Origin of the sequence: Lysobacter sp. CCNWLW3, from assembly GCF_036697405.1 — a bacterium.
Classification (GTDB): domain Bacteria; phylum Pseudomonadota; class Gammaproteobacteria; order Xanthomonadales; family Xanthomonadaceae; genus Lysobacter.
In genome coordinates, this window is sequence record NZ_JBAHWA010000003.1 from 114,663 (window position 1) to 230,005 (window position 115,343).

Here is a 115,343-nt window from a genome sequence, read left to right on the forward strand (position 1 = left end):
CGAACAGATGGCTGTTGGGCGCGGTCGCCAGATTCACCAGCGGGATCGCCGCCAGCGCGATCGCGTTCAAGCCGAAGTAGCGCCCCCAACCCTGCTTGCGCACCGACGGAATCGCCGCATACAGCGCCGCCAGCGCCCACAGCGCGCAGAACACGCCGATCTCCCAGCTCGCGCGCTCGGCCAGCCCCGCCGGCAGCACGCGGTTGGCGATCAGCATCGCCGCGCAGCCCAGCGGCAGGCCGCCGACCACGCCCAGGTTCAAGCTCTGCACCAGCCCGTAACCCGACACCGCGCCGGCCTCGGCGACCTTCCTGGCGCGCTTGTTGACCCAGACCTGCATGCCGCTGGCGATCATCACGCAGCCCGCCAGCCCCATCGCGAAGTACAGCCAGCGCAGCGCGCTGCCGCCCCACTGCGCCATGTGCAGGCCGCCGAGGAAGGTATAGACCTTGTAGCCGGCCGCGGACGGTCTGGAGGTGTGCAGCAGCTTGCCGTCGTTGGCGTCGTAGACCACCTGGTCGAAGTTCCAGGCGACGTGGCGGCTGTGGTCGCCGCCGAAGGCGATGGTCGCGCTGCTGTCGTCGGGATGGTGCACGTTGACCCAGGCCGGCGCCGTACCGAGCCGGCGCGTGGCGTCGGCGATCAGGTCATCGACCGGATACAGCCGCGCCAGCGGCTTGCCGGTCTCCGGGCGCTCATAGCTGTCGGCGGCCTCGGCGAAGAACTTCTCGGCGTCGCTGTCGTAGGCCACCTGCACGCCGGCGAACATGTACGAGGCGACGAAGATCGCCACGCCGGTGTAGGCGATCATCAGATGGAAGGGCAGGCCGAGCACGCCGGTCAGGTTATGCCCGTCCAGCCAGGCGCGCTGGCCGCCGGTCTTGGGCCGGAAGGTGAAGAAGTCCTTGAAGATGCGCTTGTGGATCACGATGCCGGTGACGATCGCGACCAGCATGAACATGCCCGCGATGCCGACCAAGTACATGCCGATCGTGCCCGCGTGCAGGTTGTAGTGCAGGGTGAAGAAGAAGTCGCCGCCGGCGGTGTCGGGCAGGCGCTCGCCGCTGGCGGGATTCAGCGCGTGCTGCTCATAGCTGCCGTCGTCGTAATAGACATAGGCCTTGCTCGCCGCCTCGCGCTCGCTCGGCGCGACGACGTACAAGGCGTGCGCGTGCGGCTTGGCCTGGCGCTGGGCCGCGGCGATCGCCGGCGCGAAACTCGGCTCGGCGCGCTGCGCGCCATGCAGGGCCGGCCGCATCCAGTCGCCGATCTCCTTGTCGAAGCAGGCCAGGGTGCCGCCGACGAAGATCACGAACAGCAGCCAGCCGATGATCAGCCCGGCCCAGGTGTGCAACCAGGCCATCGCCTGCGAGAAGCTGTTCTTCATGCGCGCATGCTCACGGCCGGGCGGCGAATTCGGGGAAGGCCAGGGCCACGCCGTACAGGGCCAGCGCCAGCAGCAGCGGCAGGCACACGGCGCGCGCGGCGCTCTTGGCCGCGAACGCGTACATCGCGGCCGCGCACCAGACCGCGAAGCACAGCAGGCTGGCGGCGACCACGCGATCGCTGCGCGAGAACGGCAGCACCACGGTCAGGAACGCGGTCGCGCCGTAGGCCAGCAGATAGCCGACGACCACGGCCGCGAACGCGCGTACGCCGACCTCGACGCGGTATCGCGCCGGCAGGGCCTTGGATTTGCGCGCGGGCGCTGCGGATGCGGAGACTGGGCTCATGCGGCGGCGTTGGTAGGTTGCGGCGGGACGCGGCGGAATCGCCGGACCCGCATCGGATCGAGACCCGCAGTCTAATTGTTAATGGTTCTCATTAGCAAATCACGCGAGGCGGCGCCGGCTGAACGGATTCCGCACGGCAGACCGCGCGCGCGCCGATCCGCACTGCGCCGCGCCTCGCGAATCTGGCAGGCTCCGGGCTCGATCCCCACCACGGAAACGCAACGGATGCGCCCTGCTCTGCTCGCCTGCCTCGCGCTCTCCCTAATCACGCTCGCAACGCCCGCGCTCGCGCAAACGCCGCCGATCGCGCCGGCGCAGGAAACCATCCGCGACATCGATACCGTCGTCGTCTCCGGCGTGCAGCCCGGCCCCGGCATGTGGAAGGTCAGCCGCGGCGAACACGTGCTGTGGATCCTCGGCACCCTGAGCCCGGTGCCGAAGAACATGAGCTGGCTGTCGCGCGACGTCGAGGCCACCATCGCGCAGTCGCAGGAGGTGCTGGAACCGCCCTCGGCCTCGATCGGCACCGACCTGGGCATGTTCCGCAGCCTGTTGCTGGTCCCCTCGGCGCTGAAGGCGCGCCGCAACCCCGACGACAAGAGCCTGCGCGAAGTGGTGCCCGCCGACCTCTACGCGCGCTGGCTGCCGCTCAAGGCGCGCTACATCGGCGGCGATCGCGGCGTCGAGAAGTGGCGCCCGGTGTTCGCCGCGCAGGAGCTTTACGAAGCCGCCATGCGCCGCTCCGATCTCGCGCTCAAGGGCATCGTCTGGCCGGTGGTCGAGCGCAGCGCCAAGGAGCACAAGGTCAAGATCACCTCGTCCAAGGTCGAACTGAAGATCAAGGACCCCAAGGCCGTGCTCAAGGACTTCGCCAACACCACGCTCAGCGACACCGACTGCTTCGCCAAGACCCTGAGCCGGATCGAGGGCGACATCGAGGCCATGCGTGCGCGCGCCAACGCCTGGGCGATCGGCGACATCGAAGCGCTGCGCGCGCTGCCGCAGGGCGACCAGTACGAGGTCTGCCTGCGCGCGGTCGCCGCCTCCGGCGTGGCCCAGCGCCTGGGCTTCGGCGACCTGCGCGAGCGCGTGATCCGGAGCTGGCTGGCCAACGCCGACAAGGCCCTGCTCAACAACCGGGTCAGCTTCGCCAGCCTGCCGATCGCCGAGCTGCTCAAGCCCGACGGCTACCTGGCGCGGCTGCAGGCGCGCGGCTACGACGTGGAGGCGCCCTGAGCGTGCCCGCTTGAAGCCAGGCGCAGCCGCGCCAAGAATGGGATTCCGACTTTTTCGCGAACGACAAGATGCAGCACCGCAACAATTTCGACGGTCTGCGCTTGCTGGGCGCGGGAATGGTCTTGGTCAGCCACCAGTACGCGGTGCTCGGGCTCGACGAGCCGCGCCTGGGCGGCAGCACCTTGGGCCGTACAGGCGTCATGCTGTTCTTCGCGATCAGCGGCTATCTCATCGCGCAAAGCTGGCGACGGGACCCGCAGCCGTTTCGTTTCGCCACGCGGCGGTTCCTGCGAATCGCTCCGGCATTGGCCGTCCTGCAGTTGCTGACGATGTCGTTGCTGACCGTCCTCGGCATCTCCACGTTCGACCGCAACCCCCTGCCCGCGGTCAACGGCTCGCTGTGGACGATTCCGCTCGAGATCGAATGCTATCTGGTGTTCCTGGCGATTGCCTTGATCATGCGCCGGGTCGGGATTGCGATGATCGGCCTGTTCTTGCTCGGCTGGGCCACCGGTGCATTCGCGTACCTGCCGTGGATCGATGGCCAGCTCACGTTTTTCGGCATTGCCTTCGGCTTCGGCGTGCTGCTGCACGAGCATTCATGGCTGAGGCGGCCTGTGGCCGCCGCGGCGATGGTCGTGCTGGCCGTACTGGCATGGCGATTGAGCATTCCTTCGTTCGGCGTGGCCATGCTTGCCGCCGCAGCCGCTATTCAGATCGGTGAACGTTCATGGCCTGGCTGGAGGGACGCAGGCCGCTACGGCGATCTGTCCTATGGCCTTTATTTGTACGCTTTCCCGGTACAGCAGTTGCTGGTGATGTGGCTGGGCCCGCATCGCCCTTATCCGCTGATGTTGACGCTCACGCTGCTGGCGAGCCTGGCACTGGCCTGGCTGTCCTGGCACATCATCGAACGCCCAGCCCTGTCCTTGAAGCCCAAGCCGGCGCAACCGGACATCGCGAACGGTGGAGGGCGCCTGCGTACCGCGGCGGACGAAGCCGCGAGCAATTCGCCCGGGTAGAGCGGATCAGCCCCAAAAACGCAAAACGCCCGGCCAGGCCGGGCGTCGCGTATGACATCGGAATGGTCGGGACGGCCGGATTTGAACCGACGACCCTCTGCCCCCCAGGCAGATGCGCTACCAGGCTGCGCTACGCCCCGAACGTGTTTCGATGTCCCCGCCCTTGCGAGCGGGCGGCAAGTATAGCTTTAAGGCGGGGATTTGGGATACGGGATTCGGGATTGGTTGAGCAAAAGCAGGCCGGCTTCGACCGATCCCGCCCCCAATCCCTGCCGTTCAGCGCCGCAGCAGCTGCAGCACTTCTTCCAGTTCCATCCGCACTTGGCGGATGATCTGCGAGCTCAGCGCCGACTCGTCCTTGGCGGCCTCGCCCTCCAGGCGCAGGCGCGCGCCGCCGATGGTGTAGCCCTGTTCGTACAGCAGGCCGCGGATCTGCCGCACCATCAGCACCTCGTGGCGCTGGTAGTAACGGCGGTTGCCGCGGCGTTTGACCGGGTTGAGGGTCGGGAATTCGGTTTCCCAGTAACGCAGCACATGCGGTTTGACGTCGCACAGCTCGCTGACCTCACCGATGGTGAAGTAGCGCTTCGCCGGAATCGGCGGAAGTTCGCGATTACTGCCCGGATCCAGCATAGGCCTCCACCCGCTCCTTGAGTTTCTGTCCCGGACGGAAGGTCACCACCGTCCGCGCCGAAATCGGAATTTCCTCGCCGGTCTTCGGATTGCGCCCCGGCCGCTGGTTCTTGCGGCGCAGGTCGAAATTGCCGAAGCCCGACAGCTTCACCTGCCGGCCGTGCTCCAACGCCTCGCGCAACGCGTCGAAGAACGCGTCGACGAATTCCTTGGCTTCGCGCTTGTTGAGTCCGACTTCGTCGAACAGCCGCTCCGCCATTTCCGCCTTGGTCAATGCCACATCGTTTCCCCTGTTCTAAACCCGCGATGCGCGTGTCAGGCGCGGATCTTGGCGCCGTGTTCGCGCTCGATCGCCGCCATCACCGCAGCCACCACTTCTTCCACATCGCGGTCAGTCAGGGTGCGTGATTCATCCTGCAGAATCAAGCCCATAGCGAGACTCTTGAATCCCGTTTCCACCCCCTTGCCCTGGTAGCGGTCGAACACCACCAGATCGCGCAGGGACGGGCCCGCGGCCGCCTGAACGGAGGCCGAGATCGCCGCCCAGGCCACGTCCTGCGCGACGACGAACGCGAGGTCGCGGCGGACGGACGGATACCGGGACAGGGTGCCGGCGCGCGGCACGGCGCGCTGCGACAGCGGTGCCAAATCCAGCTCGAACGCGACCACCTCCACGTCCAGATCCAGGGCGCGCTGCAGGCGCGGGTGCAGCTGACCGATCCAGCCCAGGCGCTGGGCCTGGCCGGTCTCATCGACTCGGTAGACGTCGGCGGAGCGGCCCGGATGGGCCCAGGCCGGCTGCGAGGGCCGGTATTGCAGGCGGGCGCCGGCCAGGGCGGCCAGGCTCTCGAGGTCGCCCTTGAGGTCGTGGAAGCCGACCGCGCGGCCCTTGCCGCTCCATTGCTCGGGGCCGGCGTCGCCGCAGGCGGCCGCGGCGATGCGCTGGATCTCCAACGGCGCTTCGCCGGCACGCGCGGCGAAGGCGTTGCCGAGCTCGAACAGGCGCAGGCGCGGCTGCTGGCGCGCGGCGTTGCGGGCGAGCGCGGCGACCAGGCCCGGCAGCAGGCCGGTGCGCATCACGCCGAGTTCGGCGCTGAGCGGGTTGGCCAGCGCCACCGCGCCCTCGCCGAGCTGCCAGGTCGCGAGCAGGTCGGCGTCGACGAAGGCGTAATTCACCGTTTCCAGATAGTCGCGTGCGGCCAGCTGGCGGCGCAGCACGCCGGCGTCGACGCGGGTTTCGCTGGGCGCGACCAGGCGGGTGCTGCCGCCCGGCAGGGTGGTCGGGATGGCGTCGTAGCCGTGGATGCGCGCGATCTCTTCGATCAGGTCCTCTTCGATGGCCAGATCGAAACGGCGGCTGGGCGCGGTCACGCTCCAGCCTTCGGCGGTGGCGGTCACCGCCAGGCCGAGCGCGCCGAGGATGCGTTCGACGTCGGCATCGGCGATGCGCAGCCCGAGCACGCGCGCCAGGCGCTCGCGGCGCAGGGCCACCGGCTGCGACTGCGACAGGTGCTGCGGCAGCACCGCCTCGGTGACCGGGCCGGGCGCGCCGCCGGCGATCTCGACGATCAGGCGCGTGGCCACTTCCACCGCCTGGCGCGGCAGCTCGGGATCGACGCCGCGCTCGAAACGGTGGCCGGCGTCGGTGTGCAGGCCGAGCTTGCGGCCGCGGCCGATGATCGCCGACGGAATCCAGTGCGCGGCCTCCAGGAAGACGTTGCGGGTGGCGTCGGTGACGCGGGTGTCGTAGCCGCCCATGATGCCGCCCAGGGCGACAGCGCGCGCGCCGCGACCGCCCTGGCTGTCGGACACCACCAGGAAATCCGGATCCAGCGCGACGGTGCGGCCGTCGAGCAGCTTGGTCTCTTCGCCGGCGCGCGCGGGGCGCACCACGACCGGCTCGGTCAAGCTGTCGCGGTCGAAGGCGTGCATGGGCTGGCCGAGTTCCAGCATCACGTACTGGGTCACGTCGACCAGGAAGCTGATCGGGCGCACGCCGCTGCGGCGCAGGCGCTCGACCATCCACACCGGGGTGACCGCGCCGGCGTTGACGCCTTCGATCACGCGGCCGACGAAGCGCGGCACCTTGGCGCCGGCGTCGAGTTCGACCGCCAGCTCGCTGCCGATCAGGGCCGGCATCGGCGTGGCGTCGAACGCCACCACCTGCGAACCGCAGGCGGCGGCGACGTCGTAGGCGATGCCGCGCACGCTGAAGCAGTCGGCGCGGTTCGGGGTCAGCTTGATCTCGATGCTGGCGTCGGGCAGGCCCAGGTACTGCGCCAGCGGCGCGCCCACCGGCGCGTCGGCCGGCAGTTCGAGCAGGCCGGAGGCATCGGGGTCCACGCCCAGCTCCTTGGCCGAGCACAGCATGCCGAAGGACTCCACGCCACGCAGCTTGGCGGCCTTGATCGCGATGCCGCCGGGCAGGTTCGCACCGACGGTCGCCAGCGGCGCCTTCAGCCCGGCGCGCGCGTTCGGCGCGCCGCACACGATCTGGACCCTTGCGCCGTCGCCGATCTCGACCTGGCAGACCTGCAGGCGGTCGGCCTCGGGATGTTTTTCGGCGCTGACGATGCGCGCCACGACCACGCCGTCCAGGCCTTCGCCCAGGGCGGTCACTTCCTCGACTTCCAGGCCGATCGCGGTCAGCGTCGCGGCCAGCTGCTCGCGGCTGGCGTCGGTCGGCACGTGCTGGCGCAGCCAGTTTTCGCTGAATTTCATAGGTTGGGGCCGGGAATCGGGAATGGGGAATGGGGAATCGGAAAGCAGCGGCGTCGAAAATCTGAAACGGGGCGGGAAGCGGGCTTTGGCTCTTACGATTCCCGATTCCCCATTCCCGATTCCCGTTCCTTAAGCAAACTGCTTGAGGAAACGAACGTCGTTGTCGAAGAAGCTGCGCAGGTCGTCGACGCCATAGCGCAGCATCGCGAAGCGCTCCACGCCCAGGCCGAAGGCGTAGCCGGTGTACTTCTCCGGATCGATGCCGACGTTGCGCAGCACGCTCGGATGGACCATGCCGCAGCCCAGCACTTCCAGCCAGCGCGTCGAGCCGTCGGGCTGCTGCCAGGCGATGTCGACTTCGGCCGAAGGCTCGGTGAAGGGGAAATAGCTCGGGCGGAAGCGCATCTCGAAATCGCGCTCGAAGAAGGCGCGCACGAATTCGCTCAGCGTGCCCTTGAGGTCGGCGAAGCTGGCGTGCTCGTCCACCAGCAGGCCTTCGCACTGGTGGAACATCGGGGTATGGGTCTGGTCGCTGTCGCTGCGGTAGACCTTGCCCAGGGCGATCATGCGCAGCGGCGGCGGGTTGTCCAGCATGTAGCGCACCTGCACGCCCGAGGTGTGGGTGCGCAGCAGGCGGGCGACGCCGGCGCTGTCGGGTGGGAAATAGAAGGTGTCGTGCATCGCCCGCGCCGGATGGTGCGGCGGGAAATTCAGCGCCTCGAAGTTGTGCCAGTCGTCCTCGATCTCGGGGCCGTCGCTGAGCGCGAAACCGAGCCGGCCGAAGATGTCGGCGATGCGCTCCATGGTGCGGCTGACCGGGTGCAGGCCGCCGACGCTGGCGTCCAGGCCCGGCAGGGTCACGTCGATCGATTCGGAAGCCAGGCGCGCGTCCAGCGCGGCATCGTCCAGGACCTGCTTGCGCTGGTTGAGCGCGGCGGTCAGCTCGTCGCGCGCGCGGTTGATCGCTTCGCCCGCGGTCTTGCGCTGTTCCGGCGGCAGCGCGCCCAACTGCTTGAGCTGGGCGGTGACGCTGCCGGACTTGCCCAGCAGGGCGATGCGCAGCGCCTCGACCGCGTCGGAACTGGTGGCCGCCGCGATCTGCGCGAGCGAGTGCTGGCTGAGTTGCTCGATGTCACCCATGGGGGTCTGCTTCCTTCAATGCCCTGCTGCGATCGGTGGGCGGATCGATTCCGCCCGGTTCTTCGCGCGCCGCCTTGGCGGGCGCGATTTTCCCGGCGCCCAAAACGGCAATGGGGAAGGACTTGCGCCCTTCCCCATGCCTTAACCACGTTGTCCCTCGCACCGAACCAGTGCGGGGCACGTGGCTCGGGACGGGGATGGAAACAGGTTACGCCGCGAGCGCGCTCTTCGCCTTTTCGGCCAGCGCCGCAAAACCCGTCGCATCGTGCACGGCGATATCCGCCAGCACCTTGCGGTCCAGGGTGATGCCGGACTTGAGCAGGCCGTTCATGAAACGGCTGTAGCTCATGCCGTTGATGCGGGCCGCCGCATTGATGCGGGTGATCCACAGCGAACGGAAATTGCGCTTCTTCTGCTTACGACCGATGTAGGCGTACTGCAGAGCCTTCGTGACCGCCTGCTTGGCGACGCGGAAGACTTTGCGGCGGGCGTGATAGTAGCCCTTGGCCTGCTTCAGGATTTTCTTGTGACGGCGGCGCGCCGTAACACCACGCTTAACTCGTGCCATTGTTCAGTCCTCCTCAGAGATACGGCAGCATGCGAACCAGACGGCCCGCGTCCTCGGGACGAACATGGTTCGTCTGCCGCAGGTTGCGCTTCCGCTTGGTGGCCTTCTTGGTGAGGATGTGGCTCTTGTTGGCGTGGCCGCACTTGAACTTGCCGGAAGCGGTCTTCCGGAAGCGCTTGGCTGCCGCCCGATTGGTCTTGATCTTGGGCATTGCGATGTCCTTTCGGAGTTATGTCACTGGCCTGGGCGGTGGCTGAGCCACTCTTTCCGTCCTGCCCTTGCCGGCTTGTAAGTCATTGATCGAAAACGAGATCAGTAACAGGTCCTGGGTATTGCGCACAACAAACCCGGCGAACCGGGCCGCACATTATGCAGACCCGGGGATTGTGATGCAAATCAGCGGTTTAGTCGGCCGCGGATGGCCGCGGACGGCCGCGGGCTCAGCGGCCGCGGGCGGCGCTCAGCTGGGCATCCTGGGCCGGTGCGGCCACAGCGGCGCGCTGGGCCAGCTGCAGGGACTGCTCGCTGCTCTGGGCCAGCGGCTGCTCGCGCCCGCTGGCGACGTCGACATGGGCGACCCGCTGCGATTCCGGGCGCTGTCCCTCCACCGCGAAGGCGCGCCGGCCGTCCTCGCCGAACACCACCTGGTCGATCCGGTTCAGGCCGCCGCGCTGGGCTTCCAGCGCCAGCGCCCCGGCCAGCTGCTCGGTCTGGCCGCCGTTGAGGCCGCGCGCGCCGGCGCTGCCCTGGAGGGCGTCGTAGGACTGGCGATAGAGCCCATTGGCCGGATGCGCGGGGTCGTTCATGCGCGCGCTGCGCTGCTCGAAGTCCTTGCCGAAGACCTTCTCCTGCGCCTCGATCACCGAGTCGATGTAGTGCATGGCGACGCCGTGCTTGATCGATTTGACCGGGTTGAGCTTCTGCCAGAAGGACTGCGGATCGGGATCGGGCAGTTCGATCTTGTGGCCGACCGCGTCGGGCATCAGGTGGCGGATCAGCGGCTTGTGTTCCTGCAGCTCGGTCAGGATTTCGTTCTGCACCGCGTAGCGCCGGATCAGGCCCTGCCCGGCCTCGTGCTTGACCGCGTCCGGGTCCAGGCCCACGCGCTCCAGGGTCTTGTCGTGCACGCCCGAGGCGTTGAAGGTGACCGCCGGAGTATCGGTGGCCACGGCGGCCGCGGCCGCCAGGCCGCCGCCCAGGGAATGGCCGGTGATCACCATGTCCTGGCCGAAGGCGACCTTGGCCTGGCGCGCCAGCGCCATGGCCTGGTTGTACTGCGAGGTTTCGAAGCCCAGGCCCTGGCCGAAGTTGGTCAGCCAGTCCTTGCCCTCGTCGGTGCCGCTGTAGGCCAGCACGTGGCGACCCTGGCCGTCGCCGTAGACCACGGCGAGGAAACCGCTGCTCTGGTTCTTCAGCAGGGTCGGGTCGATGCCGGCCTGGCGCAGTTCGTCGTCGCCCATCGGCTTCCAGGCGCCGACGCCCTCTTGGCGGCCGTTGCGGTCGTAGTCGTAGACGTCGCGCATCAGCTTGGCCAGGGTCATGTCCACCGGCAGCGCGGTCTGCCCGCGCACTTCGTCGGCGAACGAGGGCCGCTGGCCCTGCTCGCGCACGCGGTCCGGATCGATCTGTGCATTCATCCTTGACGCTCCCCTAGCCCCACCACCGGATACGGCCGGCCGCGATCGGCCGACGCTCTGTCCTGCCGCTACGCGCTCAGCGCGCTCCTTCCAACGCGATGCCGTGCGCGCTCAGCCAGGCCTCGACCGCTTCGCGCTGCTGGCGCGCCTGCGCGGTCAGCAGCGAGGCGCGGGTCATGAACAGGTAGCGCTGAAACGTCACGCCCTGGGCATTGCGCGCGTTCGCGTCGGCCCCGGCCTTGAGCAGGTCGAGCGCGCGCTCGGGATCGTTGATCTGGCCCGCTATGTGCAGGGGCGTGTTGCCGACCCGGTCGGCGAGGTTCGGGTCCGCACCCGCGGCCAGCAGGGCGCGGAACTGGACCTCGCGCTCGCCCATCAGCGCAGAGCGCAGCGGGCCGGCGCCGGATTCGGGATTGCGCACATTGGCGTCGACGCCGCGCGCCAGCAGTTCGGCCAGATAGGACGCGTCGTTGGCCGCCGCGGCCATGTGCACGACGGTGTCGCCGTCCACGCCGGGCTGCCTGGGATCCGCGCCCGCGTCCAGCAACGCCTTCAGGCTGTCCAGGCGCTGGTTGAGCAGCGCCCATTGCAGCAGGGTCACCTGCTTGTCGCCGCGCGCGCCCAGATCGGCGCCGGGCGCGAGCGCGCGGATGCGGGCGGTATCGCCGTCGGCGACGGCCTCGGCCAGGGCCGCGACCGCCGGATCGGCGAAAATCTGCTGCGCGCTCGGGCGGGCTTGGGTTGCGAGCATTGCGTTCTTCTCCATGGCGCAAGTCGTACATGCCGCGCATGCGGCGGTCGTCAGCAGGACGGCCATCGCCATCCTTCGGGCCTTCGCGCTATCCAGTCGCATCAGCACCTCTTGGCGCGCGCAGCGCGCACCTACCCCACCGCATGGTGCCGCGAAGACTTGACCGGAACAAGTCGGGGGCCGGCGCCGTCCTGCGCACGGGATCACAGTTCGCCCCACCCGTCTCAGCCTTCGATGCGTCGGAGCCCGGCCGGCGGCGCCCGGCCAGGGCGCGCCGCAAACAAAAACCCCCGCACGCGGCGGGGGCTTTCGGACTCGGCAGGCGCAGGCGCGGCGGTCAGGTCTTCTTCTTGGGCGCGATCATCATGACCATCTGCCGGCCTTCCAGGCGCGGACGCGACTCGATCACGATGTCCTCGCCCAGGTCGGCCTCGATCCGGGCCGCCATCTCGCGGCCGAGTTCCTGATGGCTCATCTCGCGGCCACGGAAACGGATGTTGACCTTGACCTTGTCGCCTTCTTCCAGGAACCGGCGCATGTTGCGCAGCTTGATCTGGTAGTCGCCTTCGTCGGTCACCGGACGGAACTTGAGTTCCTTGATCTCGACCTGCTTCTGCTTCTTCTTGGCCTCGTTGGCCTTCTTCTGCTGCTCGAAGCGGAACTTGCCGAAGTCCATGATCTTGCAGACCGGCGGATCGGCGTTGGGCTGGATTTCGACCAGATCCAGGCCTTCCTCTTCGGCCTGGCGCAACGCCTCGTCGCGCGTGAGCACGCCGATCATTTCGCCATCGCTGCCGATCACGCGCACGCGCGGTACGCGGATTTCCTGGTTCTTACGGTTCGGCTTCTCGGGGGTACTGATTGTTGCAATCTCCAAAGTGGACACGGCGTTCCGTGTCGGGCCGTCCCGGACCGATCCGGGACGGAGTCTGAAACTGGTTGCTGCGGCTTATGCGACGCTCTCGTCGTGCAAACGCGAGGCGAACTCGGCGACGGTCATCGTCCCCAGGTCCTCCCCTCCCCGAGTGCGTACCGCAATCATGCCATTTTCCTTCTCGCGGTCGCCGGCCACGAGCAGGTACGGCACGCGCTGCAGCGTGTGCTCGCGAATCTTATAGCCGATCTTTTCGTTCCGCAAATCGGACTGAACCCGGAACCCTTGATTTGCAAGGAGTTTCCGGACCTCCTCCACATAATCGGCCTGGGCGTCGGTAATGTTCATGACCGTGGCCTGGATCGGGGCCAGCCAGGCCGGGAATTGGCCTGCGTGGTGCTCGATCAGGATGCCGATGAACCGCTCCATCGAGCCCACGATGGCCCGGTGCAGCATGACCGGGGTCCGGCGCTGGCTGTGTTCGTCCACGTATTCGGCGCCCAGACGGCCCGGCATCATGAAATCGACCTGCATGGTGCCCAGCTGCCAGGTCCGGCCGATCGCGTCCTTGAGGTGGTATTCGATCTTGGGGCCGTAGAAGGCGCCCTCGCCGGGCAGCTCCTGCCATTCCACCCCGCAGGCGCCCAGGGCGCTGCGCAGGGCGGCCTCGGCCTTGTCCCAGGTGGCGTCGTCGCCCAGGCGCGAATCCGGGCGCAGGGCGATCTTGATCTGGATGTCCTCGAAACCGAAATCGCCGTAGACCGCCAGCGCCTGCTGGTGGAAGGCCGTCACCTCGGCCTCGATCTGGTCCTCCAGGCAGAAGATGTGGCCGTCGTCCTGGGTGAAGCCGCGCACGCGCAGGATGCCGTGCAGCGCGCCGGAGGGCTCGTTGCGGTGGCAGGAGCCGAACTCGCCGTAGCGGATGGGCAGGTCGCGGTAGCTGTGCAGGCCCTGGTTGAACACCTGGACGTGGCCCGGGCAGTTCATCGGCTTGACCGCGTAGGTGCGCTTCTCCGACTCGGTGAAGAACATGTTTTCCTTGTAGTTGTCCCAGTGGCCGGACTTCTGCCACAGCGACACGTCCAGGATCTGCGGGCAGCGCACCTCGCCGTAGCCGCTTTCGCGGTAGACGCGGCGCATGTACTGCTCCACCACCTGCCAGATCGACCAGCCCTTGGGGTGCCAGAACACCAGGCCCGGCGCCTCTTCCTGCAGGTGGAACAGGTCCTGCTGCTTGCCGATGCGGCGGTGGTCGCGCTTCTCGGCTTCCTCGATGCGCTGGATGTAGGCCGAAAGCTGCTTCTTGTCGGCCCAGGCGGTGCCGTAGACGCGCTGCAGCTGCTCGTTCTTGGAATCGCCGCGCCAGTAGGCGCCGGAGATGCGGGTCAGCTTGAAGGCCTTGAGGAAACGCGTGTTCGGCACGTGCGGGCCGCGGCACATGTCGACGTATTCCTCGTGGTAGTACAGGCCCATGGCCTGCTCGTCGGGCATGTCCTCGACCAGGCGCAGCTTGTAGTCCTCGCCGCGCGAGGCGAACACCTCGATCACCTCCGCGCGCGGCGTGACCTTCTTGATCACGTCGTAGTCCTTGTCGATCAGCTCGATCATGCGCGCTTCGATCGCGGCCAGGTCCTCGGGGGTGAACGGGCGCTCGTACCAGATGTCGTAGTAGAAGCCTTCCTCGATCACCGGGCCGATCACCATCTTCGCGCTCGGGTACAGCTGCTTGACCGCGTGGCCGACCAGGTGGGCGCAGGAGTGGCGGATGATCTCGACGCCTTCCGGGTCCTTGGGGGTGATGATGCGCAGCTTGGCGTCGTGGTCGATGCGGTCGCTGGCGTCGACCAGCTTGCCGTCGACTTCGCCGGCGACGGTGGCCTTGGCCAGGCCGGCGCCGATCGAGGCGGCGACTTCCATGACGGATACGGGCTGTTCGAATTCGCGGCGGCTGCCGTCGGGGAGCGTAATGGCGATCATGGCGTTCGGGATCTGGATTCTTGTAAGGGAAGCGGCGCGCGTAGCGGCCGGGGATTGCGGGCGGCGTCGCCTGGGCGGCGGGGACGCGACCTGGGTCGCGGGCACCGGCCGTTCAGGGAACGGAACTCGAAGCGGGATTCGGTAGCGGAGCAAGAAAAAAGCGCCGCGAGGGCGCCTGCGTACGCAGCAGCCTCGGGCGGTTCAACGATGGGCGCGGGTAGTGTCCATGTCGCACGCTAGGCCGGCGGTTAGGCGGGCCACCTGTTCGCGGGACGCGGCCGGATGCCGCGTCGATACCGCTAATAGTTGGGGACGGACCGGGCCAAGTCAACGAGGACGACGCCCGCGGCCGCGCCGGACGGGCCAGGAGCGCGTCGCGCGCGCCGTCGGCGCCGGGCCCGGCGCCCGAAAACAGAAAGGCCCGGCTCGCGCCAGGCCTTTCGTCACCGAATTGGTGGGCGGTACAGGGTTCGAACCTGTGACCCCTACCATGTCAAGGTAGTGCTCTACCGCTGAGCTAACCGCCCGTCGCCGAACTTGCGTGCAACTCCCCGGCGAGGGGCGCGCAGTGTAGCCCAGCGGCGCGCGGCCGACAAGCGCCCGCGACGCTCGCGCGACCGCCGCGGGCATGCGGCCCCGGCGGCCGCGCTCAGGCCGCGAAACCGGCGTCCTTGAGCTTGCGCAACTGGTCGCGCACGGCCGCGGCCTCCTCGAATTCCAGATCGCGGGCGTGCTGGTACATCTGCTGCTCCAGCGCCTTGATCTTGGCCGAGAACTGGGCCGGGCTGAGCGCGGCGTAATCGGCCAGGGTGTCGCCGACCTTGCGCGTCTTGCCGCGGCCGCGCGCGGTCTCCGACGGATCGGTGCGCGCGCCCTCGAACAGGTCCACCACGGTCTTGGACACCGATTTCGGGGTGATGTTGTGCTCAAGGTTGTATTCGACCTGGCGCGCACGGCGACGGTCGGTCTCGTCGATCGCGGCCTGCATCGAGCGGGTGATCTTGTCGGCGTACAGGATCGCCTTGCCGCGCAGGTTGCGCGCGGCGCGGCCGATGGTCTGGATCAGCGAGCCGGTCGAGCGCAGGAAACCCTCCTTGTCCGCGTCCAGGATCGCCACCAGCGACACCTCGGGCATGTCCAGGCCCTCGCGCAGCAGGTTGATGCCGACCAGCACGTCGAACTTGCCCAGGCGCAGGTCGCGGATGATCTCCACGCGCTCGACCGTGTCCACGTCCGAGTGCAGGTAGCGCACGCGCACGCCGTGCTCGCCCAAGTACTCGGTCAGGTTCTCGGCCATGCGCTTGGTCAGGGTGGTGATCAGCACGCGGTCGCCCATCGCGACGCGCTCGTTGATCTCGCCCAGCACGTCGTCGACCTGGGTCCCGACCGGGCGGATCTCGACCACCGGATCGATCAGGCCGGTCGGGCGCACCACCAGCTCGGTGATCTGCCCTTCCGACTTCTGCAGCTCGTAGGGACCGGGCGTGGCCGAGACGAAGATCGCGCGCGGCGAACGGCCCTCCCATTCCTCGAACTTCAGCGGCCGGTTGTCCAGCGCCGACGGCAGGCGGAAACCGAACTCGACCAGGGTTTCCTTGCGCGAACGGTCGCCCTTGTACATGGCGCCGATCTGCGGCACGGTCACGTGCGATTCGTCGACCACCAGCAGCGCGTCCGGCGCCAGGTAGTCGAACAGGCACGGCGGCGGCTCGCCCGGCATGTGCCCGGTCAGGTGGCGCGAGTAGTTCTCGATGCCGTTGCAGTAGCCGACCTCGGCCAGCATCTCCAGGTCGAACTGGGTGCGCTGGGCCAGGCGCTGGGCCTCGACCAGCTTGTTCTGCGCGTACAGCTGCTCCAGGCGCAGGCGCAGCTCGTCCTTGATCGCGTCGATCGCGTCCAGCACGGTGCGGCGCGTGGTCACGTAATGCGACTTGGGATAGATGGTGTAGCGCGGCAGCTTGCGCAGGGTTTCGCCGGTGAGCGGGTCGAACGCGGTCAGGTTCTCGATCTCGCCGTCGAACAGCTCGATCCGCAGCGCCTCCATCTCCGATTCGGCCGGATGCACGTCGATCACCTCGCCGCGCACCCGGTAGGTGCCGCGGCGCAGTTCGGTGTCGTTGCGCGCGTACTGCATCTCGGTCAGGCGGCGGATCAGCTCGCGCTGGTCGATGCGCTCGCCGCGCACCATGTGCAGGACCATGCGGAAGTATTCGTTGGGATCGCCCAGGCCGTAGATCGCCGAGACCGTGCACACGATGATGGTGTCGCGGCGCTCCAGCAGGGCCTTGGTCGCCGACAGGCGCATCTGCTCGATGTGCTCGTTCACCGAGCTGTCCTTCTCGATGAAGGTGTCGCTGGAGGGAACGTAGGCCTCGGGCTGGTAGTAGTCGTAGTAGCTGACGAAGTACTCGACCGCGTTGTGCGGGAAGAACGCCTTGAACTCGCCGTACAACTGCGCGGCCAGGGTCTTGTTCGGCGCCATCACCAGGGTCGGCTTCTGCACCGACTGGATCACGTTGGCGATGGTGTAGGTCTTGCCCGAACCGGTCACGCCCAGCAGGGTCTGCTGGGCCAGGCCGTTCTCGAAACCGGCGATCAGGCTGTCGATCGCCAGCGGTTGGTCGCCGGCCGGCGAATACGGCGCGACCAGCTGGAAACCTGCGGGATGAATGAGTTCGTTCATGGTCATCGGCTGCGGTCGATCCTCAAGTTTACCCAGACTGCGCGGCGCGCGATCGGGCGGTTTTCCTACACGACCCGACGGGTCCTTCCGATGGTCCGGCATGGCCCCTGCGCGAAAACTGGGGCCTCCCCCGAACGGAATCGGTCGACATGAACACAGGACAACGAGGCCGCGTCGGCGGCTACGCCCTGCCGTCGCTGCTGCTGGGCCTGGGCCTGGTCGGCGGCGGCCTGGGCCTGGGCGCTCCGGCCATGGACACGCTGGAACGCCAGGAGCTTTCCGACACCCTGCAATCGCTGGGCGCGGACGTCGCCTATGCCAGAGGTGCGGCCGTCACCCGCCGGACTCAAGTCGTGCTGTGCCCGCGCAGCGCCGACGGACGCTGCCGCCCGAACGGGCGCTGGGAGTCGGGCTGGCTGATCTTCGTCGACCGCGACGGCGATCGCCGCCCCGACGCCGCCGGCGCGCCCCTGCGCGAAGTCGTCTACGCCCGGCGCGCGCTGAGCATTCGCTCCACTCGCGGTCGCCCCGTGCTGCGTTACGGCCACGACGGCCGCAGCCCGGACAGCGGCCAGCTGCTGCTGGCCTGTCGCGGCGAGACCCTGCTGGGCGAAATGCGCATCGACGCCGCCGGCCGCGTACAGACCAACCGCCCCAAGCACCCTTCGCGCTGCCCGCCGTGACCGCGCAGCGCACGATTTGGACGCTCAGGGCTTGACCCTCCGAGGGGCGCCCCCTAGGATATGCGTCCCCGCCCGAATAGCTCAGCCGGTTAGAGCACTTGACTGTTAATCAGGGGGTCGTTGGTTCGAGTCCAACTTCGGGCGCCAGATACTGAAAGACCCGCGATTTCGATCGCGGGTCTTTTTTTGCGCCTGCGTTTGCCGGCGTCCGGCGCCGGGCCGGACTGCGCAGTCAGCGTTTACGAACGCGCACTCGCCGCACTCGCGCCGCGCCCGCTAAGAGGAACATGCGCAGTCGCCGACGAAGGTCTTGCACTCCGACGGCACCATCCACTGCTCGCGATAGCCTTCGCTGTCGGGAGTGAGCCGGAGCACCCCGCGGCGCGCGCCGATGTACCAGCGCCCGCGGTGCCCGACGATGCTGGACGGGTTGAGCCGCCACCATTGCATGTTGCGATGCAGCTGCGTGGCCGCCAGCGTCTGCATGTCCAGGCGGGTCACGCCGATCACCGTGACCAGGTACCAGCTGCCGTTGCGCGCGTAGGCCGCCAGCGGCGGTTCGTCGAGCCGGAGCACCTGCTCGACCTGCCAACGCCCGCCCTCTGAACGCAAACGATGGATCGTGCCGTCCCTGAGCGTGCGATTCGACACGCCGACGACGTAGATGTCGCCGCGGTGTTGGGCGAAGGCGACCGGGTTGATGTCCAGCAGCGTGCGCCGCTGCCGACCGCCATCGGTCACCCAATCGACGGAACCGCCCCGTAGGCCCTGATTGCGCCCGACCAGCTGGCCGCGCTTGCCGACCGACCACACCAGGTCACCGTTCCTGCCGCCCTGCGCCCGCGGCGAAAACATCAGCTTGTCGCCGCTCACGCGCGCGCGCCATTCCTGCGGGGCCAGGCTGGAGCAATGCCAGTCCAGCTCGGCCCGCGGCGGGTCGACCACCGTCCAGGACGAAGCCGCGGTGGCCGCGATCAGCGCGATGCCGGTCAGCATGGCGCGTTCGCGCCGCGCGCATCGCGCTTGCGCCGGCCCGCGCGCGCACCGCGATCGACGCGGGACGCACGGCCGCCGCAAGCCGGCGGCAGGCCGATAGACCGGCGGTACGTCCGAACCGGCCAATGCAATTCGCAATCCATCGCTCCCCCTTCCCTTTGCCCGGCGCTCGGGCGTTGGCCGCATCTTGGCAGAAGACGAACGCGATCGCTTCGAACCCGGTGCCGCTCCGGCTCAGCGAGCCGCAGGCCCGGGCGCGGCTGCGGGAACCGCCTCCACGAAGCTGCCCGCATCCCCGGCGGCGACCGTCTGCAGGTACTCGTACCACTCGCGTTCGATCTCATCGACCGGGCCGATCCGACGCTCGAAATCCGCCAGCGAGCCGCCGTCGCCGATCAGTGCGCGGAAGCCGGCGGCGTACTTGCCGTCTTCGTAGTGGAACAGGAAGTGGCTCAGGCTCCAGTAGCCGATGTAGTACTGGTTGAAGCGGCGGTTGAGGTCGGTGCGATCGTCGCTGGCGATCAGGGTGCGCAAGGCGACGATGCGGCGGTCGCGGATATCCGCCTGGACGTCGCCGCTCAGGCGCAGGTCGGCCAGCCACCAGATCGGATAGGCGTCGGGATCGATCGTGCCGGGATGCAGCCGCCCGTCCTGCAGGCGGCTGGCGCCGAAGTAGCTGGCCAAGCCCTCGCTGAGCCACTTAGCCGGCTTCAAACCCGCGACCTCGTGGTTCAACTGATGCGTGGCCTCGTGCAGCATCCAGTGATACGGATTGGCGGCGCCCTCGGGGTAATAGGCGTAGCAGGTCGGCGCCAGATAGTAGGCTTCGGCCCAGGCGCTGCTGCGGTTATGGGCGCGGAATTCGCCACGGTTGGCGTAAAGCACGAGCTGGCGCTTGCCCTGCCCAGCCTGGTCCTGCAGGCCGAAGGTCTGCAGATAGGCCGCATGCAGGGCCTCGGCGGCGGCGAGTACGGTACGCGTCTGTTCCGGGGTGGCGGTGCTCCTCGCGCGGTAGTGAGCGCTTTCGTAGGTGGCGCCCGCCTCTTGCGCTGCCGCGGGTGCGCCAGGCCCGGGCAGCGGCGGCGCGCGCTCGCGCGAGCATCCGTGAGCCACGGCGACCACGATCGCCACCAACACGATCGAACCCCAGGCCGAACGCGAACTTCGCATCTGCGCATCCCGATAGGCCGCCCGTCGACGCGGCCGTACGCGAACCATCGCCGAACCGGCGCTGCGATTCAACGGCCCGGGGCGCAAACGAAAAGAGCCGCGGTTTCCCGCGGCCCTCTCGTATCGCAACGAACGTCCAGGCTTACCAGCAGCGCGAGATGTCCGTCGTGGCCGCGGTTTTCACCCCGGCGGCGTTCAAGCCCAAGGTGCCGCACAACGTGTCTTCGGCCTGCGGGCCCTGCGGCGTAGCCGTCAGGTTGTAGCCGTTGACGGTCTGGTTGGCGATCGCGATGTTGTAGTAGGTGGTGCCCTGGCGCGGCGACACATTCATGCCGGTCGGCAGGTTGAAGCCCACATAGGTGTTATTGACCGTGCGGAAACGCTCGGCCAACTGCGCGATCTCGACCAGGTCGGCCTTGGCCTGGCCGCGCCTGGCCTTGCGCACGCTGTCCTGGTACGCCGGCACCGCGACGGCGACCAGGATGCCGACGATCGCGATCGCGATCATCAGCTCGATCAGGGTAAAGCCTCGAATGGCGTTGGGACGGTTCATCTCTCTGGCTTCCTGATTGCGTTAACGGACCTGACGCCACGACTGACGGCCGCACATGCCCCACTTGTACAAGTCGGGGCCACCGGCTGCCTTAACGATACGCGAGCAGGTCGGCATATTCAGGCGGGCGGCGATCTCCGCCGCGGTCGCGTTGGCCGGCAGATCCGGCGGCGGCGGCGGGCTGAAGATGTTCACGTCGGTGATCGGGCCGCTGGTGTCGGATTCCAGCTTCACCGCACCCGCATTGCCGGCCATGGGATCCGCCGTCGGCGAGCCGGACCTCACGCTGCTCATATAGGCACTGCCGCTGAGTGCGCTCAGGCCGTAGAGCCAGTTGGTGCCGCCCGCCGCGCAGCCGGTTTCGGCGGCGTTGGCCGCGGTCGAGACGATCGGCTCGAAGGTCGGGAAGAAGAAAGTACCGTCCTGAATGCGCGGACGTCCGACCATGCGCTCGCCGGTCTGCACCGGCGCGGCCGCGCCGGTCTGCACCGCCAGATCCAGGTACCAACCCGACTTGGTCAGGAAGTTGACGGAGTTCTGGGTGATCTCGCGGACGCCGTCGGCGGTGTCGTTGCTCATCACCTGCTGTTGCAGCGCGGTCTCGCGCGCCGTCGTGATGCGCACGCCGTTGTCGACCACGCCGTACACCGACTGCATGTCCTTGTTGTCGGAATCGCCGCCGAAGGAGTAGGCGCCGGTGCCGAACAGGATCATCACGCCGCTGGACGGACCGGCCACCGCGTTCAGGCCGCCGGTGATGGGCTGGCGCTTGCCGTTGGCGTCCTTGGCGGTGAAGAAGGGCTTGTCGGCGCCGAAGACGACGGTGTTGGTGCGCAGGTCGAACTTCCAGATATTGCCGTGCAGGTCGCCGCCGTAGACGGTATCGACATAGCCGTCGCTGCCGGCCGTGTAGGTGCCGCCGCCCGCCGCGTCATAAACGTAGCGATCCAGCGCCATCACGTTGCCCATGCCGTTGGGGTCGGTCGGCACGCCGGTACCGGCGGCCTCGGCGACCTCGATCGTCGTCACCGAGCCGTCGGCCACGTCGACCACGAACAGCGAAGCCTTGCCGCTGATGCTGCCGTAGCCGTTACCGAAGATCGCCTTCCAACGGGTGCCGCCGGAGGTGCGCACGGGGACGATCAGCGGCTTGCCCAGCACGTGGCCGATACGCTGGCCGGTGGTGCCGGTGACCTTGTCGTTGACCTCCCACATCACGTTGCCGGCGGTGAACAGAGTGGGATCGCTCACGTTCAGACCGAACACGCTGCGGCCGCCGGCGCCGGAGCTGCCGACCAGGACCGTGGCCCAACCGGTGCCGGTGTACGCGTCGGAGACCGTGATCGGGCCGTCGACGAAATAACGGTGCTGGAAGATCTGGTCGCCCTTGCGATCCGGATCGTACGGGAACAGCAGATTGCCCATGTGCCCGACCGAGGTCGCCGGGATGTAGCCGAACGACTCGCCGCCGTTGTCGCCGCGGAAGGCGTGCAGCATGCCGTCGTTGGCGCCGACATAGACCATCGGTATGCGGTTCTTCTTCAGCGTCAGGTAGGCCTCGTAGTTGTACGGGTCGAACTCGGTGGCGTTGGCGCCGCGCAGGGTCATATAACCGTAGTTGTCGAACGACGAGGACACCACCGGCGAGGAATTGATGACGTCGCCCAGCCGGGTGGTACGGTCGCGCATCTTGCCGCCGTTCCTCTTCTCGCCCGTATCCTGGCCGGCCAGATAGGCCACGGCTTCGGTCTCGGTCACACCCAGCGTGGTGACGGCTGCCTTGGTGCAGGTCGAAAGGGTATCGGCGCACAACGTGGTGAACACGTCGCCCAGATTGCTGGACGAGAACGACTTCACCACCGGCTTGACGGCGCCGCCGCTGGTCGTGCCGAACAGCAGGTTACGGCCGGTACGCGGCAACTGCGCGCTCGCCTCCCACTTGGTGGTGAAGGCGATCTGACCGGTGGTATTGACGCTGACAGTCGACGCGGTCAAACGGCTGTACCAATCGGTGTTGTTGTTCTTGGCCTCGTAGAACGGCACCACCGACAGCGAGTTGCTGGAAATGCGCGCGCCGCTCAGACCGGTGCTGCCCGAGGGGCTGGCGCCGCCGGAGACCGAAGCCAGCACGCGGCGCATCGCCGCGGTGATGTCGGCCGGGGTCTTGGCGTTGATGTACTCGCCGCGGGTGTTGACCGAAGCGTGCCAGATGTCGTCGACCGTGGTCGGGTTGTCGTTCTGCCAGCCGGGCCAGGCCGGGTTGGTCACGAACGGATCCTGGGCCACGTCGGGATTGAAGATCGTGCCGCGCGCACCGAGCGTGATGCCGTAGAAATTGATGTGCAGGCGGCGTTCGCAATCCAGCTTATTGCTCGGCGAGGGGCCTTTGCATTCGTCCGGCACGGGCACGCGGCCGGTGCCGCCATTGAGGGCGAAGTTGCCGTCGGAGCGCAGCGGCACCAGGCCGCCGGCTTCGGTGCCCAGGTAGTACTGGCTGACGATGTCGGCCATCGTGTCCGAGTTGGCGTCGGCGAACGGCGCGCCCATATTTCCGTCGACGTTGCCGGTGGTGATGGTGCCGCCGTTGCTGTAGCCGTCGGTGAACAGCATCACCGCGTTCTTCTGGCAAACGCGCAGGACCGGCGCACCGCCCTTGCCGTCGGCGACCGCGTCGGTGCGCCGGAACTGGCTGGCCGCCGCGCTGACCGCCTGGCGGTTCGGCGTGCCGCCGCTGGCGCCCAGCGCGAACACGCCGTTGGTGTACAGGGCGTCGCGACGCGCCTGCACGCTCATGTCCTGCATGTAGACGCGTTCGTTGGCGTTGCCGATCGGATCGTTGAAGCTGCCGTTGGAGTTGATCGGGAAGAAGCCGACGCGCATGTCCTTGATGTCGGCCAGCGAACGGCTCATGCCCGCGACCATCGCGCGGTTGCGGTTGCCGTAATAGCTGAACCAATTGGCGAAGTTCTGCAGCAGCGCGTTGTAGTTGGCGGTGGTGTCGAAGTTCCCCGACGCGATGGTGTACTTCCACATGTTGCAGCCGGTGCCGCAGGCGTTGGCGATCACCGGGCGCGAGGTCGTGTCGGTCTTGTAACCCACCGGCTGCTGCGCTGCCGGCGTGGTCGTCTTCATATAGAAGGTCGCCGGGTAGTACTGCATGTAGACGTTGGTGGTGCCGCCGTTCCAGGTCAGGCCGCCGGTGCCGACGGTGGTGGCATTGCCGCCGACGACCCGATAATTGGTACCCGCCGGCAGGAACATGCCGTTACGCAGAGTGAATACGTCCGTATCGGTGTTGTAGCGGGTCGCGGCCAGATTGACCGTGGTACCCGCGTTGCGCGGATCTACCTTGGTGGCCGTAACCGAGGCGTTGCCGTTGGGATTGGTCGCGCTGTAGTCGTACGGCACCTTGGTCGGCGGCATCGCCGAGGTCAGCCAGGCTTCGTACTTCACGTTCGGATTGAAGAACGAGGGGTTGAAGTCCGACGAGCGCGCGGCGCCCAGCGAATCCAGCGGAGGCAGGCCGAGGAAGCCGGCACCGATACGCGGACCGGGCAACAGGTAGAAGTGGTCGCAGCCGCCGTTGGTGCGCGGCTTACCGGCATTGGCGCCGGTGGTGTAGAACAAACCGTAGGGCTCGGTGGTGCTGTCGCGGCCGAAGCAGACCTCGCCGTCCTGGCCGGGGAACATGGTCTGGAAGGTCATCGAACCGGAGTCGTCGACCGCCATCATGAAGGCCGGCGGCACGCCGTCGCCGCCCAGGTTCAGCGGCGCCTGCGCGAGCGTGCCCGCACCCTGGGTGGTGGTGTTGGCGCTCAGGAAGGGGGTGCGGACGCCGAGCACCACCAGACCGGTCGCGGCAAGAGTGAGGAGAATGCGATTCGCGTTCATGGCCAGGGCCCTCAACGGCCGATGAAAATGGTGTCGACGACGGCGTCGGACGACGGTTCTGCGGCGCGATCGGCGCGATAGGCGGTGATGCGATAACGCACGAACACCTTTTCGCTGGCCGGGATCTCGCCCACGTTCAATTGCCCGCCGCCGATGCACTGATCGATGTTGCGCACGCGCGCGTCGGGCTCGGGCGTGCCGGCGGGCGCGATCGAGGCCGCGGTGCCGAACGCCGCCGGGTCGAAGCCGCCGCAGCGCTCTTCCAGCCGCGTGGAGGCGCCGACCAGGGTCTCGGCCTGACGCGCCAGGTCCTCGGCGCGCTGGAAGGCCACGTTGGTGGCCAGGTAGTTGGCCGACATGCGCTCCTGCATCGTCGCGACCTGCATGCCGGTGATGCCGAGCAGGGCCAGGATGATCAGGAAGATCAGCGCCACGTACAGCGCGGCGCCTTGTTGCTTGCGCGGACCGTTGAATCCGGAACGACTCATGGGGCCTGTCTCCTCAGTTCTCGAACAGGCGGTTGCGCTGGGCAACGGTGGTTTCGTAAACGGAGCGGTAGTAGCCGTCGTCCTGCGGGGTCACCAGGGTGCCCAGCACCGACATGCGCTGCGTGGCCGCATCCATCTGCGCCGAGACGGCGCCTTCGGAGCTGCGCATCACCAGCCCGACCTGGACCGAGCCGATGCGGCGCCACAGACTGGCGTTGTTGCCGTTGGGGTTGGTCACGCCGCCGCCGACCTGGTTGGCGGTCCAGCTGGTGGTGATGTAGCCGCTGGGCGGCGCGTTCGCCGCGGTGACGCGGTCCTGGCCATAGAGCAGTTGCAGCGACTCGACGCCCTCGACCAGTTCCTCGCGCCGATCCGGTCCGACCGCATCCAAGCCGCCGGCGGCGTTGCGCACGAAGCGGGCGCGATACAGGGACGGACCGGGCGTGCCGGTACCGCCGGAACCCGCGCCGATCCCGACGAAATACACCACCACTTCAGCCCGATACAGCGTGGCCTTGGCGGCGTCGTAGAAGTCGCGGTCGCCCATGAAATTGGAGCGGTTCAGCGGGTCGGCGGCCGAAGACACCGTGATCGCGCCCGTGCCCGCGTTCACCGCGCCGGCGAATACGCTGGCGCGCTTGCAGTCGCCGATGCCGAACAGGCCGGAACCGCCGGTGGTGACGTCGGTCGTTTCCGGGGTCAGGGTGCTGACCGGATCGCCGCCGGTGAAGGCGGTCATGCCGGTACCGATCGGCCAGAAATAGCGCAGCACCAGGATGTCGCTGCCCGCGACCGGCTGCAGACCGCCGATCTCGGCCGGCAGGGCCGGATTCCACTGGTTCACGTTACCCAGCACCGGCGCGCCGCTGGCGACGTTGACGGTGTCGCCCGGCGCGGTGTTCACCGCTTCGAAGCCCTGCATGCCGACGTCGAAGCGCAGCAGATAGGGCGCGTTCTGGAAATTGCTGGCGACGCGGTCGGCCTGATTCAGGAACAGCAGGTTCAAGCCCTCCTCGGCCGGCACCGCCGCCTGCAACAGCGCGGTGTCGTTGATGCAGCCCAGGTGTCCGGCCATGCGCAGGTCGCGTTCCAGCGAGTCCATCGCGAAACGCGCGTTCTCCTGCGCGCGGCCGATGCCCTCGGCCAGACGGTAGGCCGAGCGCGAAGCCGACATCACCTGCACCAGGCCCAGCATCAGCACCATGCCGATCGCCAGCGCGACCATCAGCTCGACCAGCGACAGACCCTGCTGGGAGCGTTCGGAAATATTCGGATGACGAGTCATAGCCGTGTGGTCACCACGTAAGTCGATTGAGCCTGGCCCAAGGCGGCCTGGCTGAGGTCGTCGGCCCAACGCAGGGTCACGGTCACGACGTCGCCGTTGAACACCACCTGGCCCTGCCCGCCCGGCAGGCTGGAGCTGACTTCGCAACGCCACACGTTCATGTTGGCGTTGAAGTCGATCGCCGCGCCGCGGCCGCAGCCGCCGGCGGCGGGCGTGGCGGGGAAGCTGTTGAAGGTCAGCGAGCTGTACTGGCGCGCCACCACCCGGTTGGTGCGCATCATGTCGATGACCTGGTGCGACAGATTGACCGCGGTGGTGCGGTGGTTCGCACTTTGGGTGTAACGGATGTTGAGCGTCTGCAGGAAGGCCAGGCCGAGCAGGCCGAAGGCCAGCACCAGCAGCGCGATCAGCACTTCGATCAGGGAGAAGCCGCCGACGGAACGCCGCGACGGCGCCCCGGCGCGTGAGGGGCACCGGCTCATGAGCAGCTTTCCTTCTGGATGCGGACCTGACCGGCGCGGGTAATGGTCAGGCGACGTTGCTTGTTGGCGGCCCCGGTCGTGCAATCCACGGTGTGGGCGGTGAGCACGGCGTTGGCCGCCGGCGCCGTCATGCGGCCACGGCGGTCGAACACGATGCTGGGCACCGCGGCCCCGGCCGAGGCCAGCGCCACCTGCGCCGGGTTGCCCTGGAAGTAGCGGATCGTCGGCTCGTTAGCCGCCTTGGCACCGTCGGTGTTGGCGTCGTTCCAGACCAGCCAGCCCGCGCTCCAGTCGGCGGCACAGGTCGCACCGTCGGCACTGGGGCATACACCGCCGGCACGGTTGCTGCGCATGGCCTCGCTACGAGCGAGGTTGACGCCGGCGATCATGGAATTGGACGCCGCGGCCAGGCGGTTGTTGTTCAAGGATTCGGTGAACGACGGCCAGCCCAAGGCCAGCAATACGCCCAGGACGGCGATCGCGATCATCAATTCCATCAGGGTAAAGCCCTGATTGGCACTCAATCTGGACATGCTCTCTCCCCAGCATTCACGAAAACGATGCTAAAGGAGTGTTCTTAAGTAACAAGTCTTGACCGGACAGGCGGTCAAGCGGTGCGGACAGGCGTGCCAAACAGTGTCATTTTGTGACAAAGAACTGGCCACGAATGCGACTTAAATCCGGAACGCGCGCACGCCAATGCAGTTTTGCGCGGATCACGCAGTCCGGTGACGGTGCAAGAAGCCAGCCTTCCGCGATGCGGCAGCATCGAGGCCCGGGCTTTGCGGGACGCCTGCCGGTCGTAGCGCATCGGGCCATGGAGTGCCCGGGCAAGCACGGGAGGCGTGCGTAGTTATACAGCGCTCAGACGAGCGCTTGCCTGCTGGCCATGGGGGTGCTTCCTGGCCCACGCCACGCGCACGCTAGCGGCCAGGCAGCAGCCGCAGAGAGACTCGGTCAGGACGATGAGGCGCCTGTCCACTGCCACGGCACCGGCACCAGAACCGGCCCTGCGCCGCGCCGATGCCGGGCCTTAAATCTGCGTGCCTGAGCCGGGCAACGTCACCAGCAAGACGACAGATCGGCGCTACCGCTGCTGGTCTTGGTGCCGGCCTGATTGAGCCCCAGGGTCGCGCAGGCGGTGTCGCTGGCCTGGGCGCCCACCGGTGTGGCCTGGAGCGTAAAGCTGTTGGCGGTCTCGTCTCCGGAGCGGCTGTAGGTGTACGCGGCCGTTCCCTCACGCGGAGATCGCCGATCCGCCGCCGGCACCGAGGCCCAGAAACCTTCGTAAGTATTGTTGATGGTATGGAAGCGCTCGGCGCGTTGAGCCAACTCGACCAGATCGGCCTTGGCCTGCCCCCGCCGCGATTTGCGCACGCTGTCCATATAGGCGGGATAGGCGACCGCGGCCAGGATGCCGACGATCGCCACCGCGATCATCAATTCGATCAGGGTGAAACCCCGCGGCGCCCATGCGGGGGCCGCACGGCCGCGCCGTTGTTGGGGGTACGGCATGGTTCCATTTCCGAATGGGCTCATCGCACCTGCCTCCACGACTGCCGCCCGCAGGGGCGCTCCATGTAGCCGCCGCGATCGAGGATCAACGTGCACGGCGGCGGCGGCGGCGGCGGGCTGCCCGGCGGCGGCGGATCTGCCAGGTTCGGCGGCGGCTTGGGCAGGTAGATGTCGGTGGTGCGATCCGGCGCGCCGGTATCGTCGCCCGTCGAAACCGCGCCGCAATCGGCGCCGCAGATCGCCGGACCGTCCGGGCCGTTGCGCAGGCCGCCGAGCGCGCCCGCACCCGAGTTCATGTCCAGGCCGTAGCGCCAATTGCGCACGCCGGCCGTGCAGTCGTCGCCTTGCGGTTCGAACGTAGTGAAAAATACCTTGCCGCTCTGCAGCCTGGGCGTTCCGATGAAACGCTCGCCGCGCCCCGGATCTCCGACCTTCAGGTCGACGAACCAGCCGTCGCTGCCGCTCGAGGCCTGGCTGACGCCGCGGCTCTGGGTGCCAGTCGCATCCGCCGGCAGCGCCCGCAAGCTCTGCTCGCCCAGGGTGCTGCGCCCACCGGAGATGCGGATGCTGCAGTTGGCCTGCGTACAACGGTCGAAGATGGCGTACAGGCTTTGCACAGGCGGATTCGGCGGCACGATTTCGTCGCCCACGACGAAGTAGCGGCCGGTTCCGAAGTACAGCGAGGTGCCGCCGCCAGGGCCGTTGGCGATCTCGATGCCGCCGGTGATCGGCTGCGCCCGGCCGGCGGCATCGGTCGCCGTGAACAGGGGCTGGCCGCCGAAGGCCACGTTCCAGGACGAAATCGCGCTGCCGGACAGGTCGAAACGCCAAAGGTTGCCCTTGAGGTCGCCGCCGTAGACGGTGTCGACCAGACCGTCGGTGTTGTACAGCGCGGCCGCGGCGATGTTCATCAGGCCATTGGCGGCATTGAACGAGGCCGCGTTCGGCTTCAAGCGCGCAAGCACGGCGCCGGTGTTGACGTCGACCACGAACAGGGCCGGCGCGCCGCCGTGCGAATTCACGCCATTGCCGAACAGCGCCACCCAACGCGGACCCGCCGGCCCCGCCACCGGCACGATCACCGGCCGCCCCATCACATGGCCCAGATCGTCGAGCACGGCATTGCCGCCGTTGGTGCCGCGCAGTTCCCACAAGACGGAGCCGTCGCCGAACTGCGTCGGATCGGTCACGTTCAAACCGGAAACGGAGCGTCCGCCCGCACCGGCAGCGGCCACCAGCAAGGTGCGCCAGCCCCCGCTGTTGGTATTGGGCACGTCCGAAGCCGCGATCTCGCCGTCCATCGTATAGACGTGGAGGTAGCCCGGGTTGGCCAACTGGCCCATGCGTTCGCGCGCGGCGGAAGGAATGTAGGCGAAACGCTCGGCGCCGCCGCTGGCGCCGGCATCGAAGGCGTGCAGCATGCCGTCGTTGGCGCCGACGTAGGCGGTCGCGTGGGCCGGGTTCTTGGCGGCCAGGAACTGCTTGTAGCTCTGGCCCAGCGCCCCCTTCCATGCCGGCGTGGTCGCACCGTCCCAGGCGCCGTAACCGTAGTCGTCGCGCGCACCGACGATCTCGACGGAGGAGTTGACGATATCGCCCAGCAATGCCGAGCGCACGCGGAACGGACGCGCGTTGAGCCCGCCGCGCAGGTAGGTCACCAGGTTGTCGTCGCTTTGGCCCTGTAGCCACAGATCGTCGGCCGGCTGCAGACCGAGCCTGGCGCGGGCCGTCGATGCGGGCGCGAACCCGGCCAGGTTGGCCGCGGTGAACTCGCGCACGCTGACCGTACCCTGCACCGCGCCGCCGTTGCCGAGCGCGGTCGGCGCCATCACGGTACGGATATTGCGGCTGCCGGGCGTGCGTGCGGCCAGCAGGCCGGCCGCGCTCCAGCGCTGCGTGCCCTTGCTGCCGTCGGCGTTGAGGTTATAGGCGACCAGATCGCCGGACCAGTCGTTGGAGTTGTCCGGCACCCGGAACGAAGACTCGATCGCGAACGAGGTGCCCTGGTTCAGGCGTACGCCGGATGCGGAACCACCACTGACCGGCGCCTTGCCCAGGGCGCGGTTGATCAGTTCGCGCAGCTGTTGCTTCAGCTTCGACGGATTGCGCGCCATCAGGTAGTTGTCCGGCTGGCCATCGCGGTCGTTGTCCCAATCCGGGGCGCCGTCGCCGTTGGTGTCGACGGCGCTGGCGCCGTATTTGGCCGCGTACCACAGCGGACTCTGCAAGGAGCCGCCAGCCTGACCGGCCGGCGTGAAACGCTCGACCTTGGGCCTGCGCCAGGCATTGTTGACCGGGCCGTTCATCGGGTAATTGGTCGCGTGGGGAGTCGCGCCGGTGAGCAGGTTGAAGGTCGCGCCGCCGCTGCAGTTCGGGCAGGGAGGCGAGCTGCCGGCATTCGGCGGCGCCGGCCGGAACACGATCGGATAGACGCCGTCGCGCCCGTTGCTGCCGGAGATGCCGAAACCGACGTTGACGGGGTTGCCGCTGGAGACGCCGATGAACTCGGTCCGCACCAGCACTTCGTTGGCGCCGACCAGCGGCCGGTTATTGGCGCCGGTGCAGGCCGCCGAGTCGCTGCCCCAGCAGATGTCGTAGCCGTCGAAGTCGCCGTTGGCGTCGTACTGGCAAGCGTTGCCGACACAGTAGGTCAGCATGTAGACGAAGTCGCGATCGTTGGCTTCGCCTTCGGGCGAGCCGTCCCAGCTGAACATGAAACTGCCGGCGCGGCCGTCCGCGGCGATGTCGCGGCCATAGACGTAGCCCTTGGCGGTCGCGGCCTTTTGCGCGCCGGCCAGGGTGTCGCCGAGCTGGCAGACGCGTTCGTGGGGGTCGTTCGGATTGGGCACGCAATAAGGCGTCAGGCTCAGTGTGCCGGCGCCAGTACGGACCTCGATCTTGGGCAGGGAATCGGCCAGGGCCACCGCATACGTGGTGACGTTGATCTTGGTGGCCGCCGGCTTGCCGGCCAAGCCGGGACGCAGGTCGGTGGCGTAGGCGGCCTTGGCCAGGCCGGCGACCAGGTAGCTGCCTTCGCGGTACGGCGCGTCGTCGCAGACGCCGCGCACGAACGACAGATCGCTGATCGGCGTCGCGCGGCAGACGAACTTGTGCGAATTGGCCAGGTTGCCGCTCGCGCTGGCGTCGTCCGGCGCCTGGGCGCCGAAGCCGACGAAATAGTTCTTGCCGTACAGGCCTTCGTCGGCGCCCAGGGCCGCGGTGGCGGCGGCCGCCGACTGCAGCCCGGGCACGCCGGGCACGCTGTTGCCGTCGTAGGTATTGGTGCCGCTGGACAGGATCATGATGCTGCAGTCGGCGCAGTAGGGGTTGCCGCCGCCGTAGGCGCCGGCCGCGGCGGCACCGTAGGGATCCACCCAGGCCGGCCTGGGGCCGCCCCTGACGTCGTTGCCCGGGTTGGCGACGAAGCTCGCGGTGGGCGTGGTCTGCCCGGCGATGTAGCGCAGCGCCTCGGCGTACATCTCGCCGACCGGATTGCCCCAGGGCGTGCAGGCCCAGCCGGCGCCAGGATCGTCGATGGTGCCGTTGCCGATGCTGGTGCGATTGGTGGCGCCCCAGCCGCCGCAGTCCGCGCCCCAGCCGAAGCCGTTCCAAGCCGTGTTGGTTCCGGCCCAGGCGACGATCTTGAAGCGGCTCAAGGTATTGACGATGCCCTGGCTGCCGTCGGTCTGATTGCAGAAGGTGCCGTCGGACAGTCGCACTTCGTCGCCGGCCGCGCATTGCGCGGGGTCGCCGCCGTTGCCGGCGAACCGGCCCACGTTCTTGCGCAGCACGCCGCCGGCACGCGGCTTGCTGTAGCTGCCGGAGACCAGGCCGAAACGCATCTTTCCGGACTCGCCGAATTCCTGCAGCAACCCTATCGGCTTGAAAGAACTGCCGTAGCGCGAGCAGAAGCGCTCGCGCGAGGCCTCCGCCACGTTCGGATCGCAGACGTGCACCCGCAAGGTGAAGTCCTGGATCGCCGTCGGGCGGTCGCCGTCGCCGTCGCCGCCGTTGCGCGCGATGCATTGGGTGAACTCGGTGACGCCCCAGCTCGGGAACGCGCCCTGCGCCATCCGCAACAACGGCGGGCCGTTGTCCGCCAGGCTGACGTTGCAGAACGTCATCGCCTGGCCCGACGGGGCGACGCCGACGTACTGCGCCAGGTCGGCGCCCCGGTAGATCTTGGCCCAGGCGTGCATGTCGCTGGGAATGTGCGCGCGCTCCAGCACCGTCAGGGCCGCGGTGTCGACGACGCGCCGTCCTCCGTACAAGACGTACTGCAGGACATCCAACCGGCTCATCGTGACCCAGTTGAGGAAGTTGCCGCTCCAGCCGTTGCCGCCGCACTTGTGGTCGGTGGTGCGGCCGGCCCGCGCCTTGAACCGACCGGCGCCGCTGTCGTAGAGGTAGCACAGGAAGGGATCGAAATAGCCTTCGTAGTCGAAGTTGTTGTTGTAGCTGTTGTCGACCACGCCGTCCCCGTCCAGGTCGGTGTAGTCGGTATAGGCCTTGTCGAACAGCTGTTCGTCGCGCGAGGCCACCAGCATCATCAGCGGCGGGGTATTGCCGCCCAGATACAGCGGTTTGTCGGCCAGCATGTAGTCGTTGACGGCGGCCTGGCTTGGCAAGCCGCGCTCGAGCAGCAGCACGGACAGCAACAGCAGGGCGCCAACGCGGCATCGGGTCCAGAGGCTCATAGGGGGCACCCGTCCGCTCAGGGAATGTAGATGGTGTCGACCACCGCGATCGCGGTGGCCGAGGCGTCGTGGTCGCCGCTCAAGGCGCTGACCTGGTAGATGTTGTCGGTCTGCTCGTTTTCCTTGCCGCCGCGCTTGAGGCTGCCGGGGCCGCCCGCGCAGCGGTCGATGCGCCGTACGTGGGTGTCGCGCGAGTTGGGATTGCTGAGCGGGTCGGACCAGGCGCCGACGTCGAAGGCCTCGTCGCAGCTCTCTTCGTCGGCGGCGAAGGTGCCCTTGCCGCCGAACATCGCCGTCGCGATCGCGGCCTCGCGCTCGCGCGCCACCGCCTCGGCGTTTTGAAACGCGGCGTTCACCCGGTTGTAGTTCGAGGACATGCGCTCCTGCAGGCTGGTGACCTGCATACCGACGATGCCGAGCAAGGCCAGCAGGATCAGCATGATCATCGCCACGTACAGCACGGCGCCGCGCTGTCGCTGCGGGAAACGTTGAGGAAGGCGCGGATGCGGCATGACGACTCCGTTACTTGCCGTAAAGACGGTTGCGCAAGGCGATGCTCGACTCGTACACCGAGCGATAGCGACCGTCGCCCGGCGGCGTCACTCGCAGGCCGAGCAGGCTCGGAACCGCGACGGCGGGCGCCACACCCGCGCGCTCGGTGCTACGACTGAGGAAGGCGACCTGGACCATGCCGACCCGCCGCCACGGCAGGCGATCGCCGCCGGGCTGGATCACCCGCGCCACGTCCTGGCGCGCGACATAGCCCGAAGGCGCGCGCGTCTGGTCGGTGGTGAGGTCCATGCCGTAGATCAGCTGCATGTTCTCTATTCCTTCGACCAGTTCCTCCGGCCGCCCCCCGACCACGGCGACCGCGCCGCTGCCCGGCGCGGCGGTGAAACGCGCCCGATACAGGGCAGGCTCGCCGGCGGCGTTGAGCGCGACGTAATAGGCCTCGCTTTCGGCGCGAAACAGCTGGCTGCCCTTCAGCGTTTCCAAGGACAGGTCCGAGCGGTTGAGACCGGTCGGGTTGACCGTGATCGTGGCGCCGGAAGCGGCGACGCTGACCGCCGTGGCCTGGAACGCGACCGCCTTCTGACAGCTGCCGACCGCGAACAGGCCGGGGTTGGCGATACCGGAGGCCTCGTTCAAACGGGCCCAACCCGCGCTGGCGACGCTGATCGTATTGGCCGTGGCCGCGCGCACCGGCACGCTCTCGGCGGTGAAGTAACGCAGCAACACCACGTCGCTGCCCGCCATCGGCGCCGGCGTCAGGCCCTGCACATACGCAGGCAAGGCCGGCGAGCCCGCCCAGGCGCCGCCGCCGGCCGGCAGCGTCAGGCTGTCGCCGGGCGCGGTATTGGCCGCTTCGAAGCCCTGTATCGCGGCCTGGAACTGCAACGGCTCGGGTGCGGTTTCGAGTTGCGCGTTGGTCGGCACGGTCTGGGCGACGAAGGTGGAGCGAAACCCCAGCACGCCCGGCAGGAAGCGGACCTGATCGCTGTAGCAGCCCATATGCCCGGCCATGCGCAGGTCGCGCTGCAGATAATCCATCGCGAAACGGCTGTTCTCCTGCACCCGCGACAGGCCTTCGGACAGCTTGTAGGTGATGCGCGAGGCCTCGAACACCTGCACCAGCCCCAGCATCAACAACGCGCCCAGCACCAGCGAAATCATCAGCTCGACCAGGCTGAAACCCCGCGGCAACGCTGCCGGCCTCATAGCTGCGTCTCCAGGGTCACCCGCCCGTTGCTGTTGGCGCCGACCTCGCCGACCTCGCCGTTGGCGTCCGACCAGCTGATGGTGACCGTCATCCGCATGCCGTTCTGGACCACGTCGGCGTAGGCCTGGCCGCCCAAGGCGGCGCGCACCTGGCAGCGCCAGCGCTCCATGCTGGCGGCCGGCGACACCGCGGCGACGGGACGCGAGCAGTTGCTGCCGCTCACGCTTCCGAAGCTGGCGCGGTTGATGGCGGTGTACTGCGGCGACTGCCAGCGGTTGGCGCGCACCTGGTCGAGCAGGTCGTAGGCCAGGTTGGTCGCCTGCGTGCGCAGGTTGGCGCTCTGGGTGTAGCGCACGCTCAGGGTCTGCACCATCGCGAAGCCCAGCAACCCGAGCGCGATCACCACCAGCGCGACCAGCACTTCGATCAGGGTGAAGCCGCCCTGCGCGCGGCGACGCGGCGGCGTTGACCGTGCGCGCGCGCTCACGAGCACAGCTCCCGTTGCATGCGCAGCTGGCCGGTGGCGGCCACCACGATGGTGCGCACCTGGTTGGCGCCCGGGCTGCACTCCTGCGGCCGCAGGGTGAAATTGCGCGCGTTGCCGTCGCGCAGGCGGCCACGGGTGTCGAACTGGAATACGGTGGTGCTGCCGGCATCGGCCGCGACCGTCAGCGCGATCTGCGCGGGCGCGCGCACGTAGCGCATGACCTCGTCGGCCGTAGGCGCGTTGTCGTTGTTGCGGTCGGTCCAGACGATCCAGCCGTCGCCCCAGCCGCCGCCGCAACTGCTGCCGTCGGCGCTGGTGCAGACCCGCCCGCCCTGCGGACTGCGCAAGGCCTCGCTGCGGGCCAGGCTCATGGTCGCGATCAGTTCGTTCGCGGACGTGGCCACGCGGTTGGAGCGCAGGCTCTCCTGGAAGCTGGGCAGCCCCCAGCCCACCAGGATCGCCACGATGGCGATCGCGACCACCAGTTCCAGCAGGGTGAAGCCCTGGCTGTTTCCGCTCGGCATCGCACCCCTCCTCCGTAGACGGGTGCATGCTTATTCTATAAACGGAAAATTAAAACCCGATCCGGACAAACGGTCGGCGACCGAGGGCGGACGGCTTGCGGTCCAGCGTCTTGGTGCCGTGCGCGCACAGGATTCGCTCCTGTACGCACGCGGTGCGCAAACTACTGTTTCTCCGGCTTATTCTCGCCCACCGGGCCTAGTGCGCAAGAAAACCACTAATCGCGCTGGGTAATGTCATGTCGAAGACCGACACGAGGCACAGCTTTTCCATTCAGGAAAACCCATCTAATCGGCCGTCGCTGTTGGCACGGCTGCAGTCCGCGCCCCGAAGCCAGGGCGCCCAGATGACGCCCCTGCTCGTCCGAACCGGTGCGGCCAAGCCCGCCGCTCAGGTCACGACCCGATAGCAAGGCCGGTACTCACCCGCGATCTTCATGCGGCGCTGTTCGACGAAGGCGCGCAGCAGCGCGTCCAGCGACTGCATCATGTCGGCGTCGCCGTGGATCTCGAACGGGCCGAACTCCTCGATCCGGCGCATGCCGTCTTCCTTGACGTTGCCGGCGACGATGCCGGAGAAGGCGCGGCGCAGGTCGGCCGCCAGCTCGTGCGGCTTGCGGCCGTGGTGCAGGTCCAGCCCCGCCATCGCCTCGTGGCTGGGTACGAACGGCTGCTGGAACTCGACCGGAATGTCGATCGACCAGTTGAAGTAGAACGAGTCCTTCTGGGCGATGCGGTGTTCGCGCACCTTGCGGATGCCCACGGACATGCGCTTGGCCACCGCCTCCGGGTCGCCGACGATGATCTCGTAGCGCGAGGTCGCCGCCTCGCCCAGGGTCAGGCGCAGGAAACGGTCGATCTGCTCGAAGTACGGCGCCGAGGCCACCGGGCCGGTCAGGATCAGCGGGAACGGCAGATGCGCGTTTTCCTCGCGCAGCAGGATGCCCAGCAGGTACAGGATCTCCTCGGCGGTGCCGACGCCGCCCGGGAACACGATGATGCCGTGGCCCAGGCGCACGAAGGCCTCCAGGCGCTTTTCGATGTCCGGCATGATCACCAGGTGGTTCACGATCGGATTCGGCGACTCGGCCGCGATGATGCCCGGCTCGGTGATGCCGATGTAGCGCATGCGGCGCTTGCGCTGCTTGGCGTGGGCGATGGTCGCGCCCTTCATCGGCCCCTTCATCGCGCCCGGGCCGCAGCCCGTGCAGATGTCCAGGCCGCGCAGGCCCAGCTCGTAGCCGACCTGCTTGGTGTAGATGTACTCGTCGCGCGAGATCGAATGGCCGCCCCAGCAGACCACCAGATTGGGGTCGGCCGGGTGCAGGATGCGCGCGTTGCGCAGCAGCCCGAACACCGCGTCGGTGATGCCGTCGCTGCTCTTGAGGTCGCGGCCGCCGTCGGCCGCCAGTTCGATCGCGGTATAGGCCAAGTCGCGGACCACCGCGAACAGCAGCTCGGCGACGCCGCGGATGATCTCGCCGTCGACGAAGGCCATGGCCGGCGCGTGGACTAGGTCGATGCGTACGCCGCGGTCCTGCTGGTGGACCTGGATGTCGAAGTCCGGGTACAGCTCGCGCGCCGCGCGCGGGTCGTCGGAGGCGCTGCCGCTGGTCAGCACGGCCAGGGCGCAGCGGCGCAGCAGGTCGTGCATGCCGGTGGAGGCGTCGCGCAGGCGCGCGACCTCGTCGCGGGACAGGACGTCCAGCCCGCCCTTGGGGTAGATGCGTGCGTTCACCGTCGGCAGGGCGGTGGTGATGGTTACGGTCATGCTTGCCTTCTCTTGGGTGTTCATCGTCGATAGTTGGACAGCGACTCTAGCGCAGGGGTCCCCATAAAAGAAAACGGCCGGGTTTCCCCGGCCGTTTCCTGGTGTCGCAAGGCTGGTTTCCGATCAGAACTTGTAGCGGAAGCTGATCTGGGCGGCCCAGCGGGAGATGCCCTTGTCGTCGTAGATGTTCAGGGCGTCCGGACCGTTGTAGCGGTACACGTACTTGCCGGCGTTGCCGACGCAGGTACCGGTCAGCGGAGCGCCGCCGGCGCCGCAGATGCCGCCGTACTCGACGATGCCGCGGTAGCCCGGGAACGACATTTCCTCGACGCTGCCCCACTTCTTGTTCAGCAGGTTGCCGACGTTGAGGATGTCCAGGGCGATTTCGGCCTTGTGGCCTTCCATGAAGCCCGGGATCTCCTGCGAGATGCGCATGTCGAACTGGTTCACCCAGCGGCCGTGCGCGGCGTTGCGCTCGGCGACTTCGCCCTTGTGCTGGCTCAGGTAGTCGTTCGAGTTGACGAACGCCCAGAAGCCGGCCGCTTCCGCCGCGCTGCCGAAGACCACGTCGGTGAGGTCCTTGGGGATGTACAGCAGGTCGTTGGCGCGGCCGTCGCCGTTGGCGTCGTTGTCGAAGGTGTAGCTGTACGGACGGCCCGAACGGCCTTCGTAGAACATCGACACGCTGGTGTTGTAGTCGCCGAAGAAGGCGTGCTTCCAGCTGACCGCCGCGGTGAAGCGGTTCTTGATCTCGTAGCTGGAAGTCGACGAAACCTCTTCGTTGGCCTGGAACACCGCGACGTTACCCAGCTGCGAACCCGAGGTGGAGCTGGTCAGCGGGCTGACTTCGTTGGCGTGGGTGTAGGTGTAAGCGAGCAACCACGACCAATCGCTGTCGTTGAACGGCTTGTTCAAGGACAGGGTCAGCTGCTGGCTTTCGCCCTTGCTGGTCGAACGGGCGATGATCGCGTCGTTGTAGCCGCGGTTGCGGTTGAAGCGCGCATCGGTACCGGTGCCCGTGCCCAGCTGGTTCCAGCTGTTCGGGCGCAGGCCGTTATTGGCGCCGGTGTTGTTCCAGTAGATCGCGCGACCGTCCTGACCGATGTAGGTCGGGGCACCGAGGTTCAGCTGCTGGTAGTAGATGCCTTCCTTGACCGAAGTCAGGACGACTTCCGCGGCGCCGACAACGCCCCACCACGGCAGCTCGGTATCGAACGCCAGGTTGGCCTTCCACACGGACGGCTGGCCCAGGTCGGGATCGATGAAATCGACCGACTGCACGCCCGGGGTGCCGCCGGTCTGGGCGATCGCGAGCTGGCCGTTCGGGTCCGGCGAGAAGACGTTGGTGCCGTTGGAGTCGAAATAATCGATGTACGACAGGCCGTTATTGGCATACGGGTTGGCCAGCCACACGGTCGCGGCCGAGCCCTGGAACAGGCCGATACCGCCGCGCAGCTGGGTCGGACGCTCGCTGTCGAAGGTGTAGTTGAAACCGAAGCGCGGCGAGAACAGGCCGTTGCCGTCGATGGTGGCGTCGTTGCGGTAGCCGAACGCGGTGGACGCAGCGGCGTTGTAGGTCGGCTTCTGATCGACCATCGGCTCGTCATAGCGCAGACCGAAGGTCAGGGTCAGGTTGTTGTTGACCGCCCAGCTGTCCTGCACGAACAGGCCCAGGTTCTTGAGCTTGAACTCGGCGGCCATGTTGTTGAGGTCGCCACCGCGCGGGTAGAACAGCTGATAGCGGCTGGAGTTGTTGCTCTCAAAGGACTTGGCGCAGCCGGCGCCGAGCGGACCGGCGGCGGTGTTGATGCAGTCGAAGGTGTAGACGCCGTTGGTGCGGCGGCCGAACAGGTTGTAGACCTCGTTCTCTTCGTAGTCCACACCGAACTTCAGGGTGTGGTCGCCGAGGAACAGGTTACCGGCGAAGAACGCGTTCTTCGTGGTGGTTTCCAGCACGTTGGCGTGGGTGTTCTCTTCGGTACCCAGGTTCAGCGTGGCCGAACCGATGCGGATCGCGATCGCCGGCAGGTTGGCCAGCGGGTTGCGCACGGCCGAGTAGTCGCGGTACGAAACCTTGGCTTCGGTGGAGAAGTTGTCGGTCCAATCGCTGAACAGCTGCGCGGTGTACGACTCGAGTTCGAAGTCGCGCACGTAGTGGTAGGTGTTCAGCGCCAGGGAGGTGTTGCCGAAGCCCTGCAGGTTGGCGGTGTTCTGCTCGGACTTGCTGTAGCGGAAGCTGGCGCGGTGGTTGTCGGTGATGTTCCAGTCGATCTTGATGCCGTACTCTTCGGCCTCCGAGTTCAGCGCCGGCTTGGCCAGCGTGCCCGGGTTGAAGCCCTTGAGGCCGGCCAGACGGATGACTTCGTCGATCTGCGCCTGGGTGATGTTGACGATGTTGCTCTCGCCCGAGCCGATCGGACCGAAACCGGAGTTACCGGTGAACAGGCCCTTGCCCTTGTAGTTCTCGTAGTTGGCGAAGAAGAACAGCTTGTCCTTGACCAGCGGGCCGCCGAAGGTGGCGCCGTAGGTGGTCTCGTTGTCGAACAGCTGCGGACGGATGTTGTTGCGGTTCTTGCCCGACCAATCGCCGTCGCGGTAGATGCCGTACAGCGAGCCGTGGAACTCGTTGGTGCCCGACTTGGTCACGGCGTTGATCACGCCGCCGGTGCCGCCGGAGATGGTGACGTCGTAGTTGGCGACGTCGACCGCCACTTCGTCGATGGTGTCCATCGAGAACGGCTGGCGCGGGGTCGGCAGGCTGTTGGATTCCAGGCCGAAGGAGTCGGCGGTGCTGATGCCGTCGACGCGGACCACGTTGTAGCGCGGGTTCTGGCCGCCGACCGAGATCTCGTTACGCGACTTGTCGGTCTGGGTGACGCGCGGGTCGAGGCGGACGTAGTCCTGCAGGTTGCGGTTGATCGACGGGAACGATTCCAGCTGCTGGCGGGTGACGTTGGAGCCGGCGCCCATCTTGGTCGCGCTGAACACTTCCGAGCCGCCGTAGGACACGGCCTGCACCGATTCCAGCGTGGTGACCGAGTTGTTCAGCGACACATCGACGTTGTTGACCTTGTCGAGGTTCAGGAACACGCCGTCCTGCGAGCCCGTACCGGCGCCTTCCTTGGTGGTGGTGATCACGTACGGACCGCCCACGCGCAGACCGCGCGCGTTGTAGCGGCCGTCGGCGTCGGTCACGGCACGGCTGACGGTGCCCGACTCGGTGTGGGTGATCGTGACTTCGGCGCCTACGACGGGTTGACCATCTGCGCCGACCACGCGACCGGCGACGCCGGCGGACGTGCTCTGCGCGAATACGGGCGCGGTGGCGAGAACGGCGAGCAGACCAAGCGTGAGCTTGGACAACCGGACGCTATTCGGATGGGTCATTACGATGGCCTCGGTAGCTTGGAAAACGTGGAATTCGTGGCGTGAGTCGGCGGGCGCCATGCGCCATACGCCGAAGACTGGTGGTGTTCCGCCCCTACCCGGGTGCAGCGCGTGCAGCCCCGCCGGGTTAACAGCAGTTTAACAGGCTAAGGGCGCTGTGTGACAGAGACGTGACCGGCGTCAAGGCTTGTCACACGGTGATGCAGTGCCAAGCTGAACGGGCCGATCGGGCAAAGTCCGGGGCCCGGGGCGGCAGGAGCCGCAGCGCCGCGGGCGCTTGTCGATCAGGCACGCTGGAGGCAGCGTGCGCGTGGATTTACATCCTCAGGTTGGCACTGGAAGCATGGGCGCTGAGGCTCCGCCCCGCCCGCCCTCAGGGCGGCGAAATCTGCAGATAGGTCCCCAGCCCGTCCAGGAACATCTGCACCGAGATCGCCACCAGCAGCATGCCCATCAGGCGTTCGATCGCGATCAGGGCGCGCCGGCCCAGCAGCTTGTACAGCAGGGTCGCCGAGAACAGGATCGCGGCGGTGGCGCCCCAGGCGATCATCAGCGCCAGGCTCCAGTCGCCCAGGCGGGTGGGCTCGTTGCTGCCCATCAGCATCACCGCGGCCATGCCCGAGGGGCCGGCCACCAGCGGGATCGCCATCGGCACGATGAAGGGCTCGCCCTCGGGCAGCTCGCCCATCAGACCTTCCGGCGGCGGGAAGATCATGCGGATGCCGATCAGGAACAGGACGATGCCGCCGGCGATCGAGACCGACTCCTGGCGCAGGTGCATCAGCTCCAGGGCGTACTTGCCGCCCCACAGGAACAGCATCAGCACGCCCAGCGCTATCAACAGCTCGCGCGCGAGCACGATGCGCTGGCGCTTGGGCGGCAGGCCACGCAGCAGGCTCAGGAACACCGGGATGTTGCCCAGCGGGTCCAGGATCAGGAACAGCAGCAGCGCGGCCGAGGCGATGGTCACGGGGCCGCGCGCTCCGGCAGCGGATGCCAGACCTGGCCGCGATGGACGGCGCCGGCGGGCGCCAGCAGGGTCACGCAGGCAGCCGCGTAGTCGCCCGGGTCGCGCGCTTCGCGGTCGTTCTCTTCGACATAGGCCTTGCCGCGCAGCGCGGTGCGCATCGGCCCCGGCTGCAGGCCGGCCACGCGCACCGGCGAGTTGCCGAGCTCGGCGTGGAGCATGCCGACCAGGGCCGCCAGCGAGTGCTGGGCCAGACCGTAGCCGCCCCAATAGGCGCGACCGACCCGGGCCGGGTCGTCCAGGGCGAACACCAGGGCCGAGTCCGGGGCCTGGGCCAGCAACGGCAGGCAGGCCTGCGACAGCCACCAGCGCGCGGTGAGGTTGACGTGGATGGCGCGCGCGAACGCGGCCGGATCGGTCTGCAGCAGCGGGGTCAGGCCGGGGAAGTCGGCCGCGCAATGCAGCACGCCGTCCAGACGGCCGAATTCGTCGCCGATGCGCTGCGCCAGTTCGGCGTAGTCGTCGGGCGAAGCGCCTTCCAGGTCCAGCGGATACAGCACCGGCTCCGGGCCGAGCTTGGCGGCGGCGTCGTAGACCCGGTTCAACTTGGCCGGCTTGCGGCCCAACAGGATCGCAGTGGCGCCGGCGCGCGCGCAGGCCAGGGCCGCGGCGGCGCCGAGGCCGCCCTGCGCGCCGCTGACCAGCACGACGCGGTCGGCCAGGGCCTGGTCGCCGACGGGTGCCGCTACCGCGCTCACTGGCGCTGGGTCTCGCTGATCATCCGCGCCAGCTCGCCGGACTCGAACAGCTCCAGGGTGATGTCGCAGCCGCCGATCAACTCGCCGTGGATGAACAACTGCGGGAAGGTCGGCCAGTTGGAATAGCGCGGCAGATTGGCGCGGATCTCCGGATCCTCCAGCACGTTGACCGTATGCAGCACGGTCGCGCCGGCGGCCTTGAGCGCCTGCACCGCGCGGCTGGAAAAGCCGCACATCGGGAACTGCGCGGTCCCCTTCATGAAAAGGACGATCGGATGGCCTTCGACTTCGGCTTGGATCCGTTCCATAACGGACATGGGGCAACTCCTGCAATGCTCTGTTGCGCCGTATACGTTCAGGCAACAGGGCGTGGGGATAGAATGAGCAATTGTAAGCCTTCACGGCAGCGGACACGCGACCCGGCAGCGGTAAGCGGCCCGTCGCCTCCCCCTAGCCAGCCCCCAGAATCCAGCAAGGAGCCCGCCAATGGCCATCGAACTGCCCGCCCTGCCCTACGACCGCACCGCGCTCGAGCCGCACATCTCCGGCGAGACCATCGACTTCCACTACGGCAAGCATCACCAGGCCTACGTGACCAACCTCAACAACATGATCCCCGGCACCGAGTTCGCCGACATGTCGCTGGAGGACATCATCCGCAAGTCGCAGGGCGGCGTGTTCAACAACGCGGCGCAGATCTGGAACCACACCTTCTACTGGAACTGCCTGTCGCCGAAGGGCGGCGGCGAGCCGACCGGCAAGCTGGCCGAGCTGATCACCAAGTCCTTCGGCGATTTCGCCAAGTTCAAGGACGAGTTCACCAAGGTCACCGTCGGCACCTTCGGCTCGGGCTGGGGCTGGCTGGTGCAGCGCCCGGACGGTTCGCTGGCCCTGGTCAGCACCTCCAACGCCGCCACCCCGCTGACCGGCGAAGACACCCCGTTGCTGACCTGCGACGCCTGGGAACACGCCTACTACATCGACTACCGCAACGCTCGCCCGAAGTACGTCGAGTCGTTCTGGAACCTGGTCAACTGGGACTTCGTGGCTTCGAACCTGAAGTAAGCGTCGGACCGATGCGGTAAGCGAAACGGCCGGGGAGACCCGGCCGTTTTTCGTTGCGCGCCGGCGGTATCCGCATCGGCGGCGGCGGCGCGGTTCGCTCAGTCGCAGCTGAGGCCGAACTCGCGCTTGAACGCCTCGGCCTGCTCCGGCGGTTCGTGACTGAGCAAGGCGCAGCCGGTGAAGTTGCCCAGCGAGGCCTGGCGCTGGTCGTCGCGGTAGGTCCAGTCGACGATCTCCTTGCGCGCGAACTCGTAGCGCTGCCCCATGCGCACGCGATCCACGCGCTCGGGCCGGTTGTCGATGATCGCGGAGTAACCGCTGGCGGTTTCCTCCAGATCGGACAGCCAGAAAAATTCGGTGTAGCCGTCCTGTTCGATACCGACTTTGACCGAGAACGCCGACAGGTGCGGCGGCGGGTCCTTTTCGAGTGTCAGGAAACCGTCCAGCGAGGCACGCGCCTTGGCGAATGCGGCTTCCATGGCCGGATCGCCGGTCGCCACCTCGGTGACGTCGTCGGCCTTCGCGCGTTCCAGCACGGTCTTCGCACCGGTCGCTTCGGCGCAACCGGCCAGCAATATGACGGTCAACAAAACCTTGCGCATCCATGCCTCTCCAGTTCAGTGGACGCCCGCGTACCCCAGCGCAACTCGTAGGATGCGGTGAGCCGAAGGCGAACCGCATCGTCGCACGGCCGCGAACGCCGCCGCCACCGCGGCCAGTGCCTCGCTGCGATCAGCGCAGCCGCGCGATCACCGGCGCGACTTGCTCCTCGCGCCCCAGCGCACGGCCCACGCGCTCCAACGCCGCCGCGAGATCCCGCGCATCGTCGGCGCGCAGCGTGGCATGACCGACCTTGCGCCCCGCGCGCGAGGATTTGCCGTAGTCGTGCCAATGGCCGCCGGCTTCGCCGAGCATGGCCGTCGCATCGGGCATCTCGCCGATCCAGTTGAGCATGCAGGCCTGGCCGAGCATGCGCGTGTCGCCCAGCGGCAGGCCGAGCACGGCACGCAGGTGGTTCTGGAACTGCGAGGTCTCGCTGCCTTCGATGGTCCAATGGCCGGAGTTGTGCACGCGCGGCGCGAGTTCGTTGGCCAGCAGTTGGCCGCCGCGGCAGAACAGCTCCAGCGCGAACACGCCGACGTAGTCCAGGGCTTCGGCGAGCTTGCGCGCGTAGCCGTGCGCGGTGGCCGCGAGCGCCGCGTCCGCCTGCGCGGGCGCGAGACTGGCCGAGAGCACGCCGTCGACGTGCCAGTTCTCGGTGAGCGGCCAGGCCCGGAACTCGCCGTCGCGGCCGCGCACGGCGACCACCGACAGTTCGCGCTCGAAGCGCACGAAGCCTTCCAGGATCAGCCCCACCGTCGCCGCCTGCGCGCCCAGGGCGGCCCAGGCGGCTTCGGCGTCGGCCGGCGTCTTGATGCGGAACTGGCCCTTGCCGTCGTAGCCCAGGCGGCGAGTCTTGAGGATGCAGGGCGTGCCGATCGCGGCGATCGCCGCGTCCAGCGCGGCGCGGCTGGCGACGTCGGCGAACTCGGGCACCGGAATGCCGAGTTCGCGGAACAGGGTCTTCTCGGCCAGGCGGTCCTGGGCCACGGCCAGCGCGCGCGGGCTCGGGAACACCGGCACGCGTTCGGCCAGCCACTGCCCGGACTCGGCCGGGACGTTCTCGAAATCGAAGGTGGCCACGTCGATCTTGGACGCGAACTCGGCCAGCGCGGCCTGATCGGTGTAGTCGCCCACCACCATCGGCGCGAACTGACCGGCGCAGGCGTCGTCGGCGCTGTCCATGACCAGGAAGCGCAGACCCAGCGGCGCGCCGGACAGAGCGAGCATGCGGGCGAGCTGCCCGCCGCCGAGGATGCCGACCGTGGTCATTTGCGCGGATCGTCGTTGGCGAGCACGTCGTCGGTCTGCTTGGCGCGGAACGCGCTCAGGGCCTGACCGATCGCGGCGTGCTCCGGCGCCAGCAGCGCGGCCGCGAACAGCGCGGCGTTGGCGGCGCCGGCGTTGCCGATGGCGAAGGTGGCCACCGGGATGCCGGCCGGCATCTGCACGATCGACAGCAGCGAATCCATGCCATTGAGGGCCTTGGACTGCACCGGCACGCCCAGCACCGGCACCGCGGTCTTGGACGCCAGCATGCCCGGCAGGTGGGCGGCGCCGCCGGCGCCGGCGATGATCGCGCGCAGGCCGCGCGCGGCCGCGGTGTCGGCGTATTCGAACAGCACGTCCGGGGTGCGGTGCGCCGAGACCACGCGCACCTCGTACGGCACGCCCAGGGCCTCGAGCTTGGCGGCGGCGTGCTGCATGGTCTCCCAGTCGGAGCGCGAGCCCATGACGATGCCGACCAGCGGCGGTGCGGCGGAAGCGGGCGTGGGATCGGGCGAACCGGGTGCGGACATTGGTCGGGCCTTGGCGCAAAGACGTATTCTAACGCCCTGTCCCGTCGTATCGGCATCGCACCGTATGGATCGTAAACTGTTGGACCTGCTCGTCTGCCCGCTCACCCGCCAGCCCCTGCTGCCCCTGGACAACCGCGGCCTGCAGGCGCTGAACGCCGCGATCGCGGCCGGCGGCGTGGTCCGCGGCGACGGCAGTGCGCAAACCCAGGCGCTGCGCGAGGGCCTGATCACGCGCGACCGCAAAACCGTCTACCGCATCGACGACGGCATCCCGGTACTGCTGACCGAAGAAGCCATCGCCACCGCCCAGCTCGACGGCTTCCCCTCGGCATGAGCGCGCCTTTCGCGCCGCCGCCGGCCGAGCAGGTCGAGGCCGACGTCGCCCAGGCCCTGGCCGAGGACCTCGGCAGCGGCGACGTCACCGCCGCCCTGCTGCCGGACGTGGCCGACAGCGCCTACCTGCTGTGCAAGGAGCCGGCGGTGGTCTGCGGCCGGCCCTGGTTCGACGCCTGCCATCGCGCCCTGGACCCGGACGTGCGCATCGACTGGCGCGTGGCCGAGGGCGACCGCGTCGCCGCCGGCACCGTGCTGGCCACCCTGCAGGGCCGCGCGCGCGCCCTGGTCAGCGCCGAGCGCGCCTCGCTGAATTTCATGCAGACCCTGTCGGGCACGGCCACGGTCACCGCGGCCTACGTCGAGGCCGTGCGCGGCACCCGCGCCAAGATCCTCGATACCCGCAAGACCCTGCCCGGCCTGCGCCTGGCGCAGAAGTACGCGGTGCGCGTGGGCGGCGGCGTGAACCACCGCATCGGCCTGTACGACACGGTGATGCTGAAGGAAAACCACGTGCGCGCCGCCGGCTCGCTGAGCGCGGCGATCCAGGCCGCGCGCGCCATGCACCCGGGCCTGCCGCTGATCGTCGAGGTCGAATCGATCGCGCAATTGCACGAGGCCCTGGCGCAAGGCTGCGACCGCATCCTGATCGACGACTTCGACGCCGCCACCCGCCGCGAGGCGGTGCGGATCGCGTCCGGCGCGCCCTATCTGGGCAGGATTCCGCTGGAAGTCTCCGGCGGCGTCGACCTGGCCGGCCTGCGCGCGATCGCCGAGGACGGCGTCGACTGCATCTCGATCGGCGGCCTGACCAAGCACGTGCGCGCGATCGATCTGTCGCTGAAGCTGGGCCCGCCGCCGGGCCAGGCCTGAGGTTCTGGGGCAGGAGCGGCGTGAGCCGCGACCGTCTTCCATCGCCCACCGCGTCATCGCCGCGACTGCGGTGAGGCGGTCGCGGCTTACGCCGCTCCTACACGAGGCAGCGGCAGTCGTGCGTCAGCCGCCCCTCGTAGGATGCGGCGAGCGCAGCGAACCGCATCGCCGTGTACGACCCGCGCTCAACGCAACAGCACGAACCCCGTCAGCGCCGCCAGCACCACGCCGGCCAGCGCGGCCCAATGCCAGGACGGCCGCCCCAGCTTGACCGGGGCGGTGGCCGGCGCGGGCGCGCCTTCGGCCGCAGGCGCTTCCTGCAGGGAACCGGTCAGGCGGAAACGCAGCTGATCGAAACCGATCTCGTCGCCGACCTGGGCGATCGCGCGCAGCACGCGCTTGCCGTTGACCGTGGTGCCGTTGGTCGAGCCCAGGTCCTCGATCTGCAGACCGTCGTGGGTCGGGATCAGGCGCGCGTGCTGGCGCGACAGGCCGGCCTGGTCCAGTTGCAGCGCGCAGTCGGACGAGCGCCCGACGACGGTCGCGGCCAGCAAGGGGAAGCTGCGCCCGAACAGGTCGCCCGAGACTCCGCGCAACACATAGCGCGGCAGCACCGGCCGCACCGCGGTCACGCCGGGATCGTCGTTGGCCGAAGGCGGCAGCGCGCCGGACACACCGCCCTGGTGGCGCACGGCCGAGGGCCCGATCGCGGCCAGGCGCGCGCGCACTTCGTCGAAGCTGACGTCGTCGCCGGGCCGCAACGCGATCAGGCCGGCCGCGACCTGGCGGCCGTTGACGCGCACCTGGGCGCCGGGCGGCACGTCCAGCATCACGCCCTGCGCGCTCACGTGCAGCTGGCAGTGCTGGGGCATGACCCCGGGGCGGTCGAGCACGATGGTGGATTCGGGGTCGGAGCCGACCCGGTTGACGCCGTGGCCCAGCAATACCTGCGGATGCTCGCCGTCCGGAAAGACCAGTTTCATAGAGTTTGCGTTTTCCCCTGATGCGCGACAGCGTAGGGCATAACCCTTGCGAGTTGCGCATACCGAGGCCACATTAAAAGCATGCCTACTTTGATTCTGTTAATGATCCTGGGCGCCGCCGGGTTCTCGTTCTGGAGCGCCGGCCGCGCCGCCGCCGAGCGCGCCGAGGCCCTGGGCCGCGACGCCTGCAAGGCCGCCGGCGTGCAGTGGCTGGACCAGAGCGTGCACGCGACCGGGATGCGCCTGTGCCGGCACGACAACGGCTGGCTGGGGCTGGAGCGGACCTTCCGCTTCGACTACTCGCTGGACGGCGAGGACCGCCATATCGGCCGCATGGTGCTGCGCGGCGAGCGCCTGATCGCGTTCAGCGGGCCGGTGATGCGAGAGCCGACGCAGTTGCACTGAAGGGTGTTCGCCTTCGGAGCAGGTTCCCCGCTTTGCCCCGCCGCGGCTTGCGCTCTTTCTGTGGGAGCGGCGTAAGCCGCGATCGCGAAACTTCAGTTGCGGCGCCGATCCCTTGGCGCGATCGCGGCTTACGCCGCTCCCACAGGAAGCCGTGGTGACGTGGGAAGCTGGGCTGGCGGCGCCGATCCCTTGGCGCGATCGCGGCTTACGCCGCTCCCACAGGAAGCCGTGGTGACGCGGGAAGCTGGGCTGACGGCGCCGATCCCTTGGCGCGATCGCGGCTTACGCCGCTCCCACAGGAAGCCATGGTGACGCGGGAAGCTGGGCTGGCGACGCCGATCCGCTGGCGTGGCGCGGCTTGCGCCGCCCCTACCCCGCGACTAAACGCGGTGGGCTTACTTCACGACCCGCAGGTGGCCGCCGCGGCGCGGCGTGGGGGTGTGGGGGCCGTCGTCGTCGCCGTCGGGCAGCGGTTCGCTGGGCACCGCGGCCAGGGGCGCCGGGGCCGGCGACGTGGGCTCGTCGAAATCCTCGGCCGGGTCGTCGTGGCCGCCTTCGTTGGTGGTGGCCTCGTCCGGCAGAGCCATGCCCTGGCCGGTCTCGCGGGCGTAGATCGCCAACACCGCGCCCACCGGCACCGACACCGGATGGCTGACGCCGCCGAAGCGGGCGCTAAAGCGGATGGTGTCGTTGCCCATTTCCAGGCGCGAGACCGCGCGCTCGGCCACGTTGAGCACGATCTTGCCGTCCTTCACCGCGTGGGTCGGAACCTGGACCATCGGCCGGGTCGCATCGACCAGCAGGTGCGGGGTCATGCCGTTGTCGGCGATCCACTCGTACAGCGCCCGCAGCAGGTACGGGCGGTGGCTGGTCATGCTGGGGGCGTTCTCATCGCTCATGCCCGCCAGTTTAGCGCCTGGCCGGTGGTCCCGACGTGCCTGTCGTCCGCGATCCGGCGACCGCCGGACCGCGTCGGGCGACGAGCGTCAGGCCGGCATGTCGCGCAGCTTGCGTTCCTGGTCGGTCAGGCTGCGGGTGAAGCCCGGATTGCGGAAGATCCGGTTGCCGTAGTCCTCGATCGCCTTGCCGTCCTTGGGCAGCGGCACGCCCAGCGATTCCAGGCGCCAGATGATCGGCGCCATGGCGCAATCGGCCAGGCTCATTTCCGGGTTCAGGAAGAACTTGCTGGCCTTGAACAGCGGCACCGACGCGGTCAGCAGTTCCTTCAGGCGCTTGCGCGCGGCCTCGGCCTGGGCCTTGTTGCCGAGCTGGATGGCCTGCACCTGCGGCACCCAATCGTGCTCCAGGCGCAGCGTCGCCAGGCGCAGGCGCGCGCGCGACAGCGGATCGACCGGCATCAGCGGCGGATGCGGGTAGCGCTCGTCCAGGTATTCGCTGACCACGCTGGCCGCGTACAGGACCAGGTCGCGCTCGACCAGGGTCGGCACCGAGTGGTAGGGGTTGAGATCGACCAGGTCTTCGGGCGGGTTCTGCGGATCCACCGGAATCAGGTCGTAGGTGACGCCCTTGGCGGCCAACACCAGGCGCACGCGATGACACAGCACGCAGTCGGTGGAGGAAAACAGGGTCAGGGCATTACGCATACGTGGACTCGCCGCCATCATCGACCTCTCCAGCAACCGGAATCCGCCGGTCGCAAGACGCCCCCCACCCCGTGTGGGCGGTCGTCACGGTCCCCGAGCGTATGCGGTTTCCCCCCTTCAGCGAAAGGCTCCGGCATCCCGGCCGGCCTTACGAAGAAGGCCCGCGCATTGCTGCGCGGGCCGTTCGGGGAAATCGCTTAGTGCTCGACGTCTCGCCAGTACTCGCTCTTGAGCAGGTAGGCCAGGAAGGTGAACACCGCCAGGAACAGGATCACCCAAACGCCGAGACTTTCGCGCTTGAGGGCGGCCGGTTCGCCGGCGTACTCGAGGAATGCGGTGATATCGCGCACCGACTGGTTGAACTGCTCCGGCTCGAGGGTGCCGGCGGCGCCGGCCTCGAACTTGGTGAAGCACTTGCCGTCGATTTCGCTGGTGCCGTGCGGGCACTCCATGATCGGCTTGCCCTTGTCGTCCTTCTTTTCGCCGAACAGGCCGTGCGCCGGCTCCTTGTCGGTGAACTTGGGAGTCTGGGTGCCCTGCATCTGCCACAGCGGATTGGGCATCGAGGCGTTCGGGAACAGGGCGTTGTTCCAGCCCAGCGGACGCGCCTCGTCCAGGTAGAAGGACTTGAGGTAGGTGTAGATCCAATCGCTGCCGCGCACGCGCGAAATCACGCTCAGGTCCGGCGGCATCTTGCCGAACCACTGGTTGGCGTGCTCCGGGGTCAGGCTGACCTGGATCTGCTCGCCGAACTTGGCGCCGGTGAAGTTGAGGTTGTTCATCACCTCGTCTTCGGTCAGGCCCAGGTCCTCGGCGAGGCGCGAGTAACGCAGGTACTTGAGCGAGTGGCAGCCCGAGCAGTAGTTCATGTACAGCTGGGCGCCGCGCTGCAGCGACGCGCGGTCGCCCAGGTCGGTGCCCGCCTGCATCAGGTTGCCGCCGCCGGACGCGAAGGCGGTAACCGACACGAGCATGCCGGCGGCGAAAGTGGCGAGCTTCTTCACGATGCGGTTCTTCATCAGAGGCTGGCTGGTCTTAGTCATGCATCGTCACCCGTTCCGGAACCGGCTTGGTCTTGTCGAGCTTGGTCCACAGCGGCATGGTGATGAAGAAAGCGAAGTACAGGAAGGTCAGCACGCGGCCGATATCGGTCTCGACCGGATCGGTACCCGGACCGGCGCCGATCTTGCCCAGCCAAACGAAGCTCAGCGCGAACACGCCCAGCAGCACCTTGGACAGCAGGCCGCGGTAGCGGTAGGACTTGACCTTGGCGCGGTCCAGCCACGGCACCAGGAACAGGATCGCGATCGCGCCGAACATCACCAGCACGCCCGACAGCTTGTGCGGGATCACGCGCAGCATCGCGTAGTAAGGCGTGTAGTACCACACCGGCTTGATGTGTTCCGGCGTCACCAGGCGGTTGGCCTCGGTGAAGTTGTCGTGTTCCAGGAACCAGCCGCCGAACGCCGGCGCGAAGAAGATGATGAACGCGGCGATGATCAGGAAGAAGCCGACGCCCACCAGGTCCTTGACCGTGTAGTACGGGTGGAACGGGATGCCGTCCTTGGGCTTGTTCGCGTCCCAACGGTTGCCCTTCGGACCCTTCTTGATGTCGACGCCGTCGGGGTTGTTGGACCCGACCTCGTGCAGCGCGCCCAGGTGCAGCACGACCAGCAGCAGCAGCACCAGCGGCAGCGCGATCACGTGCAGGGCGAAGAAGCGGTTGAGGGTGGCGTCGCCGGGCAGGTAGTCGCCCATGATCCACTCGGTCAGGCCGTTGCCGATCACCGGGATCGCGCCGAACAACGAGATGATCACCTTGGCGCCCCAGAACGACATCTGGCCCCAGGGCAGCACGTAGCCCATGAAGGCTTCGGCCATCAGCACCAGGTAGATCAGCATGCCCAGGATCCACACCAGCTCGCGCGGCTTCTGGTAGGAGCCGTACAGCAGGCCGCGGAACATGTGCAGGTAGACGACGATGAAGAACAGCGAGGCGCCGGTGCTGTGCATGTAGCGGATCAGCCAGCCCCACTCCACGTCGCGCATGATGTATTCGACCGACGAGAACGCTTCGGCCGCGGACGGCTTGAAGTGCATCGTCAGGAAGATGCCGGTCAGGATCTGGTTGACCAGCACCAGCAGCGCCAGCGAACCGAAGTAGTACCAGACGTTGAAATTCTTCGGCGCGTAGTACTCGGTCATGTGCTTGCGGTAGACCGGCATCATGCCGGGGGCGCGCGCGTTGACCCAGTCCCAGACGCCGTTGGCGGTGCGGGTAATGATGTTGGACATGACTTACGCCGCTCCCTTCGGATCCACGCCGATGATGATCGTGGTGTCGTTCTCGTAGTGGTGCGGCGGCACCAGCAGATTGGTCGGCGCCGGAACGCCCTGGAACACGCGGCCGGCCATGTCGAAGCGCGACTTGTGGCAGGGGCAGAAGTAACCGCCCTTCCACTCCGGATCGAAGGGCTCGGGGCGGATCTCGGCCTTCATTTCCGGCGAGCAGCCCAGGTGGGTGCACAGGCCGACCAGGACCGAGATGTCCTCCTTGATCGAGCGGCCCTCGCCCTTGATGTAGGCCGGCTGCTGATCCTTGTTCTCGGACTTGGGATCGCGCAGGTGGCCGTCCAGGGTCGGCAGGGCCGCGAGCACGGCCTTGGAACGCTTGACGATCCAGATCGGCTGACCACGCCATTCGTAGACCAGGCGCTGGCCTTCTTCCAGGGCGCTGATGTCGGCCGTCACCGGAGCGCCGGCGAGCTTGGCGCGCGCACTGGGGTTCCAGGACTTGATGAAAGGCACCGCCGCGAAACCGGCCCCGACTGCGCCGACCACTGCCGTGGTCGCCGTCAGGAACCGACGGCGGCCCGTATTGATAGGATCGTTGACCCCTTGGTTGGCCATCCGGCACTCACTCCGCAAAACTGTAATTTCGAAGTTACGCCGCGCCGACCATGCCACTGGCGACGGCTCGCGGCTCAAAAGACGGGGAAGTGTAACGGAACGGTTAACGGCCCGACAATCCGCCGTTGCCGCGCCGAGCCGCCGTTGCGGGGCCTGCCGCGCCGCCGCAGCGGCGCCGAGCGCGCGCGCCAGGGCGTCGATCGCGTCGCGATCGGTGCGGAAACGACCGCGGGACGGGGATCAGCGCACCACGGGGCCGGCGCGGTAGCGCTGCGCCAGCAAAGCCACGCGCTGCACGTAGCGCTGGGTTTCGCTGTAGGGCGGCACGCCCTTGTACTTGTCGACCGCGCCCTCGCCGGCGTTGTAACCCGCCGCGGCCAGGGTCAGGTCGCCGTTGAAGCGCTTGAGCAGCCAGGCCAGGTACTGCACGCCGCCCTGGATGTTCTGGCCGGCGTCGAAGGCGTTGGATACCCCGAAGCGGCGGGCGGTGGCCGGCATCAGCTGCATCAGGCCCTGCGCCCCGACCCGCGACAGCGCATTGGGGTTGTAGGCCGACTCGGCGTGGATGATCGCGCGCACGATCGCCTCTTCGACCCCGTGCTGGCGCGCCGCCGCCGCGATTTCGTCGCGGTAGGCCTCCATGTTCAGCCGGATCGAGCCGAAGTTGACCCCCGGCCGCGCCGCGCAGGCGTAGCAGGTCTCCATGAAGCTGTATTTGATCGTCCGCACCGCCGAGGCATTGGCCAGGCCCTTGGGGCGCTTGCTGGTGTAGTGGCGGACGCCGTCCTTGATATAGGAGTAGACCTGGCCCTGGACCAGGCGCGAGGCCGACGCCGAGGGCGCCGCCGGCGTGGGGGCGGCGACGGCCGCTTCCGGCGCGGCGGCGCTGGCCGCGACCGCGCCAGGCGAGCCCATGAAGGTCGCCGGCGGGTTGGAGTGGATGGACGCCGGAGAACCGGCGACCGGATTGGCCGGGGTGGCGCTGCCGACGCCGCCGGACGCGGCCCGCGGCGGCGCATAAGGCGCGGCCCGGCTGGGCCGGAACTGGCTGACCACGGTGCACTTGGCGCCGGGCACGCGCTTGCTCACGTAACTGCGCTCGCCGCCCGCGCTGTCGCAGCGGTACACGGTGCCGGCCACGGCAGGCGCCGCGGCCAACAGGCAGACGATCCCCAGCAGTAGCGAGCCCCCCCTCATGGCGGCGAGTGTCTCCCTTCGCGCTTGAGTTGCCAAGTCCTTGATTCGAAAACGTGACGGCTGCCCGCGACCGGCCTGGCGGCGTTAAACTGGCGCCCCTTTCCGGCGCGGATTAACCGCCGCCCTCCCCGGACACCGCCATGACCGACACCGTTTTGCCCGCCGCGCCCGATGCCGGCGCGGCCACCGCCCCTCGGGGCAAACTCTTCATCGAGACCCACGGCTGCCAGATGAACGAGTACGACTCGGCCAAGATGGCCGACGTGCTCGCCGCCAGCGAAGGTCTGGAACTCACCACCGACGCGGCGCAGGCCGACGTCATCCTGATCAACACCTGCTCGATCCGCGAGAAGGCCCAGGAGAAGGTGTTCAGCCAGCTCGGGCGCTGGAAACAGCACAAGCAGGGCGACCGCCCGGTCATCATCGGCGTCGGCGGCTGCGTCGCCTCGCAGGAAGGCGAGGCCATCGTCAAGCGCGCGCCCTACGTCGACCTGGTGTTCGGCCCGCAGACCCTGCACCGCCTGCCCGAACTGATCGCGGCCAAGCGCGCCACCGGCAAGCCGCAGGTCGACATCAGCTTCCCCGAGATCGAAAAGTTCGACCGCCTGCCCGAGCCGCGCGCCGACGGCCCCAGCGCCTTCGTCTCGATCATGGAAGGCTGCAGCAAGTACTGCTCGTTCTGCGTGGTGCCCTACACCCGCGGCGAAGAGGTCAGCCGCCCGTTCGAGGACGTGCTGGTCGAGGTCGCCCAACTCGCGGCCCAGGGCGTGCGCGAGGTCAACCTGCTGGGCCAGAACGTCAACGCCTATCGCGGGCCCTACGGGGACGAAGGCGAGATCGCCGACCTGGGCCTGCTGATCCGCACCATCGCCGAGATCGACGGCATCGACCGCATCCGCTTCACCACCTCGCACCCGCTGGAGTTCAGCGACTCGCTGGTCGAGGCCTACCGCGACGTGCCGCAGCTGGCCAACTACCTGCACCTGCCGGTCCAGGCCGGCAGCGACCGCGTGCTGGCGGCGATGAAGCGCGGCTACACCGCGCTGGAGTTCAAGCAGAAGATCCGCAAGCTGCGCGCCGTGCGCCCGGACATCTCGATCTCCTCGGACTTCATCGTCGGCTTCCCGGGCGAGACCGAGGCCGATTTCGAGAAGACCATGAAGCTGATCGAGGACGTCGGCTTCGACCAATCGTTCTCCTTCATCTACTCGCGCCGCCCCGGCACGCCCGCGGCCGATCTCGAGGACGCGGCCAGCGACGCCGACAAGCACGCGCGCCTGTCGCGCCTGCAAGCCGCCATCAACGCCAACGCGATGCGGATCTCCGAGTCCATGGTCGGCAGCGTCCAGACCGTGCTGGTCGAAGGCCCCTCGCGCAAGGATCCCAACGAACTCACCGGCAAGACCGAGAACATGCGTTCGGTGAACTTCCCGGCGCCGGCGCGGCTGATCGGCCAGTTCGTCGACGTGGTCATCACCCAGGCGCTGTCCAACTCGCTGCGCGGACGGGTGCTGACCGAACAGGACCGCAGCGCCGCCTGAGCCCGGAGACCCGCATGGACCGCGACTTCAACATCCGCGAGATCGGCCCGGACGAGTTCGACCGGCTGTGGCCGATCTTCCACGAAGTGCTGGCGCGCGGCGAAAGCTACAACTACCCGGCCGAGCTTTCGCTGGAACGCGCGCGCGAGATGTGGACCGCCCCGCCCTACCGCTGCTTCGTCGCCGAGGGCGACGACGGCGAGACCCTGGGCGGCTACAAGATCGGCCCCAACTACGCCGGCCGCGGCGATCACATCGCCAACGCCAGCTACATGGTCGGCGAGCGCTACTGGGGCCAGGGCGTGGGCTCGGCCATGTGCGAACACTCGCTGGCGCAGGCGCGCCAGGCCGGCTACGCGGCGATGCAGTTCAACTACGTGGTCAGCAGCAACGCGGCCGCGGTGCACCTGTGGCTCAAGCACGGCTTCCAGATCGTCGGCCAGATCCCCGGCGCCTTCCGCCACGTCAGCCTGGGCCTGGTCGACGTGTACGTGATGCACCGCATGCTGTGAGGCGACGCGTCGCCGCGCCGCCTACGCCCTAGACCATGAAGCCCAGATCGCGGCTCGGGTAGTTGCGCAGGTTCGGGAAGATCAGGTCCAGCTCGGACTCGCCCACGCCGAACCAGCGCGCCAGGGTCGCCGCGTACTGATCCACCGACGTGGTCGGAATGATCTGACCCCAGCCGGCGTCGTCCGGGCCCTCGTTCTGCAGGGTCGGCATGCGGCCGAAGAAACGCCCGCCGCGCACCGCCCCGCCGACGGCGAAGTGATGGCTGCCCCAGCCGTGGTCGGAGCCGTCGCCGTTGGACGACAGCGTGCGGCCGAAGTCCGAAGCGGTGAAAGCGGTGACGTTGTTGGCCACGCCCAGTTCGACCGTGGACTGGTAGAACGCGGTCATCGCCTGCGACAGCTGCGACAGCAGCGCCGGCTGCTCGGCCAACAGGCGGTCGTGGTGATCGAAACCGCCCATCGACACGAAATACACCTGCCGCTTCAGGCCCAGCACGCTGCGCACCTTGATCAGCCGGGCCACCATCTTCAGCTGGCCGGCCAGGTCGTTGTCGGGGAATACCGTGGTCAGCGGCGTCGAGCTCTCCAAGGCGGTGGACACGGCCTCGGCGTTCTCCCGCGCGCGCCGGAACGCGTCCGCATAGCTGCGCTCGAACACGTGGCTCTGCGTGCCCTGTTGCATCAGCCCCAGCATCGCCTCGCGGGTGTCGCCGTCCCATTCGAAGTAACTGAACCTGCGCGGGCCGTCGCTGCCGATCACGTACTGGCTGCCGCCCTGGCCGCGATGCAGGATGCTTTCGAAGTTCAGGGCGATGTTCATCGGGATGAAGGCGCCGGGGTTGGCGTCGTGCAGCAGGTCGGCGATGCGACCTCCCCAGCCCAGGCCGCTGCCGTCGTTGGCGCGCGAGATCTGCCAATACGACTGCTGGTCGTTGTGCGAGAACAACTGCGGCGGCACGTCGGCGCCGCCGGCCTGGTACTGCGCCTTGGTCACCGGCCGCACCAGCGTGCCGACGTTGCCCAGGATCGCCGCGCGCCCGCCGTTGAACAGGCCCTGCAGGCCGCTCATGCCGATGCTGTCGTTGTCGCCGGTGGACGCCTGCAGGCCGTAGTCGGCACCGTCGGAGGCGGCGCCGCCGGCCTGCGGGGTCAACGCCAGCAGGCGCGACTGCGGTACCGCCAGGGTCGCGCGTGCAGCGGCGTAGCGCTGGTAATGGGTGGTGCTGCGCGGCACCACCATGTTCAAGCCGTCGTTGCCGCCGAACAGGAACACGCACACCAGCGCCTTGTAGTCGGAGAACGCGTTCGGGCCGTAGGCGCGGGTCGCCGACTCCAGCAGGCGCAGGTTGCCGCGCGCCGAGTACAGGCCGGCACCGCCCAGGCCCGCGAGGATGGCCCGGCTCAGGAATTCACGACGCCTCATGATCGTCTCCTCGTGCGTTCATTTCTGCACCACGTATTCGGGCGAGTTGACGATGATGTACAGCGCTTCCTGGACCCGCACGCGGCGCTCTTCCGCGGTGCCGGCCGGCATGCCGTTCAAGCGATGCAGCAGCACGCTGCGCATCCGCTCCGACATCTGCCCCGACAGGAACAGGGTGTTGTAGCGCTGGATCAGCTCGGCCGGCCGCGTCGCATAGGGCAGATCGTCGGTCAGGTCGATCGCGACCTCGTGCGGGCTCAGGTCCGGCGCGCCGACGAAGACCTCGTAGATCTTGGCGCCGAAGTAGCCCTCGGTGCCTGGCATCATGTAGTCGGTGGCCAGTTGCATTTCCGGCGCGGCCAGCCCCAGCTGCGCGGGCTCGCCGATCGGCGAATAGGTCGGACTGAAGAAGTTGAACACCGACGGCGAGGACAGCGGCGCCTGGCCCATGCCGTAGCCGATGGTCCAGAACTCGTCCATGAAGCCCGACTGCGAGCGCGCCTTGGTCGCGCGCCAGACATGGGTCAGGCGCAGCAAGGGCTCGCGCACCTTGCCGAAGTGGGCCGGGCGCTGGCTGGGGTCGCGCGCCTCCGGGTCCAGCAGCACGGCCTTGACCACCGCCTTCATGTCGCCGCGCACGCCCTGCCCGTTGTCGTTGAAACGCGCCGCCACGCGGCCGACATAGGCCGGGCTGGGATTGCTGGTGACCAGGCGCTGGATCAACTGCCTGCCGATGAAGGGCCCGACGTTGGGATGCTGGAAGATGTTGTCCAGCGCCGCGCGCAGATCGGCCGGGCCGTCGCCGCCGGCCGGCAGCACGCCGCCGGCCAGGGCCACGCCCGGATACACCAGCAACTGCTTGGCCTGCGCCGAGGCATGGTAGGCGGCGTGGTTCTGCATCGGCCGCACCCAGGCCGGCGCGTCGGAATCGTAGTAGTAGCAATCGAACTCGCTGCAGCCGTTGAAGGTCCAACCGGTGAACACGTGGGCGAAGCCCTTCACCGTTTCCTGGTCGTAGGCCGGTACGCTGCGGCCGTTCTCCAGCACCGGCGTGCCGTCGGGATTCAGCCGCAGCAGACCCACGCTGAACAGCTGCAGCACCTCGCGCGCATAGTTCTCGTCGGGACGGATGTTGCGCGCCGGGTCGGGCTTCTGGTTCTGCATCATCGACAGGTAGATGCCCATCGCCGGATGCAGGGTCACGTCTTCCAGCAGCTGGCGGAAGTTGCCGAAGGCGCCGCGTGCGAGCGTGTCGTAGTAATCGGTGACGCCGTGCGGTGCATTGCCGAGCAGGTCCGAGTTGGCGTCGGACACCACCAGGATCTCGCTGAGCGCGAAGGCCACGCGCTGGCGCAGCTGGTCGCGGTGCACGAGTTGCGGATCGAAGGGGTCGCGCCCGCCCAGGGCGTGCAGGAACCAGGCGTCCATGCGCCATTCGCGGCGCATGTCGCCGCCGGTCGCGGCGCTGGCGGCGTTGAGGAAGCGCAGCTGCGACGACAGCGGCAAGCTCGCCTGCTCATCGATCCATCCCGCATAGCCGAGCTGCTGGACGCGGTCGATGTCGCTCCAGGTCGGACCGAACGTGGCCTGGGCGAGGAAACTCGCGGCCTGCGCGTCGTCGATCACCAGTTGCGCCGGCAGCGGTCCGGACTTCGGCGGCGCCGGCTTGGCCGCCGTCGCGACGGCCTTCGGCGCGGGCGCCGGTGACAAGGCACGCCACCAGCGGTCGGGCACCGACACCAGGCCCAGCACCAACAGCAGCACCGTCAAACGCGGCCAGACGGTCGCCCATCCCGCACGCAGCGCAATCCATTTCATGCCGCTCCCCAGCCCCCTGAACCGGCGCGATGCTAACGCGCCTGCGAGCTCGGATTCTTGATTGCACGCACAGTAATCGAAGCCGACGCCGCCAAGACCATCTTGACTGCCGGCGCCGCCGTTGATCTCAATCCAGTCGTTTGCGGAAACGCAGGATCGCCAGGGTCATCATCACCGCGATGAAGGCCAGCAGCGCCAGCACGTCCGGCCACAACTCCCACAGGTTCGCGCCGCGCAGCATCACCCCGCGGATCAGCCGCAGGAAATGGGTCAGCGGCAATACCTCGGCCAGCCACTGCACGACCTTGGGCATGCCCGCGAACGGGAACATGAAGCCCGACAGCAGGATCGACGGCAGAAATATGAAGAACGCCATCTGCATGGCCTGGAACTGCGACTGCGCCTTGGTCGAGATCAACAGCCCCAGGCTGAGGTTGGCGACGATCAGCAGGACCGCGGCGCAATACACCTCGAACACGCTGCCGCGGATCGGCACCTCGAACAGCCACAGACCCAGCAGCAGCACCAGGGTGGTCTGGATCAGGCCGATGCCGGCGTAGGGCAGCACCTTGCCGACCATCAGCTCGCTGCGGCTCAGCGGCGTGGCGATCAGCAGCTCCATATTGCCGCGTTCGCGCTCGCGCACCACCGCCACGGCGGTGAACATCACCATGGTCATGGTCAGGATGATGCCGATCAGGCCGGGCACGATGTTCACCGCCGAGCGCCGTTCGGGGTTGTAGAACGCGACCACGCCGATCTGGCCGCTGCCCTGCCCCGGGCCCGCGCGCAGCGGACGGTCGTTGCTGGTCGGGGCCGAGTTCAAGGGCAGCTGCGCCAGCTGCGCGGCCGCGGCCTGGACGCTGGTGTCGCTGCCGTCCACCAGCACCTGCACGGACTCGCGGCCCTCGTAGCGGCGGCGCTCGAAATCCGCAGGGATCACCACGCCGACGCTGATCTCGCCGCGGCGCAGGCGCTGCATCAGCTCCTCGGGCGTGCGCGCGGCCACGGTCGGATCGATCACGCCGGTGGCGACCATATCCATGACCACCGCGCGCGAAGCCGCGGTGTTGGCCTGGTCGGCGATGCCGGTCTCCAGGCCGCGCAGGTTGAGGTTGATCGCGTAGCCGAACAGCACCAGCTGCATCACCGGAATGCCGACGATCATCGCCAGGGTCACGCGGTCGCGGCGCATCTGCCGCAACTCCTTCAACACGATCGCGAACAGCCGGCGCAGGTTCATGCGGCACGCTCCGCGGGCGGATCGTCGCGGCCCTGTGTGGCGGAGACGAACACATCCTCGAGATTGGGTTGGGAAGGCTCGACCTGGGCCTCGACGCCGGCCTGGGCCAGCGCCTCGCGCAGGCGCGCGGCGGCATCGCCGTCGCGGTCGGTGAGCACGCGCAGGCTGTTGCCGATCTGGGCGACGCTGAGCACGCCCGGCACCGCGACCAGAGCCTTCTGCGCGCGCCGGGGCTGCGCCGCCAGCACCTCCACCGTGCGCCCGGCCAGGGCGTCGGTAAGCTCCAGCGGGGTGCCGTCGGCCACCAGCACGCCGCGGTCGAGGATGGCGATGCGATGGCAGCGCTCGGCCTCGTCCATGTAGTGGGTGGACACCAGCAAGGTGGTGCCGGCGTCGGCCAGATCGAACAGCTTCTCCCAGAAGTCGCGGCGCGATTCCGGATCGACCGCGCTGGTGGGCTCGTCCAGGAACAGCAGCTCCGGTTTCTGGATCACCGCGCCGGCCAGGGCCAGGCGCTGCTTCTGGCCGCCGCTCATGGTCCCGGCCAGTTGCTTCTGGCGATCCTGGAAATGGTATTGCTCGACCAGCTCGTCGATGCGCTGGCGCGCCTGCGCGCGCGGCATGTCCTGCACCGCGGCCAGGAACTCCAGGTTCTCGCGCACGGTGAGGTCCTCGAACAGCGAGAACTTCTGGGTCATGTAGCCGATCCGCTTGCGCAGCGCTTCGGCTTGTTCGGGAATGCGCAGGCCCAGCACCTCGATCTCGCCGGCGCTGGGCGTGAGCAGGCCGCAGAGCATGCGGATGGTGGTCGACTTGCCCGAGCCGTTCGGGCCCAGGAAGCCGTAGACGTGCGCGCGCGGCACGGTCAGATCGACCCGGTCGACCGCGGTCAGCGCGCCGAAGCGCTTGCTCAGGCCGCGTGCGCGGATCGCCGGCTCGGCGGCCGGTTCGGCGCCCTTGCGCGCGAGGGCGGGGTCGCCGTTCACTGACGCGCCTCGCCGGAGGCGGCATCGTCGAACTCCACCCGCACCGGCAGGCCCGCCGGCAGCTCGGCCGCATCGCGACCGGTCAATTCGACCTCGGCCAGATAGCTCAGGCGCGCGGCGTCCTCGCCGATCAGGGCGTAGTAGGGGGTGAAGTTGGGATCGCTGCGGATCGCACGCACGCGCCCGCCGTAGGCCCGTTCGCGGCCGTCGATGTAGACCCGCGCGCTCTGGCCGACGCGCACCTTGGCGCGGATCGGCTCGGGCACGTAGACGCGCGCGTAGGGCGCCGCGCCCACCAGCATCACCGCCAGCGGCGCGCCCACCGGCGCCTGGTCGCCGAGCTTGTACGGCAGGCTGTCGATCACGCCTGCGCGCGGCGCGACCAGGTCCAGCTTCTGCAGACTGACCTGCTGCGCCGCCGCCTGGGCCTGGGCCGCGGCCAGCGCGGACTGGCCCTGCGCGATCTGTTCGCTGCGGGTGCCGTGCTCGAGTTCCAGCAGCGCCGCCTGCGCCGCGCGCACCTGCGCCTCGGCATTGCCGGCGGCCGCGCGCGCGCGGTCGACGTCGGCGGCCGCGACCAGCCGTTGCCGGCCCAGCGGCTGCAGGCGGGTGTAGTAGGCGCGCGCGTCGGCGGCCTGGGCCTGGGCGGCGCCGAGCTTGGCGCGCGCCTGGGCGATGGCCTCGCCGCGCGGCCCGGCCTGCAATTCGGCCAGGGCGTCGCCGGCCTGGCGCGCCTGCGCCTGCAGGGCCGCCAGTTGCGACTGGGTGCGGTCGAGCTCCAGTTGCAGCAAGGGCGCGCCGGCGGCGACGCGCTGGCCTTCGCGCACGTCGATGCGCACGACTTTTTCCGCGGCCGGCGCGGGCAGGCTGATGCGGTCCCATTCCAGCGTGCCCAGGGCCTGCGGGCGGTCGTCGCCGCAGGCGCACAACATCAACGCCAGCAGCAGCGGCGCGGCCCAACGCGGACGAGGTTCGATCGGATGGCTCATCGGATCACTCCGGTAGACGGACAGCGTTCGGGTTCGAAGGGTCTCAACCGCAGCCCAGGCCACGATCGAGCAAGGCGATGGTGTGTTCGCGCAAGGCGGCGGTGTCGAAGGTCTCGATCCCGAACACGCGCTGCCAGACCGGCGCGCCGGCGATCGGGAACAGGGTCAGGCCGACCAGGGAGACCACCAGGAAGCGCGGGTCGAGATCGGCATTGAGTTGGCCGTCGCGCTGCGCCTGGGCGAAGCGCTGCGCCATCATCTGCGGCAGCTGCGGGCCGATCTGGTTCACCAACAAGTCGCGCAGCGCACCGCCCTCGCACAGCACCTCGCGCACCCACAAGGAGGGGAACCAGGGGTGTTCGGCCACGGTCTCACCGACCCCGCGCACGAAGGCCGCGATCAGGCGCGCGGTGTCGTCGCCGGCGGCCTGCAGATGACCGCGCAGGGTCGCGATCGCGGGCATCACCCGCTCCTGGATCACCGCCGCCTGCAACTGTTCCTTGTCGCCGAAGTAGTAGTGCAGCAGGGCCGGATTGACCCCGGCCTCGATCGCGATGCTGCGCAATGCGGTCGCGGCGATGCCCTGGCGCGTGTAGCAGACGATGGCCGCGTCCAGCAGCCGCGAGCGCAGGTCGGGGCCGTCCGCGACCGGACGCCCGGCGCGCCGGGCGGCGGTGGACTTGCGGGGACGGGACGGCTTGGCGGCTTGGTCGGTGCTCATGGCCCATATTTAATTCAATGATTAATTAGTTTACAAGAACGAGCCGACGAACGGTCGCGAGGCCAAGAACCCGGCCGGGCCGAAGGCCAAGGCATCAGCTCCAGGCGACCCGATCGATCGGCGCCGCGTCCGCAGCTTGCGATGACGCTTCAGGTCCGAGCCGGCGCTGCTTGCTCGCGCGGCGCTGGCGGCCAGACCAGTGGCGCTCCTGCAACCAGTCCGCGACCGCCGCTTGCCGCTCCCGCTGCCGCGCCGTCACCCGCGGAACTCGCGCCTGGCCAAGCCGCCCCTTCGCGCAAGCTCCGCTCACGTCGCGCCCGCTAAGCTCTCGCCCATTCCGCCACGGTGCGCTGCTCCATGCCCAACGCCTCCCCGCCCAGCCTGCTCGCGCGCGCCGCCGTCGGTTTGTGGTTCCTCGGCCTGGGCGTGCTCGGCCTGCTCCGCGGAGCGATGCGCGCATACCGGCACGGCCCTTTCGCCGCCGACACCGTTACCTCGCTATGGCTGATCGGCTCGGCGCTGCTGGTGGCGGTCGGCGCGATCGCGGTCGTACGCGCGGCCCGTCGCCAGCGCCAGCGCGACAGCGACTGAACACCGCCGTCGCCAGGCTTTGCGAAACCGCGCCGACGGGCGCAAGCTGATGCACCGGCGCGCGACGACGCGCGCGGTCCATGGAAGACATCCGCTCCCGATGCAAGCACGTACCGCCTCCGAATTCGTCCTGGAACCGGCCGAAACCGAACGCCTGGCCAACCTCAGCGGCCCGTTCGACGGCCACCTGCGCCAGATAGAACTACGCCTCGGCGTGGAAATCGCCAACCGCGGCAATGTGTTCCGCGTGGTCGGCCCGCAAGTCGCGGTCGGCAAGGCCGAGCGCCTGCTTCGCCAGCTGTGGAAGGACGCCGCCGAGGAAACCCTGGACGACGGCGCGATCCACCTCGCCCTGACCGAGTTCGACGCCGAACAGGTCGTCAACGACGACATCGAACCGCAAGAGGTCGCGATCCGGGTCAAGCGCGGCACCATCCGCGGCCGCGGCGCCAACCAGGCCAAGTACCTGCATGCGATCGCCAGCCACGACATCAATTTCGGCATCGGCCCGGCCGGTACCGGCAAGACCTTCCTGGCCGTCGCCAGCGCGGTCGAGGCGCTGAACGAAGCGCGCGTGCATCGCCTGATCCTGGTCCGCCCCGCGGTCGAGGCCGGCGAAAAGCTCGGCTTCCTGCCCGGCGACCTGACCCAGAAGGTCGACCCTTACCTGCGCCCGCTCTACGATGCCCTCTACGAGATGTTGGGCGTGGAGAAGGTGGTCAAGCTGCTGGAAAAGAACGTGATCGAGATCGCGCCGCTGGCCTACATGCGCGGACGCACGCTTAACGATGCCTATGTGATTCTGGACGAAGCGCAGAACACCACGATCGAGCAGATGAAGATGTTCCTGACCCGTATCGGTTACGGCAGCACCGCCGTCGTCACCGGCGACCTAACCCAGATCGACCTGCCCAAGCACATGAAGTCCGGGCTCAAGGACGCTCTGGACGTGTTGCGCAACGTCAACGGCATCAGCTTCACTTTCTTCGAAGCGCGCGACGTGGTCCGGCACCCGCTGGTGTCGCGCATCGTCAGCGCCTACGACGCCCGCGACGCCCAGGACGCCCAGGACGCCCAGACCGGTCCGTCGGCCTGACCCGACCCACTCCCATTCCGACAAGCCGATGACCAAAGGCCCCGTCCGTCTCGATGTCGCGATCACTTACGCGGTCCCGCGCACCGGCATTCCGGCCGCGGTGAGCTTCCGTCGTTGGGTCGCGGCCGCGCTCGACAGCCGCATCCGCGAAGCCGACCTGGCGATCCGCATCGTCGGCAGCAAGGAAGGCCGCGCGCTCAATCGCCACTACCGCGGCCGCGACTACGCGACCAACGTGCTCAGCTTCCCGGCCGAGGTGCCCGAAGGCCTGCCCAAGGGCGTCAAGTTCCCCTTGCTGGGCGACCTGGTGATCTGCGCACCGGTGGTCGCACGCGAGGCGCGCGAACAGAAGAAGCCGCTGGCCGCCCACTACGCCCACCTCACCGTCCACGGCGCCTTGCACTTGCTGGGCTGGGACCACGAGGACGAACGCGAGGCCGAGTGCATGGAGCAGTTGGAGCGCGAGATCCTGGCCGGGCTCGGCATCGCCGATCCGTATCTGGAAGATTGAAGCTCGGCATCGCCGCTGCGCACCCGCAAGATCGAGGCCAGGGCGGCCGAATCCGAACCATCGGCTCCGGAACCGCGCCGCATCGCCGGCGCCTTGGCGCCAGAGCTTGGGCGAACGCCGGCGACCTGGCCCGAACTCGGAGCCGCTGCCAACGCCACTCCCCCGAACCATCCGTGACGAGCCCGTCGAACCATGAACCGTGGACCGACAGCGCCGCATTAGCACTGCGCTGAGACGACAGCCTGGGCCGAAGAGCCCCTGCGCCACGCCTGGGCGCCACCGGCGGATGACAAAGCAGGCCGACGTCAGGATGCCGGATTCGTGCGAATACCGGCCCAGGGCCGCGGCTGCACGGCTCCACGCAACACGGGCCCCACAGCCGGCATGCGAACGACCAAACGGCCAGGCCGGCCCACCGGCTTCGGCCAATAGCGCTCGGTGCAGCCGCCCAGTCCTTGTCCGCATGCGTGACGGCTACGACCGATCCGGCCCTGGTCTGCGGCCGCGCCCTTCACAGCACCCGCCCTGCCCGCGTTGAACAAGAGCGAACGCAGCACGCAGCGGCTTGCGTTGCCCAACGATCAGGAGAGAAACATGCCTTACATGACCCAAAGCATGAGCTCGGGCATTCTGCCCGTCATCCAGTACTACCGCCGGCAATCGCAACCTCACGTCAGCCATGCCGAGTCCGGCGCCTTCACCACAGACGCGACCGCCGCCTACGCCACGGCCAACAACATCGCCACCAACGCCGTGGTACCCGGGAACTACCGCAGCGGTCAGGGGAGACCCGCGAACCGGAACGCCGTAGAGATATGACAACCGTGCGCCGGCCGGACGGGTCGATCTCCAGAGGCGCCCGCCCCCGCATCCGCCGGCGTTGTCGCACTGCGCTCCCACGGGGCCTAGAGGCAGTCGATCAGGCCGTCGTAGAGCGTGCTTTGCGTACCCGGCAAAGGCGCGCGCAATGGGGTATCGCCGGCCAGCGCACCCAGCAGGGCCTCCATCGTCGTGCGCGGCGCCAGCGGCGCGCGGCAACGCCAGTGCTGGAACTGGGCCTGGATCCGGCCGGTCGCCGGATCGATCTCCTCGTTGCTGGCGGCGAACGACCACAAGCATTGGCCGACCCGCCCGTTGGAGCGCTCCACCGAGCAGCTGAAGCGCAGCGACTGGATGTTGCTGTACTCGCCCTCGCAGAAAGTGTCGCCACAGATGTCGTCGAAGTTTCGACGCAGATGATGGAGCAGGCCGTACCAGGCCTCTAACTCGGCGTCGCTGCGCAGATAGCTGCCGGCTTCGACATAGGCGCCCTCCGGCTCGACGATCGCGAACGCCGCCGGCGCGGCAAGCAGGGACAGGGCAGCCGTAGCGGCGATCGACCAGCGACGAAGTGGGTAACGATGCATGTGCGCTCCTCCTTGAGTGATGGAATCGCCTGGCGACGCTGGCCTCGGCGAGCAGGCTCAGATTGCGATCTGCGCGAGAACGAAACCATCGGGCGATTCCCCATGCGGACGTAGGAAATCGCCGCATGCGTTTTCTATGTCTTGTGCGACGGGAACCGGCACATCGAACGACGCCATCGCCGCGCCGTTCACCGACGCGCCAACGGGAGGATTTCCTACTGTGCGGCCACGCAAGCCGGCCGACACTGGGTCATCACCGCAAAGGACGGCCGTATGAATCGCATGCAAGGAATCACCCTGCTGGAAATGCTGATCGCGCTGGTAATCGCCGCCGTGGTGGCCGGCATCGCGGTGCCGGCCGTGGTCGGCGCCTGGGCCAAGGCGCGTCTGTCCGGCGTCGCCATGGCGATGACCGACAGCTTCCTGACCTCGGCGCGCGTGGCCATGTCCAGCGGCAGCGCGGCCATCATCTGCCCGGCGGCGGGCGCCGGCTGCGACGACAGCGTGGAATGGAGCCAGGGCTGGATGATCTACACCGACGTCGACGGCAACCGTCGTTACGACCCCTACGACCCGGTCATCCAGCGCGCTCAGGCGCTGACCGGCGGCCTGCGCATGTACAGCACACAGGGGCGCCGGCGGCTGGTGTTCCAGTCCGACGGCGGCAACGAGGGCAGCAACGTCAGCTTCACCCTTTGCGCGGACAGCGGCGAGCAGGTCGGCTCCCTGGTGCTGTCGAACGCCGGGCGCTTCCGCCTGGCCGAACCCACCGGCTCGCAGCGCCTGCGGTGCGAGGGCGGCTGAGCGCTCGGCGAAACGCCGCGGCGTCGGCGCGTGCCGGCCCGATGACACCGGGAACACCGCCGGCACGCGCCGACCGTCGGTCCGCAAGCGCCGCTCGGCGTTGTCCGCGCCCCCTGACCGACGCCCACCCCGACACCCCGGCAAACCATCCGGGTTAGACTGGAGGCCACGCCCTTCCCCCGACGGGCATAGTGCAAGCATCGAATGTCCGAGGACGACAGTAGTCACACCGAGCAGCCCGAGAAACGGCGCTCCTGGCTAGAACGGATCAGCTCGGCGCTGTCCGGCGAGCCCACGACCCGAGAAGACCTGGTCGAATTGCTGCGCGACGCGCAGGCCGACGGGCTGATCGCCGCCGATACCTTGCGGATGATGGAGGGTGCGATCGCCGTATCCGACCTCACCGTGGGCGACGTGATGATCCCGCGCTCGCAGATGGTCGTGCTGCCGGCGGACGGCAAGTTCCTGGATCTGATGAAGCTGGTGGTCGAATCCGGCCACTCGCGCTTCCCGGTCCATGGCGAGGACAAGGACGAGATCCTCGGCGTGCTGCTGGCCAAGGACCTGTTGCGCGGCGTGGTCGCCGACAACGGCCCCGGCACCATCCACGAGCTGCTGCGCCCGGCGGTGCTGATCCCCGAGTCCAAGCGCCTGGACGTGCTGCTGCGCGAGTTCCGCCAGTCGCGCAACCACATGGCGATCGTGATCGACGAGCACGGCGGCGTGGCCGGCCTGCTGACCATCGAGGATGTGCTGGAACAGATCGTCGGCGAGATCGACGACGAGCACGACGATGCCGAAGACCCGAACGCCCTGATCGCGGCCCAGGCCGACGGCCAGTACGTGGTCGATGCGCTGACCCCGATCGCCGATTTCAACGAGCGCTTCGGCGCCGACTTCGACGACGACGAGTACGACACCATCGGCGGCCTGGTCACGGCCGCGATCGGGCACCTGCCGGAAGCCGGCGAGGAACTCACCCTGGGCCGCTTCGTGTTCCGGGTCGCCGGCGCCGACGCGCGCCGCGTGCACGCCTTCCACGTAGGCGTGCTGGGCAAGGACTGACGGATGCGGTGCCCGGCGGTGGCGCCGATCCGTCGCCGACGCGATCATGCCCGCGTCAGCAGCGCCGCTTAGAATGGCCCGACCCGACGAACGGCTGCCCGCCTTGAACCCCATACGCCGCGCCCTGCCCCCGCTGTTCGCCGTCGCCTTGTGGCTGTACGCCCTCGCCGCCTTCGCCGCCCCCGCGGGCCAGACCGCGCTGCAGGGCGCGCCGCCGCAGAGCGCGCCCGCCGTCGCCGCGCAAGCCGAGGCGGTGCCGCGCATCGGCATGGCCACCATGCAGCCGGGCGAAATTTTCTGGGAACGTTTCGGCCACGACTCGATCGTGGTGCTGGACCCATCCACCGGCGCGGCGACCTCGTACAACTTCGGCTTCTTCGACCCGGAAGCACCCGACTTCATCGCCCGCTTCGTGCGCAACGACATGCGCTACCGACTGGCCGCGCTGCCGTTCGAGCAGGACCTGGCGCTGTACCGCGAGGAAGGTCGCGGCGTGTCGATCCAATGGCTGGACCTGGACGACGACCAGGCGCGCACGCTCGCCGCCACCCTGGCCGAGAACGCCAAGCCCGAGAACGCCTACTACCGCTACCAGTACTTCGACGACAACTGCGCCACCCGCGTGCGCGACGCCATCGACCGCGCCTTGGGCGGCGCCCTGCGCCGGCAGATCGAAGGCCGCTCGCATGGCAGCACCTTCCGCAGCGAAGCGGTGCGCCTGGCCTCGCCGGCGCCGTGGATGTGGCTGGGTTTCGACATCGGCCTGGGGCCGTCGGCCGACGCTCCGCTGCCGGTGTGGAAGGAGTCCTACGTGCCGATGCGCCTGGCCGCGGCCCTGCGCGAAACCAAGAACACCCAGGGCCGGCCGCTGGTGCTGTCCGAACAGGAGGTCCTGCCGCACCGGATCGCGCCCGAGCCGGTCGATGCGCCGATCGACTGGGTGCCGTGGGCGCTGTCGGGCGTGGTGGTCGGCCTGGGCCTGGCCTGGCTGGGCCGGCGCCGTCCGCGCCTGTTGGCGGCGATCGCGCTGCCACTGTGGGGCCTGTGCGGCATCCTGTCGGCGCTGATGCTGTTCATCTGGTTCGGCACCCAGCACACCTACGGCTGGGCCAACCAGAACCTGCTGCTGTTCAATCCGCTGTGCTGGCTGCTGTGGCTGGGCGGCTGGCGCGTGCTGCGCGGGCGCGAGGCCGGGCCCTGGTTCGGACGCCTGCTGGCGGCGGTCGCGGCCTGCGCGGTATTGGCGCTGTTCGCGCACTGGTTGCCGATGCAGCCGCAGCGCAACGTGCATTGGATCAGCCTGATGCTGCCGCTGCACCTGGGCCTGATGCTGGGCTTTCGCAAGCGCTGAGGCTGGCGCGCGGCTTGCCCGCCAGGCCGCGCACGGGCACGATGCGCGGGATGAAGGATCCCAATCTCCCCCAGTGCGTGATCAATTGCGCGGCCTATAGCCGCGAAGGCGTACGCACCGACATCAGCCTGGACCGCATCAGCGACGTGCTCGCCGTCGACGACGGCAGCTTCGTCTGGGTCGGCCTGTACGAGCCCGACGAAGGCATCCTGGAAAAACTGCAGGAGGAGTTCTGCCTGCACGACCTGGCGATCGAGGACGCGCACAACGCGCACCAGCGTCCGAAGATCGAAACCTACGGCAACTCCCTGTTCATCGTCGTGCATACCGCGCAGACCGTCGACAGCCATATCCGTTTCGGCGAAACCCACCTGTTCGTCGGCCCGCGCTACCTGGTCACGGTGCGCCATGGCGCGTCCAGCAGCTACGCCTCCGCGCGCCTGCGCCTGGAGCGCGAGTCCGAAGAGCTGCGCCACGGCCCGGCCTCGGCGCTGTACGTGGTGCTGGACATGGTGGTGGACAACTTCACCCCGATCGTCGACGAGTTCAGCCAGGAGCTCAACGAGTTGGAGAAGGACGTCTTCGCCGAGGACTTCCGCAAGGGCACGGTCGAGAAGCTCTACGATCTCAAGCGCGAGCTCACCCGTCTGCGCATGGCGGTGGCGCCGCTGCAGGACATCCTGGGCCAGCTCGCGCGCTCGCGCAGCGCGCTGATCGACGAGGAAAGCCAGCTGTATTTCCGCGACGTGCTCGACCACGCCGTGCGCATCAACGAAACCACCGACACCCTGCGCGAAATGCTGACCGCGGCGATGAGCGTGAACCTGTCGCTGGTGACCATCCGCCAGGGCGAAGTGGTCAAGCGCCTGGCCGGCTGGGCGGCGCTGCTGGCCGCGCCGACCCTGATCGCGAGCTGGTACGGCATGAACTTCGTCCACATGCCCGAGCTCGCCGGCGAGCACAGCTACTGGGTGGTGATCGGCGTGACCGCCGTGGTCTGCGTGGTGTTGTTCGGTCTGCTGCGGCGCGCGAAGTGGCTGTAGCGGCGACGCGGCGGCGATAGACAAGCGCGCCGGACGCCGATTCGTACTGCCCCGCCTTGGTGTAGGAGCGGCGTGAGCCGCCACCGTCGTGCCGCCAGCCGCGCGGCCATCCCGCAATCGCGTCCTCCCATTGCACCCACCGCACAACCGCCTTGGTGCAGGAGCGGCGTAAGCCGCGACCACGTGGCGGCCGAAGTCGCGCGGTCGCGGCTTACGCCGCTCCTACCCCCGGAGTCTCGTCGGGTCCTCGACGAACGCGGAAACTCCACGGCCGCACTCGCCGCCGTCCGCGCCGCAACGATGAACAGCCGCCCGCGGCCCCCTTAGACCAAAGTACTAAGCCCCGATGCCGCACTGCGCATTGACCCGCGTGGACGCAGGGGCGACGCTGCCGAAGTCCATTCGGAGGCTCGTCATGAAAGGTCTGTCCTGGCTCGGTTGGGGCCTGATCGCGGTGCTGGCGGCGTTCTGCCTCGGTACCGTGGCCCTGAACCGCGGCGAATCCATCAGCGCCATGTGGCTGGTGGTCGCGGCGGTCTCCACGTTCACCATCGCCTACCGTTTCTACGGCCGCTACATCGCCCAGCGCGCGCTGCTGGTCGACCCCAGCCGCGCGACCCCGGCCTGGCGCCGCAACGACGGCCTGGACTACGTGCCGACCGAGAAAAGCGTGGTGTTCGGCCACCACTTCGCCGCCATCGCGGGCGCCGGCCCGCTGGTCGGCCCGGTACTGGCGGCGCAGATGGGTTACCTGCCCGGCACCCTGTGGATCCTGTTCGGCGTGGTCCTGGCCGGCGCGGTCCAGGACATGCTGGTGCTGTTCTTCTCCACCCGCCGCGACGGGCGATCGCTGGGCGAGATGATCCGCGCCGAGATGGGCCCCGCGGCGGGCGTGATCTCGATGATCGGCATCCTGATGATCATGGTGATCCTGCTGGCGGTGCTGGCGCTGGTGGTGGTCAAGGCCCTGGCGGAAAGCCCCTGGGGCACCTTCACCGTCGCCATGACCATCCCGATCGCGATCCTGATGGGCGTGTACCTGCGCTACTTCCGTCCTGGCCGCATCCTGGAAGTGTCGATCATCGGCTTCGTCCTGCTGCTGCTGGCGATCTGGCTGGGCGGCCAGGTCGCCGCGCACCCGACCTGGGGCGAGATCTTCCACCTCAAGGGCACCACCCTGGCCTGGCTGATGATCGGCTACGGCTTCATCGCCTCGGTGCTGCCGGTGTGGTTCTTGCTGGCGCCGCGCGACTACCTGTCGACCTTCCTCAAGATCGGCACCGTGCTGGTGCTGGCTCTGGCGATCGTGATCGCCGCGCCGCAGCTGCAGATGCCGGCCATGACCCAGTTCGTCGACGGCACCGGCCCGGTGTTCTCCGGCAAGCTGTTCCCGTTCCTGTTCATCACCATCGCCTGCGGCGCGGTCTCCGGTTTCCACTCGCTGATCTCCTCGGGCACCACGCCCAAGATGATCTCCAGCGAAGGCGACATCCGCCTGGTCGGCTACGGCGGCATGCTGATGGAGGCCTTCGTCGCGATCATGGCCCTGATCGCCGCCTGCGTGCTGCAGCCGGGCGTGTACTTCGCGATGAACTCGCCCGGCGCCCTGATCGGCACCACCGCCGAATCGGCCGCGCTGGCGATCTCCAACTGGGGCTTCGTGATCACCCCCGACGTGCTGACCGCGACCGCCAAGGAAATCGGCGAAGGCACGATCCTCTCGCGCACCGGCGGCGCGCCGACCCTGGCGGTGGGCATGGCGCAGATCCTGCACGGCCTGATCCCGGGCGAAGGCATGATGGCGTTCTGGTACCACTACGCGATCCTGTTCGAAGCGCTGTTCATCCTGACCACGATCGATGCAGGCACTCGCGTGGCGCGCTTCATGATCCAGGAGCTGGTCGGCCTGGCCTACGCGCCCTTCCAGCGCACCGACAGCTGGGTCGCCAACATCGCCAGCACCTTGCTCGCGGTGTCGATGTGGGGCTACTTCCTGTATCAGGGCGTGGTCGACCCGCTGGGCGGCATCAACACCCTGTGGCCGCTGTTCGGCATCGCCAACCAGATGCTCGCCGGCCTGGCGCTGGTGTTCTGCTGCGTGGTGATGGTCAAGATGAAGCGCGAGAAGTACCTGTGGATCCCGCTGATTCCGACCGTCTGGCTGCTGATCTGCACCCTGACCGCGGGTTGGCAGAAGCTGTTCGACCCCAATCCCAAGATCGGCTTCATCGCCAACGCGCGCAAGTTCGCCGACGCCGCCGCGCGCGGCGAGGTGCTGGCGCCGGCGAAGTCGGTCGAGGAGATGCAGCGGGTGGTGTTCAACAACTACCTCGACGCCGGCCTGACCGCCTTGTTCGTGGCGGTGGTGGTGGCGACGGTGTTCTTCGGCCTGCGTGCGGCCTTCGCGGCCCGGCGCAACAACGTGGCCACGGCCAAGGAGAGCGATTATGTCGCGCTCGACTCGCTGGCTCGCTGACGCCGGTCTGCTGGCCTGGTCGCTGCTGCTGCGCTGGTGGCGCACGGCGGCGCAGACCGCGCGCCTGGCGATCGGGATACCGGACTACGACTATTACGTCGAGCACATGCGACGCATGCATCCGGGGCTGGAACCGATGTCGCGCGACGCCTTCTTCCACGAACGGATGTTGGCGCGGTACGGCAAAGGCCGGTCGCGCTGTTGTTGAACGCGTCGCGTCGTCGACCGGCGAAAGGCCGCCCCAGGGCGGCCTTTTCTTTGATCGTAGGATGCGGCGACAACCGCATCGTCGCCATCTCGAACCGCCGCGAGCGATGCGGTGCGCCTTCGGCTTACCGCATCCTACGTTTCTGAAGACCTCGGCTCACCACAAGAATGGCCGCCTCAGGGCGGCCTTTCTTTACTGCCGAATCCGAACTCGTAGGATGCGGTGACAACCGCATCATCGCCATACCGAGCGGCCGCGAGCGATGCGGTGCGCCTTCGGCTTACCGCATCCTACGGCCGTATCGCATGCACTCATCCCAAGCCTCTCCCGCACCGCGGGAGAGGCTGCGAGGGATCACTGACCGATGTGCTGCTTCAGCCAGCCGTTGACCGTGTCGTGCCAGAGCACGCTGTTCTGCGGCTTGAGCACCCAGTGGTTCTCGTTCGGGAAATACAGGAACTTGGACGCGATGCCCTGGCGCTGCAGCGCGGTGAACGCGGCCAGGCCCTGCTCGACCGGGATGCGGAAGTCCTGCTGGCCGTGCACCACCAGCATCGGCACACGCCACTTGTCGACGTGGTTGACCGGGTTGAAGCGCTCGTAGTTCTTCGGCACTTCGTACGGCGTACCGCCCTGCTCCCACTCGGTGAACCACAGCTCCTCGGTGGCGTAGCCCATCATGCGCTGGTCGAATACGCCGTCGTGATTGACCAGGCACTTCCAGGGCTGGTTCCAGTTGCCGGCGATCCAGTTGACCATGAAGCCGCCATAGGACGCGCCCAGGGCGCAGGCCTTGTCGCCGTTGAGGAAGGCGTACTTCTTCTGCGCCGCCGCCCAGCCCTTCTGCAGGTCTTCCAGCGGTCGGTCGCCCCAATGCTGGCTGATCGCGTCGGTGAAGGCCTGGCCGTAACCGGTGGAACCGTGGAAGTCGATCATGACCACGGCATAGCCCTGGCCGGCGTAGGTCTGCGGATTCCAACGGTAGCTCCAACCGTCGCCGAAGCTGCCCTGCGGGCCGCCGTGGATCAGGAACGCGACCGGGTAGCGCTTGCCCTCTTCGTAGTTCCAGGGCTTGACCACGTAGCCGCGCACGGTGTCGCCGTTCCAGCCCTTGAACTCGAACTGCTCGTACTCGCCGAAGCTCACGTCCTTGAGCATCTCGCCGGCGCTGGGCGTGATCGCGCGCACCGGCGCCCCGTCGACGCCGCCGACGAAGACCTGGTCGCCGCTCTTGAGGCTGTTGCGGGTGAAGGCCACGGTCGGACCGCCGCGCACCAGCGAGGACACGCTGCCCTCGCCGATCAAGCGGGTCGCGCTGCCGTTGGCGATGTCGACGCCGAACACCGGCAGCTGGCCCAGGTCCTGGGCGGTGGTGTAGAGGGTCTTGCCGTCGGCGGACAACAGGATGTTCTCGGCCGAACGGTCCCACTTCGGCGCGATCTCGCGCCGCTGGCCGCTGCCCAGGTCCAGCGCCATCAGGCCGAAGCGATCGGCCTCGAAGCCCGGGCGCTTCATCGCGCGGTAGTACAGGGTGTTGCCGTCGTCGCTGAACACCGGGCCGGTGTCCCAGGCGGGATTGTCGGGGGTGAGGTTCTGCGCGGCGCCGCTGCCGTCGGCGCGAACGCGATACAGATCGAAGTTGGTCGACCAGGGCTCCTTGGCATCGGCCTGGCGCGCGCTCAGCACCAGCGACTCGCCGTCGGGGGCCCAGGCGTATTCGCCGCTGTCGCCGAACGGGCGCGAGGGCACGTCGCCGATCACGTCGGCACCGATCAGGGTGGCGCTGGCAACCGGTTTGACCACGCCCTGCTTGTTGGCCAGCGGCAGCGCGGCCACGAACAAGCGGTTGAGGCGGCCGTCGTTCCAGGCATCCCAGTGGCGCACGAACATGCGGTCGAAGACCACGCCGCTGGCCTTGCTGGCCGCGCGCTCGTCGACGCGCTTCTTGCTGCAGCCCAGGTCGGCCGCGCAGTCCACGTAGGTCTCGGCGCTGAAGGCCACACGCTTGCCGTCGGGCGAAAGCTGGTAGCTGCCCACGTCGGCCGCGAACGCGGTCAGCTGCTTGGGCGTGCCGCCGGTGGCCGGGATCGAGTACAGCTGCTGGCTACCGGACTTGGCGCTGAGGAAATAGACGCTGCGGCCGTCGGGCGAGAAGCTCGGCGAGTTCACGCTCCAGCCGGACGGCGTGAGCGGCTGCGGCGGCGCGGCGTCGCGCGCGAACAGGTCTTCGACGAACAGCCCGGTGCTGGACTTGTTGGCGGCGAAATCGACTTTGCGCTTGGCGAACACCAGCCGGCGCCCGTCCGGCGACACGGCCGGCGAGGACACGCGGTCCATGGTGGCCAGGTCGCGTATTTCGAAGCCGCGCGCTTCGGAGCCGCCGGGGGCGGCGGTGGCGGGCAGCGCGGCCGCGATCAGCAGCGGCAGGACAGCGTGACGCAGGGTCATGGGAACTCCGGGCGAGGCCAAAACGCCGATGGTAGGGGGCCCGGCGCGGCCCCGCAAAGGCCGGGGGCGGGTCCGGGCCGGGCCGGACGGCCGGGCCGGCGCCGCTATACTCCCCCGATTGTCCCGAATGCCGTCCCGAATGTCGTCCCGAAAGCCCCTCCCTACGGAGCCCGTTGTGACCGTACCCGCAACCGCATCGACGCCGGCCCACGGCGAATTCTTCGGCCATCCCAAGGGCCTCTACGTCTGCTTCTTCACCGAGATGTGGGAGCGCTTCTCGTTCTACGGGATGAAGGCGTTGTTGCTGCTGTACCTGCTGAAGTACCACCTGTTCACCGACGACGCCGGCTACGACCTGCTCGGCGCCTACGGCGGACTGGTCTACGCCATGCCGGTGATCGGCGGCCTGCTGGCCGACCGCTACCTGGGCATGCGCAAGGCGGTGGTGCTGGGCGGCGTGCTGTTGGTGCTGGGCCACCTGGGCATGGCCTACGAGGGCCACCAGGCCGTCCGCCTGGCCGACGGCACGATCCAACGCGACGCCGCCGCGCTGCAGGTGTTCTACCTGTCGCTGGCGCTGATCATCATGGGCGTGGGCTTCCTGAAGCCGAACATCTCGACCATCGTCGGCAAGCTCTACCCCGAGAACGACGCCCGTCGCGACTCCGGCTTCACCCTGTTCTATGCCGGCATCAACGTCGGCGCGCTGTTCGCCAGCCTGATCTGCGCCTTCCTGGGCGAGACCTACGGCTGGAAATACGGCTTCGGCGCTGCCGGCGTCGGCATGGTCGCCGGCCTGATCATGTTCATCTGGGGCCAGAAGTACCTCTACGGACATGCCGAACCCAACAACCCCGCGTTGCTGCGCGAGCGCGTCGCCGGCCTGTCTCGCGAGTGGTGGATCTACCTCGGCGCGGTCGGCGGCGTGGCGGTGGTGTGGCAGCTGATCCAGCGCACCTGGACCGTGCATGGCGCGATGCACCTGATCGCGGTCGCTTTCCTTGCCTGGTTCGTGTGGTTCCTGGTCGCCAAGTGCAACAAGGTCCAGCGCGAACAGATGGTGTCGCTGGTGTTCATGATCCTGGGCGTGCTGATCTTCTTCACCCTGTACGAGCAGACCTACGGCAGTTGGATCACCTTCACCGATCGCCTGCTGACCAAGGACCTGTTCCCCAGCCTCAGCGGGGTCAGCACCAGCAAGCTGCCGTGGTCGCTGTTCCTGCTGGGCGCCAGCCCCTTCCTGATGATCGTCGCGCTCAAGGCCAGCGACAGCGGAAACGCCGGCCTGGCACGCACCATGGTCGCCCTGCTCGCGCTGGGCCTGGGCGTGGCCTGCTTCCACGACGTGGTGCTGGTGCCGCAGACCGCGGGCTCGCTGACCTTCCTGGGCGCGTTCTTCATCGTCGTGCTGTCGCCGATCTTCGCCTGGCTGTGGCCGTGGCTGGAAAAGCGCGGGCTCAACCCGAGCAAACCGGCCAAGATGGCGATCGGCCTGATCGTGGCCGGCCTGGCCTTCGTGCCGCTGATGCTGGCCGCGCAAGCCGCCGCCGGCGGCGCCATGGCCAGCGTGTGGTGGCTGGTGCTGGCTTACTTCGTGCTCGAGATCGGCGAAATGTGCCTGTCGCCGATCGGCCTGTCCGCGGTCACCCAGCTGTCGGTCGCGCGCGTGGTCGGCCTGATGATGGGCGGCTTCTGGCTGGCCACCGCGTACTCGGAAGTGCTGGCCGCGCAATTCGGCAAGCTGGCCTCGCTGGATCTGCCGGAAGGCGCCGCGGTCGACTTCGTCACCGCAGGCGCCAAGTACGGCGAGTTGTTCCAGTTGCTGATGTGGATCGGCATCGGCTCGGGCGTGCTGTACTTCGTGCTGACGCCGCTGCTGCGCAAGTGGATGCACGGGGTGAAGTGAGGCCGGTCCTCCTAGCTGACATCCAAAAAAACGGCGCCTTGCGGCGCCGTTTTTTTTCCCCGGGGCCGATGGCGGCACTAGGTCTTCACTTCGCCGCCGCGGGCTTAGCCGCCGGCGCCGTCGCTACCTGTCCACCCAGGCTGCGCGCCAGGAACGCGAGCAGCTTGGTGTAGTACTCGCGCTGGTGCGCTTCGGTGTAGAAGCCGTGGCCTTCGGTGTCGTAGTACAGGGCTTCCACGGGGGTACCGGCCTTGCGCAGCGCCTGTTCCATCATTTTGCTGTGCACGATCGGCGCGCGCTCGTCCTCGCCGCCCGCGGCCAGGAACACCGGCACCTTGATCCGATCGGCCATGCGCGTGGGCGATACGGCGCCGAGCTCCTCGCGGCTGCCGATCCACTCGCGCAGATAAGTCTCGCCCGAGCCGCGACGCTGGATGTCGCCGGTGTTGTGCAAGCTGGGTAGGTCGTAGACGCCGACATAGCCAGCCGCGCACTTGTACAGGCTCGGCTCCTTGGCCGCGCCCATCAGCGCCGCGTAAGCGCCGTAGCTGGCCCCGTAGATACAGATCCGGCCGCTGTCGGCGATGCCTTGCTGGATCGCCCAGCGGGTGGCGTCGGTGACGTCGTCCTGCATCTTGCCGCCCCATTCGCGCGCACCGGCGTGGGTGAACGCGCGGCCGTAGCCGCTGGAGCCCCGGAAATCCACCTGCAGCACCGCGTAGCCCGCCGCGGCCAGTATCTGCGCCCTATCGTCGAAGCCCCAGGGGTCCTGAACGCCGAACGGCCCGCCGTGCGGCATGACGACCATCGGCAAGTTCTTGCCGGCGCTGCCCTTGGGAAGGCTGAGGTAACCGTGCAGCGCCAGGCCGTCGCGCGACTGGAGAGAGATGCCGCGTTTGTCCGCCATTTCCGCTGGATCGAACCAATCTCGCCGACTCAGCAAATGCTCGGCCTTCTTCGTGGTGGTATCGAACAGGAAGAAGTCGCCCGGATTGCTGGCGCTGGAGACCTCGACCAGGGCCAGGCGCTGGTCGCTGCTGCGCGAGGTGACGCGCACCGGATCGCCGCCGAACGCGGATTCCAGACTGCGGTACAGCCTGGCCTCCGGCGCCGCGGTATCGAAGAACTTGGTGATCCGCTTGCCGTCGACGAAGAAGGCGCCGACCGGCGTTGCCGAGTTGCCGCGATAGATGAAACCGGCCGGATCGACCTTGGCGTCCTGCAGCAACTCGGTGCGCTTCCGGCTCGCGATATCGTAAGCGACGACCGCATCCGGCCCGTTTTTGCGCTCGGCCTGCAAGTAGGCGACGGTGTCATCGGCGGAGAAGCCGATCGGCATCTCGATGCCATCGCCGGTGTTGCTGGCGCTTATCAGCTCCCACTCCGCACCTTCGCCCTTTCGGTAGTACAGCTTGCGGACGTTGTCCACGCCAAAGCCCGTGGCGAAACGAACCACGCCCTTGCCGTCGGTGATGAAGTCGGCGTTGCGCACCGGCGCGCGCGCCAGCGGTGTGCGGCGGCCGGTGTATACGTCCAGCTTCTCCGCGCGGGTGTACGGATCGTCGCTGAACGGCTCTACCGAAATCACAACGTGCTTGTCGTCGCCCGGCAGGTCGTCGACCAGGAAAGCCGCGATCTGCTCGACTTTCTTGGGCTGTATCTTGGTGCCCGGACCGGCGCTCGCCACGTCCTGGCCGACCAGAATCGCCGGCTTGCTGCCGTCGGCATTGACCGCATACAGATTGCCGTCGAGCTGAGGGCTGTCGAGCTCGCCGAACTTGCGCGACATGCTGATCAGCACGCGTTCCGGGCTGACCCAGGAAAACGAATGCACATGCGTGTTCTTGCCGAGACGGAAATTAGCGGTGACTTTATTGTCCGCCCGACGCAGGATCACCAACGCGGTTTTGTCCTCGAACGGAACCGTCGCCGCCAAGTAGTCGCCGTTGGGCGACAATTTGACGTCGTTAAAGCGGTCCTTCTTGATGTAGGCGTCGACGTTGACCGCCGAGGCGGCCGGCGCCGCAAGCAGGCCGACGGCGCAAAGTGCGGCGGCACAGAATATTTGCTTCATTTGTGTCTCCCCCCCCTAGTTTCCACACACAGTTAGCGCCCTTCTGAAACGACTACGGCCACCCTATGCAGGTGGCCGCAGGTATTGCCGTCGAGCTCGCATCCGGCTCAATTGGCCTTGGATGCGCCTCCGACCTTGACCTTGCTGCCGATGTGGCGATCGAAGAAGCCCAGCATCTCGGTGTACAGGCGCTGGTTGTTTTCTTCTTTGTAGAAGCCGTGCATTTCGCCGGACTGGATGATCATGCCTTCCGGCGGATTGCCGGCCGCGATCAGGGCCTTGTTCATCGACTCGGTGTTCTCCGGCGGGCAGCGCGGGTCGCGGGCGCCAGCGGCGAGGTAGACCGGAATCTTGAACTTGTCGGCGTGCTTGACCGGCGACATCGCGTCCTGCTCGGCCTTGGTCTTGCCGAAGGCGCGCGCCATGTAGCGGCGGCCGCTTTCGCGATCGGAGGTGTCGCTCTTGGTCAACTGCACGTCGATGTCGTAGGCGCCGACGTAGCCGAACGCGCACTTGAACAGCTTCTGATCGATGGTCGGTGCCATCAGCGAGGCGTAACCGCCGAAGCTGCCGCCGTAGATGCAGACGCGATCGCCGTCGGCGTAGCCCTGGTTGATGGTCCACTTGGTGGCATCGATGATGTCGTTCATGATGCCCGTGGCCCAGGTGCCGTAGCCCATGTCCTGGAAGCCCTTGCCGAAGCCGCCCGAGCCGCGGTAATTGATCTGCATCACCAGATAGCCGCGGCTGGCCATCATCTGGGTTTCCCAGTTGAAGGCCCAGTCGTCGCGCGGCCCCATCGGGCCGCCATGGACGTTGACGATCATCGGCAGGTTCTTGCCGTCGGACCCGTGCGGGATGGTCAGGTAGCCGTGGATCTTGAGGCCGTCGCGGGTGGTCATCGAGAACGGCTTGACGCTGGCCATCTTCTTCGGGTCCAGCCACTTGCGGCCCTGCATCAGGAAGCGCGCCTTGCCGGTGTCGCGGTCGTACAGATAGAGCTCGCCCGGGTTCTTGTCGCTGATCACCGAGACGACGATTTTCTTGCCGTCCTTGGTCGCGCTGGAGAAGCGCACCAGCTGGCCCGGGAAAGCGCCGGCGAGCGAGGCGTAGATTTCGGCGTCGGGATGCTTCTCGTCGACCATGGTCACGCGCGGCGCGCCGGCCTCGGTGATCACGCCCAGGATGGTGTCGCCGTCGGCCGCGGTGATGTAGCCGGCCGGGTCGGAGACCGCATCCTCGAACAAGGTGTTGAAGGCGCCGGTGGTCTGGTCGATGGTGCCCAGCGCCTCGGGCTTCTTGCCGTCGCTCTGGTTGGCGTAGATCAGGCCCTCGGTTGAGGTACCGATCACGCTCAGGTGCTTGCCCGAACTCTTGGAGCTGTTGATCAGCGTCCACTTGCCGTCGTCGCCGCGGCGATAGAGCTCGTTCTGGCTGTCGAAATTGCCCTGCGCGTCCTCGTCGTCGTAGCAGATGGCGAAGCGCGGCGCCTTGGCTGCGTCGAGCGCGATCTCGCAGTTCTCGCGCGGCGCGCGCGCCAGCGACTTGCGACGGCCGGTCAGGGTATCGAACAGGACCAGTTCGGTACCCACGCCTTCGCTGGAGCGCGGCGAGGTCACGGCCATGATCACGTTGACGTCATCGTCGGGCAGCGTGTCGAGCAGCTGGAAACGCTCGTTGCCGACCTGCTTGCCGCGCTGCGTGGCGTCGCGGGTGCCATAGAACACCAGCGGCCGCGGCTGGCTGCCGTCGGCGTTGACGCCGTACCACTCGCCGGTGCCGAAGGGCGCGGCATAGCGGCCGAGCTTCTTGACCGAATTGAAGATCAGGCGCTCGGGGCTGACCCATTCGAACTGACCGACGCTCTTCTCGTCCGGCAGCTGATTGATCTTGACCACGCTCAGGTCCTTGGTGCGCAGTACGGTCAGCACGTCCTGATCGCCGCGGTCCACGGTCAGCGCCAGGTACTCGCCGCTGGGCGAGATCTTGGCGCCGCTGTAGGTCGGATGGCGGACGAAGTCGGCGATCGTAGGCGCGCCCGACGGCGCATCGGCGGCTTGCGCTGAGGCCGCGCACAGCGCCAGGCCCAGCACCGCGAGGTGCAGCTTTTTCATTTCGGTTATCCCCTAAAACGACGCGAAAAAACGGCTCGCGCCTAGCCTAACCCATCCAACGGGTCGGGGCACCCCTGCCCCTACCCCGTGCACAACAATTATGGAAGCTTTGCTGAGTCTGCCGTCAAGGTGCGGTCCAGGGCCTGGCGCCAGTGCGGCAGATCCAGACCGTATTCGCCGCGCAAGCGGCCGGTATCCAGCACCGAATAGGCCGGGCGCGTCGCGCGCGTCGGGTACTCGGCGGTCGAAATCGGATGCACCAGCGGGCGGCGCGCGATCAGGCCCAAGGCGTGGGCGCGCTCGAATATGGCCTCGGCGAAACCGTGCCAGGTGGTTTCGCCGCCGGCGACGAGGTGACGCACGCCGGGCTCGGCGATGCCCTGCTCCAGGATGCGCGCGCTGACATCGGCGATCAGCCAGGCCGGCGTCGGCGAGCCGATCTGGTCGGCGACCACCCGCAGCTCCTCGCGCTCGGCGCCGACTCGCAGCATCGTGCGCAGGAAATTGGCGCCATGGGTGGCGTAGACCCAGGCCGTGCGCAGGATCAGATGGCGCGCGCCGCTGGCCGCGATGGCCTGCTCGCCGGCGCGCTTGCTGGCGCCGTACACGCCCAGCGGCGCGGTGGCGTCGTCCTCGCGGTAGGGGCGCGTGCCGCTGCCGTCGAACACGTAGTCGGTCGAGTAATGCAGCAGGGTCGCGCCGCGCGCGGCACAGGCCTGCGCGATCCGCCCAGGGGCCTCGGCGTTGGCTCGGAACGCGGCCTCGGGTTCGTCCTCGGCGCGGTCCACCGCGGTGTGCGCGGTGGCGTTGACGACCGTATCGGGGCCGACCCGCTCGATCAGGGCCGCGATCGAATCGAGCTCGGTCAGATCCAAGGCCTCGCAACGGCCGCCGTCGGGCAGTTCGCCGCTGCGGGTGGTGACCACGACCTCGCCCAAGGGGGCAAGGCTGCGCCGCAACTCCTGGCCGACCTGGCCGTTACCGCCCAGCAGCAGGATCCTCATGCGGAGTAGACGGGCAGGCGGTCCGGCGCGACCTCGGCCAGCAGGGGCGCGCGCGCGTCCTTGTCCGACAAGCTGGGCTCGCTCAGCGGCCAGTCGATCGCCAGCGCCGGGTCGTCCCAGCGGATGCCGGCATCGGCCTTGGCGTCGTAGGTGGCGGTGCACAGGTAGGTGAACACCGCGCGCGCGCTGAGCACGGCGAAGCCGTGCGCGAAACCTTCCGGTATCCAGAAGTGGCGTTTGTTCTCGGCGCTCAGCAGCACGGCCGTCCAGCGCCCGTAGTGCGGCGAGCCGCGGCGGATGTCGACGGCGACGTCCCAGACCTCGCCCTCGATCACCGACACGTACTTGCCCTGCGGATTGGGCCACTGGTAATGCAGGCCGCGCAGCACGCCGCGCGCCGACGAGGACACGTTGCCCTGGACGAAATTCGGCGACAGGCCGTGCGCGGCCAGCTTGTCGCGATTGAAGGATTCGAAGAAATAGCCGCGCGCATCGCCGAACACCTGCGGTTCGATCACCACGCAGCCGGGCAGGTCGGTTTCGATCACCTTCACGGCACGAATCCCCGCTTGGCCAGGCCCATCAGATACTGGCCGTAGCCGTTCTTGGCCAGGGGCGCGGCCAACTCGGCCAGCCGGTCGCCGTCGATCCAGCCGTTGTTCCAGGCGATCTCCTCGGGACAGCAGATGCGCAGGCCCTGGCGCGCCTCGATGGTTTCGATGAAGTTGGACGCTTCCAACAGCGACTGGTGGGTGCCGGTGTCGAGCCAGGCGTAACCGCGGCCGAGCTGCTCCAGGTGCAGGGAGCCTTCTTCGAGATAGCGGCGGTTGAGGTCGGTGATCTCCAGCTCGCCGCGCGGCGAGGGCTTGAGCTCGGCGGCGAAATCGCTGGCGCGGCCGTCGTAGAAGTACAGGCCGGTGACCGCGTAGTTGGAGCGCGGTTCGGCCGGTTTTTCCTCCAGGCCGATCACCCTGCCCTCGCCGTCGAACTCGGCCACGCCGTAGCGCTCCGGATCGTTGACCCAGTAGCCGAACACGGTCGCGCCGTGCTCGCGCTGATCGGCGCGCTTGAGCATCGCCGTCAGGCCGGGACCGTGGAAGATGTTGTCGCCCAGCACCAGGCAGCTGGGACCGCCGGCGAGGAACTCGCGACCGATCAGGAAGGCCTGCGCCAGCCCATCGGGGCTGGGTTGGGCGGCGTACTCGATGTTCATGCCCCAGCGCGAGCCATCGCCCAGCAGATGGCGGAACAGCGCCTGCTCATGCGGGGTGTTGATGATCAGCACGTCGCGGATGCCCGCCAGCATCAGCACGCTGAGCGGGTAATAGATCATCGGCTTGTCGTACACCGGCAACAGCTGCTTGCTGATCGCCTGGGTGATCGGATACAGCCGGGTGCCGGAACCACCGGCCAGGATGATGCCCTTGCGATTCATCAATTGAACTCCGAATGGTTTTGCTGCCATTCCTGGCGCAACAACATCGCTTGCGGATGGTCCTGCCCGGCCATCCATGGCCGGGCGCTCGGCGGCGCGGCAGATGCCTTAATGGCATCCGCTGTCACGCGCCGTCTCCCCCGATGCGTTCGAGTCGGTAGCTGCCGTCCAGCACGCGCTGCACCCACGGCTGGTTGTCGAGGTACCAGTCGACGGTGCGGGCCATGCCTTGCTCGAAGGTCACGGTCGGCGCCCAGCCCAGTTCGCCCTGCAGCTTGGAGGCGTCGATCGCGTAGCGGCGGTCGTGGCCGGGGCGGTCCTTGACGTAGGTGATCAGGGACTCGCGCTTGCGGCCGTCGGCGAGCGGGCGACGCTGGTCGAGCAGGTCGCAGATGGTTTTGACCACGACGATGTTCTGGCGCTCGGCGTCGCCGCCGACGTTGTAGGTCTCGCCCAGGCGCCCGGCTTCGAGCACGCGGCGGATCGCGGCGCAATGGTCGCCGACGTACAGCCAATCGCGCACGTTCAGGCCGTCGCCGTACACCGGCAGCGGTTCGCCGGCCAAGGCCTTGGCGATGATCAGCGGAATCAGCTTCTCGGGAAACTGGTAGGGACCGTAGTTGTTGGAGCAGTTGGTGGTCAGTACCGGCAGGCCGTAGGTGTGGTGGAAGGCCCGCACCAGGTGATCGGACGCCGCCTTGGACGCCGAATACGGCGAGTTCGGCGCGTACGGGGTGGTCTCGCTGAACTTGCCGCTGTCGCCCAGGCTGCCGTAGACCTCGTCGGTGGACACGTGCAGGAACCGGAACGCGTCGCGGCCCGGCGCGTCCAGCGACTTCCAGTAGTCGCGGCTCTGCTCCAGCAAGCTCAGGGTGCCGACCACGTTGGTGTGCACGAACGCGGCGGGGCCGTCGATCGAACGGTCGACGTGGCTCTCGGCGGCGAAATTGACCACCGCATCGGGGCGATGCTCGGCGAGCAGGCGCGCGACCAGCTGCGCGTCGCCGATGTCGCCCTGCACGAACAGATGGCGACCGTCGCCATCCAGCGAGCCGAGGGTGTCGAGGTTGCCGGCATAGGTCAGCGCATCCAGATTCACCACCTTGACGCCGCGCTGCACCGCTTCGAGTACGAAATTACCGCCAATGAAACCGGCGCCGCCGGTCACCAACCATGTAGACACTCAGACACTCCCTGCTCAAGAAAATAGTCGCTGCACGCCGCCTCGCGCCGGCAAGACGGAATCGGGCCGGGGCGGCCGGGCCGGACGCCGAAGCCGCCCGAACGATACGGCAGGCAAGCTGAAGAACCCATCACGCCAGCACCCGGCCGTCGTCCGACGACGGTCGAGTCGTGCAAGCGGATGATTCTAATACTTTCTTTTTGCCGGAGGCGGCGCGGAAACGGGCCTTGTGCGGGGCTGCCGGCCGCCTCGTTCAGTCAGGCCGCCGCTTGCAAAGCCTTGCGCGGCAATGGTCTGCGCCGCCAAGTCGGCAGGGCTAGAGGCTCAGCCTGAACGAAGGCGAGCCGGATCCGGCCGCTTCGCTGTACGGGAACGCGAGGTCGGGGGCTGCAAATGCGGACGGAGGGCTTTGCGACGGGCTTCTCATTTCGATCGGCCCGAGACGCGCGACCCGCAGCGGCAGGCGCCGCCCAACGGCTAGTCGGCGCCCTGTCCGGCCCCGACCGCGGCCCGCACCGCCTCGGTGTCCTGATCCAGCATCGGCGCGGCGAACGGCGCCGGCCCCGGGGTGCGGCCGAACTTGATCGACTGCGCGACCGCGCGGTAACGGCCCACGCGCGGGTGTTCGATGGTGCCGACGATGCCCTCGGCCAGCACCTGAGGGTGTTCGAACATGTCCTCGATGCGGCGCGCGGCCGCGCACGGCACCTCGTCGCCGAACACGGCCTCCCACTCCATCGCGCCGCGCCGCGCTAGCGCCTCGTGCAGACGCGGCACGATCTCGGCCGCGTGCTCGGCGCGCTTGCGCACGCTGTCGTAGCGTGCCTGCGCGGCCAGATCGCCCAGCCCGGTCTTTTCGCACAACGCCTTCCAGAAACGCGGCGTGTTGGCGGAAATGTAGATATGGCCGTCGCGGGTGGGATGGATGCCGGTGACGCCGCCCGAACGCATGTCGCGGCCGATGTCCAGCGACTCGCCCTCGGCCCAGATCATGCGCGCCGACTGCATGGTCAAGGCGCTGCGCAGCAGCGACACCCCGACGAACTGGCCCAGGCCGCTGCGCTCGCGCTCATACAGCGCCGAGGACACGCCCGCCGCAAGCAAGGCCGCGGTGTAGTAGTCGACGACCGAGCCGTAGATGATCTCCGGCGGCCCGCCGCGCCGCCCCTGCAGCGCGCACATGCCGGTCATGGTCTGCAGGACCTGGTCGTAACCGGCCTTGTCCTTCATCGGACCGGTCTCGCCGTAGCCCGTCACCGCGCAATAGATCAGGCGCGGGTTGATCAAACTCAGGCGCTCGAAGTCGATGCCCAGGCGCTGCGGCACGCTGGGGCGGAAGTTGTGCACCAGCACGTCGGCGTCGCGCACCAGCTTGAGCAGCACGGCATGGTCGGCGGCCTGCTTCAGGTCGAGCACGATCCCGCGCTTGCTGCGGTTCACGCCGAGGAAGGCGCGGCTTTCGCTGGGCAGGGTCGAAGGATACTGGCGCAGATTGTCGCCGTCGGGCGGCTCGATCTTGATCACGTCCGCGCCCTGGTCGGCCAGCAGCGCGCAACCGTAGGGGCCGGCGATGTAGGCGCTCAGATCGAGCACGCGCACGCCGGCCAGCGGCCCCGCCGGCGTGCTGCGCCCGCTATCGGGGTCAGGTCGGAATGCGTCCATACGCTGCGCGTCCATGAAACTCCTGGCGTGATGCTCGACGCACTGTGCCTCCTGCCCGCGAAAAGAAACAGGCAGGCCGCATATGTTCTGGCGCCACAAAATCTTGCTTGGCGCGGCTCATGGCTCGGGCTCCGGCTCCACTCGCGGCTCCGGCGCCAGCGGCATCCAGGTCAGGCGCCAGGCGCCGTCGACGCGGCCGCCGGCGCGGTAGTACGGCGCGAACACCAGCGGCGAGCGATACCCCAGGCGCAGCTCGACGAGAGGCAGGCCGTCCTCGTCCCGCGCCGGCAGCAGCCAGCTCGCTTCCGGCGCCGAGGGCAGGCGCAAGGTTTCCTCGGTCTTGAAGCCGTCGATCAGGCCGGAGGCGTAGACCAGCGGACCGCGCGTGATCCCAAGGTACTCGTAACGCAAAACCTCCTGGCGCACCGGGCTGCCGTCGGGCGCGCGCGATTCCTGCACGTTGCGGTTGAGCGCGCGATGGCTGCGCGGCCGCATCGGAAAGCGCAGATCCACCACGTCGCCGTCGCGCCAGACGCGGTCGAGCACGGCATAGCCGCCGTGCTCGACCACGGCGCTGGCCGTGTCGCCGTCGACGCGCACGGTCGCGCCTTCGGCCCAGGACGGCATGCGCAACTTCAAGGCGAACCGCGCTTCGCGTTGCAGGCCGACGCGCACACGCACCTCGCCATCGAACGGGTAGCCGGTCGCCTGTTCCAGGCGCACGCGACCGGCCGCGCCCAATTCGATCTCGGCCCGGCCCGGGCCGTACAGGTTGACCGCGATCGCGTCCTCGCCGCTGCGCGCATAGGCGACCGCCGGCAGTTCCTCCAAGGCCATCGCGCCGCTGGATTTGCAGCAGCGCCAGTAGGTGGTGTGCACGCGGCGCCCGTTCGGGAACACGTAGTAGCACCAGTCCTCGCCGTTGGGCGCCTGCGCGCCCAGCAGGTCGTTGTAGGCCGCGCGTTCGATCTCCTCGGCATAGCGCGCGTCGCCGGCGATCGCCAGCAGCTCGCGGTTCAACTGGATCCAGGCCAGGGTCGAGCAGGTCTCGACGTAGCCGTGCGGGCTGAACACGCCGGGCGGATTGAACACTTCGCGCGAACGGTGCGCGACCCCGCCCCAGGGGCCGCCGCCCAGGCTCAAGTGATGTTCGCGGATGCTGCGCCACAGCGCTTCGACCGCATCGCGATAGGCGGCGATGCCGGTGGCGCGGTGCAGCTTGGCCAGGCCGACCAGGTTCCAGGCCAGTTGGTAGGCCTTGCCGGTGGCGATCTCGGCGGCGTCCACGCCGGCCAGGGCGCGGCTGAGCAAGGCCAGCGGCGGGTGGCGCTCGGCCTGCTCCAGCACCGTCGTCGCCAGATCGAGATAGCGGCGCTCGCCGGTGGCGAAGTACAGCTCCGTCGCCGGGTCCATCAACACCGTCGCCGACATGCCGTGGTGATTGCCGAGCTCGGTGATGTCGATGCCGCCCTCGCCCAGCGTGTGCGCGCACAGGTCGCCGATGCGGCGCGCGGCCTCGAGGTAGCGCGGTTCGGGAAAGTGCCGGTGGATCTCCAGCAGGCCCAGGATCAGGTAGGCGTGGGTCCAGATGTCCCAGGTCCGCACGCTGGGCGCGCCGTCCCAGCTCAGCGGCTTGGGCGGTTGCCGGCGCATGAAGCGGCGCTCGGGCGCGTAAGTGCCCAGGTAGCCGTCGGCCTCCTGGCTGTCGACCAGGAAATCGGCCACCCGCCGCAGCCGCGCCAGCAGTGGCGCATCGCCCGAGCGCGCGGCGGCCTTGGCGGCGGCCACCATCCATTTGCCGGCGTGTTCGCCGTACCAGTCGCCCTCGCGGTTCTGCGCGCGCCGCTCGGGCGCGAAGATCTCGATCGCCGGGCTGCGCTCGTCGACGATGAAATGCGACAGCCGACCGGCAAGATTGGCGTCCAACGCCCCGCCCAGCAGGCCTTCGAGACGGACGGCGGCAGCAGGAATGCGCTCCATGGGCTCAGGCCGCATCCACGACGCAACGGAAACCGACGCAACCGGAACGGTCCTTGCACGGCGCCATCAACAGATACTTGCCGTGCTGGTCGAGGCGGTGCGCCTGCGGGAAGTACCAGTGCGAGGTCTGCGGTTGATACGAGCTGCCGCCGCGCAGGATCGCCGCGCGCGTGTGCTCGTCGCGATACTCGTCGGTCCATTGCCAGACGTTGCCGACCAGATCCAGCACGCCGAAGGGGCTGGCGCCGGCCGGATGCGCGTCGACGTCGTCGGGCGCGCGCAGGCGGCGGCCGCGCTGGGTCGCCGGCACCGCGTCCTCGCGCCAGTCGTCGCCCCAGGGATAGCGGCGGCCGTCGCCGCCCTGCGCGGCGTACTGCCACTCCCATTCGCGCGGCAGGCGCTTGCCGGCCCATTGCGCGTAGGCGCGCGCGTCCTCGATCCCGACCCAGGTCACCGGCTTGCGCTCCCAGCCCGGCGGCGGCGCGCCGTCCAGCCAATGCCGCAGGTAGTTGTGAGTGTCGCGCGGACGGTAGCCGCTGGCCTCGACGAAGCGCCGGTACTCCTCGTTGGTGACCGGCGTGCGGTCGATATGGAACGGGCGCATGCGCATGCGCCGGCGATGGTTGCGGCGCGCGCTGGGCTCCCAGGGATATTGCACGTCCACGCCCTCCCAGGTCTGGCCCTCGATCTCGACGCCGCCGACCACGAAGTCGAAATCGCCGCCGGGAATCGCGACCATGCCGCTCGGCGCGTCCGACACGGTCGCAGTCGCTTCGATCGGCACCAATTGCTGGGCCAGCGCACGCCACTGATTGGAATACTCGCGCAGCGGCGTGGCCGCGCGCTCGGCCATGCCGGCCAGGAAGGCCTCGAAGCCCTCGCCTTCGGCCCCGGGCGCCAACGCCGCGACCGCGCCGAAGCCGCGGCCTTCGATCGCGAACTCGAACACCGCGCGCCCGTCCTCCAGGCACGGCGTCAGGGCGACGCCGTTCCAGACATCGACGTAGCGCAAGCCCTCGCGGTGCGGCACCGACAGCTGCTCACCGGCGACCTCGTACTCGTTGCGGTTGACCAGGGTCCACAAAGTCGTGCCCGCATGCGGGAAGCGGCTGGCGAACACGCCGGCCTGCAGGGTGCGTTCGTAGGGCCGCCAATCCAGGCTGACCATGCAGGCGGCGAAACGGCGCTCGATCGCGGCGATGCGGCGCAGGCTTTCGGCATCGCGCGGGGTGAGCTGGTTCCACAGGCCCCAGATGTTCTCCCAGGCGTTGTAGCCGACGCCGTTGAAGAAGATGTACTGCAGGTCGTGGTTGCGGTCGCGGCCCCAGCGGTTCTCGTAGTTGATCATGTGGCGCGGTTCCAGCCACTTGAACTTGGCCACCGGCGGCACGGGTTCGTTGGGCGCTTTCTTGCCCCAGCTCTGTACGTTCCAGATCAGGGCCTCCTCGGCGCTGATGGTGGACTCCGGCTGCAGCACCACCGGATGGCCCAGCGCATCGCAGGCGTCGAAAAACGCGCGCGGCACGCCGTTGTAGGTGTCGCCGTTGATGCCGTCGGCGCCCACCGCCTTGACCAGCTCGGCCATCGACTCCCAGTCGTTGCGGCCGTCGTCGCGGGTGCCGTTGTCCCAGGGCATGGTCGGCAGCAGCACGCGCACGCCGCGGCGGTGGAATTCCGCGATCGCCTCGCGCAGGCCGTCGAGGCCGCCGGGCAGATCGCCGGCCAGGTCGAATTGGTTGCGGTCGTCGATGCCGATGTTCGGATACACATGCCAGATCAGCACGCTGTCGATGCCGCCGTAGCGCTGCTTGAGGTCGTCCAGGTAGCGTTCGACGGTGTAGCGGCCTTCGACCGGATCGTAGAAGTAGCGGTCCTCGGCCATCATCTGCGCGTGCACGAAGTTGCGCTGCGCCCATTGCAGCTCGGGGCGCCGGTAGTTGGCGTCGTCGTAGCCGATCCGGGTCAGGTGCTCGCGGCGCCAGTCGATCAGTTCGGCGATCCAGTCGTCGACGCTGCCGTCCACGTCCATCTTCCAGTGCCCGATCTCGGCGAAGGGCCAGCCCGGCGCCTTGCCCGGCAGCGGCAGGTAACGCTGGGTGGTGACGTGCGAGAACTTGTATTCGTTGCGCACCGGACGGCGCGCGTCGGCGTCGCTGGGGTCAGCCTCATTGCGATCGGCTTGATTGCGATCGGCTGCGTTGGGATCGGAGCTGGAGTTCATCGGATCGGGTCGTATCGGAAGTTCGGAAAGGGGGACCGGCGACGCGGCGGGCTCAGGATGGCGTCGCGTCGCAGGCGCGCGCGAGCAGCGCATCGACCTCGTCGCGGCCGGGCACGCTGGATTGCGCGCCCGCGCGGGTGCAGGCCAGGGCCGACGCGGCGCTGGCGCGGCGCAGCGCCGCGGCGCCGTCCTCGCCCGCGGCCAGCGCCGCCGCCAGTGTGCCGCAGAACGTGTCGCCGGCGGCGGTGGTGTCCACGGCGCGTACCGGATACGCGGCTTGATGCAGGAAGTCGTCGCCGATCCGCGCGCAACAGCCGCGCGCGCCCAGGGTCACGATCACCCAGGGGGTGTTCAGGTGCGCCAGTGCGGCCTCGAGGTCGTCGTGCACACCGGTGATCGCGGCCAGCTCGCCCTCGTTGACGACCAGCACGTCCACGGCGGTCAACAGGCGCTCCGGCAAGGCTTGCGCGGGCGCGGCATTCAGGATCACCCGCACACCGGCCGCGCGCGCGGCCAGCGCCCAGGCCTCGACCGTGGCCAGCGGCGTTTCCAGTTGCAGCAGCAGATGGCCGACGCCGTGCAGGTCCGGCAGGTGTTCGGGCAGCAGCGCGGCGTTCGCGCCGGGAGCGACGGTGATCGCGTTCTCGCCGTCGTCGGACACGCAGATGAAGGCGGTGCCGGTCGCGCGGTCGGCGATGCGCAGCGCCTGCAGCTCCACCCCGGCCGCCCGCAAGGATGCCTCGATCGGCGCGGCATAGGCATCGTCGCCGAACGCGGCCAGCAGGCGCGTCGGCGCGCCCGCGCGCGCGCAGGCCACGGCCTGGTTCGCGCCCTTGCCGCCGGGGTAGGTCGCGAAACCCTGGCCGAGCACGGTCTCGCCGGGCGCGGGCACGTGCGTAGCGCGCACCACGAAATCCAGATTGGCCGAGCCCGCGACCAGCACGGCGCCGCCGCGCCCGCTCATGGCGCCAGCCCCTGATAGACCAGGCCGTAGAAACGGCGCGCCACCCGCGGCAGGTCGGCGCGATCCTCGCGCGGCAGATGCTGCAGCAGCAGGATCGCGACCAATCGTTCCTGCGGGTCGATGGTGTAGCTGGTGGAGGCCGCGCCCGACCAACCGAACTGGCCCACCGAACCGGGCTGACCGCGCAGAGCCGGGTCCAGCACCACGTAGCCGCCCAGGCCGAAGCCTTCGGCATCGCTGAACTGGGTGACCGGCGGATTCAACATGGTCAGGTGGTTGCGCATCATCAGCTCCACCGTCTTGCGGCCCAGCAGGGTCTCGCCGTCCAGCGTGCCGCCGTCCAGCAGCATCTGGCAGAAGCGCAGGTAGTCGCCGGCCGTCGAATACAGCCCGCCGGCCCCACTGGCATAGGCATTGAGCGGCGCGCCGGGTTCGCGGGCGCTGGGGCCCTCGTCCAGGCGCAGGCGGCCGTCCTCGCCCATGGTGGTGATGTCGACCACGCGCGCGCGCTGCGCGGCCGGCACCTGGAAGCCGGTGTCGCGCATGCGCAGCGGCGCGAACACGCGCTGCTGCAGGAAGGCATCGAAGTTCGAATCGCTGGCGACTTCGACCAGGCGCGCCAGGGTTTCCAGGGCCGCGCCGTCGTAGCCGAAGCGCGTTCCCGGATCGGCCGCCAGCGGCACCCGGCTCAGGCGCTCGACGAAGCCGCGCAGATCGCCGGCGCCGTGCGGATCGGCGCGCCGCAGCAACTGCTGGGCGATCTCGTCGCCGGGGCGGCCGGCGGCGAAGCCGGCGGTGTGGGTCAGCAGATGGCGGATCGTGATCGGCCGCGCCGCCGGCCGCAGCCGCGGCGCCTGCGCGCTGCCACCGCTCACCACCTGCGGCGCGTCGAAGCCGGGCAGGTAGCGCGAGATCGGATCGTCGAGAGCGAACTTGCCCTCCTCCATCAGCATCAGCACCGCCACCGAGGTGACGGTCTTGCTCATGGAATAGATGCGGAAGATGTCGTCGCGTTGCAGCGGGCGGCTGCGCGCGAGGTCGCGATAGCCGTAGGCGCGCCAATCGACGATGCGGCCATTGCGCGCGATCAGGCTGACGCCGCCGAGATAGCCGCGCGCGTCGGTGGTCTCGGCCATGAACCCATGCAGGCGTTGCAGACGCGGGCCCGAATAGCCCTGCGCTTCGGGCGCGGATTCCGGCAGCGGCGCGGGTACGGCCGCCGGCGCGGTGGCCACCGCCGCGCAGCAGGCCAGCAGGCCGCACAGGCAGGCGCGCCGAACCCGCGCGGAGAAAAGAGAGCCGCCGCGGGCCACGGGCCCGTCGGCGGCAGTTCGGGAGTTACGCGCCACTTCTTATATTCAGAACTTGATGGTGTGGGTGAGCGAAACCATGCGGCCGCGGCCGGCCCAGTAGTTCTGGAAGCCGCCCGGCGGCTGCGACCAGCTCAGGATGTACTGCTTGTCGAGCAGGTTCTCGATGCCGAGCGAGAACCGGCCCCAACGTTCGGTCTCGTAGTTCATGCCCAGGTCGAACAGGGTGTAGCCGTGGGTCTCTTCGGTGAAGCTGAAGCGCTGACCGTCGAAGGCGCGCACGTCGGTGCCCGACAGCTTGCGCGAGAACAGCGTGGTCGCGCCCAGGGTGATGTCGCCGCGCGGCACGAAGTTCCAGGTCACCGACCAGGCGAACTTGTCGGGGTTGATGTCGAGCACGCCCATGGGCCGGTTCAGACCGCCCGCCGGATAACGCCCGGCCGCATCGGCCGACCAGAACGAGGTCTTGCCGCGGGTGTGCGAATAGACCGCGCTGAACTTCCACTTCTCCGAGAAGCGATAGTCGCCGGCCAGTTCGTAGCCCTTGATCCGCACCGGCGCGCGCAGCAGCACGAAATCGTTGGTGACCGGATCGATCGACAGCGACTGGCCGAAGTCGGACTTGGAATCGTAGTGCGAGGCGCTGAGCGAGCCGCGGCTGCCGCGCCAGTTGAAGCCGAACTCGGTGTTGTCGACCACGATGGCGTTCAGATCCAGCAGGTCGGCGACGCTGATCTGCGGATCGTTCGGGCAGCCGTCGGGCTGGGTGCCGTCCGGGCTGTCGTTGGAGCACTGGATATTGCGCAGCGGGATGCCGACGTTGGCCAGGGTGAAGCCTTCGCCGTAGGAGCCGAACACCGAGAAGCCTTCGTTGATGCGCCAGACCACGCCGGCGTTGACCAGGTTTTCCTGGTAGTCGAGGGTGCCGCCGCGCACGAAGCGGCGGTCGCGGAACCAGGTGGTGGTGTAGTCGTCCACGTGCAGCTCGCCGTCTTCGCGACGGATGCCGCCGCTGAAGGTCAGCGGGCCCACGTCCCAGGACAGCTGCAGCCACGGCGCCCGGCTCTTGTATTCCATCGGCGGCACCCAGACCCGGTTGGTCAGGGCCAGGCGCTGCTCGGCGGTGTCCTCGACCAGGTCCAGGCCGGCGCGCAACTCCAAGCCATCGATCGAGAACAGCGAGGGCCGGGTCCAGGACGTACGCAGGCCCTTCTTGTCGGTCAGGATTTCGGACTGGTCGTAGATCGTGCCGATAGGCGCGATCAGCGGGTCCTGGCGGTCGGAGGAATTCTCGACCAGGTAACGCATCGCCTGGTCGGCCATATAGGCGTTGACCACCAGGGTGCCGCCGCCCAGATCGAAGTGGCTGTAGGTCAGCTGGTACTGCTTGAAGTCGTTGAACGCGGCCTTGGAACCGAAGATCTGCCCGCGCTCGGAGGTGTTGGTGCGGGTCTCGCCGCAGATCGCGAACTCTTCCGGCCGGCAGCCCAGCACCTGGATGTAGTTGGCCTTGCCCTCGATCTTGAAGTGGCTGACCGAGCCCTCGATGCGTTGGGTGCCGTCGGCGCCGAAGTTGTAGCCGGCCTTGAGGAACAGGTTGCGCGCCTCGGAATCGGCGACCGAGCCGCTGGTGTTCATGCCGACGCGGCGGCCGTCGGCGTCGTAGCTGATGCCGCGGTCGATGATGGACGCGCTGGCCAGCATGTCGAAGTCGCCGTCCTTGCGGGCGAAGTTCAGGCCGAGCTTCCAGCCGTCGCTGTCGTCGCCGAACTGGGTGGAGTAGCGCGAGATCAGGGTGACCTCGTTGCCTTCCTTGGTCGGCGCCGCCGACAGGTAGTTGATGATGCCGCCCGCCGCGCCGATGCCCTCCGAAGCCGAGGGGCCGTTGATGACCTCGATGCGGCCGACGATGCCCATGTCGGTGAAGGTGGCGTTGCGCGTGCCCTCGCGCAGCGGCGAGCCCTGCGGCACGCCGTCGAACAGGCGCAGCGCGACGCGGCCGCGCAGGTTCTCGCCGGTGTTGCTCATCGCCTGCGAGGATTCGGCGTAGCCGGGCACCGAGCGCGCCAGCACCGCGGTGGCGTCCTCGGTCAGGACCAGGCTGCGCTGCACTTCTTCCTTCGACACCAGGGTGATCGCGCCCGGGATCTTGTCGACCGCCTTCGGGCTGCGCGTGCCGGTGACGACCACGTTGTCCAGGTCGACCGCGGACTTGTCCTGGGTTTCGCTGTCTACGGCCGCTTCGGCGTCCTGCGCGCGGGCTTGGCCGGAAATGACGGAGAGCAGCAGGATGCTGCTGATCGCGGCGCTGAGTGGCTTGACCATGTCGTATCTCAATGATGGATTCGGATGGCGGATGGCGCCGTCGCGGCGCTGTCCGTGATCGATGCTGCGTGGAACCGCGCTGGCCGCGCTACGCTCTGGCGACGCCCCCCGACGCCCCGGCAGTCCGTTGTATTTCAAGCGAGCGTATGCGTTCGGCGACGGGCATAGAACCGCCGCCGGCTATGTTCAGAGACTAGGTTTTGTTGCTTGAGTGCGCAGGAAAAATGTCGCGCCGCAACAATTGTTCGTAACAAGCGCGCGGGACGCCTGCGGCCCCGGGCTCAGCGCTGCTGCGCCGTCTGCATGGCCTTGCGGCTTTCCTGCAGGAACACCGTCACCAGCCGCACGCGCACGCTGGAACGCGACCAGACGATGCCGATCCGGCGCGTGGCCGAGGCGTCGGGCAGCGGGATGCGCGCCAGCTTGAGACCTTCCGGCCAGGGCTTGGCCCAGTCCGGGACCAGCGACACGCCCAGGCCGCGGTCGACCATCACCGCGATCGCGTTGAGCGCATTGAGCTCGAAACGCTCGCGCGGCACGATGTTGGCCGCGCGCAGGTATTCGTCGGCCTGGCGCCCGCCCCACTGGTGGCGGTCGTAGCGGATCAGCGGCTGGGTCGCCAGCAGCTCGTGCGGGTCGCGCTCGGCCATGCTCTGCGGCGCCAGCACGATCAGCGGCTCCTCGCGCAGCAGCTGCCATTCGCAGGTCTTGGGCAGCGGGAATGGCGCCTGCAGCACCACCGCCGCGTCCAGGTCGCCCTTCTCCACCGCGTGGTAGAGATCGGCCGAATAGCCCGGCTTGATGAAGACGTTGATCTGCGGAAAGGTCTCGACCATGCGCGCCAGCACGTCGGGCAGCATGCCGGCCAGCGCGGTCGGGCAGGCGCCCAGGCGCAGCTCACCCGACACCCCGCTCTCGTTGGCCACGCTGCGCAGGTCGGCGACGCTGCGCAACAATTCCCGCGTGCGCGACAGGATCCGCGAGCCCTCCTCGGTCACGCTGACGGTGCGGCCGACGCGCGCGATCAAGGGCGCGCCGATCTCGCGTTCCAGGGTGCGGATCTGCTGGGCGACCGCGGCCGGGGTGATCCCGAGCACGCGCGCCGCCGCGGCCATGGAACCCTGGTCGACGACGGTCACGAAAGTGTTGAGGAACTGGGTTTCCACGGCGGCTCGCTGCTGCTGTCCGGCAGGCTACACGAGGCCCCGCGCGGGCGCGAGTGCGCTCAGGACCGCGACGCCTCGGCTTCGGCCGCCGCCGCTGCCGCCGCGGCAGCCGCCTGCTTGCGCCCGTAGATCGTCAGCCCCTCCAGCGAACGCGTCGGCGCCGGGAACATCAGGCTGGCCAGGTAGCCGATCACGATGCACAACAGGATCGAGATCGCCAGGTAGAAGTACGGGTGGACCATGTCGAACGACCAGACCACCAGGGTCAGCACGATGCTGGCGCCGATGCCGATCGCCACGCCGGGCGAGTTGGCGCGGCGGGTGAACATGCCCAGGGTATAGGCGCCGGCGAAACCGCCGCCGAGCAGGCCGGCCAGCTCGATCGAGACGTCGAACAGCGAATGGATGTCGAAGCGCGACAGCACCAGCGCCGTGCCGATGCCGACCAGGCCCACCACCACCGTCATCATCTCGGCGAAGAACACGCTCTGCTTGGGCGTGCGGTTCTTGGCCAGCTTCTCGTAGAAGTCCACCGAGATCAGGGTCGCCACCGAATTCATGATGCCCGACAGGGTGGCCATGGCCGCGGCGAAGATGCCGGCGATGATCAGCCCGGTCACGCCCACCGGCAGTTCGGCGGCGATGAACATCGGGAAGGTGGCGTCGATCGGCAGCAGCGGATTCATCCGCTCCGGGTTGGCCTTGTAGTAGACGAACAGGGCGGTGCCGATGGTGTAGAAGACGATGCCGCCGGGGATCATGATCGCCGCGAAGGCCCAGATCGAACGCCCGGCTTCGCGGTCGGACTTGGTCGACAGGGTGCGCTGCATCAGCACCTGGTCCTTGGGGAAGGTCAGCACCACCTCGAACAGGACCAGGAAGATGAAGCCCCAGACCGTGGCCTTGGTCAGGTCGAAGCTGAAGTCGAAGGTGTGCATCTTGTTCTCGGCCATCGCCGCCGACCAGAACTCGCCGAAGCCGCCGCGCAGGCTCCAGATCATGAAGCCGATGGCGAAGATCGCGCCGCCCATCTTCACGATCACCTGCACGAAATCGGTCCAGATCACCGCCTTCATGCCGCCCATCGCGGTGTAGACGATGGTGAAGCCGCCCATCAGGATCACGCTCCAGAACACGCTGATGCCGGTGATGGTGGCGATCGCCAGCGCCGGCAGGAACAGGATCACGCTCATGCGGCTGCCGATCTGCACGAACACGCACAAGGCGCTGGCCAGCATGCGGATCGAGGGGTGGAAGCGCGTCTCCAGGTAGGAGAACACCGACATCAGGTCCAGGCGCCGCAGCAGCGGCACGATCCACACCGCCACGAACATCAGGCCGAACACCGCGATCACGTTGTTGGCCATGTACTGCCAATTGGTCTCGAAGGCCTTGGCCGGGATCGCGATGAAACTGATCGAGCTGGTGTTGGCCGCGTACAGGCTGATGCCTGCGGCCCAGAACGGAATGGTGCGGTTGCCGACGAAGAAGTTGGCGGTGGAGCCGCGCTTCTCGCGCAGGTAGAAATACAGGCCGATGCCGATCATGCCGGCCAGGTAGACCACGATCACGAGCCAGTCCAGCCAGTGCAGGCGCAGCTTGCTGGACTGCACCTGGGCCGTGGCGAAGGCGATGCCGCCGCCGTCGGCGCCGGCCTGGGCCCAGACCAGGCCGTCGGGCCAGGCCGCCGTGGCGATGCTGGCGCCGGCCTGCGCGCCGGGCAGGGTCGCCCAGCTGGCGGTGATGGTCTGATAGGTCGCGAACTTGGCGGCGGCGCCCTCTTCCAGCAGATACAGAATATGGGCCTGGCCGATCGCGCGGCCGGAGCCGGCGACGACCCGGCCGGGCGCGCGGCTGGGCTCGGTCCAGCCCTGCTCCGACGACCAGCGCAGCACGCGATCGCCGCCGTCGTCGGCCGGCACCACCGCGAACAAGGCCTTGGTCTGCGCAACCAGCGAACGGGCGGCGCCACCGCCGGGCCATGGCGTCAGCGTCGCCCAATGCGGGCGCTCGTCCTCGAAGCGCAGTTGCAGCAGCCGTGTAGCGCCGTCGCCGGCCGTGCCGGCGATATAGAACGCGTCCGCCGACAGCGCGCCGCGCGCGTCGCCCAGCGCGACCGGCAATGCGGCCAGGGGCTGCAGCGCGATCGCGCCGCCGCTCAGGCTCAGCTGCGCGACCCCCGTCGCGACACCCGGTTCGCCCTGCCCCAGCAGCAGATAGGCGCGCTCGCCGTCCTGCACCAGCGATACGACCTCGGACGGATTCGCGTGTTCCGGCCAGCGCAAGGGCGTCCAGGCGCGAGCGCCCTCCTCCAGCGACCAGGCGCCGTCGCGCACGATCGCGACCGCGCGGCCCTGCACGCGGGCGATGCCGACCAGCGGCGACTGCGTCGCCAGGCTGGGCAAGCGCTCGGAATGCATCGGCGTCAGGGCTTCGGCATGCAGCGGGCCGACCACGGCCAGCAGCAACGACATCAGCAGCCCGCGCCACCACCCTCCGGCCGCGAACGCGGACGATCCCGATCGATGCATCGATTGCGCGCTCATTGACGCCCCTTCGCAGCCAGCAGCGCCTGCGCACGTTTCAGGAAAGGCAGATCGATCATACGGCCGTCGACCACGAACACGCCGCGCTCCGGCGCCTGCGCCGCCGCATCGACGATACGCTGCGCCGCCGCCAACTCCGCCTCGGTGGCGGCGAAGGCGGCGTTGGCCAGCGCGATCTGGCGCGGATGCACGCAGGTCTTGCCGAGAAAGCCCAGGCGCCGCGCCATCGCGGCCTCGGCGCGATAGCCCTCGTCGTCCTGCAGATCCGCATAGGCGCCGTCCAGGGCGAACACCCCCGCCTGCGCCGCGGCCATGCGCAGGGCGAACATCGCCGCATGCACGTTGGCGCGGTCGCGCCGGTCCACGCCTTCAGGCTCGAACAGATCGCCCAGCCCCAACTGCAGCCCGGCCACGCGCGGATGCGCGGCGGCGATCTGCGCCGCGGCGGCGAGCGCGCGCGGGGTTTCGATATTGATCAGCAGGCCGATCGGCCGTTCGACGCCGTTGCCGGCCTCGGCCGCTTCCACCCCGGCCACCGCCGCGCGCACGGCCTCGGCCGATTCGATCTTGGGCAGGTTCAGCAGGTCCACGCCCGGCCGCGCCACCGCGGCCAGGTCGGCCGCGAACCAGGGTGAGTCCGGCGCGTTGACGCGCACGATCGCCAGCTTGGCGCTGGCCGCGAGCGCATCGGAGCCGACGAACTCGGCCACCGCCACCCGCGCGGCGTCCTTGCGTTCGGCGGCGACGGCGTCTTCCAGGTCGAAGGACAGGGCATCGGCCTCGCCGGCCAGGGCCTTGGCGAACAGCTCAGGCCGCGTTCCGGGCACGAACAGTTTGCTACGCATGGAACGGCCGAACCTGGGTCGTCTGGGTCGTGGTCGTCGGAGTCATGGCCGGCAGTGTGCGCCAAGGCAAAGATAGCGAGCGCACAGGCCAGGCATGTTCAAACGATAGCTTTTGTTTCGAATTCGGCCGAACGGCGGGCGCCGGGACGCAGCCGTTGTACAACCCAGTGCCGTGCGCCACATGGTCGGTACGGACGCCTTCGGAGAACGGCAGCTCGACCGAGCGGAGCCGGTTTGATCGCTTGGCCCGGGATCGCGCTGGCGCTTCAAGAGCGGGATAACGCTACGGCAATGCCAACCCCGCGGCCCCGTCCTACTTTCGGTCGGTGTCCGCGCACCGACCCGCGCGCACGAAGGCCAGGTCCTCATAGTCGTAGCTGAAATCGGCCTCGGGATCGACCTTCGCCAGGGTCAGGCCGGCCGCGCCCAGGGCCGCGTCGGCCGCGAACGTCAGCCAGGCCTCGGCGTCGACGCTGGCTTCGTCCCAGTCGACCAGCCAGCGTTCGCCGACGCGCTGCACGGTGCCGCTGAGCATCGGCGACTTCTGCGAGACGAAGCGCACGCGGCCGTCACGGGCGCAGAGCGCGACCTCGCCGAACCAGGGGTCGCGATAGCGGCCCAGCCAGTTCCGCAGGGCCTGGACTTCGGCCGGGCGTCGCGCCGAGGTGTCGGGCGCGCGTCGCGCGGCGGGCGTGGCGGCGCGCTCTCGTTCCAACGCCTGCGCGTAGTGGGCGACGTCGCGCCGCTGCTCGGGCGCGGTGTAATGTTTGACCAGCACCTGGTTCAACACCGTGCGTGCTTCCTCGGCTTCGCCGTTGATCAGGATCACGAAGCCGACGTCGCGCTCGGGCAGCATCGTCACCACCGAGTACATGCCCATCAGGGTGCCGGTGTGCGAGACCTTGAAGCGGCCGTCGACGTCGGACAGACGCCAGCCGTAGCCGTAGGCGCTGTAGCGGCTGCCGTCCCAATCGCGCTGACGCTGCGACACCGGCATCGGCATTTGCGGCGCCCACAGCGCACGCCGCTGCTCGGCCGACAACCAGGGCGTGGCGGAGGGCTCGGGGCGCAACCAGCTGCGGACCCAGACCAGCATGTCGTCCAAGCTGCAGCGCACGCCGCCGGCCGCGGCCATGGTGGTGTTGGCGATCACGGCGCCGTCTTGGCGCACCGGCAGATTGCGCTCGCCTTCGCGCCGGTGCGGCTGGGCGACGCTGCCGACGCTGTCGCGGCGCCATTCGCCGATCCGGCAGCCTTGCAAACCCAGGGGCTGGAACACCTCGCGGCGCAGCAGGGTTTCGTAGGGCGCGCCGCCCGCCGCCGCGGCGACTTCGCCGGCGACGATGTACATCAGGTTGTCGTAGTCGTAGCGCGAGCGGAAGCTGTGCACGGGCTTGAGGTAGCGCAGGCCGTGGATCACGTCGGCGCGACTGAAGCGGTTCGGCTCCGGCCACAGCATCAGGTCGCCGGCGCCCGCGCGCAGGCCGCTGTCGTGGATCAGCAGGTCGCGTACCTGCATCTCGCGCGTGACCCAGTCGTCGTACATGCGGAACTGCGGCAGGTGCTTGATCACCGGGTCGTCCCAGCGCAGCTTGCCGGCATCGACCAGGCGCGCCAGCAAGGCGGTGGTCATGGACTTGCTGTTGGAGGCGATCTTGAGCAGGGTCTGCGGCGTGACCGGCTCGCCGCCGCCCGCCACCAGCTCGCCGACTCCGCGCCGGTATACGACCTCGCCGTTCTCGACCACGCCGATGGCGAGCCCGGGCAGGCGGTAGCGTTGGACCACCTCGTCGACGATGGCGTCCATCGCGGCTTGCGGCTGCGGCGCCTGCTGCGCGAGCGCGGGCGCCGCGCAGCCGAGCGCGGCGAACAGGATCAACCAGGGACGCTTCATGCGGTCAGCCACTCCTGCGCCGGGCGTTCGTCGGCGATCATCGCATCGAAGTCCTGGCGGCGCCGCACCAGCGCGTAACGGCCGCGGTCCAACAAGACCTCGGCGGCCAGCGGCCGCGAGTTGTAGGTCGAGGCCATCGAGGCCCCGTAGGCGCCGGCGCCGGCGATCGCGATCAGGTCGCCCGCGCGGCAAGCCGGCATCCGCCGCTGCAGCGCGAAGGTGTCGCCGGTTTCGCAGACCGGGCCGACCACGTCGTAGGCGACCGTCTGCGCATCGCGCCCATGCAGGGGCAGGATGTCGTGCCAGGCGTCGTACAGGGCCGGGCGCTGCAGATCGTTCATCGCCGCGTCGACGATCAGGAAGTCGCGCGCCTGGCCGGGTTTGACCCGGATCACCCGGGTCAACAGCAGCCCGGCCTCGGCGACCAGGTAACGGCCGGGTTCCAGGATCAGGCGGCCGGCGAATCCGGCGAAGGTCTCGCGCAGCATCGCCGCATACTCGTCCGCGGTCAGCGGTGGGTCCTGGTCCTGCCGGTAGCGCACGCCCAGGCCGCCGCCGACATCGATGCAGCTCAGCGCGTGGCCCTGGCCGGCCAACTCCCGCGCGAACGCGGCCACGCGCTGCAAGGCCAGGCGGATCGGCGCCAGCTGCAGGATCTGCGAACCGATATGCGCATGCAGGCCGTCGAGGCGGACGTTGGGATAAAGGGCGGCCTCGGCAAACCAGCGCCGCGCCTCGCCTATGGACACGCCGAACTTGTTCTCCGACTTGCCGGTCGAAATCTTGGCGTGCGTGCCCGCATCCACGTCCGGATTGACGCGGACCGACGCCTGCGCGACGACGCCCTGCCCGGCCGCGACGCGCTGCAGGGTCTGCAGTTCGTCCTGGGATTCGACATTGAAGCGCCAGACGCCCGCCGCCAGCGCCTCCGCCATTTCGCCGGCGGTCTTGCCCACGCCCGAGAACACGACGGCCTGCGGCGGAATTCCAGCCCGCAACGCGCGTCTGAGTTCGCCGACCGACACGATGTCGGCGCCGACGCCCTGCCCGGCCATCAACTGCAGTATCGCCAGATTCGAATTGGCCTTGACCGCGTAGCAGATGCGCGCGTCCAGCCCCTGCAACGCGTCTTGCAGGCTTTGCACGCGTTCACGGATCGCGTTGGCGGAGTAGACGTAACAGGGGGTGCCGACCTGCTCGGCTAGGGCGTGCAGGTCGACGCCGTCGAGACAAGACGTAACTTCGGTCATCAAGCATCCGAGTGGGCAACGCGAGACAGGTTCGCCGTCATGCGAAACGGAAAAGGCCGGCGAACCGCAAGCCACGGCTCGCCGGCAAGGGGTTTCTAGAAGTTGACGGAAACGGTCAACTGAGCATGACGCGGCTCCTGGAAGCTGCTCCCAAGACCGAAGCGTTCATTCGGGGTACCGATGCTGTCTTGCGGCTCCAGGTCCTGGTCGACCGCCAGCTCGCGCTGCTGGTTGAACAGGTTGTAGACGGCAAACTTAACCTTCAGATCTGCACGCCCCAGCTTGGCCTGATAGGTCACGCTGGCGCCGAGGTCATAGGTCCAATCGGTACGTCCGTAGCCTCCGCGCGGAGACAAGACGTAAACGCGCTGCGACGGGACGGTGGACGTGCAGTTTTGCACGCAGATGTAGTAACTGTGGAAGTCAGTCTCGTCGAACGGATTGCCTGCGCCGAAACCGGTTATCGGCGAACCCGACTTGACGTCCAGCGTCGCGCCGAACAACCAATGATCGCCGACTGCATAGGCGCCGCGCAGCTTCAACTGGTGGCGACGATCATTCGCAAGATAGCCGTAACCGTTGTAGTTCACCCACGGATTATCGAAGTTCTCGGTGCGTCCACTGTCCGCGAAATCGGTATCCGAATTCACCGGCCCTTCGGCATTGCCTTCGCTCTTCGAATAAGTGTAAGACGCGTTAAACGCCCACCTACCGTCCCAGGCGCGATCCAACTGCAACTCGATCGCCTTATAGGTGCGGCGCGGCTTCACCCAGCCGGTCTGCCCGACGTAGTTGCCGGCGTCGTCGTATAGGGCCCAGCCCTCGCGGGAGGTGTCGATATCGATCCAGCCGTCGTTACTGCCGTCGCAGTCGGTATCGCCCCAAACCGTGTTGACTCGGCCAGGGTTGCCCATGATCCAGACACTGTCGACCTCACCGCAACGCCCAGTCGCCGTGATGTTCATGTCGTCGATGGCATCGTGCAGCTTGCGATAGGTGCCGGTGATTCCCCACGACCAATGGTCGCCGAACATCTGCTGGAATCCGAGTATGGCTTCGTCCTGGTAGACCGGTTCCATGTCGCGATTCACTTCAGCCCGCAGGTCCGGCACGGTGCCGTCGCCCTGCGAGTTGTCGACCGGTCCGATCTGACCGCCGAGGATGGGCGTGTTCTGCGGCCCCGCTCCATAGCCCAGGAACTCGTACCAGGTCCGTTCGTCGAGGAAGCCGCCGGCCTGCTTGATGTTGATCACGTTGGCCACGGGCAGGAAATAGCGGCCGATGTTGCCGAACAACTTGGTGGTGCCGTCTCCCTTCATATCCCAAGAGAAACCGAAGCGCGGCGCGAGCATATCGTCGATCTTGATATAACTCTTGCCGTCTCCGCCCATATTGTCGAACGCCTCCAGACGCACGCCCAGGTTCAGCAGCAGGTTCGGCGTGACCGACCAATTGTCTTCCAGGTAGTAGGCTGAATTGATGGTTTCGAAACTGCCGTCGACTTCAAGCCGTCTCGTGCGAACGACGAGGCCGCTGGCCGGAACGACGCCGCCGTTGAGCGGCGCGCCCGGATTTCGATAGTAGACGTCGTATCGGTAGCCGCTGGGTCCGGGGTAGTAGCGTTGGTAATCCGACGTGTTCTCCTCATGGTCCAAGCCGAAGCGAAACAAATGGTCGCCGAGTTGCCACTCGAAGTCGGCGCGCGCAGCCTTTCGATTGTCGATCGCATTCTCGATCAACGAGCTGGACGTACAGCCGCGATCTCCCTGCAGATTTACTGGAACACCTTGGCTAGCCGTACGATTCTCGACCACCCGGTTACAGGTGATGTCGTTGAGGCTACTTTGGGCGCGTTCTCGTTCATTCTCGCCGTACAGCAGCTTCATTGAGAAGGAGTCCGACAAGTAGCCGGAGTACGACAGGGCCCAGTTGGTTCCGCCCGTGTCGTTATATATCTGATTGGTGCGCTGCCCCCTGGTCTTCGTGTCGAAGTCGTATCCGAAGACGTCGGTGGTCGTACGATTCTTGTCCGAGAAGCCGAATAGCGACAGTAGGTGGTTGTCGTTGATCTGCCAGTCCAACTTGCCACCCCAGAACGGGTCAGTGGCTTTTCCCATGTTGTAGACGGTTCCGGCGTCGTTGGTGTTGCGTGGCGCGTAGTCGCGTGCCTCGTACATACCGAAGAAGAACAGTCGATCCTTGATCAGCGCGCCGGACGCAAAAGCATTGAGCGTGGTACGGGAGTAATCGTCCTGACTCGCGGTCAGATAGCGCGTACCGCTGCGGTCGACCCGGTCCTTAGCCGCGGACTGCCAGGCGCGCGGTTCGAAGTTCAGCTCGGCGCCGGCATGGAAGTCATTGCTACCCGAGCGCGTGACCGCATTGATCACGCCGCCCGTGCTGCGCCCGAACTCGACCGAATAGCCACCAGTCTTGACCTGGAACTCCCGATAGAAATTGAACGGCACCGAGGAGAAGCCGACACGGTTGTAGAAGTCGGTGACGTTGAGGCCGTTGATGTAGACCGTGTTCTCGGCGATCGACGATCCACCGAAAGACAGGCCCTGCCCACCCAGCGAGCCCTTGCCCTTAACCACGCCCGGCGCCAGCAGCGCCACCGAGACCACGTCGCGTTGCACCGGCAACACGTCGATCTGCTCGCGGGTGATGTTGGTCGCGATCTCAGTCGAGCTGACATCCACCGGACTGATCCCGCGCGTCCCCACCACCTGTACCGCCGCCAGATCGGTCGCAGCCTGCGAGCCGACATTGACGTTGGTGGTGGTGCCAAGCGACACCGTCACCGGCGTGGGCTCGCTCGCCGCCCCATCGACACTGGTCTGCAAGGTGTACTGCCCCACCGGCAAGAACGGAAAGCGGTAGTTGCCCTGCTCGTCGGCCTTGACCGTGCGGGTGAAGCCGGTGTCCGGGCTGCGGATCGTGACCTCGGCGCCTGGCGTGGTGCGGCCGGCCAGCGAGCCGTCGTTGTTGGCCGCCAGCGCGCCCATGGACATCGAACCGAAGCAGAGCCCCATCGCGATGCAGAGCGCGGTCTTCCTCATCGTTGTTGCGCGCATGTTTCCGTTTCCCCTAGAGCATGGCCATGTGGTGAGCTGCCGCTACGGCGCGTGGCCGGTCGTCGGCAGTACTTGTGCTTTGAAGCGGTAATCCCACTGGTCGAAGTAGAGGTTGCCCCCCGCCCACTCCACTTCGCCGCGCTGCGAATCCACGGTTTCCGAACGGAAATGCCGTTTCGCCGGGACCAGATCGGTCCCGTAGTCGTCGTTGAACGCGATGCGGTAGGCATCGAGTCCGCCGAAGTAGAACCACTCCACGCCGGGATCCTTGGCGTCCTGGAACCGCCCCGTGGTGACGTCCATCGGGACCCAACCGTAGGGCGCCAGGTACAGCCAGCCCCAGTCGTGCAGGTTGTCGTAATCGCCGTCGGAATAGACCATGCCCGACTGCCAACGCGCGGGAATGCCGTTCAAGCGCAGCAGGGCCATCAGCAGCAGGGTCTGCTGGCCGCAGTCGGCATGGCCGGCGTGCAGGGCGTAGTCGCTGATGTTGGACAGCGTGGAGTATTCGCGCGCGCCGGCCCAGGGAATGCGGTCGACCGCGGCGTAGAGCTTTTGCGCGATGCGCGCGGGATTGGTCTCGTCGCCGACGACCTCGCGCGAGTAGCGGCGCAGGGCCTCGGTGAAGACGATGTGCGGCGCGCGTTCGCCCAGGTAAGGCGCGAGTTCGGGACGATCGCCCAAGGCCTGTACTCGCTCCGGATCGATGCGATGCACCTGGCCGTAGACGGTGAGCTCGTAACTGATCGAGAAATGGGTCGGCTGCCCGGCCTTGGCGGCCTGTTCCAGATAGACCGTGCGTTGCTGGGCGGACTCCGGCGCGATCCGGTGCGCGGCGGGCGTGCTGTCGAGGAAGACCAGGTCTTCCTGTTGGCCCGGGCGCAGGCGCGGGTACGGGATCCAGGCGCGCAGCGTCTGGCCGGCCGGCACCGCGTCGGCCTTCACCACGATGGACTGGGTCACGCGCACGCGACGCGGGGCGACGCTGCTGTTGCCGCTCGCGCGCGCCTCGCGCAGCGCTTGCTCGTGGTAGGCGTTGGCCTGCTCCATCGGTCCGTTGCCGGGTGTGCGCGGCGGACGCCGGCGCGCATCGGCGGCGGGATCGACCAGGAACAGATTGGAGACGGCGCGGTTGAAGTAGTACGGCGTGCCGTCGATGTCCAGGTGTTCGAGCCGGTTGGAACGCTTCCAGGCCGCGAAGTCGTCGTCGCGCAGATCCGGAATCAGCTCGCCCAGTTTGCGTCGGGTTTCGGCTTCGCTTAGCGGAAAGTCCAGGCGGATGCGGCGCATGCGCTCGCGCTGGAATTGCAGCGCCGCGCGTTCGCCGGCGCTCACGCCCGGACGCGCCAAGGCCGAATCGATCGCCGCGTCGGCGTCGCGGAAACGGCCGGCGTCGACCAGGGCGACGATGTCGCGGGGGCCGCGGTCGTAGTCGGCGGCGGTCGCCGGCAGCGCGGACAGCAGGCCCGCCAGGCACAGTCCGCGCACGACCTGGCACATGGCGCGTGCCGGCGGCGTCGCCGAAGCTAGCGGAAGCACGGGAGTTTCCACGTCGCAGCCAGACCATCCGAGGACCCAGTCACGGCTGTGTAACATGGCCGGACGGGCTGGTCAATAATTTATTCTTGACAAATTCTCGTTGTGAAGTATGTATTCCCACTGAGCCGGTCGCGACCAGCGGCCGGCGCTAGCGAGGGGACGCGATGATCGAAACGGTCTGGCCTTATCTGGCGGTGGTGCTGCTGGCGGCCGGCCTGTTTCCGTCGCTGGAGCGGCGCTACCGCTGGCGCGTGTTCTCGGTGCTGCCGCCTATCGTGCTGACCTATCTGTTGGTGACCGCGCTGGCGGTGGCCGGCCTGTGGCAGAGCACGCAGCAGATCGCCGACGCCCAGCGCCAGCTCACCACGCAGTTGCTGCCGGCGCTGCTGTTCCTGCTGATGGTCGGCTGCGACCTGCGCGCGATCCTGGCGCTGGGCCCGCGCATGCTGGCGGTGTTCGCCTGCGCGATGGCCAGCATCCTGGCCGCGATCGTGCTGGCCTATCTGATCTTCCGCAACGCCCTGCCCGCCGACGGCTGGAAGATGCTGGCCGCGCTCAGCGCGACCTGGACCGGCGGCTCGGCCAACCTGGTCGCGGTCAAGCAATCGATCGGCCTGCCCGACAACCTGCTGCCGCCGGTGCTGCTGGCCGACGCGCTGTGCTACTCGGTGTGGGTGGTGCTGCTGTTCTCGGCGGTGCGTTTCGCGCCCGCGTTCAATCGCTGGACCCGCGCCGACGAACGCGCGCTGCCGCTCGCCGCCGCGCCGCCCGCGCACGGCGAAGCCAGTGCGGGCGGCGTGCTGCTGTGGCTGGGCATCGCCTTGCTGGTCGGCAACGGCGCGATGGCGCTGGCCGCCCTGCTGCCGGCCCAGGGTTTCCTGACCGTGACCGCCTGGACAGTGCTGATCGCGACGGTCGCCGGGCTGGTGCTCGCGCGCACGCCGCTGACCCGCTCGCCGGTGCCGGCGCCGCTGGCGGGCGCGCTGCTGGCCTGCCTGGTCGCGGTGCTGGCCTCGCAGAGCAATTTCGCCGGCATGTCGGCCGCGCCGCTGTTCGTGCTGGTCGGCTTCACCGTGCTGGTGCTGCACGTGGGCCTGTTCGCGCTGGCCGCGCGCGCGTTCCGCTTCGATCTGTACCTGTGCGGGATCTCCTCGCTGGCCCAGATCGGCGGCATGGCGACCGCGCCGGTGCTGGCGGCGACCTATTCGCGCGCGCTGGTGCCGGCGGCGGTGCTGTTGGCGATGCTGGGCCTGGTGCTGGGCACCGGCATCGGTTTGTTCATGGCCGGCGTGTTGTCCGGCCTTTCGCCCACGGGAGTCTGATCCGATGCGTCCGCTCCTCGTCCTGTTCGCCGCGGCCGGCCTGTTCGGCGCCGCGCTGCAGCCGCTCGCGGCGACGCCGCCGACCGCGCTGCCCATCCCCGCCCATGGCGTGATCGGCGTGGAGGAACGCCAATTGAATGCGGAATACTGGATCCAGCGACAGGCGCGCGCGGATCGCGTGGTGCTGGATGCGCAAGCGATCGCGGCGCAGAACGCGCGCTTGCGCGAACTCGACGCCTCGGTGCACGACTTGGAAAGCCTTCCGGCGACGGTCACGCGCGAACAGGTCCGCGCCTGGATCGCCTCGGTGTCGGAGCGGCCGGCACAGGCGCTGTACGACGAGCGCGGCCAGCCCATCGCCGCTGGCGTGCTCGACGGCCTGCAGGAGGCGCTGGATCTGGAGGCGATTCCCGCGCAACAGCCGCTGCGCTACGGCCTGATCGTGCAGCGTGCCGACCTGCGCGCGTTCCCGACCCCGCTGCGCGTGTTCAATTCGCCCGACGACCACGACATCGACCGCTTCCAGGAAAGCGGCCTGTTCCCCGGCGATCCGGTCGCCATAGTCCACGAGAGCCGCGACCGGCGTTGGTGGTTCGTGGTCAGCCCGCTGTACACGGCCTGGGTCGAGCAGCGCCATGTCGCCCAGGGCGAGGCCGCGGCGGTGTTCGGTTACGGCCGGCGCAGCCCCCAGCTGATCGTCACCGGCGCGACCGCGCGCACCGTGTACACGCCGGAGCGGCCGCAGCTGTCGCAGTTGCAGCTCGACATGGGCGTGCGCGTGCCGCTGCTGGCCGACTGGCCGCCGGACCGCCCGGTCAACGGCCAGCATCCCTATACCGCGCACGTGATCGAACTGCCGGTGCGCGGCGACGACGGCCGCCTGAGCTTCGCCCCGGCGCTGTTGCCCAAGAACCAGGACACCACTGAGCGCTACCTGCCGCTGACCAAGGCCAACCTGCTGCGCCAGGGCTTCAAGTTCCTGGGCGAGCGCTACGGTTGGGGCCACTCCTACAACGCGCGCGACTGCAGCGGCTTCGTCTCCGACGTCTATCGCAGTTTCGGCGTGAGCCTGCCGCGCAATACCCGCGACCAGGCGGTGAGCCCGGCGCTCAACCGCATCGCCTTCGGCGAGCAGGACGACCGCGCGGCGCGCATGAAGGCGGTGCGCGAGCTGCAGGTCGGCGACCTGATCTACATCCCCGGCCACGTGATGATGGCGATCGGCGAGCGCAACGGCGAGCCCTACGTGATCCACGACACCACCGGCATCAGCTACCGCGACGGCGAAGGCCGCGTGGCCCGTGCCCGCCTCAACGGGGTGTCGGTGTCGCCGTTGACTCCCTTGCTGTTCGACGAGGCCCACAGCTACGTCGACCGCATCACCAGCATCCAGCGCATCCGTCCCTGAGCGCCCCACCACCACGAAGCGATCGGAGTTCCATGAAAATCACCGATATCCGGTTCGGCATGCTGCGCGTCCCGCTGAAGACGCCGTTCAAGACCGCCCTGCGCACCGTCGACACGGTCGAGGACATCGTCGTCTCGGTGCACACCGACAGCGGCCAGGTCGGCTACGGCGAGGCCGCGGCCACCGCGGTGATCACCGGCGACACCCACGGCTCCATCGTCGAGGCAGTGCGCAAGTTCATCGCACCGCGCCTGATCGGCGAGGACATCGCCGACCTCAACCGCCTGACCCAGCTGGTCCAGGGCGCGCTGGAGAAGAACACCAGCGCCAAGGCCGCGGTCGAAATCGCGCTGTACGACCTGTGGGGCCAGCTCTACGGGGCGCCGCTGTACAAGATGCTGGGCGGCGGCGATCCGGTCATCGCCACCGACATCACCATCAGCGTCGACTACATCGACAAGATGGTGGCCGACTCGATGAGCGCGGTCGAACGCGGCTTCGAGTCGCTGAAGATCAAGGTCGGCAAGGACATCGGCGTCGACATCGAGCGGGTCAAGGCCATCTACGCCGCGGTGGAAGGCCGCGCCCTGTTGCGCCTGGACGCCAACCAGGGCTGGACCGCCAAGCAGGCGGTGTACGCGATCCAGCAACTGGAGGACGCCGGGGTGCGCCTGGAGCTGGTCGAGCAGCCGGTCAAGGCGCAGGACCTGGACGGCATGAAGTACGTGACCGAGCGCGTGCATACTCCGATCATGGCCGACGAGAGCGTGTTCGGCCCCACCGAGGTCATCGATCTGATCCGCATGCGCGCCGCCGACATCATCAATATCAAGCTGATGAAGACCGGCGGCATCTCCAATGCCATCCGCATCGCCGACATCGCCTCCCTGTACGGGGTGGAGTGCATGATCGGCTGCATGATCGAGACCAGCATCAGCGTCGCCGCGGCGGTGCACGTGGCGGTGGCCAAGGCCGACGTGATCACCAAGGTCGACCTCGACGGACCCTCGCTGTGCGCCTTCAATCCGGTCGACGGCGGGGTGATCTTCAACGAGTCGGAGATCTCGATCACCGACGCCCCCGGCCTGGGGATCCGCGAGATCCGCGGCCTCCAAGCCCTCCCCGGCTGAGCCCAGGACCGCCCCGCACATGTCGCCGCTGCTGAAAATCCGCGCCGAACGCGACCGCATGTCGGCGATCGAACGCCGCATCGGCGATTTCCTGCTCGACAACGCCCACCTGCTGCGCGACTACTCCTCGCAGCAACTGGCCAACGCCCTGGGCATCAGCCAGTCCAGCGTGGTCAAGTTCAGTCAGAAACTCGGTTTCAAGGGCTATCCCGACCTCAAGTACTCGATCGGCGAGGCGGTCGCGCGCGGCAACGGCAACGGCGAGGAGCACGCGCCCACCGCCGCCGCGGCCGACGATCCGCACACCGCGCTGGCCGAGGACCTGTGGCACCTCAAGGCCCTGGCCGAGGCCGAGACGCGGCTGATCAACCCGGCCGAGCGCATCGACGCGATCGCCGCCGCGATCGAGCGCGCCGGCAAGGTCTACATCATCGGCCTGGGCGAGGACGGCATACCGGCACGCGCGTTCGCGACACGGCTGTCGATGCTGGGCATCGTCACCGTGCATTACGTCGACGCGATGCTGATGCAGGCCGGCATTTCCAGCGCGGCCGCGGGCGACGTGCTGCTGCTGTTCTCCGAGCACGGCCGGCAGCCGGCGCTGTGCCAGATCGGCCGGCGCTTCCGCGAACGCGTGGGCCAGGTCGTCACCGTGACCCGCCACACCCCCAATCCGTTGCGCGCGCATGCCGACATCGCCCTGGTGGTGTCGGCGCACGACGAGCGCCGGCACATCGAGCCGCTGCTGTACCAGTCGGCGCTGCAGCATCTGCTGGACCTGATCTTCGTGCTGCTGTGCGACGCCCACGAGGGCCGGCGCCGCCAGCTCGACCTCAACCTCGAACGCATGCAGGATCTGCTCGACAGCTGACGCCACCCCGAGGCCGCATGCGCATTCCCTTACCCACCCTGCTGCTGATGCCCGCCCTGCTCGCCTTGGCCGCCTGCGCCAGCCGGCCGGCGACGGAGGTGTCCGTGCCCTGGAACAACGCCCGCCAGCTGGTGCTGGTGACCACCGATGGCTGGGATGCCAGCGCGGGCCGCCTGCGTCGCTACCAACGCGACGGCGGCGCCTGGCGCGAGGTCGGCGCGGCCACGCCGGTCACGGTCGGCCGCAACGGCAGCGCCTGGGGCCTGGGCCTGCATCCCAGCCAGAGCGAGGGCCCGCAGAAGCGCGAAGGCGACGGCCGCGCGCCGGCCGGCGTGTTCGCGCTCGGCACCGCGTTCGGCTACGGCGCCAGCGCCGCGACGCCGATGCCCTACCAGGCCATGGGCGCCGACGACTATTGCATCGACGTCAACGCCTCGCCTTTGTACAACCGCATCGTCGACGCCGGACAGGTCGGCCAGGCCGCGGTTGCCGAATCCACCGAGCCCATGCGCCGCGACCTGCACGCCGGCGGCGATCAGCGCTACCGGCTGGGCTTGGTGATCGAGCACAACCCGCAGCGCCAGGCCGGTGCCGGCAGCTGCATCTTCGCCCACCTGTGGAAGGCGCCCGGCGAGCCCACCGCGGGCTGCACCGCGATGGCCGACCCGGCGATGGAGGCCCTGCTGGCCTGGCTGCGTCCGCAGCGGCATCCGGTGTTCGTGCTGCTGCCCGAAGCGGAACTGCGCCGACTGCGGCAGGATTGGCACCTGCCCGCGCCCTAGCCCAGGCCGCGCCTTCTTCCACCCTCCTTGGGAGCCCCAACCCGCATGTCGATGACCACCCGCGTTCTGCTCGCCCTGATCGCCGGCGCCGCCGCCGGTCTGATCCTGGTCGCGCTCGCGCCCGAGGCGGCCCACGGCGCGGCGGCGGTGATGCAGCCGATCGGCAAGCTCTGGCTCAACGCCCTGCAGATGACGGTGGTGCCGCTGGTGGTGTCGCTGGTGGTGATCGGCGTGACCTCGGCCAGCGACGCGGCCGCGTCCGGCCGCACGGCGCGCCGCGCCATGGTGGTCTTCATCGTGCTGCTGAGCCTGGGCGCGGCCTTCGCCGCGATCGCCGCCCCGGCCCTGCTGTCGCTGCTGCCGCGCGACGAAGCGCTGGTGCAGGCGTTCCGCACCGCCACCTCGGCGCCGACCGTCGCGCCGCCGGCCCTGGGCGACTGGCTGACGGCGGTGATTCCCAGCAACGTGATCGCGGCTGCCGCGGCCAGCGCGATGCTGCCGCTGGTGGTGTTCGCGCTGTTCTTCGGCTTCGCCCTGACCCGCATCGATCCGGCCCGGCGCGCGCGCCTGGTCGAACTGTTCCAGGCCATCGCCGACACCATGATCGTGATCGTGCGCTGGCTGCTGTGGATCGCCCCGCTGGGCGTGTTCGCGCTGATGTTCGCGGTCTGCGCCCATGTCGGCGTGAGCATGCTGGGCGCGGTCGGCTACTACATCGCGCTGCAGTGCACGCTGTACATCTCGGTGACCCTGATGCTGTACCTGGTCGCGGCCGCCTCGGGCACGCCGCTGCGGCGCTTCGCCGCCGGCGTGCTGCCGGCGCAGACCATCGCGGCGAGCACCCAATCCTCGCTGGCCTCGTTGCCGGCGATGGTGGACAGCGCGCGCGTGCGCCTGGGCTACCCATTGGAGATCGCCTCGCTGGTGCTGCCGATGGCGGTGTCGCTGTTCCGCATGACCAGCCCGATCCAGTACATCGGCGTGACCG

Annotated in this window: 95 protein-coding genes and 3 tRNA genes (2 of these 98 cut by a window edge); 27 read left to right on the forward strand and 71 right to left on the reverse strand. The window is 68.3% G+C overall.

Going from position 1 to position 115,343, the window contains the following annotated elements; translation table 11 throughout:
* Both V1318_RS07920 and V1318_RS07925 read right to left on the reverse strand, forming a co-directional pair.
* Positions 1-1,387, reverse strand: the 5' portion of a protein-coding gene (locus V1318_RS07920; RefSeq protein WP_332939112.1) for a PepSY-associated TM helix domain-containing protein. The gene continues 173 nt to the left of window position 1, outside the view; the window shows 1,387 of its 1,560 coding nt (coding positions 1-1,387); the start codon lies at positions 1,385-1,387; its stop codon lies off the left edge, out of view.
* Positions 1,388-1,397: 10 nt separating this feature from the next.
* Positions 1,398-1,733: a hypothetical protein gene (locus tag V1318_RS07925; protein ID WP_332939113.1), complete on the reverse strand. Its 336-nt coding sequence runs from the start codon at positions 1,731-1,733 to the stop codon at positions 1,398-1,400.
* 225 nt (positions 1,734-1,958) lie between these two features.
* Between V1318_RS07925 and V1318_RS07930 the strand changes: the two genes are divergently transcribed.
* Positions 1,959-2,969 (forward strand): TraB/GumN family protein, encoded by a 1,011-nt coding sequence (locus tag V1318_RS07930; RefSeq protein ID WP_332939114.1) that lies wholly within the window; start codon positions 1,959-1,961, stop codon positions 2,967-2,969.
* Positions 2,970-3,037: 68 nt separating this feature from the next.
* Entirely contained in the window at positions 3,038-3,991 is a 954-nt protein-coding gene (locus V1318_RS07935; RefSeq protein ID WP_332939115.1) for an acyltransferase, read from the forward strand.
* Positions 3,992-4,054: 63 nt separating this feature from the next.
* On the opposite strand, the gene V1318_RS07940 is transcribed toward V1318_RS07935, so the two are convergent.
* The 13 genes from V1318_RS07940 to uvrB all read right to left on the reverse strand — a co-directional run bounded on the left by V1318_RS07940 (position 4,055) and on the right by uvrB (position 16,975).
* Positions 4,055-4,131, reverse strand: a tRNA-Pro gene (locus V1318_RS07940).
* 136 nt (positions 4,132-4,267) lie between these two features.
* Positions 4,268-4,624, reverse strand: coding sequence for a MerR family transcriptional regulator (locus V1318_RS07945; protein ID WP_055902735.1), 357 nt, complete (start codon positions 4,622-4,624; stop codon positions 4,268-4,270).
* Positions 4,605-4,904, reverse strand: a complete 300-nt coding sequence (ihfA, locus tag V1318_RS07950) for an integration host factor subunit alpha (protein ID WP_055902738.1) — start codon at positions 4,902-4,904, stop codon at positions 4,605-4,607. Before ihfA ends, V1318_RS07945 begins: the two co-directional genes overlap by 20 nt.
* Positions 4,905-4,939: 35 nt before the next feature.
* Positions 4,940-7,345, reverse strand: coding sequence for a phenylalanine--tRNA ligase subunit beta (gene pheT / locus V1318_RS07955; protein WP_332939116.1), 2,406 nt, complete (start codon positions 7,343-7,345; stop codon positions 4,940-4,942).
* Positions 7,346-7,474: 129 nt separating this feature from the next.
* Positions 7,475-8,485: a phenylalanine--tRNA ligase subunit alpha gene (gene pheS, locus V1318_RS07960; RefSeq protein ID WP_332939117.1), complete on the reverse strand. Its 1,011-nt coding sequence runs from the start codon at positions 8,483-8,485 to the stop codon at positions 7,475-7,477.
* Positions 8,486-8,693: 208 nt separating this feature from the next.
* Positions 8,694-9,053 carry a 50S ribosomal protein L20 gene (gene rplT, locus V1318_RS07965; protein WP_232907047.1) on the reverse strand — a complete coding sequence of 120 codons (360 nt, stop codon included), beginning with the start codon at positions 9,051-9,053 and terminating at the stop codon, positions 8,694-8,696.
* A gap of 13 nt (positions 9,054-9,066) precedes the next feature.
* On the reverse strand, positions 9,067-9,264 hold the full coding sequence (gene rpmI, locus V1318_RS07970) for a 50S ribosomal protein L35 (RefSeq protein WP_055902747.1): 198 nt from the start codon (positions 9,262-9,264) through the stop codon (positions 9,067-9,069).
* Positions 9,265-9,493: 229 nt separating this feature from the next.
* Positions 9,494-10,690 carry an XVIPCD domain-containing protein gene (locus tag V1318_RS07975; protein ID WP_332939118.1) on the reverse strand — a complete coding sequence of 399 codons (1,197 nt, stop codon included), beginning with the start codon at positions 10,688-10,690 and terminating at the stop codon, positions 9,494-9,496.
* 76 nt (positions 10,691-10,766) lie between these two features.
* Positions 10,767-11,441, reverse strand: a complete 675-nt coding sequence (locus V1318_RS07980; protein ID WP_332939119.1) for an ankyrin repeat domain-containing protein — start codon at positions 11,439-11,441, stop codon at positions 10,767-10,769.
* A 337-nt stretch (positions 11,442-11,778) separates the two neighbouring features.
* A complete protein-coding gene (infC, locus tag V1318_RS07985) occupies positions 11,779-12,303 on the reverse strand; it encodes a translation initiation factor IF-3 (RefSeq protein ID WP_082576627.1) in 525 nt (174 codons plus the stop codon).
* Between the two features lie 87 nt (positions 12,304-12,390).
* On the reverse strand, positions 12,391-14,292 hold the full coding sequence (gene thrS, locus V1318_RS07990) for a threonine--tRNA ligase (protein ID WP_332939120.1): 1,902 nt from the start codon (positions 14,290-14,292) through the stop codon (positions 12,391-12,393).
* Positions 14,293-14,744: 452 nt separating this feature from the next.
* Positions 14,745-14,819, reverse strand: a tRNA-Val gene (locus tag V1318_RS07995).
* 122 nt (positions 14,820-14,941) lie between these two features.
* Complete coding sequence (gene uvrB / locus V1318_RS08000) at positions 14,942-16,975, reverse strand: excinuclease ABC subunit UvrB (protein ID WP_332939121.1); 2,034 nt, start codon at positions 16,973-16,975, stop codon at positions 14,942-14,944.
* A gap of 149 nt (positions 16,976-17,124) precedes the next feature.
* Here uvrB and V1318_RS08005 point away from each other — a divergent pair, with 149 nt between their 5' ends.
* Positions 17,125-17,658 (forward strand): GspH/FimT family pseudopilin, encoded by a 534-nt coding sequence (locus tag V1318_RS08005; RefSeq protein WP_332939122.1) that lies wholly within the window; start codon positions 17,125-17,127, stop codon positions 17,656-17,658.
* 70 nt (positions 17,659-17,728) lie between these two features.
* Positions 17,729-17,805 (forward strand) — tRNA-Asn (locus tag V1318_RS08010).
* Between the two features lie 129 nt (positions 17,806-17,934).
* On the opposite strand, the gene V1318_RS08015 is transcribed toward V1318_RS08010, so the two are convergent.
* The 19 genes from V1318_RS08015 to grxD form a co-directional block, all read right to left on the reverse strand.
* Complete coding sequence (locus V1318_RS08015; RefSeq protein WP_332939123.1) at positions 17,935-18,654, reverse strand: hypothetical protein; 720 nt, start codon at positions 18,652-18,654, stop codon at positions 17,935-17,937.
* A 234-nt stretch (positions 18,655-18,888) separates the two neighbouring features.
* Positions 18,889-19,824: a DUF1570 domain-containing protein gene (locus V1318_RS08020; protein WP_332939124.1), complete on the reverse strand. Its 936-nt coding sequence runs from the start codon at positions 19,822-19,824 to the stop codon at positions 18,889-18,891.
* Between the two features lie 142 nt (positions 19,825-19,966).
* Complete coding sequence (locus tag V1318_RS08025; RefSeq protein ID WP_332939125.1) at positions 19,967-20,377, reverse strand: type IV pilin protein; 411 nt, start codon at positions 20,375-20,377, stop codon at positions 19,967-19,969.
* Positions 20,378-20,398: 21 nt separating this feature from the next.
* Positions 20,399-24,268, reverse strand: coding sequence for a PilC/PilY family type IV pilus protein (locus V1318_RS08030; RefSeq protein ID WP_332939126.1), 3,870 nt, complete (start codon positions 24,266-24,268; stop codon positions 20,399-20,401).
* Between the two features lie 11 nt (positions 24,269-24,279).
* The gene (locus tag V1318_RS08035) at positions 24,280-24,756 is read right to left on the reverse strand and encodes a PilX N-terminal domain-containing pilus assembly protein (RefSeq protein ID WP_332939127.1); all 477 of its coding nucleotides are present in this window, start codon (positions 24,754-24,756) and stop codon (positions 24,280-24,282) included.
* 13 nt (positions 24,757-24,769) lie between these two features.
* Positions 24,770-26,041 carry a PilW family protein gene (locus V1318_RS08040; protein WP_332939128.1) on the reverse strand — a complete coding sequence of 424 codons (1,272 nt, stop codon included), beginning with the start codon at positions 26,039-26,041 and terminating at the stop codon, positions 24,770-24,772.
* Positions 26,038-26,523 (reverse strand): type IV pilus modification protein PilV, encoded by a 486-nt coding sequence (gene pilV, locus V1318_RS08045; RefSeq protein WP_332939129.1) that lies wholly within the window; start codon positions 26,521-26,523, stop codon positions 26,038-26,040. The genes V1318_RS08040 and pilV (V1318_RS08045) overlap by 4 nt, the downstream gene beginning before the upstream one ends.
* Positions 26,520-27,056 (reverse strand): GspH/FimT family pseudopilin, encoded by a 537-nt coding sequence (locus V1318_RS08050; protein WP_332939130.1) that lies wholly within the window; start codon positions 27,054-27,056, stop codon positions 26,520-26,522. The genes pilV (V1318_RS08045) and V1318_RS08050 overlap by 4 nt, the downstream gene beginning before the upstream one ends.
* A 529-nt stretch (positions 27,057-27,585) precedes the next feature.
* Entirely contained in the window at positions 27,586-28,038 is a 453-nt protein-coding gene (locus V1318_RS08055) for a type IV pilin protein (protein WP_332939131.1), read from the reverse strand.
* Positions 28,039-28,058: 20 nt separating this feature from the next.
* A complete protein-coding gene (locus V1318_RS08060; protein ID WP_332939132.1) occupies positions 28,059-32,735 on the reverse strand; it encodes a PilC/PilY family type IV pilus protein in 4,677 nt (1,558 codons plus the stop codon).
* A gap of 17 nt (positions 32,736-32,752) precedes the next feature.
* Positions 32,753-33,247: a PilX N-terminal domain-containing pilus assembly protein gene (locus tag V1318_RS08065; protein WP_332939133.1), complete on the reverse strand. Its 495-nt coding sequence runs from the start codon at positions 33,245-33,247 to the stop codon at positions 32,753-32,755.
* A 10-nt stretch (positions 33,248-33,257) separates the two neighbouring features.
* Positions 33,258-34,454, reverse strand: a complete 1,197-nt coding sequence (locus V1318_RS08070) for a PilW family protein (protein WP_332939134.1) — start codon at positions 34,452-34,454, stop codon at positions 33,258-33,260.
* A complete protein-coding gene (gene pilV, locus V1318_RS08075; RefSeq protein WP_332939135.1) occupies positions 34,451-34,942 on the reverse strand; it encodes a type IV pilus modification protein PilV in 492 nt (163 codons plus the stop codon). Before pilV (V1318_RS08075) ends, V1318_RS08070 begins: the two co-directional genes overlap by 4 nt.
* Positions 34,939-35,466 (reverse strand): GspH/FimT family pseudopilin, encoded by a 528-nt coding sequence (locus tag V1318_RS08080; protein ID WP_332939136.1) that lies wholly within the window; start codon positions 35,464-35,466, stop codon positions 34,939-34,941. The genes pilV (V1318_RS08075) and V1318_RS08080 overlap by 4 nt, the downstream gene beginning before the upstream one ends.
* Before the next feature lie 388 nt (positions 35,467-35,854).
* The gene (ppnN, locus tag V1318_RS08085) at positions 35,855-37,258 is read right to left on the reverse strand and encodes a nucleotide 5'-monophosphate nucleosidase PpnN (protein ID WP_332939137.1); all 1,404 of its coding nucleotides are present in this window, start codon (positions 37,256-37,258) and stop codon (positions 35,855-35,857) included.
* 99 nt (positions 37,259-37,357) lie between these two features.
* Positions 37,358-40,621: a TonB-dependent receptor gene (locus V1318_RS08090; RefSeq protein ID WP_332939139.1), complete on the reverse strand. Its 3,264-nt coding sequence runs from the start codon at positions 40,619-40,621 to the stop codon at positions 37,358-37,360.
* 373 nt (positions 40,622-40,994) lie between these two features.
* On the reverse strand, positions 40,995-41,591 hold the full coding sequence (locus tag V1318_RS08095; RefSeq protein WP_055902790.1) for a YhgN family NAAT transporter: 597 nt from the start codon (positions 41,589-41,591) through the stop codon (positions 40,995-40,997).
* The gene (locus V1318_RS08100) at positions 41,588-42,346 is read right to left on the reverse strand and encodes an SDR family NAD(P)-dependent oxidoreductase (protein ID WP_332939140.1); all 759 of its coding nucleotides are present in this window, start codon (positions 42,344-42,346) and stop codon (positions 41,588-41,590) included. Before V1318_RS08100 ends, V1318_RS08095 begins: the two co-directional genes overlap by 4 nt.
* Positions 42,343-42,663: a Grx4 family monothiol glutaredoxin gene (grxD, locus tag V1318_RS08105; RefSeq protein WP_056181547.1), complete on the reverse strand. Its 321-nt coding sequence runs from the start codon at positions 42,661-42,663 to the stop codon at positions 42,343-42,345. The genes V1318_RS08100 and grxD overlap by 4 nt, the downstream gene beginning before the upstream one ends.
* A gap of 169 nt (positions 42,664-42,832) precedes the next feature.
* Here grxD and V1318_RS08110 point away from each other — a divergent pair, with 169 nt between their 5' ends.
* Entirely contained in the window at positions 42,833-43,411 is a 579-nt protein-coding gene (locus V1318_RS08110) for a Fe-Mn family superoxide dismutase (RefSeq protein WP_332939141.1), read from the forward strand.
* A gap of 98 nt (positions 43,412-43,509) precedes the next feature.
* On the opposite strand, the gene V1318_RS08115 is transcribed toward V1318_RS08110, so the two are convergent.
* The 3 genes from V1318_RS08115 to purE all read right to left on the reverse strand — a co-directional run bounded on the left by V1318_RS08115 (position 43,510) and on the right by purE (position 45,810).
* Complete coding sequence (locus tag V1318_RS08115; protein ID WP_332939142.1) at positions 43,510-44,013, reverse strand: DUF2314 domain-containing protein; 504 nt, start codon at positions 44,011-44,013, stop codon at positions 43,510-43,512.
* A gap of 130 nt (positions 44,014-44,143) precedes the next feature.
* The gene (locus tag V1318_RS08120; protein ID WP_332939143.1) at positions 44,144-45,283 is read right to left on the reverse strand and encodes a 5-(carboxyamino)imidazole ribonucleotide synthase; all 1,140 of its coding nucleotides are present in this window, start codon (positions 45,281-45,283) and stop codon (positions 44,144-44,146) included.
* Positions 45,280-45,810: a 5-(carboxyamino)imidazole ribonucleotide mutase gene (purE, locus tag V1318_RS08125; RefSeq protein ID WP_332939144.1), complete on the reverse strand. Its 531-nt coding sequence runs from the start codon at positions 45,808-45,810 to the stop codon at positions 45,280-45,282. Before purE ends, V1318_RS08120 begins: the two co-directional genes overlap by 4 nt.
* Positions 45,811-45,874: 64 nt before the next feature.
* Here purE and V1318_RS08130 point away from each other — a divergent pair, with 64 nt between their 5' ends.
* A complete protein-coding gene (locus V1318_RS08130; RefSeq protein WP_056181532.1) occupies positions 45,875-46,144 on the forward strand; it encodes a Trm112 family protein in 270 nt (89 codons plus the stop codon).
* Positions 46,141-47,016, forward strand: a complete 876-nt coding sequence (nadC, locus tag V1318_RS08135; protein WP_332939145.1) for a carboxylating nicotinate-nucleotide diphosphorylase — start codon at positions 46,141-46,143, stop codon at positions 47,014-47,016. Before V1318_RS08130 ends, nadC begins: the two co-directional genes overlap by 4 nt.
* Before the next feature lie 185 nt (positions 47,017-47,201).
* Here the strand turns inward: nadC and V1318_RS08140 are convergent, their stop codons facing one another.
* Positions 47,202-47,999 (reverse strand): FHA domain-containing protein, encoded by a 798-nt coding sequence (locus V1318_RS08140; RefSeq protein ID WP_332939147.1) that lies wholly within the window; start codon positions 47,997-47,999, stop codon positions 47,202-47,204.
* An 81-nt stretch (positions 48,000-48,080) separates the two neighbouring features.
* Here V1318_RS08140 and V1318_RS08145 point away from each other — a divergent pair, with 81 nt between their 5' ends.
* The gene (locus V1318_RS08145; protein WP_332939148.1) at positions 48,081-48,404 is read left to right on the forward strand and encodes a DUF3301 domain-containing protein; all 324 of its coding nucleotides are present in this window, start codon (positions 48,081-48,083) and stop codon (positions 48,402-48,404) included.
* Between the two features lie 395 nt (positions 48,405-48,799).
* Here V1318_RS08145 and V1318_RS08150 read toward each other — a convergent pair whose 3' ends face one another.
* The 6 genes from V1318_RS08150 to V1318_RS08175 all read right to left on the reverse strand — a co-directional run bounded on the left by V1318_RS08150 (position 48,800) and on the right by V1318_RS08175 (position 54,115).
* A complete protein-coding gene (locus tag V1318_RS08150; protein ID WP_332939149.1) occupies positions 48,800-49,303 on the reverse strand; it encodes a ClpXP protease specificity-enhancing factor in 504 nt (167 codons plus the stop codon).
* Positions 49,304-49,390: 87 nt separating this feature from the next.
* Positions 49,391-50,026 (reverse strand): glutathione S-transferase N-terminal domain-containing protein, encoded by a 636-nt coding sequence (locus tag V1318_RS08155; protein WP_332939291.1) that lies wholly within the window; start codon positions 50,024-50,026, stop codon positions 49,391-49,393.
* 179 nt (positions 50,027-50,205) lie between these two features.
* Positions 50,206-51,027 (reverse strand): cytochrome c1, encoded by an 822-nt coding sequence (locus V1318_RS08160; protein WP_332939292.1) that lies wholly within the window; start codon positions 51,025-51,027, stop codon positions 50,206-50,208.
* 16 nt (positions 51,028-51,043) lie between these two features.
* A complete protein-coding gene (locus tag V1318_RS08165; protein WP_332939150.1) occupies positions 51,044-52,303 on the reverse strand; it encodes a cytochrome bc complex cytochrome b subunit in 1,260 nt (419 codons plus the stop codon).
* A 3-nt stretch (positions 52,304-52,306) separates the two neighbouring features.
* Complete coding sequence (gene petA, locus V1318_RS08170; protein ID WP_332939151.1) at positions 52,307-52,918, reverse strand: ubiquinol-cytochrome c reductase iron-sulfur subunit; 612 nt, start codon at positions 52,916-52,918, stop codon at positions 52,307-52,309.
* A 240-nt stretch (positions 52,919-53,158) separates the two neighbouring features.
* Entirely contained in the window at positions 53,159-54,115 is a 957-nt protein-coding gene (locus tag V1318_RS08175; RefSeq protein ID WP_332939152.1) for a lytic transglycosylase domain-containing protein, read from the reverse strand.
* A gap of 140 nt (positions 54,116-54,255) precedes the next feature.
* Between V1318_RS08175 and miaB the strand changes: the two genes are divergently transcribed.
* Together miaB and V1318_RS08185 are read left to right on the forward strand one after the other, a co-directional pair.
* The gene (gene miaB / locus V1318_RS08180) at positions 54,256-55,656 is read left to right on the forward strand and encodes a tRNA (N6-isopentenyl adenosine(37)-C2)-methylthiotransferase MiaB (RefSeq protein ID WP_332939153.1); all 1,401 of its coding nucleotides are present in this window, start codon (positions 54,256-54,258) and stop codon (positions 55,654-55,656) included.
* 14 nt (positions 55,657-55,670) lie between these two features.
* Positions 55,671-56,168, forward strand: a complete 498-nt coding sequence (locus V1318_RS08185; RefSeq protein WP_332939154.1) for an N-acetyltransferase — start codon at positions 55,671-55,673, stop codon at positions 56,166-56,168.
* Positions 56,169-56,196: 28 nt separating this feature from the next.
* Here V1318_RS08185 and V1318_RS08190 read toward each other — a convergent pair whose 3' ends face one another.
* From V1318_RS08190 to V1318_RS08215, 6 genes are all read right to left on the reverse strand, one after another.
* Entirely contained in the window at positions 56,197-57,591 is a 1,395-nt protein-coding gene (locus V1318_RS08190) for a DUF1501 domain-containing protein (RefSeq protein WP_332939156.1), read from the reverse strand.
* Between the two features lie 18 nt (positions 57,592-57,609).
* Positions 57,610-59,409 carry a DUF1800 domain-containing protein gene (locus tag V1318_RS08195; protein ID WP_332939157.1) on the reverse strand — a complete coding sequence of 600 codons (1,800 nt, stop codon included), beginning with the start codon at positions 59,407-59,409 and terminating at the stop codon, positions 57,610-57,612.
* 127 nt (positions 59,410-59,536) lie between these two features.
* Positions 59,537-60,652 (reverse strand): ABC transporter permease, encoded by a 1,116-nt coding sequence (locus V1318_RS08200; protein WP_332939158.1) that lies wholly within the window; start codon positions 60,650-60,652, stop codon positions 59,537-59,539.
* Positions 60,649-61,581 carry an ABC transporter ATP-binding protein gene (locus V1318_RS08205; protein WP_332939293.1) on the reverse strand — a complete coding sequence of 311 codons (933 nt, stop codon included), beginning with the start codon at positions 61,579-61,581 and terminating at the stop codon, positions 60,649-60,651. The genes V1318_RS08200 and V1318_RS08205 overlap by 4 nt, the downstream gene beginning before the upstream one ends.
* 53 nt (positions 61,582-61,634) lie before the next feature.
* Positions 61,635-62,570: an HlyD family efflux transporter periplasmic adaptor subunit gene (locus V1318_RS08210; protein ID WP_332939294.1), complete on the reverse strand. Its 936-nt coding sequence runs from the start codon at positions 62,568-62,570 to the stop codon at positions 61,635-61,637.
* Between the two features lie 100 nt (positions 62,571-62,670).
* On the reverse strand, positions 62,671-63,348 hold the full coding sequence (locus tag V1318_RS08215) for a TetR/AcrR family transcriptional regulator (RefSeq protein WP_332939159.1): 678 nt from the start codon (positions 63,346-63,348) through the stop codon (positions 62,671-62,673).
* 357 nt (positions 63,349-63,705) lie between these two features.
* On the opposite strand from V1318_RS08215, the gene V1318_RS08220 reads away from it, so the two are divergent.
* From V1318_RS08220 to V1318_RS08235, 4 genes are all read left to right on the forward strand, one after another.
* Positions 63,706-63,939: a hypothetical protein gene (locus tag V1318_RS08220; protein ID WP_332939160.1), complete on the forward strand. Its 234-nt coding sequence runs from the start codon at positions 63,706-63,708 to the stop codon at positions 63,937-63,939.
* A gap of 100 nt (positions 63,940-64,039) precedes the next feature.
* A complete protein-coding gene (locus V1318_RS08225; protein WP_332939161.1) occupies positions 64,040-65,035 on the forward strand; it encodes a PhoH family protein in 996 nt (331 codons plus the stop codon).
* Between the two features lie 28 nt (positions 65,036-65,063).
* The gene (gene ybeY, locus V1318_RS08230) at positions 65,064-65,546 is read left to right on the forward strand and encodes an rRNA maturation RNase YbeY (RefSeq protein ID WP_332939162.1); all 483 of its coding nucleotides are present in this window, start codon (positions 65,064-65,066) and stop codon (positions 65,544-65,546) included.
* A gap of 594 nt (positions 65,547-66,140) precedes the next feature.
* Positions 66,141-66,365 carry a hypothetical protein gene (locus tag V1318_RS08235; RefSeq protein WP_332939163.1) on the forward strand — a complete coding sequence of 75 codons (225 nt, stop codon included), beginning with the start codon at positions 66,141-66,143 and terminating at the stop codon, positions 66,363-66,365.
* Positions 66,366-66,451: 86 nt separating this feature from the next.
* On the opposite strand, the gene V1318_RS08240 is transcribed toward V1318_RS08235, so the two are convergent.
* Positions 66,452-66,952 carry a hypothetical protein gene (locus V1318_RS08240; RefSeq protein WP_332939164.1) on the reverse strand — a complete coding sequence of 167 codons (501 nt, stop codon included), beginning with the start codon at positions 66,950-66,952 and terminating at the stop codon, positions 66,452-66,454.
* Positions 66,953-67,225: 273 nt separating this feature from the next.
* Here V1318_RS08240 and V1318_RS08245 point away from each other — a divergent pair, with 273 nt between their 5' ends.
* From V1318_RS08245 to V1318_RS08270, 6 genes are all read left to right on the forward strand, one after another.
* Complete coding sequence (locus tag V1318_RS08245) at positions 67,226-67,756, forward strand: GspH/FimT family pseudopilin (protein ID WP_332939165.1); 531 nt, start codon at positions 67,226-67,228, stop codon at positions 67,754-67,756.
* Between the two features lie 204 nt (positions 67,757-67,960).
* On the forward strand, positions 67,961-68,821 hold the full coding sequence (locus V1318_RS08250) for a transporter associated domain-containing protein (RefSeq protein ID WP_332939166.1): 861 nt from the start codon (positions 67,961-67,963) through the stop codon (positions 68,819-68,821).
* A gap of 199 nt (positions 68,822-69,020) precedes the next feature.
* On the forward strand, positions 69,021-70,172 hold the full coding sequence (locus V1318_RS08255) for a DUF4105 domain-containing protein (protein WP_332939295.1): 1,152 nt from the start codon (positions 69,021-69,023) through the stop codon (positions 70,170-70,172).
* A gap of 41 nt (positions 70,173-70,213) precedes the next feature.
* Positions 70,214-71,215 carry a magnesium/cobalt transporter CorA gene (gene corA, locus V1318_RS08260; protein WP_332939167.1) on the forward strand — a complete coding sequence of 334 codons (1,002 nt, stop codon included), beginning with the start codon at positions 70,214-70,216 and terminating at the stop codon, positions 71,213-71,215.
* Positions 71,216-71,630: 415 nt separating this feature from the next.
* Complete coding sequence (locus V1318_RS08265; RefSeq protein WP_332939168.1) at positions 71,631-73,691, forward strand: carbon starvation CstA family protein; 2,061 nt, start codon at positions 71,631-71,633, stop codon at positions 73,689-73,691.
* Positions 73,663-73,899, forward strand: coding sequence for a YbdD/YjiX family protein (locus V1318_RS08270; RefSeq protein ID WP_332939169.1), 237 nt, complete (start codon positions 73,663-73,665; stop codon positions 73,897-73,899). Before V1318_RS08265 ends, V1318_RS08270 begins: the two co-directional genes overlap by 29 nt.
* 354 nt (positions 73,900-74,253) lie before the next feature.
* Here V1318_RS08270 and V1318_RS08275 read toward each other — a convergent pair whose 3' ends face one another.
* Positions 74,254-76,347 carry a S9 family peptidase gene (locus V1318_RS08275; RefSeq protein WP_332939170.1) on the reverse strand — a complete coding sequence of 698 codons (2,094 nt, stop codon included), beginning with the start codon at positions 76,345-76,347 and terminating at the stop codon, positions 74,254-74,256.
* A 175-nt stretch (positions 76,348-76,522) separates the two neighbouring features.
* Between V1318_RS08275 and V1318_RS08280 the strand changes: the two genes are divergently transcribed.
* The gene (locus tag V1318_RS08280; protein WP_332939171.1) at positions 76,523-78,253 is read left to right on the forward strand and encodes an oligopeptide:H+ symporter; all 1,731 of its coding nucleotides are present in this window, start codon (positions 76,523-76,525) and stop codon (positions 78,251-78,253) included.
* Positions 78,254-78,338: 85 nt separating this feature from the next.
* Here the strand turns inward: V1318_RS08280 and V1318_RS08285 are convergent, their stop codons facing one another.
* The 19 genes from V1318_RS08285 to V1318_RS08375 all read right to left on the reverse strand — a co-directional run bounded on the left by V1318_RS08285 (position 78,339) and on the right by V1318_RS08375 (position 108,803).
* Entirely contained in the window at positions 78,339-80,327 is a 1,989-nt protein-coding gene (locus tag V1318_RS08285; protein ID WP_332939172.1) for a S9 family peptidase, read from the reverse strand.
* 107 nt (positions 80,328-80,434) lie between these two features.
* Positions 80,435-82,441: a S9 family peptidase gene (locus V1318_RS08290; RefSeq protein ID WP_332939173.1), complete on the reverse strand. Its 2,007-nt coding sequence runs from the start codon at positions 82,439-82,441 to the stop codon at positions 80,435-80,437.
* A gap of 98 nt (positions 82,442-82,539) precedes the next feature.
* On the reverse strand, positions 82,540-83,445 hold the full coding sequence (gene rfbD / locus V1318_RS08295) for a dTDP-4-dehydrorhamnose reductase (protein ID WP_332939174.1): 906 nt from the start codon (positions 83,443-83,445) through the stop codon (positions 82,540-82,542).
* Positions 83,442-83,999, reverse strand: coding sequence for a dTDP-4-dehydrorhamnose 3,5-epimerase (gene rfbC, locus V1318_RS08300; protein ID WP_332939175.1), 558 nt, complete (start codon positions 83,997-83,999; stop codon positions 83,442-83,444). Before rfbC ends, rfbD begins: the two co-directional genes overlap by 4 nt.
* A complete protein-coding gene (gene rfbA, locus V1318_RS08305) occupies positions 83,996-84,883 on the reverse strand; it encodes a glucose-1-phosphate thymidylyltransferase RfbA (RefSeq protein ID WP_332939176.1) in 888 nt (295 codons plus the stop codon). Before rfbA ends, rfbC begins: the two co-directional genes overlap by 4 nt.
* A 121-nt stretch (positions 84,884-85,004) precedes the next feature.
* Positions 85,005-86,063, reverse strand: a complete 1,059-nt coding sequence (gene rfbB, locus V1318_RS08310; RefSeq protein WP_332939177.1) for a dTDP-glucose 4,6-dehydratase — start codon at positions 86,061-86,063, stop codon at positions 85,005-85,007.
* A 477-nt stretch (positions 86,064-86,540) separates the two neighbouring features.
* Positions 86,541-87,740, reverse strand: coding sequence for a CoA transferase (locus V1318_RS08315; protein ID WP_332939178.1), 1,200 nt, complete (start codon positions 87,738-87,740; stop codon positions 86,541-86,543).
* A 102-nt stretch (positions 87,741-87,842) separates the two neighbouring features.
* Positions 87,843-89,705, reverse strand: coding sequence for a beta-L-arabinofuranosidase domain-containing protein (locus tag V1318_RS08320; RefSeq protein WP_332939179.1), 1,863 nt, complete (start codon positions 89,703-89,705; stop codon positions 87,843-87,845).
* A gap of 4 nt (positions 89,706-89,709) precedes the next feature.
* Positions 89,710-91,926, reverse strand: a complete 2,217-nt coding sequence (locus tag V1318_RS08325) for an SUMF1/EgtB/PvdO family nonheme iron enzyme (protein ID WP_332939180.1) — start codon at positions 91,924-91,926, stop codon at positions 89,710-89,712.
* Positions 91,927-91,978: 52 nt separating this feature from the next.
* Complete coding sequence (locus tag V1318_RS08330; protein WP_332939181.1) at positions 91,979-92,890, reverse strand: ribokinase; 912 nt, start codon at positions 92,888-92,890, stop codon at positions 91,979-91,981.
* Positions 92,887-94,203, reverse strand: coding sequence for a serine hydrolase domain-containing protein (locus tag V1318_RS08335; protein ID WP_332939182.1), 1,317 nt, complete (start codon positions 94,201-94,203; stop codon positions 92,887-92,889). The genes V1318_RS08330 and V1318_RS08335 overlap by 4 nt, the downstream gene beginning before the upstream one ends.
* 45 nt (positions 94,204-94,248) lie before the next feature.
* Positions 94,249-96,525 (reverse strand): TonB-dependent receptor, encoded by a 2,277-nt coding sequence (locus V1318_RS08340; protein ID WP_332939183.1) that lies wholly within the window; start codon positions 96,523-96,525, stop codon positions 94,249-94,251.
* 281 nt (positions 96,526-96,806) lie between these two features.
* A complete protein-coding gene (locus V1318_RS08345) occupies positions 96,807-97,691 on the reverse strand; it encodes a LysR family transcriptional regulator (RefSeq protein WP_332939184.1) in 885 nt (294 codons plus the stop codon).
* Positions 97,692-97,750: 59 nt separating this feature from the next.
* Entirely contained in the window at positions 97,751-100,222 is a 2,472-nt protein-coding gene (locus tag V1318_RS08350) for a sodium:solute symporter (RefSeq protein WP_332939185.1), read from the reverse strand.
* Between the two features lie 11 nt (positions 100,223-100,233).
* Entirely contained in the window at positions 100,234-101,082 is an 849-nt protein-coding gene (locus tag V1318_RS08355) for a CoA ester lyase (protein WP_332939186.1), read from the reverse strand.
* A gap of 313 nt (positions 101,083-101,395) precedes the next feature.
* Positions 101,396-102,976, reverse strand: a complete 1,581-nt coding sequence (locus V1318_RS08360; RefSeq protein ID WP_332939187.1) for a serine hydrolase — start codon at positions 102,974-102,976, stop codon at positions 101,396-101,398.
* Entirely contained in the window at positions 102,973-104,226 is a 1,254-nt protein-coding gene (gene lysA, locus V1318_RS08365) for a diaminopimelate decarboxylase (protein WP_332939188.1), read from the reverse strand. Before lysA ends, V1318_RS08360 begins: the two co-directional genes overlap by 4 nt.
* A gap of 95 nt (positions 104,227-104,321) precedes the next feature.
* On the reverse strand, positions 104,322-107,303 hold the full coding sequence (locus V1318_RS08370; protein WP_332939189.1) for a TonB-dependent receptor: 2,982 nt from the start codon (positions 107,301-107,303) through the stop codon (positions 104,322-104,324).
* Between the two features lie 42 nt (positions 107,304-107,345).
* Positions 107,346-108,803, reverse strand: coding sequence for a transglutaminase-like domain-containing protein (locus V1318_RS08375; protein WP_332939191.1), 1,458 nt, complete (start codon positions 108,801-108,803; stop codon positions 107,346-107,348).
* Positions 108,804-109,006: 203 nt separating this feature from the next.
* Here V1318_RS08375 and V1318_RS08380 point away from each other — a divergent pair, with 203 nt between their 5' ends.
* The 6 genes in view from V1318_RS08380 to V1318_RS08405 are tightly spaced (at most 47 nt apart) and all read left to right on the forward strand, a layout consistent with a single transcriptional unit that may run on beyond the window.
* On the forward strand, positions 109,007-110,164 hold the full coding sequence (locus V1318_RS08380; protein WP_332939192.1) for a DUF819 family protein: 1,158 nt from the start codon (positions 109,007-109,009) through the stop codon (positions 110,162-110,164).
* Positions 110,165-110,168: 4 nt separating this feature from the next.
* Positions 110,169-111,572 (forward strand): SH3 domain-containing protein, encoded by a 1,404-nt coding sequence (locus V1318_RS08385; RefSeq protein ID WP_332939193.1) that lies wholly within the window; start codon positions 110,169-110,171, stop codon positions 111,570-111,572.
* A gap of 32 nt (positions 111,573-111,604) precedes the next feature.
* Complete coding sequence (locus tag V1318_RS08390) at positions 111,605-112,702, forward strand: dipeptide epimerase (RefSeq protein ID WP_332939194.1); 1,098 nt, start codon at positions 111,605-111,607, stop codon at positions 112,700-112,702.
* A 19-nt stretch (positions 112,703-112,721) separates the two neighbouring features.
* Positions 112,722-113,573, forward strand: a complete 852-nt coding sequence (locus V1318_RS08395; protein WP_332939195.1) for a MurR/RpiR family transcriptional regulator — start codon at positions 112,722-112,724, stop codon at positions 113,571-113,573.
* 47 nt (positions 113,574-113,620) lie between these two features.
* Complete coding sequence (locus V1318_RS08400; RefSeq protein ID WP_332939296.1) at positions 113,621-114,355, forward strand: L,D-transpeptidase family protein; 735 nt, start codon at positions 113,621-113,623, stop codon at positions 114,353-114,355.
* A gap of 45 nt (positions 114,356-114,400) precedes the next feature.
* A protein-coding gene (locus V1318_RS08405) for a cation:dicarboxylase symporter family transporter (RefSeq protein WP_332939196.1) crosses the window boundary here: on the forward strand, positions 114,401-115,343 show its 5' portion. The gene runs 302 nt beyond the window's last position; the window shows 943 of its 1,245 coding nt (coding positions 1-943); the start codon lies at positions 114,401-114,403; its stop codon lies off the right edge, out of view.

Bases quoted from the DNA above. Each gene is read 5' to 3' on its own strand.
- V1318_RS08200 (WP_332939158.1), bottom strand. From the start codon at position 60,652: ATGAACCTGCGCCGGCTGTTCGCGATCGTGTTGAAGGAGTTGCGGCAG.
- V1318_RS08190 (WP_332939156.1), bottom strand. From the start codon at position 57,591: ATGAGGCGTCGTGAATTCCTGAGCCGGGCCATCCTCGCGGGCCTGGGC.
- V1318_RS07975 (WP_332939118.1), bottom strand. From the start codon at position 10,690: ATGAATGCACAGATCGATCCGGACCGCGTGCGCGAGCAGGGCCAGCGG.
- V1318_RS08315 (WP_332939178.1), bottom strand. From the start codon at position 87,740: ATGGACGCGCAGCGTATGGACGCATTCCGACCTGACCCCGATAGCGGG.
- purE (WP_332939144.1), bottom strand. From the start codon at position 45,810: ATGTCCGCACCCGGTTCGCCCGATCCCACGCCCGCTTCCGCCGCACCG.
- V1318_RS07935 (WP_332939115.1), top strand. From the start codon at position 3,038: ATGCAGCACCGCAACAATTTCGACGGTCTGCGCTTGCTGGGCGCGGGA.
- V1318_RS08195 (WP_332939157.1), bottom strand. From the start codon at position 59,409: ATGAAATGGATTGCGCTGCGTGCGGGATGGGCGACCGTCTGGCCGCGT.
- V1318_RS08145 (WP_332939148.1), top strand. From the start codon at position 48,081: ATGCCTACTTTGATTCTGTTAATGATCCTGGGCGCCGCCGGGTTCTCG.
- V1318_RS08385 (WP_332939193.1), top strand. From the start codon at position 110,169: ATGCGTCCGCTCCTCGTCCTGTTCGCCGCGGCCGGCCTGTTCGGCGCC.
- V1318_RS08370 (WP_332939189.1), bottom strand. From the start codon at position 107,303: ATGCGCGCAACAACGATGAGGAAGACCGCGCTCTGCATCGCGATGGGG.
- V1318_RS08080 (WP_332939136.1), bottom strand. From the start codon at position 35,466: ATGCCGAGCGGAAACAGCCAGGGCTTCACCCTGCTGGAACTGGTGGTC.
- V1318_RS08175 (WP_332939152.1), bottom strand. From the start codon at position 54,115: ATGAGGGGGGGCTCGCTACTGCTGGGGATCGTCTGCCTGTTGGCCGCG.
- V1318_RS08090 (WP_332939139.1), bottom strand. From the start codon at position 40,621: ATGACCCATCCGAATAGCGTCCGGTTGTCCAAGCTCACGCTTGGTCTG.
- V1318_RS08265 (WP_332939168.1), top strand. From the start codon at position 71,631: ATGAAAGGTCTGTCCTGGCTCGGTTGGGGCCTGATCGCGGTGCTGGCG.
- V1318_RS08235 (WP_332939163.1), top strand. From the start codon at position 66,141: ATGCCTTACATGACCCAAAGCATGAGCTCGGGCATTCTGCCCGTCATC.
- pheS (WP_332939117.1), bottom strand. From the start codon at position 8,485: ATGGGTGACATCGAGCAACTCAGCCAGCACTCGCTCGCGCAGATCGCG.
- corA (WP_332939167.1), top strand. From the start codon at position 70,214: ATGCGCGGGATGAAGGATCCCAATCTCCCCCAGTGCGTGATCAATTGC.
- V1318_RS08220 (WP_332939160.1), top strand. From the start codon at position 63,706: ATGCCCAACGCCTCCCCGCCCAGCCTGCTCGCGCGCGCCGCCGTCGGT.
- V1318_RS08055 (WP_332939131.1), bottom strand. From the start codon at position 28,038: ATGCCGTACCCCCAACAACGGCGCGGCCGTGCGGCCCCCGCATGGGCG.
- V1318_RS08050 (WP_332939130.1), bottom strand. From the start codon at position 27,056: ATGTCCAGATTGAGTGCCAATCAGGGCTTTACCCTGATGGAATTGATG.
- ybeY (WP_332939162.1), top strand. From the start codon at position 65,064: ATGACCAAAGGCCCCGTCCGTCTCGATGTCGCGATCACTTACGCGGTC.
- V1318_RS08070 (WP_332939134.1), bottom strand. From the start codon at position 34,454: ATGAGGCCGGCAGCGTTGCCGCGGGGTTTCAGCCTGGTCGAGCTGATG.
- rfbD (WP_332939174.1), bottom strand. From the start codon at position 83,445: ATGAGGATCCTGCTGCTGGGCGGTAACGGCCAGGTCGGCCAGGAGTTG.
- V1318_RS08150 (WP_332939149.1), bottom strand. From the start codon at position 49,303: ATGAGCGATGAGAACGCCCCCAGCATGACCAGCCACCGCCCGTACCTG.
- V1318_RS07930 (WP_332939114.1), top strand. From the start codon at position 1,959: ATGCGCCCTGCTCTGCTCGCCTGCCTCGCGCTCTCCCTAATCACGCTC.
- V1318_RS07980 (WP_332939119.1), bottom strand. From the start codon at position 11,441: ATGCTCGCAACCCAAGCCCGCCCGAGCGCGCAGCAGATTTTCGCCGAT.
- V1318_RS08035 (WP_332939127.1), bottom strand. From the start codon at position 24,756: ATGAGTCGTTCCGGATTCAACGGTCCGCGCAAGCAACAAGGCGCCGCG.
- V1318_RS08115 (WP_332939142.1), bottom strand. From the start codon at position 44,013: ATGCGCAAGGTTTTGTTGACCGTCATATTGCTGGCCGGTTGCGCCGAA.
- V1318_RS08225 (WP_332939161.1), top strand. From the start codon at position 64,040: ATGCAAGCACGTACCGCCTCCGAATTCGTCCTGGAACCGGCCGAAACC.
- ppnN (WP_332939137.1), bottom strand. From the start codon at position 37,258: ATGAACACCCAAGAGAAGGCAAGCATGACCGTAACCATCACCACCGCC.
- grxD (WP_056181547.1), bottom strand. From the start codon at position 42,663: ATGTCCGTTATGGAACGGATCCAAGCCGAAGTCGAAGGCCATCCGATC.
- V1318_RS08340 (WP_332939183.1), bottom strand. From the start codon at position 96,525: ATGGTCAAGCCACTCAGCGCCGCGATCAGCAGCATCCTGCTGCTCTCC.
- V1318_RS08320 (WP_332939179.1), bottom strand. From the start codon at position 89,705: ATGGAGCGCATTCCTGCTGCCGCCGTCCGTCTCGAAGGCCTGCTGGGC.
- V1318_RS08380 (WP_332939192.1), top strand. From the start codon at position 109,007: ATGATCGAAACGGTCTGGCCTTATCTGGCGGTGGTGCTGCTGGCGGCC.
- V1318_RS08270 (WP_332939169.1), top strand. From the start codon at position 73,663: ATGTCGCGCTCGACTCGCTGGCTCGCTGACGCCGGTCTGCTGGCCTGG.
- V1318_RS08240 (WP_332939164.1), bottom strand. From the start codon at position 66,952: ATGCATCGTTACCCACTTCGTCGCTGGTCGATCGCCGCTACGGCTGCC.
- V1318_RS08245 (WP_332939165.1), top strand. From the start codon at position 67,226: ATGAATCGCATGCAAGGAATCACCCTGCTGGAAATGCTGATCGCGCTG.
- V1318_RS08210 (WP_332939294.1), bottom strand. From the start codon at position 62,570: ATGTTGTGCGCCTGCGGCGACGACCGCCCGCAGGCCCTGGGCACGCTG.
- V1318_RS08390 (WP_332939194.1), top strand. From the start codon at position 111,605: ATGAAAATCACCGATATCCGGTTCGGCATGCTGCGCGTCCCGCTGAAG.
- V1318_RS08020 (WP_332939124.1), bottom strand. From the start codon at position 19,824: ATGCGAAGTTCGCGTTCGGCCTGGGGTTCGATCGTGTTGGTGGCGATC.
- V1318_RS08030 (WP_332939126.1), bottom strand. From the start codon at position 24,268: ATGAACGCGAATCGCATTCTCCTCACTCTTGCCGCGACCGGTCTGGTG.
- V1318_RS08185 (WP_332939154.1), top strand. From the start codon at position 55,671: ATGGACCGCGACTTCAACATCCGCGAGATCGGCCCGGACGAGTTCGAC.
- V1318_RS08140 (WP_332939147.1), bottom strand. From the start codon at position 47,999: ATGAAACTGGTCTTTCCGGACGGCGAGCATCCGCAGGTATTGCTGGGC.
- uvrB (WP_332939121.1), bottom strand. From the start codon at position 16,975: ATGAACGAACTCATTCATCCCGCAGGTTTCCAGCTGGTCGCGCCGTAT.
- V1318_RS08250 (WP_332939166.1), top strand. From the start codon at position 67,961: ATGTCCGAGGACGACAGTAGTCACACCGAGCAGCCCGAGAAACGGCGC.
- V1318_RS08015 (WP_332939123.1), bottom strand. From the start codon at position 18,654: ATGCTGACCGGCATCGCGCTGATCGCGGCCACCGCGGCTTCGTCCTGG.
- nadC (WP_332939145.1), top strand. From the start codon at position 46,141: ATGAGCGCGCCTTTCGCGCCGCCGCCGGCCGAGCAGGTCGAGGCCGAC.
- V1318_RS08110 (WP_332939141.1), top strand. From the start codon at position 42,833: ATGGCCATCGAACTGCCCGCCCTGCCCTACGACCGCACCGCGCTCGAG.
- rplT (WP_232907047.1), bottom strand. From the start codon at position 9,053: ATGGCACGAGTTAAGCGTGGTGTTACGGCGCGCCGCCGTCACAAGAAA.
- V1318_RS08120 (WP_332939143.1), bottom strand. From the start codon at position 45,283: ATGACCACGGTCGGCATCCTCGGCGGCGGGCAGCTCGCCCGCATGCTC.
- V1318_RS08395 (WP_332939195.1), top strand. From the start codon at position 112,722: ATGTCGCCGCTGCTGAAAATCCGCGCCGAACGCGACCGCATGTCGGCG.
- V1318_RS08040 (WP_332939128.1), bottom strand. From the start codon at position 26,041: ATGACTCGTCATCCGAATATTTCCGAACGCTCCCAGCAGGGTCTGTCG.
- V1318_RS07925 (WP_332939113.1), bottom strand. From the start codon at position 1,733: ATGAGCCCAGTCTCCGCATCCGCAGCGCCCGCGCGCAAATCCAAGGCC.
- V1318_RS08025 (WP_332939125.1), bottom strand. From the start codon at position 20,377: ATGAACCGTCCCAACGCCATTCGAGGCTTTACCCTGATCGAGCTGATG.
- V1318_RS08325 (WP_332939180.1), bottom strand. From the start codon at position 91,926: ATGAACTCCAGCTCCGATCCCAACGCAGCCGATCGCAATCAAGCCGAT.
- V1318_RS08130 (WP_056181532.1), top strand. From the start codon at position 45,875: ATGGATCGTAAACTGTTGGACCTGCTCGTCTGCCCGCTCACCCGCCAG.
- V1318_RS08330 (WP_332939181.1), bottom strand. From the start codon at position 92,890: ATGAGCGGGCGCGGCGGCGCCGTGCTGGTCGCGGGCTCGGCCAATCTG.
- V1318_RS08065 (WP_332939133.1), bottom strand. From the start codon at position 33,247: ATGCCGCATCCGCGCCTTCCTCAACGTTTCCCGCAGCGACAGCGCGGC.
- V1318_RS08400 (WP_332939296.1), top strand. From the start codon at position 113,621: ATGCCCGCCCTGCTCGCCTTGGCCGCCTGCGCCAGCCGGCCGGCGACG.
- V1318_RS08005 (WP_332939122.1), top strand. From the start codon at position 17,125: ATGAACACAGGACAACGAGGCCGCGTCGGCGGCTACGCCCTGCCGTCG.
- V1318_RS08160 (WP_332939292.1), bottom strand. From the start codon at position 51,027: ATGAAGAACCGCATCGTGAAGAAGCTCGCCACTTTCGCCGCCGGCATG.
- V1318_RS08350 (WP_332939185.1), bottom strand. From the start codon at position 100,222: ATGCATCGATCGGGATCGTCCGCGTTCGCGGCCGGAGGGTGGTGGCGC.
- V1318_RS08060 (WP_332939132.1), bottom strand. From the start codon at position 32,735: ATGAGCCTCTGGACCCGATGCCGCGTTGGCGCCCTGCTGTTGCTGTCC.
- V1318_RS08360 (WP_332939187.1), bottom strand. From the start codon at position 102,976: ATGAAGCGTCCCTGGTTGATCCTGTTCGCCGCGCTCGGCTGCGCGGCG.
- petA (WP_332939151.1), bottom strand. From the start codon at position 52,918: ATGGCCAACCAAGGGGTCAACGATCCTATCAATACGGGCCGCCGTCGG.
- V1318_RS08290 (WP_332939173.1), bottom strand. From the start codon at position 82,441: ATGAAAAAGCTGCACCTCGCGGTGCTGGGCCTGGCGCTGTGCGCGGCC.
- lysA (WP_332939188.1), bottom strand. From the start codon at position 104,226: ATGACCGAAGTTACGTCTTGTCTCGACGGCGTCGACCTGCACGCCCTA.
- pheT (WP_332939116.1), bottom strand. From the start codon at position 7,345: ATGAAATTCAGCGAAAACTGGCTGCGCCAGCACGTGCCGACCGACGCC.
- miaB (WP_332939153.1), top strand. From the start codon at position 54,256: ATGACCGACACCGTTTTGCCCGCCGCGCCCGATGCCGGCGCGGCCACC.
- V1318_RS07945 (WP_055902735.1), bottom strand. From the start codon at position 4,624: ATGCTGGATCCGGGCAGTAATCGCGAACTTCCGCCGATTCCGGCGAAG.
- rpmI (WP_055902747.1), bottom strand. From the start codon at position 9,264: ATGCCCAAGATCAAGACCAATCGGGCGGCAGCCAAGCGCTTCCGGAAG.
- thrS (WP_332939120.1), bottom strand. From the start codon at position 14,292: ATGATCGCCATTACGCTCCCCGACGGCAGCCGCCGCGAATTCGAACAG.
- V1318_RS08355 (WP_332939186.1), bottom strand. From the start codon at position 101,082: ATGCGTAGCAAACTGTTCGTGCCCGGAACGCGGCCTGAGCTGTTCGCC.
- V1318_RS08285 (WP_332939172.1), bottom strand. From the start codon at position 80,327: ATGAAGCAAATATTCTGTGCCGCCGCACTTTGCGCCGTCGGCCTGCTT.
- V1318_RS08155 (WP_332939291.1), bottom strand. From the start codon at position 50,026: ATGGCGGCGAGTCCACGTATGCGTAATGCCCTGACCCTGTTTTCCTCC.
- pilV (WP_332939129.1), bottom strand. From the start codon at position 26,523: ATGAGCCGGTGCCCCTCACGCGCCGGGGCGCCGTCGCGGCGTTCCGTC.
- V1318_RS08375 (WP_332939191.1), bottom strand. From the start codon at position 108,803: ATGTGCCAGGTCGTGCGCGGACTGTGCCTGGCGGGCCTGCTGTCCGCG.
- V1318_RS08215 (WP_332939159.1), bottom strand. From the start codon at position 63,348: ATGAGCACCGACCAAGCCGCCAAGCCGTCCCGTCCCCGCAAGTCCACC.
- V1318_RS08165 (WP_332939150.1), bottom strand. From the start codon at position 52,303: ATGTCCAACATCATTACCCGCACCGCCAACGGCGTCTGGGACTGGGTC.
- V1318_RS08275 (WP_332939170.1), bottom strand. From the start codon at position 76,347: ATGACCCTGCGTCACGCTGTCCTGCCGCTGCTGATCGCGGCCGCGCTG.